This window comes from Sporosarcina sp. GW1-11, from assembly GCF_033088395.1.
GTDB lineage: Bacteria > Bacillota > Bacilli > Bacillales_A > Planococcaceae > Sporosarcina.
The window spans coordinates 29,711-144,289 of sequence record NZ_JAPMIW010000005.1 but is presented as its reverse complement, the minus strand read 5'-3'; the positions used below and the strand labels follow the sequence as shown (position 1 = coordinate 144,289).

The 114,579-nt window shown below is 40.9% G+C and carries 119 protein-coding genes and 2 riboswitches; of the genes, 19 read left to right on the top strand and 100 right to left on the bottom strand.

Features of this window, described 5'->3' with window-relative positions:
- Positions 1-334: 334 nt before the first annotated feature.
- Positions 335-1,081 (bottom strand): hypothetical protein, encoded by a 747-nt coding sequence (locus tag ORD22_RS05515; protein ID WP_317644924.1) that lies wholly within the window; start codon positions 1,079-1,081, stop codon positions 335-337.
- A gap of 694 nt (positions 1,082-1,775) precedes the next feature.
- Here ORD22_RS05515 and ORD22_RS05510 point away from each other — a divergent pair.
- A complete protein-coding gene (locus ORD22_RS05510; RefSeq protein WP_317644923.1) occupies positions 1,776-1,904 on the top strand; it encodes a hypothetical protein in 129 nt (42 codons plus the stop codon).
- A gap of 52 nt (positions 1,905-1,956) precedes the next feature.
- Entirely contained in the window at positions 1,957-2,100 is a 144-nt protein-coding gene (locus tag ORD22_RS05505) for a hypothetical protein (protein WP_317644922.1), read from the top strand.
- Between the two features lie 18 nt (positions 2,101-2,118).
- Here ORD22_RS05505 and ORD22_RS05500 read toward each other — a convergent pair whose 3' ends face one another.
- Positions 2,119-2,763, bottom strand: coding sequence for a hypothetical protein (locus ORD22_RS05500; RefSeq protein ID WP_317644921.1), 645 nt, complete (start codon positions 2,761-2,763; stop codon positions 2,119-2,121).
- Positions 2,764-2,821: 58 nt separating this feature from the next.
- Between ORD22_RS05500 and ORD22_RS05495 the strand changes: the two genes are divergently transcribed.
- From ORD22_RS05495 to ORD22_RS05470, 6 genes are all read left to right on the top strand, one after another.
- On the top strand, positions 2,822-3,292 hold the full coding sequence (locus ORD22_RS05495) for an ImmA/IrrE family metallo-endopeptidase (protein WP_317644920.1): 471 nt from the start codon (positions 2,822-2,824) through the stop codon (positions 3,290-3,292).
- 96 nt (positions 3,293-3,388) lie between these two features.
- The gene (locus tag ORD22_RS05490) at positions 3,389-4,165 is read left to right on the top strand and encodes a hypothetical protein (protein WP_317644919.1); all 777 of its coding nucleotides are present in this window, start codon (positions 3,389-3,391) and stop codon (positions 4,163-4,165) included.
- A 28-nt stretch (positions 4,166-4,193) separates the two neighbouring features.
- On the top strand, positions 4,194-4,808 hold the full coding sequence (locus tag ORD22_RS05485) for a hypothetical protein (protein ID WP_317644918.1): 615 nt from the start codon (positions 4,194-4,196) through the stop codon (positions 4,806-4,808).
- A complete protein-coding gene (locus ORD22_RS05480) occupies positions 4,795-5,397 on the top strand; it encodes a hypothetical protein (protein WP_317644917.1) in 603 nt (200 codons plus the stop codon). The genes ORD22_RS05485 and ORD22_RS05480 overlap by 14 nt, the downstream gene beginning before the upstream one ends.
- A 162-nt stretch (positions 5,398-5,559) precedes the next feature.
- Positions 5,560-6,612 carry a recombinase family protein gene (locus tag ORD22_RS05475; RefSeq protein WP_317644916.1) on the top strand — a complete coding sequence of 351 codons (1,053 nt, stop codon included), beginning with the start codon at positions 5,560-5,562 and terminating at the stop codon, positions 6,610-6,612.
- A 24-nt stretch (positions 6,613-6,636) separates the two neighbouring features.
- Positions 6,637-7,392, top strand: coding sequence for a hypothetical protein (locus ORD22_RS05470; RefSeq protein ID WP_317644914.1), 756 nt, complete (start codon positions 6,637-6,639; stop codon positions 7,390-7,392).
- 19 nt (positions 7,393-7,411) lie between these two features.
- On the opposite strand, the gene ORD22_RS05465 is transcribed toward ORD22_RS05470, so the two are convergent.
- Both ORD22_RS05465 and ORD22_RS05460 read right to left on the bottom strand, forming a co-directional pair.
- Complete coding sequence (locus tag ORD22_RS05465; RefSeq protein ID WP_317644913.1) at positions 7,412-9,679, bottom strand: DEAD/DEAH box helicase; 2,268 nt, start codon at positions 9,677-9,679, stop codon at positions 7,412-7,414.
- Positions 9,672-10,046 (bottom strand): YppE family protein, encoded by a 375-nt coding sequence (locus ORD22_RS05460; RefSeq protein ID WP_317644912.1) that lies wholly within the window; start codon positions 10,044-10,046, stop codon positions 9,672-9,674. The genes ORD22_RS05465 and ORD22_RS05460 overlap by 8 nt, the downstream gene beginning before the upstream one ends.
- Before the next feature lie 260 nt (positions 10,047-10,306).
- Here ORD22_RS05460 and recU point away from each other — a divergent pair, with 260 nt between their 5' ends.
- Together recU and ORD22_RS05450 are read left to right on the top strand one after the other, a co-directional pair.
- Positions 10,307-10,927 (top strand): Holliday junction resolvase RecU, encoded by a 621-nt coding sequence (gene recU / locus ORD22_RS05455; protein WP_317644911.1) that lies wholly within the window; start codon positions 10,307-10,309, stop codon positions 10,925-10,927.
- Positions 10,928-10,942: 15 nt separating this feature from the next.
- Positions 10,943-13,621 (top strand): transglycosylase domain-containing protein, encoded by a 2,679-nt coding sequence (locus ORD22_RS05450; RefSeq protein WP_317644910.1) that lies wholly within the window; start codon positions 10,943-10,945, stop codon positions 13,619-13,621.
- A 36-nt stretch (positions 13,622-13,657) separates the two neighbouring features.
- Here the strand turns inward: ORD22_RS05450 and ORD22_RS05445 are convergent, their stop codons facing one another.
- The 14 genes from ORD22_RS05445 to ORD22_RS05380 form a co-directional block, all read right to left on the bottom strand.
- A complete protein-coding gene (locus ORD22_RS05445; RefSeq protein ID WP_317644909.1) occupies positions 13,658-13,993 on the bottom strand; it encodes a YpoC family protein in 336 nt (111 codons plus the stop codon).
- Complete coding sequence (gene nth / locus ORD22_RS05440; protein WP_317644908.1) at positions 13,990-14,637, bottom strand: endonuclease III; 648 nt, start codon at positions 14,635-14,637, stop codon at positions 13,990-13,992. The genes ORD22_RS05445 and nth overlap by 4 nt, the downstream gene beginning before the upstream one ends.
- Positions 14,638-14,645: 8 nt before the next feature.
- Positions 14,646-15,356 carry a DnaD domain-containing protein gene (locus ORD22_RS05435; protein ID WP_317644907.1) on the bottom strand — a complete coding sequence of 237 codons (711 nt, stop codon included), beginning with the start codon at positions 15,354-15,356 and terminating at the stop codon, positions 14,646-14,648.
- A 45-nt stretch (positions 15,357-15,401) separates the two neighbouring features.
- On the bottom strand, positions 15,402-16,595 hold the full coding sequence (locus tag ORD22_RS05430; RefSeq protein ID WP_317644906.1) for a pyridoxal phosphate-dependent aminotransferase: 1,194 nt from the start codon (positions 16,593-16,595) through the stop codon (positions 15,402-15,404).
- Between the two features lie 37 nt (positions 16,596-16,632).
- Positions 16,633-17,112 (bottom strand): PepSY domain-containing protein, encoded by a 480-nt coding sequence (locus tag ORD22_RS05425; RefSeq protein ID WP_317644905.1) that lies wholly within the window; start codon positions 17,110-17,112, stop codon positions 16,633-16,635.
- 54 nt (positions 17,113-17,166) lie between these two features.
- Complete coding sequence (dinG, locus tag ORD22_RS05420) at positions 17,167-19,953, bottom strand: ATP-dependent DNA helicase DinG (protein ID WP_317644904.1); 2,787 nt, start codon at positions 19,951-19,953, stop codon at positions 17,167-17,169.
- A gap of 244 nt (positions 19,954-20,197) precedes the next feature.
- Positions 20,198-20,581 carry an aspartate 1-decarboxylase gene (panD, locus tag ORD22_RS05415; RefSeq protein WP_317644903.1) on the bottom strand — a complete coding sequence of 128 codons (384 nt, stop codon included), beginning with the start codon at positions 20,579-20,581 and terminating at the stop codon, positions 20,198-20,200.
- A complete protein-coding gene (gene panC / locus ORD22_RS05410) occupies positions 20,574-21,455 on the bottom strand; it encodes a pantoate--beta-alanine ligase (protein WP_317644902.1) in 882 nt (293 codons plus the stop codon). Before panC ends, panD begins: the two co-directional genes overlap by 8 nt.
- Positions 21,452-22,291 (bottom strand): 3-methyl-2-oxobutanoate hydroxymethyltransferase, encoded by an 840-nt coding sequence (gene panB, locus ORD22_RS05405; RefSeq protein ID WP_317644901.1) that lies wholly within the window; start codon positions 22,289-22,291, stop codon positions 21,452-21,454. The genes panC and panB overlap by 4 nt, the downstream gene beginning before the upstream one ends.
- A 237-nt stretch (positions 22,292-22,528) precedes the next feature.
- A complete protein-coding gene (locus tag ORD22_RS05400; RefSeq protein WP_317644900.1) occupies positions 22,529-23,512 on the bottom strand; it encodes a biotin--[acetyl-CoA-carboxylase] ligase in 984 nt (327 codons plus the stop codon).
- Positions 23,490-24,677, bottom strand: coding sequence for a CCA tRNA nucleotidyltransferase (locus ORD22_RS05395; protein WP_317644899.1), 1,188 nt, complete (start codon positions 24,675-24,677; stop codon positions 23,490-23,492). Before ORD22_RS05395 ends, ORD22_RS05400 begins: the two co-directional genes overlap by 23 nt.
- Positions 24,674-25,813 carry an N-acetyl-alpha-D-glucosaminyl L-malate synthase BshA gene (bshA, locus tag ORD22_RS05390; RefSeq protein WP_317644898.1) on the bottom strand — a complete coding sequence of 380 codons (1,140 nt, stop codon included), beginning with the start codon at positions 25,811-25,813 and terminating at the stop codon, positions 24,674-24,676. Before bshA ends, ORD22_RS05395 begins: the two co-directional genes overlap by 4 nt.
- A 26-nt stretch (positions 25,814-25,839) precedes the next feature.
- Positions 25,840-26,637, bottom strand: a complete 798-nt coding sequence (gene dapB / locus ORD22_RS05385; protein WP_317644897.1) for a 4-hydroxy-tetrahydrodipicolinate reductase — start codon at positions 26,635-26,637, stop codon at positions 25,840-25,842.
- Positions 26,634-26,972 carry a nucleotide pyrophosphohydrolase gene (locus ORD22_RS05380; protein WP_317644896.1) on the bottom strand — a complete coding sequence of 113 codons (339 nt, stop codon included), beginning with the start codon at positions 26,970-26,972 and terminating at the stop codon, positions 26,634-26,636. Before ORD22_RS05380 ends, dapB begins: the two co-directional genes overlap by 4 nt.
- 141 nt (positions 26,973-27,113) lie before the next feature.
- Here ORD22_RS05380 and ORD22_RS05375 point away from each other — a divergent pair, with 141 nt between their 5' ends.
- Positions 27,114-27,986, top strand: a complete 873-nt coding sequence (locus tag ORD22_RS05375; RefSeq protein WP_317644895.1) for a YitT family protein — start codon at positions 27,114-27,116, stop codon at positions 27,984-27,986.
- Between the two features lie 127 nt (positions 27,987-28,113).
- Here the strand turns inward: ORD22_RS05375 and ORD22_RS05370 are convergent, their stop codons facing one another.
- From ORD22_RS05370 to ORD22_RS05180, 39 genes are all read right to left on the bottom strand, one after another.
- Positions 28,114-28,782 (bottom strand): zinc metallopeptidase, encoded by a 669-nt coding sequence (locus ORD22_RS05370; RefSeq protein ID WP_317644894.1) that lies wholly within the window; start codon positions 28,780-28,782, stop codon positions 28,114-28,116.
- A gap of 65 nt (positions 28,783-28,847) precedes the next feature.
- On the bottom strand, positions 28,848-29,453 hold the full coding sequence (gene lhaT / locus ORD22_RS05365; RefSeq protein WP_317644893.1) for a lipoprotein heptaprenylglyceryl N-acetyltransferase LhaT: 606 nt from the start codon (positions 29,451-29,453) through the stop codon (positions 28,848-28,850).
- Between the two features lie 82 nt (positions 29,454-29,535).
- Positions 29,536-30,303 (bottom strand): menaquinol-cytochrome c reductase cytochrome b/c subunit, encoded by a 768-nt coding sequence (locus ORD22_RS05360; protein WP_317644892.1) that lies wholly within the window; start codon positions 30,301-30,303, stop codon positions 29,536-29,538.
- Positions 30,304-30,354: 51 nt separating this feature from the next.
- Positions 30,355-31,029 (bottom strand): menaquinol-cytochrome c reductase cytochrome b subunit, encoded by a 675-nt coding sequence (gene qcrB, locus ORD22_RS05355; RefSeq protein WP_317644891.1) that lies wholly within the window; start codon positions 31,027-31,029, stop codon positions 30,355-30,357.
- 22 nt (positions 31,030-31,051) lie between these two features.
- Entirely contained in the window at positions 31,052-31,555 is a 504-nt protein-coding gene (locus ORD22_RS05350) for a QcrA and Rieske domain-containing protein (protein WP_317644931.1), read from the bottom strand.
- Positions 31,556-31,776: 221 nt separating this feature from the next.
- Entirely contained in the window at positions 31,777-32,226 is a 450-nt protein-coding gene (locus ORD22_RS05345) for a DUF2487 family protein (RefSeq protein WP_317644890.1), read from the bottom strand.
- 86 nt (positions 32,227-32,312) lie between these two features.
- A complete protein-coding gene (locus tag ORD22_RS05340) occupies positions 32,313-32,861 on the bottom strand; it encodes a ReoY family proteolytic degradation factor (protein WP_317644889.1) in 549 nt (182 codons plus the stop codon).
- Between the two features lies 1 nt (position 32,862).
- Positions 32,863-34,128, bottom strand: a complete 1,266-nt coding sequence (locus ORD22_RS05335) for a tetratricopeptide repeat protein (RefSeq protein WP_317644888.1) — start codon at positions 34,126-34,128, stop codon at positions 32,863-32,865.
- 27 nt (positions 34,129-34,155) lie between these two features.
- The gene (gene aroA / locus ORD22_RS05330; RefSeq protein ID WP_317644887.1) at positions 34,156-35,451 is read right to left on the bottom strand and encodes a 3-phosphoshikimate 1-carboxyvinyltransferase; all 1,296 of its coding nucleotides are present in this window, start codon (positions 35,449-35,451) and stop codon (positions 34,156-34,158) included.
- A gap of 15 nt (positions 35,452-35,466) precedes the next feature.
- Positions 35,467-36,579: a prephenate dehydrogenase gene (locus ORD22_RS05325; protein WP_317644886.1), complete on the bottom strand. Its 1,113-nt coding sequence runs from the start codon at positions 36,577-36,579 to the stop codon at positions 35,467-35,469.
- Between the two features lie 12 nt (positions 36,580-36,591).
- Complete coding sequence (gene hisC, locus ORD22_RS05320; protein WP_317644885.1) at positions 36,592-37,683, bottom strand: histidinol-phosphate transaminase; 1,092 nt, start codon at positions 37,681-37,683, stop codon at positions 36,592-36,594.
- Positions 37,684-37,712: 29 nt separating this feature from the next.
- On the bottom strand, positions 37,713-38,078 hold the full coding sequence (aroH, locus tag ORD22_RS05315; RefSeq protein WP_317644884.1) for a chorismate mutase: 366 nt from the start codon (positions 38,076-38,078) through the stop codon (positions 37,713-37,715).
- Positions 38,075-39,181 carry a 3-dehydroquinate synthase gene (gene aroB / locus ORD22_RS05310; protein WP_317644883.1) on the bottom strand — a complete coding sequence of 369 codons (1,107 nt, stop codon included), beginning with the start codon at positions 39,179-39,181 and terminating at the stop codon, positions 38,075-38,077. The genes aroH and aroB overlap by 4 nt, the downstream gene beginning before the upstream one ends.
- Position 39,182: 1 nt before the next feature.
- The gene (gene aroC / locus ORD22_RS05305; protein ID WP_317644882.1) at positions 39,183-40,364 is read right to left on the bottom strand and encodes a chorismate synthase; all 1,182 of its coding nucleotides are present in this window, start codon (positions 40,362-40,364) and stop codon (positions 39,183-39,185) included.
- A 23-nt stretch (positions 40,365-40,387) separates the two neighbouring features.
- The gene (locus ORD22_RS05300; protein WP_317644881.1) at positions 40,388-41,161 is read right to left on the bottom strand and encodes a CheR family methyltransferase; all 774 of its coding nucleotides are present in this window, start codon (positions 41,159-41,161) and stop codon (positions 40,388-40,390) included.
- 114 nt (positions 41,162-41,275) lie between these two features.
- On the bottom strand, positions 41,276-41,722 hold the full coding sequence (gene ndk / locus ORD22_RS05295) for a nucleoside-diphosphate kinase (RefSeq protein WP_317644880.1): 447 nt from the start codon (positions 41,720-41,722) through the stop codon (positions 41,276-41,278).
- Positions 41,723-41,878: 156 nt separating this feature from the next.
- The gene (locus ORD22_RS05290; protein WP_317644879.1) at positions 41,879-42,853 is read right to left on the bottom strand and encodes a polyprenyl synthetase family protein; all 975 of its coding nucleotides are present in this window, start codon (positions 42,851-42,853) and stop codon (positions 41,879-41,881) included.
- Positions 42,854-42,879: 26 nt separating this feature from the next.
- Complete coding sequence (locus ORD22_RS05285; protein WP_317644878.1) at positions 42,880-43,575, bottom strand: demethylmenaquinone methyltransferase; 696 nt, start codon at positions 43,573-43,575, stop codon at positions 42,880-42,882.
- A gap of 16 nt (positions 43,576-43,591) precedes the next feature.
- On the bottom strand, positions 43,592-44,323 hold the full coding sequence (locus ORD22_RS05280) for a heptaprenyl diphosphate synthase component 1 (protein ID WP_317644877.1): 732 nt from the start codon (positions 44,321-44,323) through the stop codon (positions 43,592-43,594).
- A 32-nt stretch (positions 44,324-44,355) separates the two neighbouring features.
- Positions 44,356-44,577, bottom strand: a complete 222-nt coding sequence (gene mtrB / locus ORD22_RS05275; RefSeq protein WP_099689429.1) for a trp RNA-binding attenuation protein MtrB — start codon at positions 44,575-44,577, stop codon at positions 44,356-44,358.
- Positions 44,578-44,642: 65 nt separating this feature from the next.
- Positions 44,643-45,212 (bottom strand): GTP cyclohydrolase I FolE, encoded by a 570-nt coding sequence (gene folE, locus ORD22_RS05270; protein ID WP_317644876.1) that lies wholly within the window; start codon positions 45,210-45,212, stop codon positions 44,643-44,645.
- A gap of 176 nt (positions 45,213-45,388) precedes the next feature.
- Entirely contained in the window at positions 45,389-45,661 is a 273-nt protein-coding gene (locus ORD22_RS05265) for an HU family DNA-binding protein (RefSeq protein ID WP_317644875.1), read from the bottom strand.
- A 195-nt stretch (positions 45,662-45,856) separates the two neighbouring features.
- Positions 45,857-47,335 carry a stage IV sporulation protein A gene (spoIVA, locus tag ORD22_RS05260; RefSeq protein ID WP_317644873.1) on the bottom strand — a complete coding sequence of 493 codons (1,479 nt, stop codon included), beginning with the start codon at positions 47,333-47,335 and terminating at the stop codon, positions 45,857-45,859.
- Positions 47,336-47,443: 108 nt separating this feature from the next.
- Positions 47,444-48,154, bottom strand: coding sequence for an LptM family lipoprotein (locus ORD22_RS05255; protein WP_317644872.1), 711 nt, complete (start codon positions 48,152-48,154; stop codon positions 47,444-47,446).
- Between the two features lie 3 nt (positions 48,155-48,157).
- Positions 48,158-48,370: a DUF2768 domain-containing protein gene (locus tag ORD22_RS05250; protein WP_411567621.1), complete on the bottom strand. Its 213-nt coding sequence runs from the start codon at positions 48,368-48,370 to the stop codon at positions 48,158-48,160.
- Positions 48,371-48,382: 12 nt separating this feature from the next.
- Positions 48,383-49,405 carry an NAD(P)H-dependent glycerol-3-phosphate dehydrogenase gene (locus ORD22_RS05245; RefSeq protein ID WP_317644870.1) on the bottom strand — a complete coding sequence of 341 codons (1,023 nt, stop codon included), beginning with the start codon at positions 49,403-49,405 and terminating at the stop codon, positions 48,383-48,385.
- A gap of 26 nt (positions 49,406-49,431) precedes the next feature.
- A complete protein-coding gene (der, locus tag ORD22_RS05240) occupies positions 49,432-50,742 on the bottom strand; it encodes a ribosome biogenesis GTPase Der (protein ID WP_317644930.1) in 1,311 nt (436 codons plus the stop codon).
- A 129-nt stretch (positions 50,743-50,871) separates the two neighbouring features.
- Entirely contained in the window at positions 50,872-52,023 is a 1,152-nt protein-coding gene (rpsA, locus tag ORD22_RS05235; protein ID WP_317644869.1) for a 30S ribosomal protein S1, read from the bottom strand.
- A gap of 80 nt (positions 52,024-52,103) precedes the next feature.
- Complete coding sequence (locus ORD22_RS05230; protein WP_317644868.1) at positions 52,104-52,688, bottom strand: lysophospholipid acyltransferase family protein; 585 nt, start codon at positions 52,686-52,688, stop codon at positions 52,104-52,106.
- Entirely contained in the window at positions 52,685-53,362 is a 678-nt protein-coding gene (gene cmk / locus ORD22_RS05225) for a (d)CMP kinase (protein ID WP_317644866.1), read from the bottom strand. Before cmk ends, ORD22_RS05230 begins: the two co-directional genes overlap by 4 nt.
- A 74-nt stretch (positions 53,363-53,436) precedes the next feature.
- Positions 53,437-54,078, bottom strand: coding sequence for a flagellar brake protein (locus ORD22_RS05220; RefSeq protein WP_317644865.1), 642 nt, complete (start codon positions 54,076-54,078; stop codon positions 53,437-53,439).
- Between the two features lie 91 nt (positions 54,079-54,169).
- Positions 54,170-55,453, bottom strand: coding sequence for a PepSY1/2 domain-containing protein (locus tag ORD22_RS05215; protein ID WP_317644864.1), 1,284 nt, complete (start codon positions 55,451-55,453; stop codon positions 54,170-54,172).
- A gap of 20 nt (positions 55,454-55,473) precedes the next feature.
- A complete protein-coding gene (gene sleB, locus ORD22_RS05210) occupies positions 55,474-56,259 on the bottom strand; it encodes a spore cortex-lytic enzyme (RefSeq protein ID WP_317644863.1) in 786 nt (261 codons plus the stop codon).
- 205 nt (positions 56,260-56,464) lie between these two features.
- Entirely contained in the window at positions 56,465-57,157 is a 693-nt protein-coding gene (prsW, locus tag ORD22_RS05205; protein WP_317644862.1) for a glutamic-type intramembrane protease PrsW, read from the bottom strand.
- 83 nt (positions 57,158-57,240) lie between these two features.
- Entirely contained in the window at positions 57,241-58,203 is a 963-nt protein-coding gene (locus ORD22_RS05200) for a YpdA family putative bacillithiol disulfide reductase (RefSeq protein ID WP_317644861.1), read from the bottom strand.
- 27 nt (positions 58,204-58,230) lie between these two features.
- The gene (locus tag ORD22_RS05195) at positions 58,231-58,986 is read right to left on the bottom strand and encodes a metallophosphoesterase (RefSeq protein WP_317644860.1); all 756 of its coding nucleotides are present in this window, start codon (positions 58,984-58,986) and stop codon (positions 58,231-58,233) included.
- Positions 58,987-59,162: 176 nt separating this feature from the next.
- Positions 59,163-59,366, bottom strand: coding sequence for a hypothetical protein (locus ORD22_RS05190; RefSeq protein WP_317644858.1), 204 nt, complete (start codon positions 59,364-59,366; stop codon positions 59,163-59,165).
- Between the two features lie 149 nt (positions 59,367-59,515).
- Positions 59,516-60,952 (bottom strand): RecQ family ATP-dependent DNA helicase, encoded by a 1,437-nt coding sequence (locus tag ORD22_RS05185; protein ID WP_317644856.1) that lies wholly within the window; start codon positions 60,950-60,952, stop codon positions 59,516-59,518.
- Entirely contained in the window at positions 60,952-61,986 is a 1,035-nt protein-coding gene (locus ORD22_RS05180; protein WP_317644855.1) for a YpbB family protein, read from the bottom strand. The genes ORD22_RS05185 and ORD22_RS05180 overlap by 1 nt, the downstream gene beginning before the upstream one ends.
- Positions 61,987-62,103: 117 nt before the next feature.
- Here ORD22_RS05180 and ORD22_RS05175 point away from each other — a divergent pair, with 117 nt between their 5' ends.
- Together ORD22_RS05175 and ORD22_RS05170 are read left to right on the top strand one after the other, a co-directional pair.
- Positions 62,104-62,358: a ferredoxin gene (locus ORD22_RS05175; RefSeq protein WP_317644854.1), complete on the top strand. Its 255-nt coding sequence runs from the start codon at positions 62,104-62,106 to the stop codon at positions 62,356-62,358.
- 165 nt (positions 62,359-62,523) lie between these two features.
- Positions 62,524-64,524 (top strand): acyltransferase family protein, encoded by a 2,001-nt coding sequence (locus tag ORD22_RS05170; protein ID WP_317644853.1) that lies wholly within the window; start codon positions 62,524-62,526, stop codon positions 64,522-64,524.
- A 214-nt stretch (positions 64,525-64,738) separates the two neighbouring features.
- On the opposite strand, the gene ORD22_RS05165 is transcribed toward ORD22_RS05170, so the two are convergent.
- The 12 genes from ORD22_RS05165 to ORD22_RS05110 form a co-directional block, all read right to left on the bottom strand.
- The gene (locus ORD22_RS05165) at positions 64,739-65,320 is read right to left on the bottom strand and encodes an ECF transporter S component (protein ID WP_317644850.1); all 582 of its coding nucleotides are present in this window, start codon (positions 65,318-65,320) and stop codon (positions 64,739-64,741) included.
- A gap of 190 nt (positions 65,321-65,510) precedes the next feature.
- Positions 65,511-65,645: riboswitch (FMN riboswitch) on the bottom strand.
- A gap of 72 nt (positions 65,646-65,717) precedes the next feature.
- Positions 65,718-66,929, bottom strand: a complete 1,212-nt coding sequence (locus tag ORD22_RS05160; protein ID WP_317644849.1) for a GerMN domain-containing protein — start codon at positions 66,927-66,929, stop codon at positions 65,718-65,720.
- Complete coding sequence (locus ORD22_RS05155; RefSeq protein ID WP_317644848.1) at positions 66,926-67,444, bottom strand: sigma-70 family RNA polymerase sigma factor; 519 nt, start codon at positions 67,442-67,444, stop codon at positions 66,926-66,928. The genes ORD22_RS05160 and ORD22_RS05155 overlap by 4 nt, the downstream gene beginning before the upstream one ends.
- Positions 67,445-67,491: 47 nt before the next feature.
- Positions 67,492-69,282: an ATP-binding protein gene (locus tag ORD22_RS05150; RefSeq protein ID WP_317644846.1), complete on the bottom strand. Its 1,791-nt coding sequence runs from the start codon at positions 69,280-69,282 to the stop codon at positions 67,492-67,494.
- Positions 69,279-70,019 (bottom strand): response regulator transcription factor, encoded by a 741-nt coding sequence (locus ORD22_RS05145; protein ID WP_411567620.1) that lies wholly within the window; start codon positions 70,017-70,019, stop codon positions 69,279-69,281. Before ORD22_RS05145 ends, ORD22_RS05150 begins: the two co-directional genes overlap by 4 nt.
- Positions 70,020-70,101: 82 nt before the next feature.
- Positions 70,102-71,286, bottom strand: a complete 1,185-nt coding sequence (gene ccsB, locus ORD22_RS05140) for a c-type cytochrome biogenesis protein CcsB (RefSeq protein ID WP_317644845.1) — start codon at positions 71,284-71,286, stop codon at positions 70,102-70,104.
- Entirely contained in the window at positions 71,277-72,935 is a 1,659-nt protein-coding gene (gene resB / locus ORD22_RS05135; RefSeq protein ID WP_317644844.1) for a cytochrome c biogenesis protein ResB, read from the bottom strand. The genes ccsB and resB overlap by 10 nt, the downstream gene beginning before the upstream one ends.
- A 15-nt stretch (positions 72,936-72,950) precedes the next feature.
- Positions 72,951-73,487 carry a thiol-disulfide oxidoreductase ResA gene (gene resA, locus ORD22_RS05130; protein WP_317644842.1) on the bottom strand — a complete coding sequence of 179 codons (537 nt, stop codon included), beginning with the start codon at positions 73,485-73,487 and terminating at the stop codon, positions 72,951-72,953.
- Between the two features lie 116 nt (positions 73,488-73,603).
- Entirely contained in the window at positions 73,604-74,335 is a 732-nt protein-coding gene (locus tag ORD22_RS05125; protein WP_317644841.1) for a pseudouridine synthase, read from the bottom strand.
- Between the two features lie 107 nt (positions 74,336-74,442).
- Complete coding sequence (locus ORD22_RS05120; protein WP_317644840.1) at positions 74,443-75,450, bottom strand: D-alanyl-D-alanine carboxypeptidase family protein; 1,008 nt, start codon at positions 75,448-75,450, stop codon at positions 74,443-74,445.
- Positions 75,447-76,055 (bottom strand): SMC-Scp complex subunit ScpB, encoded by a 609-nt coding sequence (gene scpB / locus ORD22_RS05115; RefSeq protein ID WP_317644838.1) that lies wholly within the window; start codon positions 76,053-76,055, stop codon positions 75,447-75,449. The genes ORD22_RS05120 and scpB overlap by 4 nt, the downstream gene beginning before the upstream one ends.
- Before the next feature lie 13 nt (positions 76,056-76,068).
- Complete coding sequence (locus ORD22_RS05110; RefSeq protein ID WP_317644837.1) at positions 76,069-76,803, bottom strand: segregation/condensation protein A; 735 nt, start codon at positions 76,801-76,803, stop codon at positions 76,069-76,071.
- Positions 76,804-76,840: 37 nt separating this feature from the next.
- Here ORD22_RS05110 and ORD22_RS05105 point away from each other — a divergent pair, with 37 nt between their 5' ends.
- Positions 76,841-77,347 carry a DUF309 domain-containing protein gene (locus ORD22_RS05105; RefSeq protein ID WP_317644836.1) on the top strand — a complete coding sequence of 169 codons (507 nt, stop codon included), beginning with the start codon at positions 76,841-76,843 and terminating at the stop codon, positions 77,345-77,347.
- Here the strand turns inward: ORD22_RS05105 and ORD22_RS05100 are convergent.
- The 13 genes from ORD22_RS05100 to ORD22_RS05040 form a co-directional block, all read right to left on the bottom strand.
- The gene (locus ORD22_RS05100; protein ID WP_317644835.1) at positions 77,344-77,718 is read right to left on the bottom strand and encodes a GNAT family N-acetyltransferase; all 375 of its coding nucleotides are present in this window, start codon (positions 77,716-77,718) and stop codon (positions 77,344-77,346) included. The two genes, ORD22_RS05105 and ORD22_RS05100, sit on opposite strands and share 4 nt — an antisense overlap.
- A 178-nt stretch (positions 77,719-77,896) precedes the next feature.
- A complete protein-coding gene (gene lysA / locus ORD22_RS05095; protein ID WP_317644834.1) occupies positions 77,897-79,225 on the bottom strand; it encodes a diaminopimelate decarboxylase in 1,329 nt (442 codons plus the stop codon).
- Positions 79,226-79,312: 87 nt separating this feature from the next.
- Positions 79,313-80,770, bottom strand: coding sequence for a spore germination protein (locus tag ORD22_RS05090; protein WP_317644833.1), 1,458 nt, complete (start codon positions 80,768-80,770; stop codon positions 79,313-79,315).
- Between the two features lies 1 nt (position 80,771).
- Complete coding sequence (locus ORD22_RS05085) at positions 80,772-81,557, bottom strand: SigF/SigG family RNA polymerase sporulation sigma factor (protein ID WP_317644832.1); 786 nt, start codon at positions 81,555-81,557, stop codon at positions 80,772-80,774.
- A gap of 3 nt (positions 81,558-81,560) precedes the next feature.
- Positions 81,561-82,007 carry an anti-sigma F factor gene (gene spoIIAB / locus ORD22_RS05080; RefSeq protein ID WP_317644831.1) on the bottom strand — a complete coding sequence of 149 codons (447 nt, stop codon included), beginning with the start codon at positions 82,005-82,007 and terminating at the stop codon, positions 81,561-81,563.
- Entirely contained in the window at positions 81,997-82,350 is a 354-nt protein-coding gene (locus tag ORD22_RS05075) for an STAS domain-containing protein (protein WP_317644829.1), read from the bottom strand. Before ORD22_RS05075 ends, spoIIAB begins: the two co-directional genes overlap by 11 nt.
- Positions 82,351-82,445: 95 nt before the next feature.
- Positions 82,446-82,670 carry a hypothetical protein gene (locus ORD22_RS05070; RefSeq protein ID WP_317644828.1) on the bottom strand — a complete coding sequence of 75 codons (225 nt, stop codon included), beginning with the start codon at positions 82,668-82,670 and terminating at the stop codon, positions 82,446-82,448.
- Positions 82,671-82,958: 288 nt separating this feature from the next.
- Entirely contained in the window at positions 82,959-84,257 is a 1,299-nt protein-coding gene (locus ORD22_RS05065) for a pyrimidine-nucleoside phosphorylase (protein WP_317644827.1), read from the bottom strand.
- Positions 84,258-84,262: 5 nt separating this feature from the next.
- Positions 84,263-85,456 (bottom strand): phosphopentomutase, encoded by a 1,194-nt coding sequence (gene deoB, locus ORD22_RS05060; protein ID WP_317644826.1) that lies wholly within the window; start codon positions 85,454-85,456, stop codon positions 84,263-84,265.
- 22 nt (positions 85,457-85,478) lie between these two features.
- Entirely contained in the window at positions 85,479-86,378 is a 900-nt protein-coding gene (gene xerD / locus ORD22_RS05055) for a site-specific tyrosine recombinase XerD (protein ID WP_317644825.1), read from the bottom strand.
- A gap of 43 nt (positions 86,379-86,421) precedes the next feature.
- Positions 86,422-86,892 (bottom strand): ferric iron uptake transcriptional regulator, encoded by a 471-nt coding sequence (fur, locus tag ORD22_RS05050; protein ID WP_317644824.1) that lies wholly within the window; start codon positions 86,890-86,892, stop codon positions 86,422-86,424.
- 85 nt (positions 86,893-86,977) lie between these two features.
- Positions 86,978-87,490, bottom strand: a complete 513-nt coding sequence (locus tag ORD22_RS05045) for a hypothetical protein (protein WP_317644823.1) — start codon at positions 87,488-87,490, stop codon at positions 86,978-86,980.
- A gap of 70 nt (positions 87,491-87,560) precedes the next feature.
- Positions 87,561-88,094 (bottom strand): NUDIX hydrolase, encoded by a 534-nt coding sequence (locus ORD22_RS05040; RefSeq protein ID WP_317644822.1) that lies wholly within the window; start codon positions 88,092-88,094, stop codon positions 87,561-87,563.
- 73 nt (positions 88,095-88,167) lie between these two features.
- Here ORD22_RS05040 and ORD22_RS05035 point away from each other — a divergent pair, with 73 nt between their 5' ends.
- Positions 88,168-89,076, top strand: a complete 909-nt coding sequence (locus ORD22_RS05035) for an aldo/keto reductase (protein ID WP_317644821.1) — start codon at positions 88,168-88,170, stop codon at positions 89,074-89,076.
- Positions 89,077-89,279: 203 nt separating this feature from the next.
- Here the strand turns inward: ORD22_RS05035 and ORD22_RS05030 are convergent, their stop codons facing one another.
- The 3 genes from ORD22_RS05030 to ORD22_RS05020 all read right to left on the bottom strand — a co-directional run bounded on the left by ORD22_RS05030 (position 89,280) and on the right by ORD22_RS05020 (position 92,441).
- The gene (locus ORD22_RS05030) at positions 89,280-90,629 is read right to left on the bottom strand and encodes a nucleobase:cation symporter-2 family protein (RefSeq protein WP_317644820.1); all 1,350 of its coding nucleotides are present in this window, start codon (positions 90,627-90,629) and stop codon (positions 89,280-89,282) included.
- The gene (locus tag ORD22_RS05025) at positions 90,629-91,213 is read right to left on the bottom strand and encodes a xanthine phosphoribosyltransferase (protein WP_317644819.1); all 585 of its coding nucleotides are present in this window, start codon (positions 91,211-91,213) and stop codon (positions 90,629-90,631) included. The genes ORD22_RS05030 and ORD22_RS05025 overlap by 1 nt, the downstream gene beginning before the upstream one ends.
- 126 nt (positions 91,214-91,339) lie before the next feature.
- Positions 91,340-91,441, bottom strand: a riboswitch (purine riboswitch).
- A gap of 70 nt (positions 91,442-91,511) precedes the next feature.
- The gene (locus tag ORD22_RS05020) at positions 91,512-92,441 is read right to left on the bottom strand and encodes an AEC family transporter (RefSeq protein ID WP_317644818.1); all 930 of its coding nucleotides are present in this window, start codon (positions 92,439-92,441) and stop codon (positions 91,512-91,514) included.
- Between the two features lie 83 nt (positions 92,442-92,524).
- On the opposite strand from ORD22_RS05020, the gene ORD22_RS05015 reads away from it, so the two are divergent.
- The gene (locus ORD22_RS05015; protein WP_317644928.1) at positions 92,525-93,751 is read left to right on the top strand and encodes a CynX/NimT family MFS transporter; all 1,227 of its coding nucleotides are present in this window, start codon (positions 92,525-92,527) and stop codon (positions 93,749-93,751) included.
- A gap of 218 nt (positions 93,752-93,969) precedes the next feature.
- Here ORD22_RS05015 and ORD22_RS05010 read toward each other — a convergent pair whose 3' ends face one another.
- From ORD22_RS05010 to ORD22_RS05000, 3 genes are all read right to left on the bottom strand, one after another.
- Complete coding sequence (locus ORD22_RS05010; RefSeq protein ID WP_317644817.1) at positions 93,970-94,725, bottom strand: exodeoxyribonuclease III; 756 nt, start codon at positions 94,723-94,725, stop codon at positions 93,970-93,972.
- A gap of 24 nt (positions 94,726-94,749) precedes the next feature.
- A complete protein-coding gene (locus tag ORD22_RS05005) occupies positions 94,750-95,661 on the bottom strand; it encodes a pseudouridine-5'-phosphate glycosidase (RefSeq protein ID WP_317644816.1) in 912 nt (303 codons plus the stop codon).
- A 62-nt stretch (positions 95,662-95,723) separates the two neighbouring features.
- On the bottom strand, positions 95,724-96,848 hold the full coding sequence (locus tag ORD22_RS05000) for an NAD(P)/FAD-dependent oxidoreductase (RefSeq protein WP_317644815.1): 1,125 nt from the start codon (positions 96,846-96,848) through the stop codon (positions 95,724-95,726).
- A 133-nt stretch (positions 96,849-96,981) separates the two neighbouring features.
- Here ORD22_RS05000 and ORD22_RS04995 point away from each other — a divergent pair, with 133 nt between their 5' ends.
- On the top strand, positions 96,982-98,076 hold the full coding sequence (locus ORD22_RS04995) for a branched-chain amino acid aminotransferase (RefSeq protein ID WP_317644814.1): 1,095 nt from the start codon (positions 96,982-96,984) through the stop codon (positions 98,074-98,076).
- A 91-nt stretch (positions 98,077-98,167) separates the two neighbouring features.
- Here ORD22_RS04995 and ORD22_RS04990 read toward each other — a convergent pair whose 3' ends face one another.
- The 9 genes from ORD22_RS04990 to ORD22_RS04950 form a co-directional block, all read right to left on the bottom strand.
- Positions 98,168-98,965 (bottom strand): ABC transporter ATP-binding protein, encoded by a 798-nt coding sequence (locus tag ORD22_RS04990; protein ID WP_317644813.1) that lies wholly within the window; start codon positions 98,963-98,965, stop codon positions 98,168-98,170.
- The gene (locus tag ORD22_RS04985; RefSeq protein WP_317644812.1) at positions 98,940-99,983 is read right to left on the bottom strand and encodes an ABC transporter permease; all 1,044 of its coding nucleotides are present in this window, start codon (positions 99,981-99,983) and stop codon (positions 98,940-98,942) included. The genes ORD22_RS04990 and ORD22_RS04985 overlap by 26 nt, the downstream gene beginning before the upstream one ends.
- Before the next feature lie 18 nt (positions 99,984-100,001).
- Positions 100,002-101,012, bottom strand: a complete 1,011-nt coding sequence (locus tag ORD22_RS04980) for an ABC transporter substrate-binding protein (protein WP_317644811.1) — start codon at positions 101,010-101,012, stop codon at positions 100,002-100,004.
- Between the two features lie 181 nt (positions 101,013-101,193).
- Positions 101,194-101,943, bottom strand: coding sequence for an amino acid ABC transporter ATP-binding protein (locus ORD22_RS04975; protein ID WP_317644809.1), 750 nt, complete (start codon positions 101,941-101,943; stop codon positions 101,194-101,196).
- 12 nt (positions 101,944-101,955) lie between these two features.
- Entirely contained in the window at positions 101,956-102,615 is a 660-nt protein-coding gene (locus ORD22_RS04970; protein ID WP_317644808.1) for an amino acid ABC transporter permease, read from the bottom strand.
- A 108-nt stretch (positions 102,616-102,723) separates the two neighbouring features.
- On the bottom strand, positions 102,724-103,518 hold the full coding sequence (locus ORD22_RS04965) for an amino acid ABC transporter substrate-binding protein (protein ID WP_317644806.1): 795 nt from the start codon (positions 103,516-103,518) through the stop codon (positions 102,724-102,726).
- A 158-nt stretch (positions 103,519-103,676) separates the two neighbouring features.
- Positions 103,677-105,074 carry a SpoVR family protein gene (locus ORD22_RS04960; RefSeq protein WP_411567622.1) on the bottom strand — a complete coding sequence of 466 codons (1,398 nt, stop codon included), beginning with the start codon at positions 105,072-105,074 and terminating at the stop codon, positions 103,677-103,679.
- On the bottom strand, positions 105,071-106,231 hold the full coding sequence (gene yhbH / locus ORD22_RS04955; RefSeq protein ID WP_317644805.1) for a sporulation protein YhbH: 1,161 nt from the start codon (positions 106,229-106,231) through the stop codon (positions 105,071-105,073). The genes ORD22_RS04960 and yhbH overlap by 4 nt, the downstream gene beginning before the upstream one ends.
- Before the next feature lie 289 nt (positions 106,232-106,520).
- Positions 106,521-108,449, bottom strand: a complete 1,929-nt coding sequence (locus ORD22_RS04950; protein WP_411567619.1) for a PrkA family serine protein kinase — start codon at positions 108,447-108,449, stop codon at positions 106,521-106,523.
- Positions 108,450-108,579: 130 nt separating this feature from the next.
- Between ORD22_RS04950 and ORD22_RS04945 the strand changes: the two genes are divergently transcribed.
- Positions 108,580-109,443 (top strand): YitT family protein, encoded by an 864-nt coding sequence (locus ORD22_RS04945; RefSeq protein WP_317644803.1) that lies wholly within the window; start codon positions 108,580-108,582, stop codon positions 109,441-109,443.
- A gap of 41 nt (positions 109,444-109,484) precedes the next feature.
- Here ORD22_RS04945 and purU read toward each other — a convergent pair whose 3' ends face one another.
- The 3 genes from purU to fdhF form a co-directional block, all read right to left on the bottom strand.
- Positions 109,485-110,393, bottom strand: coding sequence for a formyltetrahydrofolate deformylase (gene purU / locus ORD22_RS04940; protein WP_317644802.1), 909 nt, complete (start codon positions 110,391-110,393; stop codon positions 109,485-109,487).
- Positions 110,394-110,545: 152 nt separating this feature from the next.
- Positions 110,546-111,034, bottom strand: coding sequence for a helical membrane plugin domain-containing protein (locus ORD22_RS04935; RefSeq protein ID WP_317644801.1), 489 nt, complete (start codon positions 111,032-111,034; stop codon positions 110,546-110,548).
- 17 nt (positions 111,035-111,051) lie between these two features.
- The gene (fdhF, locus tag ORD22_RS04930; protein WP_317644800.1) at positions 111,052-113,976 is read right to left on the bottom strand and encodes a formate dehydrogenase subunit alpha; all 2,925 of its coding nucleotides are present in this window, start codon (positions 113,974-113,976) and stop codon (positions 111,052-111,054) included.
- A 263-nt stretch (positions 113,977-114,239) separates the two neighbouring features.
- Between fdhF and ORD22_RS04925 the strand changes: the two genes are divergently transcribed.
- A partial coding sequence (locus ORD22_RS04925) for a Na-translocating system protein MpsC family protein (protein WP_317644799.1) occupies positions 114,240-114,579 on the top strand: 340 nt, incomplete at its 3' end.

Below are 114,579 nucleotides of genomic sequence, written 5' to 3'. Positions count from 1 at the left end.
CCAACATTGCTTTCACCTCATTTCATATGGGAATGTATGTTCCTATTCTATCATTACAGAAACTGCTTTGTCTACAGACAACCGACATTCATCTCCCTCTTATCATTGGGCTCTGCCCTTCACATGATTGAAGAGGGAGTCTTCTGTCAGAAACGGATAAACTCCCTCCTTCATCGGCAGATTCTCATGCCCCCACATTCACAACTCACTAAAACATTTCTGCAACTTACGACATTCGGATATATTATTATCACCTATATTTTAGTCTTAGATTGATTGTGAAATCTTCTTTGCATTAATCGCAAGTTATTCTGTCTTGCATCCAATTAATCTCTTACCATAATTCCATTAGCCTTCCAAACTCTTCAACCTCTGAATTTACCATTTCCACTTCCGAGGCAACTAATACTACATCGGCCATCGGTTCATTGTCATTAGGTTGAAATCTTTCTGGATAGACAGTAAACATCCCTACTTTATTACCCTTCACACAAACATTAATCCCTATTGTCTTTGCGTCTTTAATATCAGTTTGTTGTAAAAAGTCATAGGTTTGGTTAAGGACATGCTGGAATGCTAGTCCTTGGTTTTCAGTTTTCATATCAATCATTAATGTGATGTGATTATTTATGTCGCGTGCGTCTGTTACATCAATATTTGACACATATTCATAAACAGACGTATCAATTTCTTTTTTCACATCTACTTCCTTAGGTTTTTGCGCTTCTGCTTTTTTGACTTCAACTGGTTCCTTAACCACATTAGGTTCTTTTTTTATTACTTCTTCTATGATTGGTTCTTCTTTTGAAACTGGCACTGCTTCACTAACAAGTTCCTCTTTTACAGCAGACTTCTCTATTGTCGCTTCCACAACTTTTTGTATCCCTACTTTATCACCCTTATCTACTGCAACGTCTTTTTCTGGTTCAGATGTTATAGTGAAAACTATCAACGAGAAAACCACTACTATTAATGACAATCTGGTAAATTTGAAATGTTTAGAACGTAGCGCCTTGTCTTTTTTAATAGTAGCGATTAACACACGAATGATGAAATATAAAATCGCTGGTATAGATAACAAAAAATAATAAACAATAAGTTATTCACGGAAATCTTCCCTTATGGATAGTGTAACCAATTCAATAATAAAAGAATACTCTTTTAAAATTTCGCACAGACTTTTTAAACATATAGAGCAACGTTTATTAACTCATAGTGTACATTCTGTTTTGAAAAACTTTACAAGGTATTTTTCCAAACGCTTAAGCAAGTTTTATAGCAGTTTCGTAGTGAAGACTACGCTTGCCATATCTAAGATTCGTCACGATCGACTTTTTCACCATATCGTTATACATATAATAGTTGAACAAAATGGTAAATAAAGTGGTATAATTGAATATATTTGGTATTTAGTTAGATGTATGAAAAACCAACAATAAGTTTTTGATTTAACATTACGTTAAACTATAATTTGTTTTAAGGAAGGTAGGCGTTAGCTGCACGATTAAGAAACTTGGACTTTCAAAAAAGTTAACAAAAAAACGACTTGCCGCAAACATTAACGTTGCTATCTCAAGATATGAAAGCGGTAACCCTTTTCCGGACACTGATACATAAAAAAAAGATGACTACTTTGAGGTTTCAACTGATTACCTATTAGGTAGATCAGACACTCCGCAAGTAAGCGCTGTATTACCTGAACTATCATCTAAGGACGAACAGGATATCACTAGAAAGTTTGAATCTATTTTAGGGGGTCTAACAGTGAGAGTAGTTTGGCTTTTGATGGGGAACCGCTGGATGATGTGACGCGTGAGTTGGTGCGGGAACAGATTGAAAGTAATTTGCGTTTGGCTAAGCAGTTGGCGAAGAAGAAGTTTACACCGAATAAGTATAAAAAATAAAACGAAAATAAAAAAGCAGCCCACAGGACAGCTTTTCTAGGAGGTAACATATATGAGTAAACAACAACCTGGTGGATACGAGGAAAGAAATAGTGGTCGTGTAAATCCACCACCTTTTCCGAGGCGGCCTATGCCAGACGCTAATGAGGGGCGAAGTAAACCACCAACATTCACCCGACCTGAACCTAAAAAATAAAATTAGAATTCATTTCACTTAATCAACTTTATTCGGGTCATAAATCAAGAAATATTTTTGTTGCCTGTCACTATCTATCACTATTTTATGCCTATTAAGATCCGTATTGTCATTATGAAACCTCTTGATGACTTCTTCATATGTGTATTCTAGGTGATAAGGAGCCGCGTATAAAGAAAAGTAGAGCTTTCCTTCTTTATACTCCATACGTTCCAAGTGACCGGCATGGATGAATTTATTAGAATAGTCGAAGATAATTATTTCAGTATCTTCATATTGTTCCGGAAGAAAAAGGTCATTGAATAAAGGCTTGTATTTATTTGTAATTAGGTTGTTCTTCTGTTGGATCTTTTGGAATGCTATTTGTGCGAGCTTTATAAAAACAGCATAGATAAATGGCATGATGAATGATGCCAGCAAAGACAGACCTATGACTTTAGCAAATATTACTATAGTCAATTGGGTTTGTAATAGGTCTTCTTTGAATAACACCCAATATAAGAAATACACAGCGATTGCGTTAAAGATAGAAAAATGAATCAAGGTGATTTTTTCTATTTCCTTTTCTCGTAAAGGAAAATTAAGAATGCCTAACTCGCGTAAAATTAAATAAGAAATGAAACCTAACGAACCACTTGAAAGTAATATCAATACGATTTGCATATAATCACCGCCTTTATATTATTTTATCATAGTAGGGGCAACTAAGGGGTGCTGTGATGTGCCATATATTAAGAAGAAGATTGAAGCGCTGACAAAGAAATATAAAACGAATTGCCCGTTTCAGCTAGCGCAAAGTAAAGGGATACTTGTACAGTATGCTGATCTAGGCGAAACGCTAGGATTTTACTTTCAAAGCAACCGAATTCAAATCATCAACATCAACTACAATCTCCAGCAACATGAACAGAGATTTGTATGTGCTCATGAACTAGGTCATGCCGTGCTGCACTCAAAGGCAAATGCTCCCTTCATGAAAAAGAATACGTTTCTTTCTGTTGATCGGCTGGAAGTAGAAGCGAATCGTTTTGCAGTGGAGTTGCTGTTGCCGGATGAAGTATTTTACGAACATAAGGACAGCAGCATGACGGTGCAGGAGATAGCTGCTATGTATTGCGTTCCCGGGGAAATTGCACATTTAAAGAAGATGGATCCGCACGGTTTAGATGACCGTGTTTGTTTTTATAGGTGATGTAGTTATATATCACTAGGTTATGTTTCTGAGACGAATTGATTATCCAGCTTTTTTTAACATGAATGTATGTAAAATTGAGGAGGTTGATCTAGATTGGCTAGCTATTTATATATTTATAAACTAAACACAGAAGAGCATCCAGACTTATTTTTTTCAGATGAGGGTAGTTTAAACGTTGATTACTTAATAGAAACTATGGATCAAAATAAAGCACCTATAAACGAAGAGGGATATCCACAGGGTGAAGGTTTTGGAATTGTTGAAAAAATCATGATAGGAAACGTAAAGTCCGTTCAGTGTTTTTGTATCACTAGATCCAGTTTAGGTAATTTTAATGAAGCTAAATTTTCTACAGATACTTTTACAACTGAAAGAAAACAACATACTTATTTTACAAAGTCAAAAATCTATTTGACTGAAAATAATGAGTTTATCATTATGTTTGATAACTCAATTGAAGAAAGAGCAAAAGCCAAGGTAAAAGCACAAATTGAACAATTAGGATTTGAAATGAGTATTTTAAGGATAACTGACCTTCTAATTAGGCATATTCAAAACAACTATAGTTGGAGCGCAGCTACTTTTAATAAAATTGTAAAGCATGGAGATAGTACAAGGCGTGTATCATTTGTTATCGATCCGGCCAACGACACCGATGTCTCAGTTGTTCAACAAGAATACAGCGACCATGGAGAAATGTCTCATATAAAATTCGATCTACCATATACCGATAATGGGAATCCTAAACAAATTACGGTTACTTTATACTCTGACAAACATAGAGTAATAATTAACGAAAATGAGTTTTCTGATAACGATTCATTTAATGAGTTTATGCTACACTTATTGGGTATACTTAATGAAAGTTGATTTTTTTAAATAGTGAGGAGGGATTTACGTGAATTTTAATTTATTTAAATCCGAAGAGTGTTCATATTACGAAAGGATTGTTAAAAGAAAGTCGAGATTTTTGTCTCAAAAAAACAATGACGTTGACCTATTTCATGTTAATAAGTTATCACCTAATCAGCTCCATGCGGTATTTCATATTTCTGATGAATATAAGTTTGGGACGAAAAATTCAGGTGATGTTTTAAGTGTTCCTTTCAATCAATATATTAATACTTTTTTCTTTTCGGATTCTTCCATGTTTTTAGTCGAAGCTATAAACGATAATTATTCTAATATGGTGATAGATAATCTTGTGGCTAAAACTAAAAACAATCAAATTAGAAAAATGTCTTTAACAAACAGACAAATGCTGGATATAGTAATTTCTCTAGATGCACGAATAAAATTAATCGAATATGAAAGAGATGACGAATCTTTCGAATTAGAAAACGTCGACTCTTATTCTGAGGCTTTTGAGGACACTAATAATATCCATTACTTATTGCTGAATGTAAAAGATAAACTTATGTCTATCAAAATGGGGAATACTATTTCGGTTAATAATAGCGAGGAAGATTACTTAATTAGATTCACTGGAGAGTTAATAAATGCGCTCAAGTAATATCATAGTATTAACAGTTCTTTTAAATATTACCGTTAATCTGATTGGATACTTTATTAGCGTTGATGATTTTTCTAAAACAACAATCTATTGGTCTATAGTGATTTTAATTTTATCAATAACAGCGAGTATAATATTAGATAATCTAAGTAAAATACAAGAAGAACGAGACGAACTTAAAGACAATCTAACCAAGATACTTATTACCAAGGATAATAACTCAAACGCTTTAAGTCTAACGATAATTCCGAAATTATTTAATGATAAACTATCGATAAACAGACGTTCTTCTATTACTTTGGTTGCTAATTCGATATTTAATTTAGACGATAAACCTTCGCTAATAATTGAATCTAACCAAGTTCTGAATTTCGATATGCCGAACAATTCTATAACAACTGTTGAACATCTTGATAAGTTTATCTATTATTTAAAAGAAACAAACGTTAGAAATACTTACTCGTCAAAACGGTACTTCACATACGACATAACTATTACTCCCCTACAACCAGGAATTTATGAGTTGCGATTCATAGTGGAATATTCAAATATTAAAAACGAAGAATCCTTCTCTATTTTATGCGAATGACTAGGGCAGGATTCTTCAAGCACTATAAATTTATTCAGTTGTTTAAAACTTGTGATTAAAAATACTTTATCTATGAATCAATGCCCACACCAATAGAAATGGTGTGTTTTATTTTAAACAAAAAAAAGAACATACATTCTAACTAGTGAGGAGTGAAATCACATGAGAGTAGCCATCTACATCCGCGTATCCACCAAACTCCAAGAAGATCGATACAGCCTAAAAGCCCAAACAGTCGAACTAACCAGATACGCTCAATCGCAAAACTGGACGATAGTTGATACTTTCAGAGATGTGGACAGCGGCACTAAACTCAACAAAGACGGACTAGAATCTATGCTAGACCACGTAGAAGACGGAAAGATAGACGTAGTACTATGCATCGAGCAGGATCGTCTTTCACGACTGGATACAATCAAATGGGAATATCTAAAAGGCGTGCTACGTGATAATCATGTCAAGATTGCAGAGCCTGGCAACATCGTGGATTTAACCAATGAAGATGATGAATTCATTTCAGACTTGAAGAACCTTCTTGCCCAACGTTCCAGGCGGGATCTGCTGCGTAAAATGATGCGTGGGAAACGTCAGAAGACACGTGAAGGTAAAGTTTGGGGTAAGCAGCCGGAAGAATATCATTACAACAAGGATACCGAAGAAATTACAGTGAACGAAGAACGTTCCTGGCTGATTCCCTTCATTGATGATCTATACATTGAGAAACGGCTTGGTGTTACAGCTATTGCGAAAGAGCTGAATAAAATCTGTAAGACGGCTGAAGGCAAACAATGGACAAGCCAGCAAGTGCTAGGTAAATTGAAGAACCCTGCTTATCATGGTGTGTTGCAAAAAACTTTCAGTAATGGTGAAACGATCACAGTTCCTAACGTCTATCCCCCGCTGCGTACAGAACTTATGCATGCTCGTATACGGAACGAACTGACGAAAAGGTATCGACGTCAACCAGCGGAACCTCACTTCTTGAGGGATGTAAAAATCATTTGTTCTTCTTGTCAAAAAGAGATCAGTGTCAAAAAGCATTGTGTCTATAACCAGGATAAGTCGCAGAGATATGGATTATTCCTGCTGACTCACACGAATGCTATCACACACAATAAATGTGAAGCGAAGCCTAGTATCAACGATAAACGTATCAAGCACCGAATTACACAAGCAGTTAAGGATATTTTGACTGATACTAACAAAATTTCCTAGTACATCGATTCAGACTTTGACGAAGTGGAATTGGAGCGGCTTGACGCAGATGTGAAGCGTTTGGAAAAGATGAAATTAGATGTACATTCAAAAATTGATAAGCTGCTGGATCTCTACTTGGATGATAAGTGCCCAAAAGAAAAGTTGGATCAACACCATAAGCTGTTAGAAGAACAATCGAAGCAAATTGAAGTGGATTTAAGGGAGCGTAAAAGAAAGCGTGGACTTATTCAGAAAGATATGTTGAATTTTGATACAGTTGCAGAGTTCTTTGGTGTGGCTAGTCGTTTCGAAGAATTACTAGAACCCGTGGATCAACAGAAATTAATTGGCAGCCTATTCCCTTCCGCTACGCTTGATACTGAAAATAATACGTTAATCCTGCATGCTTTATTGCCCCAAGAAGTGAATGTCGATGTGAATATCAGAATTGAATCAATGGAAGAAACAACCGAACGTGAGGTATTAGAGAAAGCTAGTGAACGATACGTCAAAGCACAGAAAATATTAAATGAAAATAAAGGCTCAACACTTGAAGCGCTGGGGAAAATGATTGGTAGCCAGCCGTCTACTTTGAAATTGGATCAAGAGCGGTTCGGACCCTTCCGACATCTAAAGCCAAACAAACAATGCCCTACCCTGAAAAAACAGCGGGTTCTTATCCTGAAAGAAGAATTGCGAAAGAATCCAAAAATCAGCGGTAGGCAATTGGAAGAACGTACGGGGATTAATCGGAAAATGATTTATAAACTAATCGAAGAAGAGGAGCTGAAGCGTTAATTGCTCCGGCTCCTCACTTTTATTTAACCAGGTCTCTTAATAACATTTCTGCATTTCTTTTGTTTTGTGTCTGCCCTGCTTCTTGCGCACCAATACATATTGGACAACCATGTTCACATCGGCATTCGTTAATATGTTCTGCTGACATCCTTAGCAATTCATTCCAGCGATTATAAATATTCTCGCTTAGTCCGATTCCGCCTGGATAGCTATCGTAAATAAAGATTGTCGGCTTTTTTGTATGAGTCGCCTTCACTTGTGGTACGACATGAATATCACTTCGATCACATTTAACAAACAAAGGGATTAATGACTGGATCGCGTAAGCTGCTGCGCTCATAGCATCGGTCAGATCGGACTTCTCCCATCCATCTGGTAAGTCGAATGCAAGCCAAGTGCCATTCGTATGCATTTCTTCAGCAGGTAAAGAGATTGTACCCGAACCTATATTGTCATGTTTATTACCGAACTTAATCTTCTTGAAGATTGTTGGAATCGCTAGCACTGCCAAATCTCCGTAAGCTAATGACCGCTCCCCTTCATCCTGCCGTTTGTCTTCGCTAATGACTTTCAATTCCACCGCTAAATTCGCATCCGTGAAATAATCGACATCGACGACCGTGACGTATGCTTTTTTCTCTTCCCAATCCAATGTTTCCACTTGATATTGCGTCCCTTGATGTAAATAAATAGCTTCTTCATGCAATAAAGTCATTGCGCTGAAACGATCCATTTCTCCAATGACTCGGGTTTCTTTTGGAAATGTTTGATCGATGATAACGACATTTTCTTGTGAAGCCGAGCGCAAACTAATTTCGCCCGCTGGAAAACGATCCGTCATCCAGTGCCATTTATCCGAAGTTTGCAGCAACACACCTTCACTCTGCAAAAATGCTAGCAACTCTTGCACTTCAAACTCGCCATAGTTTTCTGTGGAACTAAATGGTAATTCAAATGAAGCACATTTTAAATGATCCATTAAAATCAGCATATTATCCGGATGAATATGAATTTCTTCTGGCTGTTGTCCAAGTAAATACGCTGGATGTTTAATAATATATTGATCAAGCGGCATCGACTGCGCAACGTAGATAATTAGTGCATCTTCCTGTCTTCTACCTGCTCGGCCTGCTTGCTGCAACGCACTCGCAATATTTCCCGGGTAACCTGTCATAATACATGCTTGTAATTGCCCGATATCAATGCCGAGCTCAAGGGCGTTCGTGCTAACAACCGTGCGGATCTCACCATTCTTCAATCCACTTTCAATCTTCCTACGCTCCGACGGTAAATAGCCGCCACGATAGCCCATCACCGTCTCATCGAACAGTTTCTTCTTCGTCAATTCCTTCATATATGTCACAAGCATTTCCACACGCACTCGACTGCGAGCAAAAATAATCGTCTGAATATGTTGCTGATAAAGGAAAGCACCTAAATCCCGTACTTCAAGGACGGCACTTCTACGAATTCCAAAAACCTCATGAACAATCGGTGGATTATAAAACACAAAATGCTTTTTCCCTCGTGGTGCACCATTTTTATCGATAAGCACCATATCTTTATTCGTTAAATTATCCGCCAGTTCTTTAGCGTTTGAAATCGTTGCTGATGTGCAAATAAAAATCGGATCACTCCCATAAAAACGACAAATCCGTTGCAAACGTCGTAACACATGCGCCACATGACTACCGAACACACCTTTATACGTATGTAATTCATCAACAACGATATACTTTAAATTCTCGAACAATGAAATCCATTTCGTATGATGCGGCAAAATCGCCGAGTGCAGCATGTCCGGGTTCGTCAAAATAATATGTCCCGACTTTCGCACCTTCGTCCGTAATCCTGGCGCGGTGTCTCCATCATACGTATGACTTAAAATTGTCTCGCCACTCGCTTCGATCAATTCATGTAGATCTGCTAATTGGTCCTGCGCTAAAGCTTTCGTCGGGAATAAATACAATGCCCGTGACGAAGGATTGTCTAAAATGGACTGCAACACCGGCAAATGATAACATAGCGATTTACCCGATGCTGTTGGAGTAATCGCCGTAATCGAATGCCCTTCACTCACCGCATCAAACGCCTCGCGCTGATGACTATATAGTTGCGTAATGCCTTTCGCCGCCAGCGCTTTTTTTATCGAAGGATGCAAACTAGGTGGAAATTCCGCAATAATTGCTTCTTGCTCCTTCAATGTTTCGATATAAGAAATATTCGGACCAAACCGCGGATCTGCAAATAATTGCTGGATAATGTCCGGTATATTTTGCTTAGTCATCGCTCCGCTCTCCTTCTTCATTCGCCATCGCATTCAACACTGTTTGCAATGTATAACGCGCTGCATTAATAGACAAAATGAAGCGTTTCTTACCCGTCTCTTTATAAAACGACTGTACGACGAATTGAGTCATTGAGTCTTTTAACGAATCAATTTGTACAGCATGAACATAGCGCGGCTTCTCTTTCGCAATCCACACCTTCATCTGATCAGACCAATCCGTAATTGCTTTGTGACTCACATCTGCATACGGCTTCACCTCACCAAAAAAATCCGGCACATGCTCCGTCTCCCTCATTTTATAAAAACGTTCCTCACACTCATCACAAATAGAAAGTAACACGCGCGTATCATTTATTCGACTCATCTATAAAACCCCTTCAACAAATTACTTTCTGGCTCACCGCGGTCTCCTCTGAAGCGAATATCCCAGACCAGTCATAGAATAGTCTTTGAACTTCATCACTTAACTTTAAGTTTATCAGAAATCCTTCCCCCACTCCACTAACTACGAACAAACATTCCAAATCACTACAAAATCGCCAACATTCATACTTAGTGAAACTTTCTTTTCGGTAACTCGTCTAGTAGTGGGTATGGTATGATGTAGAGTACGAGGTGGTCACATTGGCGATTCGTTATCCTAACGGAAAAAAGTACAACCCGTCAGTACCAGCAACAAAAAAGAAAACCAATGATTTCTCCTTCAGTAATCGGGGAAAATTATTAGAAGACGAACTCAACGACTCAAACGAATACTACCTAGCCCACGGACTAGCCGTTATCCATAAGAAACCAGTACCCGTCCAAATCGTCAACGTCCGGTACCCGGCACGAAGCGCAGCGGTTATTACAGAAGCCTACTTCCGCACTCCTTCCACGACCGATTACAACGGTGTCTGGAAAGGTCATTATGTAGACTTTGAAGCGAAAGAGACGAAAAATAAAACTTCATTGCCTTTGCAAAATATTCATTTGCATCAAGTGCAACATATGAAGCAAGTGCATGACCAATCAGGACTTGCTTTTTTTATCGTCAACTTCAGCTTACTTGACCGCTACTTTTTATTGCCATTTGATGCATTCTTCCCACTTTGGCAACGCATGGAGAGTGGCGGGAGAAAGTCTATCACATTGACAGAAATCGAAGAACGATCAATTGAAATCAGTACAGGCTATCAACCACGGCTAGATTATTTACAAGCGGTTGAGCAATGGATTCAAAAACATAATAGATTTAACCACTGAAAGGCAGGAACGTACATGAGTGATAATATAAACTCAAGAACAACGAGAAGACAACAAAAAGATACGATGCAGAAAAAGCCCGGAAGAAAAATGCCTCAAGGATTATTTAAGAAAATCCTCATGGCTATCGTTATTTTCGGTTTGGTCGTTCTAGTAGGTGGTGCTTCTTTATTCGCCTACTACGCAAGTACAGCACCAGATTTAGATGAAGAATTATTGAAAGATCCGCTGACCTCCAACTTCCTAACTAAAGATGGAGATATATTTTTGAAGTTCGGAACCGAAAAACGTGACTTTGTTCCCTACGATGAAATTCCACAGCAAATGAAAGATGCAATTTTAGCAACAGAAGATGTGCGATTCTTTCAGCACGGTGGTGTTGATTTCTATCGTTTAGGTGGTGCTGTACTAGCCAACTTCCGTAGCGGATTCGGTTCACAAGGTGCATCCACTTTGACACAGCAAGTGATCAAGAACTCTTTCCTGAAAGACGAAAAAACGTTGAAGCGGAAAGCACAAGAGGCTTGGCTTGCATATAAATTGGAAAAAGAATACACAAAAGAAGAGATTTTCGAAATGTATTTTAATAAAGTATTAATGTCTGGAAATCGTTATGGCTTCGGTACAGGTGCTAGCTATTTCTTCGGCAAGAAACTAAATGAACTTGAGTTATCCGAGATGGCGATGCTAGCAGGTATGCCACAGTATCCGAATGGCTATAATCCGTTTAAATATCCTGAGCGTGCCGAAAAGCGACGAAATATCGTCCTTACACTGATGAATCGTCACGGCAAGATCTCTACTGAAGAAATGGAAGCTGCGAAAAAAGTGCCTGTCACATCTACTTTATTATCAGAAGACGAGCGTGAAACTTTTAGTAAATATCCTGCCTACGTGGACGCTGTACTAGATGAGCTTGAAGCAGAAGGCTACGCTGATTTATTAGCGGAAGGTGTCACAGTTCAGACAGCACTCGATCCAAAAGCACAGGAAGCAGTAGAAGCTGCAATTAATGATCCAAGCTATTATGAATCAGAAGATATGCAAGCAGGTATGACTGTTTTGGATACGAAAAAAGGAACGATTGTCGCGCTTGGTGGTGGACGTAATTATTCGGGACGTAATTTGAACTTCGCTGAACAAAACCGTCAACCTGGATCCGTGATCAAACCTATTCTGGCTTACGGGCCAGCTATTGAAGAGTTAAACTGGTCAACAGGTCAAAAAGTAGTTGATGAACCGTATAAATATAAAGGAATGGACAAATCGATTAATAACGCTGACGGACGTTTCTTAGGTACGTTGACGATGCGCGAAGCTTTGTATTATTCACGAAATGTCCCAGCAGTTAAAACATTTGAAAAAGTAGGAGGAAAGAAAGCTGAAGCCTTCGCTGCAAAACTCGGTTTAGCCTATGATGATATAAGTTCTGGCCATGCGTTAGGTGGCGGTACAGCTCAATTCTCTACTGTCCAAATGGCAGGTGCATATGCAGCATTCGGTAACGGGGGAATTTATACTAAGCCTCATACTGTGACGAAAATCACGTTGCGTGACGGTAAAACAGTGAAAAATCTTCGTCCCGATCCTGTCACAGCAATGAAAGACTCAACAGCATATATGATTACAGATGTATTACGTGATGTATTGACGTCTTACGGGACAGCTGAAAAAGCAGCGATTAGTGGTATGGATATCGCCGGTAAAACAGGTACAACCAACTATCCTGCTGATATAATGCGTAAAGAAAATATGAAGAGTCACTATGTTCCGGATACTTGGTTCACTGGCTATACGACAGAGTATACAATCTCTACTTGGGGCGGTTATGCTGACTATAAAACGCCAATCACAACTTACGATTATGGCCGTTATGTTCCGCAAAAGCTATTTAAAGCAGTGATGACCAAGATTGCCAGTAATCCAGGTGAATTCATTCAACCAGATTCAGTGGAAGAGGCAGCAATCGTGAAAGGTAGCGATCCAATTGTCTTAGCCAGTTCATTCACATACAGCAACTTAGTACGTAATGAATTATTCGTCAGAGGTACACTGCCAGCTAAACAAGCAATTCCGAAAAAGGTTTCTATTCCAAGCCCAAGTAATATGACAGCACAATTCGATGCGAATTCTAATTCCATCGCATTGAACTGGAATTACGATGCATCGAAAAAATATGATAGTTTAGGTAGTCCATCATTCAATGTCAGTGTCTCCATCGACGGCGGTGCCTATCAAAGCATCACGAAGACAAATGCTCAATCAGCGGTCTTCTCAGGAGCTGAATTCGGTAGAAGCTACACGTTCTCCGTAACTGCTACTATGGGTGGCTATACGAGTGGATCGGCTACAGCTACTTTATCGTTAGCAGGATCCAGTTCTCCAGTAACCAAAGAACCGATTATTAAAGAACCAGATGGAGATACCGAGGAGCCGATTGAAGTACCAGGCGATCCAAATGATGAAGATAATGACTCCGAACAAAATGATCAAAACAACCAGGGGCAAGATAACTCCAACGGGCAAGAACAAGAGGGTCAAAACAACAATCAAGGGCAAGATAGTGCAGGTAACCAAGAACAAAGTAACCAAGGAAATGCAGAACAGGAAGGCCAAGGAAATCAAGGGCAGGGAAATCAAGATCAAAGCCCGATCAGTCCAACACCTGAAGCTCCACCCGCAGAAAACAATTAAAAAATCGGCAAGAGGTATTTTCCTCTTGCCGATTTTTTATTGTTGAACGCGCAAACGAGCAGCTTTTTTCTTCACTTCATCATACAACATCGTCAACTGAATCAGCGCATAGTGGCTCGTATGTTGCATCCTAATAAAATCTATTCGTTCTTGATAATTATTCGGCGCTAACATAAAATGCGTCTTACCTGTAAACGTATTCTCTTCTGTTCCACTATTCTCGACTAACGCTGTCAGTTGATCAATCGCTAACTGTAATAAACCTATCCGTCGCTCGTCACGTATTGCATACATCTTCTCAAGTTCCGGCTTTTGCTGTTCCCAGTGTACAAGAATTTGTTTAACGGATTCTTTTAGTTGCTCTGAACTCATTTCGCTTTCATCCTTTTCTTACCTTCACGGCACAAATGCAAGAGCGGACATTCTGGACAATTCGGATTTTGTGCTTTGCAGTGATAGCGTCCGAAGAAAATGACTTGATGATGAGTTTGTGTCCATTTTTCCATCGGTGTCCAGCGCATGATTTTCTCTTCCACATCAATTGGACGGTCTTTCCAACGATTCATACCTAAGCGTTTCGCTACGCGTTCGACATGTGTATCAACGGCTAGGGCGGGTACTCCGAATGCATTAGAGACGACAACATTCGCTGTTTTTCTACCCACACCAGGTAGTGTCATCATCGCATCCCGATCAGCAGGCACTTCCCCACCATAGTCTTCGATTAGTTGTCCACTCAACGCTTGAATGTTTTTGGACTTATTGCGGTAAAGACCAATGGAACGAATATCTTGTTGCAATTCTTCGTTCGGTACACGTAAATAATCTTCCGGCGTCGTATACTTTTGGAATAAATCAGCAGTCACACGATTAACCAAAACATCCGTACATTGAGCAGATAACAGTGTCGCGATGAGTAATTCAAATGGGTTTTTATGCACAAGTTCACAATGAGCATCGGGGAACATCTCTTCAAATGTTTGCAGGCAAAATTGCCATTGCGTTTTTGTTAACATCGTCTATCCTACTCCCGTTCTTCCAACCAATTATAAAAGGGAACTTGCTTGATTGCTGGATTTCGCGGTTGCTCGGCAGTCGCTGCAACAACCGGACGGAAAGCGCGAGTCTGTTTTTCCACGTCACGCATCGATTTGACATTTTTCTTTTTCCATTCGAATAAAATGCGATCAATATAGCGCAAACTCATCTTCTGCGCTAGTACGGCTTCTTTCAACGCAGCGCGGATAATTTCCGGTGTATGGCCGTCTTTATCAATCCACATTCCAATCGTTTCACATTCCATCGGTGATAGAAAACGTCCGAATTCCTGCTCAAATAGCGAGTATACTTCCCCTTCTGCCAGTTTTGTTTGCTGTTCCGTTGTTTGTACTTTGCGCTTTTCGACTATTTCCAATAAACGATCCCATAAAGGGAATAATGAAAACTTTTCGTGCAACACATTGTTTTCATCGGTACTTTGTTCAATCGTAAATAACCCTTTGCGCATCAGGCGCTGCAAGCAATCTGTTACATCTTTTTCTGTTTGTTGCATACGATTTGCAATATCTGTCGGTGTCGGAAAATAATCTCCGTTTCCTTGAAATGCAATAATGTGCAAAATCACCATGGCGTCGGTATCAGAAATTAATAATTGTTTATACTCTTGAAAAAAGAGCTGGGAAATAGATACATTTCCCTGCTCAATCCAAATTTTCAGCCGTTCATCTTGCTGCATAATCGAAACTTCCTCTCATCAGCAAACGATTCCTTGCTGTTGTGTTTAGGCTTTCCAATGTTCTTTGACAAATTTTTCAATACGGTCGATTCCTTTTTCCAACTGCTCGATGGACGTTGCATATGATAAGCGAATCGTCGTAGCCGAACCAAAACCGGATCCAGGAATGACAGCTACGTTTGCCTCCATAAGTAAAGCTTGTGCAAAATCATCCACAGTATCGTATCCTGTTTTTTCCAATGCCTCTGTTACATCTGGTAAGAAGTAGAACGCACCTTGAGGCTTCAATACATGGAAGCCTGGGATAGCTGCTAACTTTGGATACGCTTGATTTAAGCGAGATTCAAAATCTTTACGCATCATTTCCACCGTGTCTTGCGGACCGTTATATGCTTCAATTGCCGCGAACTGTGACGTCGTGACGGGATTAGATGTTGAGTGGCTTGCCAAGTTCGTCATCGCGCTGACTACTTCTGCGTCTCCCGCAATATAACCAATTCTCCAGCCAGTCATAGAATGTGATTTCGATACGCCATTAATGATCAAAGTACGCTCTTTCGCATCATCTGAGAGTTGAGCGATTGATACGTGCTTCCGACCTTCATAGACCAATTTTTCATAGATTTCATCGGAAATAATCCAAATATCTTTTTCGCGACAGACGTCAGCAATTTCTTGTAATTCTTCTTTTGTATAGATCATACCCGTCGGATTTCCTGGAGAATTAATGATAACTGCTTTTGTTTTCTCCGTTACAGCGTCGCCAATTTGCTTAGCCGTTACTTTGAATTGCTCGGCAGCCGTCCCTTCAATGTACACAGGTACACCTTCTGCTAATTTCACTTGCTCCGGGTAACTAACCCAGTATGGAGAAGGGATGATAACTTCATCGCCTTTATCGAGTAGAACTTGGAACAATGTAAAGAGCACATGTTTTGCTCCTACGCCGACCATAATTTCATTGCGTGCATAAGTTAACTCTTGATCTCTTTTCAATTTGGCAATTATCGCATCTTTTAATTCAGGAAGACCACCCGATGGAGTATACTTTGTCTTGCCATCTTTCATCGATTGGTACGCAGCCTGTAAAATATTCTCAGGGGTATTAAAGTCTGGTTCCCCTGCTCCGAGCCCGACGATATCGATGCCGGCTGTCTTCATTTCTTTCGCTTTCGCTGTAATCGCTAATGTTGTAGATGGTGATAATGTATTGACTCTAGATGCTAATTGTTTTCTCAAATTGACCGCTCCCCTTTAATTCTAATCCCACATTAATTTATAAATTCAAAATTTGCTTCTGCCACTTACCATCTGTAAAGTCTAGATACACATAATTCAAGCGATCATCTTCTCCTATGAAGCTTACTTCCCAGAGCAGTCTCTCTTTTTCTATTCCGAGTGAAGTATGAAGAATTTTTTTGACGGGCTTTTCTTTCTTTACGATAGCTGTAGCTTGTTGCTTTGTAATCCCTTTTGAGGGAGTAACTGTGCGAACGATTTCACCAGACTTTTCGTTCACTAAAAGGGCTTTATACTTCCCTTTTCTGTCTGTGCCATACACAGCAATCAATGAAGCATTCCCACGGTAACTCGTTGTTTCGTCGACTTCGACAAGTTCCCCTGCGTTCAGCACGACTTCGATTGCTGCTTCTTGTGAAGAGGCAAATGGTTTGTTTGATTGATACAAAACAAAGATTGCTATTGCTGCAAAAAGGGTGAGTAAAAAGACGGATAAAAATTTAATCCAATTAAGCATAAGCAACCCTTCCTGTCGAATGAACCGTCTATTTGTTTCGATTCATTTTCTAATCTACTTTCCATCAGTACAACCTTCATTATAGCAATTTTCGATCTCGTTCACCAGCGCTTGAACTGATACTTTTTTAATAAATGATTGCGGTAAAGCTTGCAGAAATGATTGGCCATAAGATTTCGTGTCAATGCGACGATCCAGTATTATAAAGAACCCTTTTTCATCTGATGAACGGATTAAACGGCCGAATCCTTGGCGAAATCGAAGTATTGCCTCAGGTAATGCGAGATGCTTAAACGAATTTTTCTGTTGCTCTTGTAAGGCCGTAGAACGCGCTTTGAACATTGGCTCTTCAGGTGAAGTAAATGGCAATCGCACGATAACGACAGCGGATAATTGTTCACTTGGCACATCGACACCTTCCCAAAAACTTGTCGTCCCAAATAAAATCGCTTTTTCCTGCTTTTTAAATGTTTTCAACAATTTATGACGGCTACCCGAACTGACACCTTGCGCGATGAGCATGAAGTCATCCTCTAATGAACCGCTATCTTGTATAGCTTCGTGCGTTTTCTTCAACATATCATGTGATAGGAATAAGGCAAACACGCGCCCATCAATCGCAACCGCTGTTTGAATCAACGCATCCGCCACCGCATCAATATATTCTTCATTCGACACTTGCTGAATGTCCGGCATATCTTCGACGATAAACGTATGTGCCCCAGCATAAAAGTTATCTGGTGCATTAAATGTAAAGAGTGGTACGTCAGCAGGCACGCCTAATTGATCGAGTACGAAGCGCTTGTCTTGCCCGGCAGTCAACGTACCGGATGTCCAAACAACCCCTGTTTCGCCTTCTAACGGCTCGATGAACGACTGAACAACGGACGCACCATTGATTGGGCTTTTCTTAATACGTAAACTACCTGGTAAGCTTCGGCTATCTTTCTCCATCCAAATCGTCGTACCTGGCTGACGCTCTTCTAGAAATAGTTCAATCCACTCGCCCGCTTTAATTTTCATCTCATGGAGCCAATATTGCCATTCATTACTTGCTGCTTGCTCATGTATAGTTAATTCATTCATTAGCCCTTTAAGTGGTGCACTATAATTTTCTGCAATCCGAATATAGTCATTCATTTTCCGTAAGACTTTCTGGAAGCTATCATGTGTGCGTAATTGATCGCTTAGGAACTCTACCGAACGGGTTGTTTGGCGGTTCCCTTTCGTTCTACTATTCGCAAGAACTAACATACATTCGTCAAATGCTACCATGAATGCTTCATATGATTCGAATAGACGTTCCGTAGAAAATTTAGAATTGAAATGAAAGCGCGTCAAAATTTCTTGTACATCAAATAATAACTGGCCATTGCTAAATGCATTTAACTGTCCCATGACGTATTTCCAGTGGGTATAGGAAAATACTTGTTCATGCGTTTGAATCGCTGCTTGGTTCAATTGATGTGCTTCATCCACAACAAGCCCACCGATCGAATGAAATAATGGTTCATGACGATCTTTATCATTCATCAGCATCGCATGGTTCGTCAGTAAAATCATCGAATGTTTGCAGCGTGTTAAATTACGTGAATAGAAATCCGCTGTTCTCTCATCTTCTTTTACTTTCATCGAACGCTTACGAATGCGATCGATAAATAATTGTCCGCCACCTGATACATTCACTTCATCCAAATCACCTGTTGTCGTCTCCGTCAGCCATACGAGCACTTGCATAATCGTCATAGAATCATCATAGACCTCATCATTGAAGTGTAATAGCTCTTCAAATTTTCCAAGAGAAATATAATTCGCCATACCTTTGATCACCGTCGTCGGTATATGAATCTTCAGCGCACTTTCTAATTTCTCGACTTCTTCGGCCAACGTGTCTACTAAATGATTTGTATACGTGCTAATGACTACTGGTTTCGACGTTTCATAAGAACGTATAATAGCAGGGATCAAATAGCCAATCGTCTTTCCAACACCCGTTGGTAATTCAATCGCCACTTGGTTCTTTTCTGTGAATGCTTTCCACGCTAAATCCATCAATTCTGCTTGCCCCGTTCGCACTTGATAGACAGGATTGATTTGACCCAGTAGCTTTTGCTTCGCTTCAACAGTTGTTGGAAAATTAAAAGGTAACTCTCCCGTCTTGCTCATTAGCTGTTCCGTACGATAGGGAATCCCACGGAATAACGTATAGCTAGCATCTGTTTCTTTGCGGCGGGCTCGTTTTAGCGCTTCATAAAACAAGGACGATACATCTGATTTCAACGCAAAAGAACGTTCATGTAAACGACTCAGTGTCTCTTTCGGTAATCCTTCAATTTTCTCAATGGTTTTTAATAAAAACTGAGCTGTCGCTTCCGCATCATCATCCGCTCGATGCGCTTGGTGCAAAGCAATATCCAGCGATTCTGCAATATCTTGTAAGCGATAACTAGGCAATGAAGGATAGACGATTTTCGCCAGCTCCACTGTATCGACTTTTTTTCCACGCCAAGGAGACACGCCACAACGTGCGAGTTCTTTTTGTAAAAACGACACATCAAAGTCGGTATTATGCGCAACAAATATGCAGCCTGCAAGCAAATCTGCCACTTCCTCAGCGATAGCTTCAAAAGGCGGAGCATCCGCAACATCTTCATCACCAATCGATGTCAATTGGTGGATGAATGAAGGGATGGGGCGCTCAGGATGAACGTAGCTCATATATGTATCGATTATTTGATTATTTTCAATAAAGACAATTGCGATTTGGATGATCCGATCTCCTTTTGAAGGCGAGTGACCAGTCGTTTCCAGATCAACAACTGCATATTTGCTTGTGGACATACCATCATCAACTTCCTATTAAGTTTCTAAAGCAAATTGTATCATACTTACTACAGCTACTCACGTCTTGCCTCGTGTTAATTGAACGACGAATAGGTAATTGGAAGTTAGTTACATCAAGGGATTTCCGCTACAGAAGGGAACGCAATGAAACAGTAGCAACCCACTCTTCACTTCTAAAGCGAAAATCCAAACAGTTCCCCTAACTAAAACCCCATCTGAACAAGTCAGATGGGGTTTGCGATTAAAATATAGCGACGCCTGGTTTTTCGGTGATGACTTCTTTGACTCGGTTGTTCTCATCCATAATCAAAACGTTTGGTGTATGTGTGCGGGCTTCTTCATCCGTCATGTATACATAAGATAGAATGATAACGATGTCGCCTGGTTGCACGAGACGAGCTGCTGCACCATTGACACAGATCACACCACTGCCACGTTCACCTTCGATAATATAAGTTTCGAAACGTGCACCGTTATTATTATTAACGATTTGTACCTTTTCGTTTGGCAACATGCCTGCAGCGTCTAGTAACGCCGCGTCAATTGTTATACTGCCGACATAGTTTAAGTTGGCTTCAGTGACCGTTGCGCGGTGTAGTTTTCCATTCATCATCGTTCTAAACATTTTTCTCATCCTTTATACTTGACATAATAATATTATCTATCAATCGAGTCGATGTAAATTTCACGGCAGTTGCGATAATAATTTCTTCTGCTTCCCCGAAACTTTCATCTAGCGAAGGGTATGCTAATGCTTTGACGTAGTCGATTGTGCCAGATGTTTCATTTTCAATAACATTTGAGACGATTTTTTCGACTTCTTTTAACGACACGCCTTCATAATAGCTTCTTTTACCCATACATAACGCCCGATAGATGGCAGGTGCTTGATCACGTTCTTGTGGTTCCAAACGAACATTACGAGAACTCTTTGCTAGTCCATCTTCTTCACGCACAGTAGGTACACGACATATAGATGTACGTAAATTAAAGTCTCGGACAAATGTTTCGATAATCGCCAATTGCTGTGCGTCTTTCATACCAAAATAAGATTCATCTGGATCGACGATGTTGAATAGTTTCAACAGGACCTTTAACACCCCGTCAAAATGTCCTGGTCTGGATGCACCACAAAGACGTGCTGCTTGTTCTCCAGGTAGAATACGGATCGAGCTTGTCCGTGGATACATTTCATTGACTGCAGGGACAAATAAATAATCGACACCGGCAGCCGAAGCTAGTTCAGCATCACGCTGTTCGTCACGAGGGTATGCTTCATAATCTTCGCCTGGACCGAATTGTGCAGGATTGACGAAAATACTCATAACGACAAGATCATGGTCTCTTCGTGCTTGTTTCACTAGTTCTAGATGACCTTCGTGAAGGAAACCCATTGTCGGCACAAATCCGATGGTACGACCTCCGCGCTTTCTAGGATTCAAGATATTTTGTAGCTCCGCTATTGAACGTACTATTTGCATCGTCGCACTCGCATTCATTGCGTGTCCCCCCCATATAAAGCATCTAATTCTTCTTCTTTCATCGTAAATCGATGGCTCTCGGCAGGAAATGAACCGTTTTTGACCGCTAGATTATAAAGTCTCATAGCGCCTTCGATATCTTTTCCAACGTCTGCATAACTTTCGACGAATTTCGGTAAACTATGATTGCCGTAACGCACCATATCGTGGAATACAAGCACTTGACCATCTGTATCTGCACCCGCTCCGATGCCAATGAGTGGAATCGATACAGCTTGCGCCACTTCCTTCGCCAATTGGAATGGAATACATTCTACAACGATCATGAATGCGCCAGCTGCTTCACATGCTTTTGCGTCTTCGATCAATTGTTTTGCTGCTGTTGCTGTTTTGCCTTGTACTTTATATCCGCCCGTTACTCCAGCTGATTGAGGAAGTAATCCTAAGTGCGCACAAACTGGCATCCCAGCTGTCGTCAACAACTTGATTTTATCAATGACTTCACCGCCGCCTTCAACTTTCAATGCATTCGCTGATGTTTCCTGAAATAAACGAAGCGCATTTTGTAAAGTTGAATCCACAGATCCGTGGTATGTCCCAAAAGGCATATCGACAATAACAAACGTATTCTTTGCGCCTCTTCTTACGGCTTTCCCATGATGGACCATCTCGTCTAATGTCACACTAGCTGTCGATTCATAGCCTAAAACGACCATTCCTAACGAATCACCTACTAAGAGTACATCGACAGCTGCTGTTTCTGCGATTTGCGCTGTTGGAAAGTCATAAGCCGTCAGCATACTAATTTTCTCACCGGCTACTTTCATTTTCGAAAAATCTGTTGTTGATTTCACTTTATATCTTCTCCTTTTCGACTCTTTTCAGCGCGGGCTATTAGAACAAAAATAAAACCCTACTGATCCAAAATTGGACAGAAGGGTTGCGTAAGCGTTACATCATGCTTCCTCCGTCCCTGTCTCTACAGATCAAGGCAGAACTACTTCCTATTTCATTTGCCATTCAGGTGCAGCTCCACGTACGATACCGCCCTACGATGTATACTATATCAAAACCGTTAGATTCTGTATAGTTTAATTTCTTAATTCAATGTCTGCAGAATAAATTCCCCGAATCGAGCCGTCTTCTAATTGTAGCTCCAGCATACCATCTTGAGAAATGCCAAGCGCAATTCCTTCGACAGTTTCATTGACCATAGTCGCTCGGATTTTTCTGCCTGTAATCGTTGCATAGCTTTCCCATAACAACTTAATCGGTGCAAAACCTTTTTCTACATAAAGCGCTGTGTATTGCTCTAAGTAATGCATAATCTTTGCGACCAATTTTGCCCGGTCTACTTTTTCACCTTTTTCAATCCGCAATGAAGTAGCAATCGTTTGAAGTTCTTCTGGAAAATCCGCAAGCTCTTGATTCGCATTGACACCCATGCCTAGAATAATCGCTTTAACCCGGTCTGGATCCGCTTGTAGCTCAGTCAATATACCAGTCACTTTTTTCCCATTGATTAAAATATCATTTGGCCATTTAATAACCGGTTGAATATTCGTCACATCCTCAATGGCTCGCACGATCGCAACAGCCGCTACTAACGTCAATTGTGGTGCTTGCTGAGGTGCGAGCTTCGGTCGAATGATCAAACTCATCCAAATTCCACGTCCTGCATTTGATACCCATGGTCTCGCCAGACGCCCTTTGCCTGCCGTTTGTTCTTCGGAAATGATTAACGTCCCATCAGATGCTCCGTTTTGCGCTTCTTCATGAGCAATTGTTTGCGTCGTCGGGCATGTTTTAAAGTATCTTATATTACGACCATAAGCAGTCGTATCTAACTGTTCGCTAATATTCGCTGCATTGACTAAGTCAGGTGCATCAATTAAGAAATACCCTTTTTTACGTTGCGAACCGATTTCATATCCTTCTTCTTCGAGCTCTTTAATATATTTCCAAATAGCCGTTCGGGATAGACCGAATTCATCAGCAATATCTTGTCCCGACACAGGCTCACCTTGCGCCGCAAATAACCTTTTCAATAATTCATTCTTTACGGGAGATTTCATATACAAACCATTCCTTTATCGCCTGTGCGTCATTTTCAATACATCCGCTAACTACTGCTCGTTCAATCTTTTCAATCCATTCACTCGTCCACTTGCCCCCGCGTAGTCCAGACCATTGCAATAAATCAGTACCTGTAAAAGCGAGTTCGTCTCGTTTTTGGATAGGCAATTGTTTTTTTCGTTCCACTAATTGTTCATATGTTTCCGTCGTTTCATCCGGATACTTCGCATGGCGAATTCTTTCAACTACATTCAGCACATCTAATGGGAAGTAATACATATCCAGCACATCGAATGAACGACTAGCTCGCAAATTTAATGCATCTTCACATTGCTTTAAGAAACGTTTTTCTTCGTTGGATAATTTAAAATGATGGGCAAGCTCTGTTGCAGACACCTCACTCATCGACAGCATGGCCGCCCACCCATGACGTGCATGGGTGAAGGGTACGAAACTATCAAGCTGTTCAAATGAAGAAAATAGTTCTGGAAACAGTGTAGGCAAGCCTATTTCTCGACTATACTGAAATGCTTTTGATGGGTTAACCCCTTGAAACAACTTATCTATTTCCACTTTAATACGTTCAATCGCGATATGCTGTAATTCATGCGCCAATTGTTTCATCGCTTCCAATGTTTCTGATTCAATGTGGAAATTCAAAACAGCAGAAAAGCGCAAGGCACGTAAAACCCGCAACGGATCTTCACCAAATCGTTCCCGGGGTTTCCCTACTGAACGAATGACGCGGGCTTCTAAATCCGCCCGCCCACCAAACCAATCCACTAGTTCATCCTCAAGCGTCATCGCAAGCGCATTAATCGTAAAATCTCGACGCTGTAAATCTTCCTTTAATGATGTACCGTGGACAACTTCATCTGTTGCACGATGGTCGCTATATATCTCTTCTGTACGAAAAGTCGTCACTTCAATCGGTTCAGGCGCAAGAACTAGAATCGTGCCATGCTCAATACCAATATCAATCGTATGGCGAAACACTTTCTTCACTTGTTCAGGTGTCGCTGACGTTGCGATATCAATATCAGTAGGTTCTTTACCGAGCAAAAAGTCCCGCACAGCACCACCGACGAATACCGTTTCAAAACCCGCCGACTGTAATTCTGAAATTACGCGACGGCTTGCTTCCGTCCCAAATGGAGTTGTCATTTCATCGCCGCCACTTCATAATATAGTGCTTCGTATTGTGAAACGATTTTGTCCGAACGAAACTCTTCACGTACCGTATCGAGTGCCTGTTTTTTCATCTCTTGATGGAGCGCATGATCCGTCAGCAGTCGCGTCACGCAGTTGGCGACTGCTTGTACATCTCCTAACTCTACAAGATAGCCGTTGCGACCATCATCTACCACTTCCGGTATGCCACCGATAGCTGTTGCGACAGCAGGAACACCGCAAGCAAACGCCTCCAACAAGACGAGACCGAATGCCTCCTTTTCAGATAGCAATAACATTACATCGCTAATCGATAAGAGATCCGGTAAATCATCACGTTTACCGACAAATAAAATATCTTCCTGCAGTCCCTCAGATTCAACATACTCTTCCAAATCAAACTTTTCAGGCCCTTCTCCAACCAGGAGTAGTTTCGCTTTATGCTTTTTATCGATCAATCGGAAACTTTCAATAATATCGGGAATTCGTTTCACTTTACGGAAATTCGAAATATGGATCAAGACACGTTCGTTCGACGCAATACCAAGTTCTTTACGTATATTTGTAGCTTCGCGCGGATAATACTTTTCTTCATCAATGAAATTATAAATCGTGGTAATTGTAGTCGTCGGTTGTAGCAATTCAATCGTTTCATTTTTTAACGAACGAGAAACTGCAGTCACACGATTTGACTTATTAATACCATAAGATAACGTGTTTTTCAAAGCAGGATCATGTCCTAAAATTGTCACGTCAGTACCGTGCAATGTCGTAATGATACCAATTTTCGAGTTTGCCATATCTTTCGCTAATATGGCAGAAATCGCATGTGGGACCGCATAGTGAACATGAAGCACATCAAGAGATTCGGACTCGATGACTTGTGCAATTCGATTAGCGAGCGCAATATCATACGGTGGATATTTAAACACTGCGTACCCTTCAATGGTCACTTCATGAAATTGAATATTCGGATGAGCATCTAAGAAACGAAACGGCTTACTTGATGTAATATAATGCATTTCATGACCTTTATCCGCCATTTTCAAGCCGAGTTCCGTCGCAACAACACCTGAACCGCCTAATGATGGATAACAAATCACACCTACTTTTAATTTTCTTTGTTGCATACGTTCAACCGCCTCACTGATGGTCTTTAATCGATAATTTTTTCTAATCCATAAACGAACTGTTGTGACGAGACCGCCTCACGAATTGCTAATAAAATTCCTTGCATAAATGATTTACGATCGAATGAATCATGGCGAAGCGTCAATAATTCACCTTCACCGCCAAGTAATACCTCTTGGTGCGCGAGTAATCCAGGTAATCGGATACTATGAATTTTCATACCCTCAACGTCTGCGCCTCTAGCTCCTTTAAGTTTTTCTTGCTCTTCCGGGTGACCTTGGATATGTGCAGCACGTACTTCGCGAATCATTTCAGCTGTTTTCACTGCAGTACCCGACGGCGCATCAAGTTTACGGTCATGGTGCATTTCCAAAATTTCTATATCCCCTAAATAACGTGCAGCTTGCTGAGCAAATTTCATCATCAATACCGCGCCAATGGAGAAATTCGGTGCGATAATGCAGCTTTTCTGTTGTTCATTAGCTAAATTTTCAAGGTCTGTTAGCATCTCCATTGTTAGTCCAGAGGTTCCGATCACTACGTGCATACCAAGGCTTAATGCTTCACTTGCATTCGTGAAGACCGCATCTGGATCCGTAACATCCAATAAGATGTCTGCCTGATGTGCGGCTTGTAATGCAGTGAGAGAAGTATAAATGGGAATACCTTCTGTGTCGTTTACTGTTTCATTATGTAAAAATTGTCCCCCATGTTTATAATCTAGTGCAGCGACTACTTCCATATCGGCTGCTTCGTATGCTGCGAGTACAGCTGTACCACCCATTCTTCCACGTGCACCTGCGATTGCTACTTTAATCGTCATTTTGTTTCCTCCTTTTTAGTCCAGCGATCTTTGTCTCGCGTGTTGAATTTTTTCATGACTGTATCTAATGCTTCCGCTAAGTCAATGTTTTGTGAGTTAGCAAAGCAAATGAGTACGAATAATAAGTCACCTGTTTCTTCTTCGAGTGATCGCACAGCTTCTGTTGATTTTTTCTTTTTCATACCATAGCGGTCTTGAACTTCACGTGAAAGTTCGCCAAGTTCTTCCGTCAGTCTAGCAAGTAGCTCCATTGGAGGGAAATATCCTTCTTTAAAGCTTGTTATGTATGTGTCGACTTGTTGTTGTAATTGTTCCATTGTTTTAGGTGTTTCCATTATGCAATCAACTCCCCTTCCTATCGTATGCATTCTACTGGCTATTGTCAAAATATAATATTTAGCACATACTGATTATATTGTTGTATTTGCAATAGCGTTCTAAACATCAAGAGATTATATACATGAGGAGTGGTGTGTTTGTTTACTGGGATTCGGGTTCGAAATATTTTATTGATTATTCTAGGAGCGGCGATTTTTAGTTTTGGTTTAGTAAACTTTACAATCCAACATGAGTTAGCAGAAGGTGGATTTACAGGAATTACGCTAATTTTACTATTTGCGTTTAATTGGGACCCTGCGTTAATGAACTTAGTGTTGAATATCCCGATGTTCGTTCTAGGTTGGAAAATGCTCGGAAGACGGTCGTTTATTTATACAGTAATTGGTACAATAGCCGTATCGGTGTTTATCAAGATTTTCATGAAATATCAAGCGCAGATACATATGGAAGGCGATTTATTTTTAGTCGCGTTATTTGCCGGTGTCTTCATCGGTATTGGTCTTGGTATTATTTTCAGAAGTGGTGGCACAACAGGTGGCTCAGATATTATTGCGAGACTTGCGCATAAAAAATACGGCATTACAATGGGCAAGACGATGTTCGCATTCGATGCAGTCATCATTCTGCTATCGTGGGCAGTGTACTTAGACTACCGTTCGATGATGTACACGTTAGTCGCGTTATTCGTAGGTGCGCGTGTCATTGACTTCGTTCAAGAAGGTGCGTATTCTGCAAGGGGCGCATTTATCGTTACAAGCTCCCCAGACGAACTGGCAGAGAATATTAGTGAGAAGATGGGTCGAGGCGTAACTGTATTCAAAGGGTACGGCCACTTCTCAAAAGAAAATCGTGAAATTCTTTACTGTGTCGTGGGCAAGAATGAGATGATCCGCTTAAAAAACCTAATCACCTCAGTAGATCCAGAAGCTTTCGTTTCGTTGATGGAAGTACACGACGTCATGGGTGAAGGCTTTACACTGGATGAACAAAAACGACCATTGGCTGATTAAATGAATACACAGCGGCTGATCCTGACGCATTAGAAGGGGATGCAGGGAAACGGTATACTTCCTCCATACTCTCTCTTACAAAGCAAAAATCCGTCTGCATTTGCCGCAGACGGATTTTTCTTATGAATTAATCACGATTTGTAAAGATCAATACTAAACGCACCAATTCAAGCACGGCAACAGCTGTAGCTGCAACGTATGTCATGGCAGCTGCGCTTAATACTTTCTTCGCTTGTGGCTCCTCATCGTTTCGGATAATACCGAGTTCAACGATTTGATCCATCGCGCGAGAAGAAGCATTAAACTCTACCGGTAACGTAACGACTTGGAACAACACCCCAACAGCCATCAGTAAAATACCGATTCCAAGCAACGAATTCATACTTGAAAAGATTAAACCGATCATGATGAATACCCAAGAAGCATTGGAAGTCAAACTAGCAACTGGTGCCAATCTGTGGCGGAAACGAAGAAATGCATACGCTTCTTTATCTTGAATCGCGTGCCCTACTTCGTGCGCAGCAACTGCTGTTCCTGCTACCGAGGCTTCGTGATAGTTACTTGTGGACAAAGCTACAACTTTCGTCATTGGATTGTAGTGGTCTGATAAAAAACCTTGCTGCTCTACTACCTTTACATCATGCAACCCATTTTGGTCTAACATAAGGCGAGCTACTTGAGCACCTGTCATTCCAGAAGTTGAACGTATTTTTGAATATTTCTTATATGTGCTTTTCACCTTAAATTGCGCATAGATAGGAAGCAATATAATGAAACCAAAGTAAATCCAGAACACGACTATCTCTCCCCTTTCTCTCTTTACCAATTTTATAATGTTTAATTGCTAACTGCAACTTTTAACTACAGCTTTAACTGTCTCTCTTGTTGTCTTAATCTTAAACTCCAAACTGCGATTCCGATACACACAATGGATAGCCAAAATGTGAAATAACCGATTTGCGGGCTATACTTTGTTAAGTCATGATAGATTGGCATTTGACCAAAAACATAGTCAATTACATCATTATGCATTGTCCAAGTCGCTGCAATTGCGATGTGCCAACCGTTGAATCGATAGTTTTTCAAATAAAGAACTCCTTGTAATCCCATCGCAAAGTGAGAGCCGATAAGCATCCATCCTACAGGACCAATGTAACCTGTTTCTACAAGCGTCAATAAATTCATCACAACTGCCCATAAACCATACTTCACCAATGTAATGAGTGCGAGCGCTTCCATCAATTTGAAATTCCGTTTAAGCAACCAGCCGATAATAGCAATTGAGAAAAACAATGTGGCCGTTGGACTGTCCGGCACAAATATCCAAAACTTCGGCTCTGTAATTTCAAGTTGCCACATATACCAATCATAACCGTAGACCGAACCGAGTATGTTGATAAAGAGCAGAAGCCATAAGAAGGATTTATGTGATAGAAGAACCCATAACTGTGTCCATAATAAACGCAAAAGCAATACCCTCCCTTTATCGGTTGCACTATATAGGACGTATATAAAGAAAAAAAGAGTCAGTTTCCTGACTCTTTTTTTCTTACTTCGTATTTAAGCCTTCAATGAATTCAGCAAGTACTTGAAGATCCTCATCTGAACCATCCCATGTGCCAGCTGGCATACCACCTTGACCATCATGAGCAATTGTAATGATCTCATCTGCAGTCAATCCAGTATTCGTTAAAGGTAATCCAAGTCCACCTTGGAATGAATCACCGTGACAGCCGATACAAGAAGAACCTTGATAGATTTCATATCCTTCAGCTGTTTCATCAAACTCTACTTCTTCAACGATCGCACCTTGAACTTTTGCTGCTTCCCAATCGTGGTTTACAACAGATTCCCAAGTTAAGTAGAAAATCGCTAAGAATGAAAGAATCATAAAGCCAGTTGGCAATGGACGCTTAAGTGGGCGTCTCTCTTTCGTTGTATCCATGAAAGGAACTAGCATTAATGCCATAACTGCCAATCCTGGAATGATAATCGCGCCGATCACGTTATATGGTCCGGAAGCGAATTCATATTTCAATAACTGGTACATGAATAGGAAATACCAGTCTGGAATCGGTATATACATTGTATCCGTCGGATCCGCTTGACGCTCAAGTGGAGACGGATGTGCAAGTGTAAGGATTAGATAGCCGATTAAGAAAATCGATCCAATCATCCACTCTTTCAATAGAAAGTTTGGCCAGAATGCTTCGGTTTTACCCGGATATTCTGAGTAATCTTTAGGTACGTTCGGCATTTTGCCTGAAGCTTTTATGCGCGAATCCCCAACAAATTTCATCCCTTTACCGCGGTGCATGTTATTCCCTCCTTCTTAAATTTCAGATGACCCTAACCAAAAAATCGGTTCTTATAGTGGTCCGGAAATACCTTGTCTTCTGATCATGATAAAGTGTGCCGCAAGCAACCCAAGCAAAGCAGCTGGTAGGAAAAATACATGAATCGCGAAGAATCTTGTTAACGTCTGTGCACCTAAAATCGTGGAATCACCCGCGAGAAGAATTTTAATCTGTTCTCCGATGAAAGGCACTGACGCGGCAATCTCAATCCCAACTTTTGTAGCAAATAAAGCTTTCATATCCCAAGGCAATAGATAACCTGTGAATCCTAGACCAAGCATAACGACGAAAATCAATACGCCGACAACCCAGTTAAGCTCACGCGGCTTCTTATAAGACCCTGTAAAGAATACACGCAAAGTATGTAGGAACATCATGACAATAACTAACGAAGCTCCCCAGTGGTGCATCCCTCGCACAAGTTCACCGAATGCAACATCATTTTGAAGGTAGAAAACTGATTTCCATGCGTTTTCGATATCCGGTGTGTAATACATTGTCAGGAACATACCAGACAATATTTGGATCACCGTTACGAAGAACGTCAAACCTCCGAAACAATAGATGAATGCAGAAAAATGATGTGCAGGGTTTACGTGCTCAGGTACTTCATGGTCAGCGATATCTCGCCAAATTGGAGTGATATCTAACCGTTCATCCACCCAATCATAAATTTTATTTAACACTGTGGTCGTACCCCCTTACCCTTTAGACTAATGTGTTCGGTATTGTTCCACCAAGATAGACAAATCCGTCGATGACTTCCACTTCATATTCATCAAGTGGTCCAAGCGGCGGTGATCCTGGTATGTTATCACCATTTTTTTTGTAACGTCCTGCGTGACACGGGCAGAAAAATTCGTTTTTATGCACGTCTCCTTCCCAGTTAACTGTACACCCTAAGTGTTTACAAACTGGAGAAAGTGCTATGACCTTGTCGCCTTCTTTGTAGACCCAAGCTGTGTTAGATTCATCAGAAGTGTACCACGCGTCTTGTCGATCTTTGATTGTATAGTCTACGCGAACAGGAATCTCTGTTAAATCAGCAGCTTTTTGTGGAGTTGGAATCATATCCGAACCACCAGTACTAGCTAATACAGGATCAATCGCGAAACGAATCATTGGCATCAGCATAGCAGAGGCCATGAATCCACCAGTTCCCATTAGTGTATAGCTCAGGAACGTGCGTCTAGACACTTTATTGCTCATCAGTTATTTCCCTCCTCTTACTCCAAAGTCAGTCCCACGGACATTCTTTTGCTAATTGTAATACTAGGACATATCTATGATATATCAATATGAAACTAAATTCAATAATGCTTTTAGTAGGCCTTTAAGTTTGTGAACAAATATTAAGATTATGTGACAAACGACAAATGGGCTTTCATGTTGTGCAAATACGTGCTTAAGCCACTTTTGATCGCTGTATTAATTTACTGCACGTTCCACTTCTCCATAAAATGTGTCAGTACTTGTCGCAGTTGATCTTCCATAATCGTTTGGCGTAAGCGATCGTCCATCGTTTCAAGCGGAATAGACGGCAACCAAACCACTTTACCTTCTACCGTTACAGAAGTCCATTTGGCATCTGTTGTCAGATAGAATATATGTGCAAACGAAGATTTTTTCAAGTCCTCAGAAAGCGTGTCTGCGAGTTGCTGCAGGTCCGTAGACTGTGTATAGGAAACCGGCGGTAGGAACATCATTCTCCCTTTGAATTGTTTCTCAATAAACATCGATAGATTCATAAGAAACTCAGAAGAAGACGCACTGTTTTTCATCGTTTCCGGTCTTGTATCAATTGAGATCAGCGGCACAATGATGGTGTCAATATATTCTTTCTGATTGATATATGTATCCACATCTTTTGGTATCCAATTCATTTTTCATTCCTCCAATGCGTGTTCCATAAAGTGTAGCCTAAACGTTATTCCAACGCAAACCAATGACTTCACCAAAATTGGTGAAGTCATTGGTCTTTTTTCATTTCATTCAACAGAGCGGTTAAGCTGATAAATAGTTCGCGATCCCCTTTGTCAAGCGCTTCGTCAATCCGTTTGTTCAACATCTCTTTCGTCGTAAGAGTAAAGCTTTCCTCCAGCAACCGTTCTGCGATTTCCTGGTCTTTTCTTTTCGTTAAAAGATCTTCAGGTACATATGGATTTTCCTCGGCCACACTCGCATATTCAGGACATTTATTACTGTTTTTGAAATTAAGCTGGATGAACATATCCTCATTAGGGTGTAGGCGCAAGTCATGAAATGATTTCTCCGCATCCGCGGTCATGAGATTCCCTTTGTAAAAACGGAATGGGATACTGTCTACTTCTGTAGTAGAAATAATCATGGCCCGCGGACAGTGATGAGCTTCATCTGTAAAGTGAACATTGGTCAATAAATGTTCATTGCTGAGTAGATAATTTAAAATCCATACACATTCCCGACGCTTTAATCTATAGCGTTTCAAAAACCACCGCAAAAAATCCTTCTTGGCAGTTACAGGAACCATGGCCTCCATTTCATACCCCCTCTTCAGATTGCGCGTCTACATATGCCATCCATTCTTCGGCTTGAGGGTCGACTACTACTAGTTGCTGAATGACTGGCAATGCTTCGGATGGTTTGCCTTCTTCTAGCAAGAATCGGGCATATTGATCCAAAAAGTCCGCATCTTCTTTCATCCCATCATATGCTTTCAAATAAAATTCATACGCTTTTTTATAATCTTCTGTACGTTCGTAAGCGTAGGCAGAAAACGCATGCAATAACGGGATTTCCAGTTGATCAGCTTCCGCATAACTCAATAGATCAAGCAATGACTCATCTTCTTCTTGTTGATTGTATAATGAAGCAAGGGTTACAAGTGCATCAATATATTCTGGATCCAACACAAGTGCTTCTCTCAAATGACTTTCAGCTTGCTCCGGTAATTGCAATTTCAGGGCTGATTTACCTGCCGCCAGCTGTAATTCCTTATCAAAAGCATCCCGTTCGATTCCTTTTTTGAATAATTTCAACGCTTGCTCATCTTCGTTCTGTTGCGCATAACTCTGCCCCGCCAACATATAAGCAGAGAAATAATCTGGATCCATCTCAAGTAATTGCTCAAGACGACTAATTGCATCGGTATAACGCTCTGTTTGATAATAAGCGAGCCCTAAGCCAAATAACTCTTCCGGATTCTCTTCCTGCTTTAGTAGCTCTTCATAGAACGGTATCGCTTCTTCGTACGCGGCTCCCGCACTATATGCTTCTGCCAAACGCGAAGTTATGCTAACGCCTGCTAGTTCATCATTCGTCTCGTGCAATTTATTATAGATTCTTACCGCTTCACTGTAGCGGCCAGAGTCTAACAATAGTTCCGCTTGCGCCAATTGAATGACCGGTTCATGGGGAGCAAGTGCAGCAGCTTCACGCACTTTAGCTATTGCCGTTTCGGCGAAGCCAAGCATTTGATAATAGTCCGCTTGCGCAAGTAACGCCTGCACAAACTCTTCTTCATCTTCTTTAATATCAGTCAATAAAAGCAACGCATCATCTTCTTCACCGAGCTCAACCAACGCAGCAGCACGATCTATTTTCAACTGTGCTTCATCAGGGAAAACAAGTAATAATTGAGCAAAAATATCGTCTGCTTGTCCGATAAATCCATAGTCGATCAGAAGGTTAGCTACGTCATATAATGCATCATATTCATGGTCAGCTTGAAGTTTTTGGACTTTATGTTGTAGGGCATCTGCATCCCCATCTAATAAGAGTTGCTCCATTTCCTGCAATAAATTCATTTTTTCACCTGAACTTTCTGTTGGACTTTAATGTTTCACTAGACTCGAAAGATCTTCGAAAAAATGTGGATAAGAGATAGCGATACACGAAGGATTGTCAATATGAACAGGATCAGACGTGATCAAGCCCGCTATCGCCGCCATCATTCCAATACGATGATCACCATACGATTGTAGAGTCCCACCAGTTAAAGGTATAGGCCCAGTGATGATCATACCGTCTTCCGTTGTCTCGATAATTGCTCCTAATTTTCGTAATTCAGTAGCTACCGCCTCAATACGATCCGTTTCTTTGACACGCAATTCTTCTGCGTCCTTAATAACTGTTTGACCTTCTGCTTGTGTAGCTAGTAAAGCCAAGACAGGTAGTTCGTCGATTAATCTAGGTATCAAATCGCCACCGATTTCAGTCGCTCGTAACTCGGAATGCTTGATTTGCACGCTACCATAACGCTCTCCTGAGAGGCCTTGCTCATCCAAAATATTTATGTGGACACCCATCGATTCTAGTACATCTAGTATACCTGTACGGGTCTGATTCAATCCAACTTTTTCAAACGTCACATTACTACCTTCCACCATCGCCGCAGCAACCATGAAAAATGCAGCAGATGAAATATCACCAGGCACAACAACGTCAGTACCTGTCAATTGTTGTCCGCCTTGTAAGTAAATCGTTTTACCCGATTGCTTTACATTCGCACCAAACTGCATAAGCATGCGTTCAGTGTGGTCTCTTGAAACAACTTGTTCCGTTACGGACGTTACCCCTTGTGCTTGAAGACCAGCAAGTAGGACAGCAGACTTCACTTGCGCACTCGCTACGGGCATATCATAGTCGATCGCCTGTAACGTCGCGCCCTTAATAGTAAGCGGTAAATAGTCCGCTTGCCCTTCGCTCGTGATGTTCGCACCCATTAAGCCTAGTGGATCCGTCACTCGCTTCATCGGACGCTTAGATAAGTATTGATCGCCACACATTTCAGAAGTGACCGATGAACCTGATAAAATACCGAGCATCAAACGTGCCGTCGTACCGGAATTTCCTGCGTCCAGCGCTTCAGTCGGTGTCTGCCAATTGGCGATTCCGGGACTTTCCACTACGACATCTGTTCCTTCGCGTGTAATCTTTACACCTAGTTTGCGGAACATTTCAATCGTACTTAAACAGTCTTCTCCGTCTAGGAACCCTGCAATAGTCGTTTTCCCTTTAGCGATAGATCCAAGCATAACCGCACGGTGCGAAATAGATTTATCCCCCGGCACTTGTAGCGTTCCGCGGAGGACAGGTCGTTCAAATGAAACAGTCTTTTGTTGCGACATCTTGCTCTCCTCCTTTTAAAGTACGTGCATCGAATAATCTGTTTTTCGGGTCAATACTTGTCGCGCGCGTTTACGCTCAGCTGCTGATTGAAAACTGATTACTAGAATACCGTAGACATCCGTACGAGTTTCTACGATGCGGATATTCGTTAAACTGATATTTGCGTCGGCGAGGATTTTCGTAATTTCAGAAATGATCCCTGGATGGTCAGGGACATCAATATGCAAGTCAAATGTCATGTAAAGTGCACCTTGAACTGCCCCTTCACTCGTAGAAGGCAATTGATCACGGTATATTTTTGCCTGCGCAAAGAAATCAAAGATGCGATCCGGATTATTATCAACAAGCATTTCTCGTATATTCGTCATTTCATTGAGCCAACCGTCCACTTGGGAAAGTAGCTCTTCTCTATTTTGAATCGTAATATCACGCCACATGACCGGATCAGCTGAAGCGATACGTGTTAAGTCACGGAATCCACCAGCTGCTAATTTTTTAACGAATGGTTGACCTTCTTCTTGTGCCGCTAAACGGCCGACTAGAGAAGAAGCGATTATATGCGGAAAGTGACTGATAATCGCGGTCATACGATCATGTTCTTCCGCCTGTAAAACAATAAGTTTCGCTTTCGTCGTTTCAAACAACGTCTTAAGAAGCGAAATTTGTTCTTCTGTTGTGTTCGCTGAAGGCGTCAAAATATAATAGGCATTTTCAAAAAGGTGTTCCATAGCTGCCGATACTCCACTTTTATGAGAACCAGCCATTGGGTGACCGCCTATAAATGTAATACCTTTTTCTTGTAGTTTTATCGCTGCATCCATGATCGGTTTTTTCGTGCTTCCCGTATCTGTGACAATTGCATGTTCTTTAAAGTCCCAATCAATAGCCTCTTCAAATAACATAACTGTCGTATTGACAGGTGTCGCAAAAACAACAAAGTCAGCCTGCTCACAGGCTGATTTTGCGGAAGGTGCGACTGTATCAATGATGCCTCTGCGGAATGCCTCATCAGCAGTTGCATACGAACGGTCAAAACCGATGATGTGAACATTGGGATTTCGTTTCAAAGCTAGACCAAGTGATCCTCCGATCAACCCAAGCCCGATTATGCTTACAGTCGTTTTCATTATCATCTATCCTTATTTGTTAGTTAATAATTGATCAAAGGCTTTAAATAAGCCCGTATTTTGTTGTTCCGTTCCAATTGTTATACGTACATACCCTGGTGTGCCTAGTAAATTGCCACTGCGAACGATATAACCATGTTGCAGTAAAATTTCGCATGCTTCATCTGCATCAATTGGCACTTCTATTAGCACGAAATTTGTTTCAGAAGGATAGATTGCTAGTTGATTCTCTCTAGCATACGCAACGAAGCGATTACGCTCGGCCTCATTTTTCGTTACACAGTCGTTTAGGAACTGCTGATCAGCAAGGGCAACTTCAGCCGCTCCAAGCGCTAGCGTATTTGTATTAAACGGATTTCGTACCTTATTCAACTCTTGAATGATACCTTCATTCGCAACGGCATAACCAATACGGAAACTTGCTAAACCGTACGCTTTTGAGAATGTACGAGAGATGAGTAGGTTGTCATAATCGTGGATCCATCGGATGGCATTTTCTTGCTCAGATGACGTGACGTATTCGAAATACGCTTCATCTAGCACAATTAGTGCCGTTTTAGGTGCTCGATCTAGGAAGTCTTTTATCGTTTGACTAGAAAGGAAATTCCCTGTTGGATTATTCGGATTACATACCCAAATGATTGCAGTCTGTTCATCAGCAGCTTCCAGGAAGCCTTCTAGGTCATGGTCACCATTTTCAAGCATCGCTACCTGACGGATTTCTGCACCTTCAATTTTCGCATTATGTACGTATTGCGGGAATGTCACGGAAGCCATAACCGTGTTCACTCCTGGTTGCAACAATGCTCTTGAGATGATTGTAACCATTTCATCTGACCCATTACTGATTAATAATTCACTCGGCTCTACTTGATGATGTTTCGCGAGGGTTGTACGTAGACCTGAAGTGTAGACGTCTGGATACATTTCAAACTGATCTGCGCAAGCACTTAAATATTCTGCAACCGCAGGCGATGTACCATAAGGATTTTCATTTGATGCTAATTTGTGTACTTCTTGAAGGCCGTATATACGTTTCACCTCGGCAATAGAACGCCCTGGTGCATATGGTTTCATAGTTGATAAGATTGACTTCCAATTCATTCGGATAGTTCCTCCTTAGAACGAGCTTATTATTTTTGAAGATCTGGTCGTAATTGTACTGCATTGTTACGATAAATATGCTGTATTTCGTTTTGTGGTGTAGTGGTATTGACATTCATCAACACGCGGATACATTTACGCATCGAGCCAGGTACGTCGATTTCATGCGTACACATAACCGGTACATACGTCCAACCTTCAATAGAGCGAATCGCTTTCGCCGGGAATGCCGCTTTGACGTCCACTGTTGTAGAGACAATAACAGAAGCAATGTCTTCGGGAGTGAATTGATTGGCCTCAGCCATCTCTAAAACGAGTTCTTCTGTCGCTTGTAAGATTTCCTGACCATCATCCAGCTCTACAGTCGTTGCTCCTCTAATCCCTCTAACGCTCATACGATCTCCTCCCTTTCTAACTTTTCCTTAAACTCTTCAAATGCTTGTTGACATTCACCTGTGCTAATTTCCTTTACAAATGGTTGACCTAATTGTTTCAATAAGACAAAGTTCATTTTTCCAAATGAGGCTTTCTTGTCTTTTTGCATATAGGATAATAACTCTTCGAAACTATAGTTAAACACTGGTTTGAAAGTATAGCCATTACGCTTTGCAAATCGCAGGTAGCGGCCAGTAAAATCAGCTGGTAAATGACCATGCTTTTCACTTAGCAAGAATGCATACCCCATTCCAATCATGACACATTCGCCATGACTCAAGCTACCGAAGCCGGATGCCGCTTCCACCGCATGGCCAAATGTGTGACCAAAGTTTAAGTATTTACGTGTAGAATGTTCGAATTCATCTTCTCCAACAATTTGCGCTTTGACACCGATTCCACGTAGCAATTGCGGTTCCAGCCATTTAATGGAAGGTGCGGAAAATTGTTTTTCTTCCAGCAACTCTTCTGTCCAAGTTGCATCCGAAATGAATGCATGTTTGACCAATTCTGCCATCCCTGAACGCATTTCTGAAGCCGGTAACGTCTTGAAGACATCCGTATCAAATAACACGGCAGTCGGCTGATGAAACGAGCCGACCATGTTTTTTCCTTCTGGCATATTGATCGCCGTTTTGCCTCCGACTGCACTATCATGCGCAAGCACCGTTGTAGGGCATTGAATGAAGCGAATACCCCTCATGAATGTTGCAGCTACGAAGCCGGTCAAATCGCCACAAGCGCCACCACCGAAGGCGATCAGAAGCGAGTTACGTGTAAAGCCTTCTTGTAGTAAGAACGATTGACACGCAACATACACTTCTGGCATTTTACAACTTTCACCGCCTGGCACAATGTGCACGGATACTTCACGCCCAGTACTAGCAAGCGCATCTTGTAGTAATGGTAAATGGACTTCTGCCACATGCGCATCTGCAATAATACCAATTTTATCAGTGCTCTTAAGTAACTCCGCGTATTCTGTCGCAAATAGCTCATAGGTTTTAGAACCTACATAGACATCGTACCGGTGATCGCGGACGGAAACCGTTAACTTTTCCATCTTAAAACTCCTTTACATATTGTCTATATTGTTCGATATCTCTCTGTAAACCGTCCATTGTATCCGAACGGAATTCTTCCATAATCGCTTTTGCCATTTCCGTTGCGATCACATGCTCTGCAACGACTGATGCTGCAGGAACCGCACAAGGATCCGAACGCTCGATTGTCGCTACAAACGACTCCTTCGTATCAATATCCACACTTTCAAGTGGCTTGTACAATGTAGGGATTGGCTTCATTACACCACGTACAATTATCGGCATACCTGTCGTCATACCACCTTCTAGTCCACCTAAGCGATTGGATTTGCGGTAATAACCCAGTTCTTCATTCCAGCTGATTTCGTCATGCACTTCACTTCCTGGCATTTTAGCCATATCAAAGCCTAGACCGATTTCTACTCCTTTGAATGCATTTATGCTCATCATCGCACCAGCTAATTTGCCATCCATTTTGCGATCGAATTGCACGTAACTTCCGATTCCAGGAGGGCAACCTTCAATTATGACTTCCACTACACCGCCAAGCGTGTCGCCACGTTTTTTAATATCGTCAATGGCTTCTGTCATTTTAACGGACGCTTCTTTATCCGCGCAGTACACTGCATCTTCTTCTATAATTGCACGCAATTCTTCCATTGATAACTCTGCATATGTCGAAGGATCTGTTTCAATTCCACCGATTTCTGTGACGTGCGCAACTGTTTCGATACCTAATTGGCGTAAAAACTGTTTTGCAACCGCTCCGATTGCTACGCGCATTGTTGTTTCACGTGCTGATGAACGCTCGAGTACATTACGCAAGTCGCGATGACCATATTTCATGCCACCGACTAAATCCGCATGTCCAGGACGTGGTCTTGTGATTTGGCGCTTCACATCTTCAGGATTCATATCTTCAGGAAGTGGTTCAACACCCATAATGCCCGTCCAGTGCTTCCAATCATCATTGACGACCGTCAACGTAACAGGTGACCCTATTGTTTTACCGTGACGTACACCAGATGTGATTTCCACGCGGTCCTTCTCAATTTGCATTCGGCGACCTCTACCATGTCCACCTTGTCTTCTCTTTAATTCTTTGTTAATCATTTCTGCTGTCAGTTCCATCTGAGCGGGTAATCCCTCGATGATTGCTGTCAGTTGCGGACCATGTGATTCTCCAGCTGTAAAATACCGCATGTCTAATTCACTCCTTGAATAATCTATTGTTTTTTTCGATAAAAGAATGTATCTACTGATTCAAAATTATATTTTTCAGGGTTGAATATTTGTTCTGTACTGCCGACAAATAAAATACCACCTGGTTTTAATGCTTTAGAAAAGTTCGTATAAATGAGATCTTTCGCTTCTTCTGTAAAATAAATCATGACGTTACGACAAACAATCAAATCATAATTCGTATCATAGCGGTCTTCTAATAAATTATGTTGTTTGAACGTAACAGTCTTTTTAATGTCTTCTACCACTTGATAAGATTGTCCTTCTTTTATAAAGTATTTAGCAACAATCGGCTTAGGCACTTCTTTTAGAGAGCGTTCGCCATAGAGTCCTACTTTCGCGCGATCTAGTACACCTACATCCAAGTCAGTCGCTGTTATAGAAATATCACGCAATGGTACATGTGATGACAACACCATCGCTAATGAATAAGGTTCTTCACCAGTCGAACAAGCCGCACTCCATATTTTCAAACGTTTATTTTTCTCGAGTAATTGCGGGAAAATTTTCTTTTCCAAGACGTTCCAACGAACCGCATTGCGGTAAAATTCTGATACATTAATCGTCATGCGGTCCAAGAATTCATCCAACAAGCCCTTATCCTCTTGAATCGCTTGGAAATATTCTTTGAAATCACGAAACCCCTTCTTCTCATACAAAGAGGTGAGTCTACGTTTCATCTGCGCTTCTTTATATAACGATAAGTCTATGCCAGTCTTCCGCTTAATCCCTTGAATCAATATCGAATAATCAGACATATATTGCCCCTCCATTACCCTAGCTTTCTATGTACGTTCTTATTATAGCGGAAAACACTTCCTGTATGTATAAGAAAAACAGCCACGCGAAATTCGCTCGGCTGTTTTTGGCGATTAGTTAATCCAGTTGTTCACTGTTTTGTCATAAGTCACAAGCTCTTCTTCTTTGAAGAACAAGTTAATCTCGCGGCTTGCTGACTCAGATGAATCTGAACCGTGAATAATGTTCTTGCCTACCGTTACAGCGAAATCTCCACGTATTGTGCCAGGAGCAGATTCTGTTGGATTAGTAGCACCCATCATTAGGCGTGCAGTAGAGATTACGTTTTCGCCTTCCCAAACCATAGCAAACACTGGTCCAGAAGTAATGAAATCTACAAGTTCTCCGAAGAATGGACGTTCACTATGCTCTCCGTAATGCTGTTCAGCAAGTTCTTGAGAAATGTTCATTAATTTCCCACCAACTAATTGATAACCTTTGCTTTCGAAACGACCTACGATTTCACCAATTAGGTTACGTTGTACGCCGTCAGGCTTTACCATAATAAATGTTCTTTCCATCTGTCAAACACTCCTTCATCTATCTATAGGGAAATTACCCTTTTAAATCGTAACATTGACACCTTTTTCTTTCAACTATTATTGAGTTTGAAGAGCAAAAGATGCGCAAAAAACCTTACGAGTACTACGTATAGCTCAAAAACCCAACAAAGCGAGTCAATATTTTCGTTGTCCGATGAAGTCAGCTATTTGGATTAACGCTTTTTTCGACTTTCCATTCGGTAAGCTATCTAGTTCTTTTAATGCTTTCGCTAAATAGAGATTACTGACATGTTGGGCTTTTTCTAAAGCACCACTTTGTCGAATATAACGCAACATATTTTGGCGATCCGTTTCTGCCATCTGCCCCGTAAACGCACGTTCCATAAACGGTTTAAAGTCCGCATCATCTTTTATGTATAGAATTGGCAAGGTAATATGGCCGTTCAACAAATCGCTACCCGCCGGTTTGCCAAGCTCTGAATCTGTAGATGTTATGTCCAAGATGTCGTCGATGATTTGAAATGCCATACCTGTAAAATAGCCATATCTTCTAAGCTTCAGAACTGTCGCTGCGTCCGCATCGGCGCTTAAGGCACCCAGTTCACAACTAGATTCTAATAATAAAGCGGTTTTACGTTTGATCCGTTTCAAATAATCTCGCAAATTTTGATTGGTTTGTTGTTGGAAATCAATTTGAATGATTTCCCCTTTGCATATTTCAAGCATGGTTTCTGCGAGGATTCTATGTACTGATTCTTTCTCAATGCCGCCAATAGACGTCAGCGCGCGAGAAAAGATGAAGTCACCGGTATACATTGCGACTCGGTTATTCCATTTCGCTTTGACTGTCTCTAATCCACGTCGCATGTCTGAATCATCAATGACATCATCATGGACGAGTGAAGCCATATGGATTAATTCAAGCGACACCGCAACTTTTGCTACATTTTCAAGAGAGTAACGCCCGAATTGCGCTGCCAAAATAACAAAAATCGGTCGAATTCTTTTCCCTCCTGCTTTCAATAAATGCAAAGACGCTTGACGGACAATGGGAGAAGAAGATTGCACGGAACGCTCAAGCTCTTTTTCAATATAAGCTACATCTTTGCGGAAATCCGTGTATAGTGACATCAACTTAATTTTTTCCAAACCCATTACCTTCTCCCGTGTACTCATTATTTGTATGCGATATGGCCCGCCGCCGCACCGCCACTGTAAGACTTGTACGATACTTCCTGATATCCAGCATCGACGAATAGCTGTGCAAGCTCTTTCATGCCTGGAAAATCATTAGCAGATTCTTGAAGCCATGAATATTCTTTATAACTTTTTGCAAATAGTTTACCGAATAACGGCATCACATATTTGAAGTAAAAGCGAAATGCTTGACGATACACTGGAATTTTAGACTGTGATGTCTCTAGACAAACGGCCATGCCACCCGGCTTTAACACACGTCGCATCTCTTTCAAAACGGTTAAGTAATCCGGTACATTACGCAAACCAAAACCAATGGTCACATAATCGAACGTGTTATCTGGAAACGGAAGAGCCATCGCATTCCCTTGTAGCAATGTAAGATTTGGGTAAGGCTCCACTTTTGGTCTAGCGGAATCCAGCATATTGGCACTGAAATCCAAACCTATTACTTCACCAGTTGGACCCGCCTCTTTAGCAAGTGCTATTGTCCAATCTCCCGTTCCACAGCAGACGTCAAGCGCCTTCGCGCCTGGTTGCACATTCATGCGAACCATAATATCATTACGCCATTTAATATGCTGATTAAAACTAATGACGGAATTCATTTTATCATAGTCTGTTGAAATCTTTTCAAAGACGTTATGAACTTTTTCTTCTTTTGAGATCGCCACGTTTTGCCCCTTCTTTCTAGATCAGTTTGCTCTCCCCTAGCTCAAACATCGCTTCTAATTGGTTTAACACAGGTTTATGTAAGAAAAAGCTATTTTGTAATCTGTCATCCAGATTTCTCTGGCACCATTCAATCCACTGTTCCGTATCTGCAGTTGTTGGTGCTAGATGCGGAAACTTCATGTTACTTAGATCCTCTCGCTTACTTTCGATCAACCAAAGTAAAGGGAACAGCGCCTCTATAATGGCAACATAGCGGGTAAAGCCAAATGTATGATAGAACTCCACAATGCATGCACTTTCCACTTCGCTAATTAATCGCAGTCTATCCTCTAGTGAGTTAGGCGGTGACTGTAACAATGTTGTTTTACATTCATTGATTCTAGCAATAGCGGCGGATAACGAACGGATCAGATGGAAGTTAGGGATTGACGCCAATAACTTATAGTGAATGCCACTAAAGTGATCACCAGCGAGAACCATCAATTGCTGTTCTTTCGATGAAGCGTCCTCTATATCAATTTGATCATGAATATCAAACGCCGTATGGATGGCGCCAATAGCTAATGCTGTTGTATGCATTTCATCGGTCCATTGTTCTCCGTTCAATAACGGCAACAACAGTAATGTTGCTTTTCGTCTATCAATCGCTGCATGACCTGCATCGCGCTCGATAATCGGCTGATAAATAGCGCGTCGCAAGTTTTGTATATAATTGTCGACTTCGTCAGTGAATCCTTGTGTCTCCATCAGTACGCTCCATTCCCGTCAATCTTCGCCGGTCATTCTTTTTCTTCACTCGAAATTACTCCATGAGCTGTATGAATTTCAGCTTCACCCCGAATTTTGATGGCGGACGTATGCTCGGTGAACTGAGCGATCATGACTTCTCCTCGATCTAGCTTCTCGGTATGGTGAAACTTTGTGTCATTACCTCGTGTTAGCCCAATGACATTCACTCCATCTTTTTTCGCTTTGATAATTAGATAATCAGGTTGTGTCATCTACACATCTCCAGTCTCTATATGGTCTTAATGATAGCATATAAATCAAGCAATCGGCAAAGACCTCAATTCGTTCTGATTAGAGAAAGAATTTCAGCCCGTTTCACATCATCATGTTCATAGATTCCTCTAGCCACTGTTGTGATTGTCTTAGCGCCTGGCTTTTTAATCCCTCTCATCGTCATGCACATATGCTCTGCTTCAATAATGATATAGACACCAATTGGATTAAGCATTTCCATCATAGCGTCAGCAACTGTCGATGTGATGCGTTCTTGTAGCTGTGGACGGCGAGCTGTCGTTTCAACGGCTCTTGCTAACTTACTCAATCCAGCGACTACTCCATCACGCGGAATATACGCTACATGCGCCACACCATAAAATGGAACTAAATGATGTTCACACATCGAATAAAACGGGATGTCTTTCACTAAGACAACTTCATCATGATTTTCATGGAAAACGACTTCAAAATATTCTTTTGGGTCTTTATTTAATCCCTCAAATACCTCTTGGTACATTTTAGCTACACGCTTAGGTGTATCTAGTAAGCCTTCACGTGTTGGATCTTCTCCAATTGCTTCCAAAATCATCGTGACTGCTTGTTCTAATTTATTCATATCTTGCTCATTCATCTCAGTATGTCCTCCTTATAGGAACAAAACCTATTTCACCAAAATAGTAGCACATTCCCTTCATTCCGTACAGTTAGGGTTCTCATTATGTATTCTTTTGACAAAACGTAAAGGAGTCCATCCACGGTCATCTGATAGTCAGATTCGCTGGACAGACTCCTATGTAAAATCTCAAATTATTTTACTGCGTCTTTAAGTGCTTTACCTGCTTTAAAAGCTGGAACTTTACTTGCAGCGATTTCGATTTCTTCACCTGTTTGTGGGTTGCGTCCTTTACGTGCAGCACGTTCACGCACTTCAAAGTTTCCGAAACCAATCAATTGAACTTTATCACCGTTAGCAAGAGTTGATTGAATTGTATCGAATACAGCTTCAACAGCTTTAGTTGCGTCTTTTTTTGTTAGACCTGCCGCTTCTGCTACAGAGTTAATTAATTCTGTTTTATTCACACCTTTCACCTCCTCTCAAAGGGGATGCTACTGCTTGTTAACACTGTAAAAAGAGTAACATAAGAAAAACGACGGCGCAACAATATTATCGTGCTTTTCCTTTATTCACGGCATTTCTAAAGTTTTCTAATGAAATCATAGAAAAAAGACCCGTTTTCCGGATCTTTCTCTGTGTCAAGTTAGACTATGAATATGTCAAACAATAAATGTAATCATGCCTTTATTCCCGTCATTTACCATCTGTTCGATTGTTTCACGCAGTCTTTTTCTCGCTCGATCAGGAACTGCTGCCGTTTTATAGCGGATACTTTCCTTCATCACTTCATGCAGCGGCGTGCCAAATAATTGCGTTTCCCATAATGCATCCCGATCATGTAAATATGCATTTTTCAATTCCTTAAGTAAATGATGGCTGTGGAATTCAGAACCGATTAACGGCGCAAACTCTGCTTCCATATCAATTCGAATAATATGCAATGACGGCGCTTTAGCTTTCATTTTGACACCGTAGAACGTGTCTTGTTTAATAAGTTCGGGTGCAGTCGGTTGGAAGTCTTCAATCGACGGTAACGCTACGCCATAACCCGATTTTTTCGCCGTCTCAATCGCTTCCGCATACATATCATACGAGTTCTTCGCCTTCACCGCTTCTTTAATGAATACTAGCCAATCTTTTTTCGACCGCATTTCAGTGCCCATAAACTCTTCACAGACCGCAACATACGCTCGTTCATCCATATCGATATTGACAATTGCTTTGCCTTTGCCTGCATCGACTTCTACGACTTCAGCTTGTCGCACAAACTCCTCTTCTTGTAATAACTCAGCAATTTCCTGTACTTTACGAATTTTCGAGACGCCTAGAAAACCGTCATTAATAATATGGTCAATACGCGCATTCAGCTTGTGATCATTGCCCAGTTCCTCCATCCAATCCGGACGCTGCAGTTCGATATCTGTAATCGGAAACTCATACAACGCCTCTTTTAAGATCAGTTGGATTTCTGCCGCATTCAGCTGATCCGCACTAATTGCGATTACCGGAACACTATACTTTTCATGTAATTGACGCTTCAACTCTACTGTGCGCTCATGAGCTGGCATTTTAGAATTCAGTACTATAACGAATGGCTTACCAATTTCTTTTAACTTTGAAACAATTTCAATTTCTGCCACTTCAGCAGCAACTCGTGGAATATTGTTCACCGTACCGTCTGTCGTTAGCAAAATGCCTATTGTGGAATGATCTCGAATGACTTTGTCCGTACCGATACGTGCCGCTTCTTCAAATGGAATCGGTTCATTATGCCAAGGGGTATGAACATATTTTGGGCCGTTTTCATCTTCATAGCCTTTGACGCCATCGATGACATAGCCTACACAGTCCGCTAAACGAATTTGAAACGCCAGTTCACCATCGCCAATTGATACGCTCGTACCTTGTGCTGGTACAAATTTTGGTTCTGCTGTCATGATCACAGACCCTGGGGAACTTTGTGGCAGTTCATCTTGTGCTCGTATTCGATCGTTAGCGTCTGTCATATTCGGTATGACGACTTCCTCCATGACTCGTTTGACAAAAGTGGATTTTCCTACACGAACAGGGCCAACCACACCTATATAAATGTCGCCGTCTGTTCTTCTAGCTAAGTTTTCGTATAATTCTTCTTTCATCTTTAGCCCTCCTTTTTCTCCGCATAGTAGCTTATGAAACTAAAAAACGTTTCATGCATGAATGCACGAAACGTTTTTTACTACTGATGAAGTTTTAAGGTCGTACACTTATTTCTTCATGAAGACCGGTTCGTTATCTTCATTGATAGTGTATGGCAAAGAGTACGCTGGGAGAACTGCAGAGTCTTCGGACAACAAGTAACGAATATCTGTGCCTGGTTCAACTTCTGTTTTATTTTCCAACAGGATTTTGTTAAGGTCGATTGAATAGTCTACGTAGAAATTACCATCTCCTGCCACAACGATTGGTAGATGTGTATCAGAGTATGGACTAGCTACTGTCAATGGCTCTTTAAATCCCATTTTCTTAAAGTCTACTTCATAAACATTTTCTCCAACTGCATCAAGAAACGGCAAATTGCCGTTGATGAATTTTCGTAGATTAATATCGCGCAATTTTTCAGCAATCCGTAAATCAACGAGTTTCACTGTAGGATTTTCCTCTACATCTGTTAATACGTATTGGAAGATTCCACCATTTTCAAATGCATTACCTGGAATTTTTTCTGTAAAGTCAGGTACGATCTTAGAAAACTCTATTGGATACTTTATATATGGATCCGTTTCCATATCACGCGTTTTGATCGGTAATAGACCACCTGTTTGCTCCTGATAACGCTCGACAGCTTTCTGAACTGTTTCAAGTTGGTCAGGATATGGTGTTTCACTTGCCTGTTTCTCGTCAGGCGAGCGAGATAGGCAACCTGACAGCAATGCTGCACAGATCATGATTGCTAGTAAGACTAATTGTTTTTTCATTGGTTATGCTCCTCCCGTCGGTCCGTTGAATACTAAATAGACCATCGCAAAGAACGAAGTAATTAATAACGTATAGGCTACGATTGCAAATAGGATTTGAACTACACGGTTTTTTATTTTATATCGGCTCGCGTAAATCAAGCCCATTGAAATTAACATGAAACCCATTGCATAAAAAGATAGCCACATTTTATCTAACGAGGACAAAATTGTCACCTTCCTAATAAATTAAATACCATCAAAGAACATATCTATTTCTTGCCTTTTTCCACGATTCATCAGTTGGTCGACGGCTTCCTTCGCCGGTACTTCTCCAAACAATATGGAATATAACGCTTCTGTTAGCGGCATATTAACCTCAAAATGTTTTGCGAGTTGATAGGCGGCCTTCGTCGTGCGAACACCTTCTATGACCATACCCATCTCTTCTGTGACCTGTTCTAATGATTGACCTTTACCTAGACGATTTCCCGCTTTCCAATTCCGCGAATGCACGCTTGTACAAGTAACGACTAAATCACCAAGACCCGCCAAACCAGAAAATGTCTGCTGTTTTGCACCCATCCGAACACCAAGTCTAGTAATTTCAGCAAGACCACGTGTGATGAGCGCTGCCTTAGCATTATCACCATAACCCAGTCCATCAGAAAGACCTGCAGCTAAAGCAATAACATTTTTCAATGCACCGCCAAGCTCCACACCCATGACATCTGAATTCGTATAGACACGGAAATAATTATTCATGAATAAATCCTGTACTCGTTCCGCCGCTTCTATATCATAAGATGCAGCAGCGACAGTCGTCGGATGACGAAGAACTACTTCCTCTGCGTGACTCGGGCCCGATAATACGACCACTGCATCACGAAGGGAGTCTTCGATTTCTTCTTCAATGATTTCAGAGATCCGCTTCAAGGAATCAGGCTCAATCCCTTTTGACACGTGAACGAAAACTTTCGGTTCAGTAATTAACGCTTGTATGTTTTGGCACGTTTCACGCATCGCAATGGTAGGAACTGCTAATATAATGACGTTCGCATGCTGTATAGCTCTTGCCAAATCACTAGTTGAAGTAAGGTTTTCAGGCAGTAAAACGTCGGGTAAATAGTGGTTGTTCCTATGCTGATCATTGATTTCACACGCTTGTTCCGAACGTCTTGTCCAGATCAAGCTATCGTGTCCATTTTCAGCCAGTACAAATCCAAGCGCCGTTCCCCAACTACCTGCGCCTATTACAGAGACTTTTTCCATTACCTCCACCCTTTCTAATCGATTAGTTAGCTTCTTGCCCTAGTGATCAAGCGGATTGGTGTTCCTTCGAATCCAAATGCTTCACGTAATCTATTTTGTAAAAATCGCTCATATGAGAAGTGCATAAGCGTTGGCTCATTGACGAATACAACGAATGTAGGCGGCTGGATTGCCACTTGCGTTGCATAATAAATACGTAAACGGCGACCTTTATCGGAAGGTGCAGGGTTTCTAGCGACTGCATCCTCGATTACTTCATTCAAGACGCTTGATTGAATACGCAACGCATGATTTTCACTGATCATTTGAATATTTGGGATGAGTGTATGCACTCGTTGCTTCGTTTCAGCAGATACAAAGTGAATCGGCGCGTAGTCTAAGAAACGGAACTGGTCTCTAATATCGTCGATAAAGTTATTCATCGTTTTATCATCTTTTTCTAGCGTGTCCCACTTATTGACAACGAACATAACCCCTTTTCCAGCTTCTTCTGCATATCCTGCTACGCGCTTATCTTGCTCACGAATACCTTCCTCTGCATTTAGAACGATCAATACAACGTCTGAGCGATCAATCGCTTTTAACGCACGCAACACACTATATTTCTCTGTATTCTCATACACTTTACCTTTTTTACGCATACCCGCTGTATCAATGATCTTATATTCTTGACCATCTACGACTTTCACAGAGTCAATCGCGTCTGTTGTAGTTCCTGCGATATCACTTACGATCACGCGATCCTCGCCTAGCAACGCATTAACTAGTGACGATTTTCCAACATTCGGACGTCCAATCAAACAGAATTTAATGGAATCATCATCTTCTTCCTCTAAATCCATTTGTTTAAAGCTTTCAGCGACAGCGTCCAATAAATCACCAAGGCCTAATCCATGTGATCCTGAAATTGGATAAGGATCACCAAAGCCGAGTGAATAGAAATCATAAATCATTTCTCTCATCTCTGGATTATCTACTTTATTGACTGCCAAAACGATCGGCTTCTTTGTTTTATAAAGCATTCTCGCTACTTGTTCATCCGCATCTGTTACACCATCTCTACCATTCGTCAAAAAGATGATAACATCCGCTTCGTCAATGGCGATTTCAGCTTGCGCACGAATCTGTTCGAGTAGTGGTTCATCTCTAAGATCGATTCCGCCTGTATCAATCAAGTTGAATTCATAGTTCAACCAGTCTGCAGCGCTATAAATACGATCACGTGTAACACCCGAGACGTCTTCCACGATAGAAATACGTTCCCCAACGATTCGATTAAATATTGTTGATTTCCCTACGTTTGGTCTTCCTACGATTGCTACTGTTGGTTTTTTCATTTCTTTCATTACACCCTTCCGACCTATCTTTGAATATTATACACAAAAAGAATGATGATGCATATGAAAGCATCATCATTCCGTGGGTAGTTCTTCTATAAGTTGTTGTTAGTTGATCACAATCAAGGATTATTCTTTGAATTTCTTCAGCTGATCACCGATTACATCGCCAAATGAGAAGCCCGTTGTTTCTTCAGGCAGCTCATAGCTGAAGTTCTCTTCACCGCGTGCATCTGCTGGTTTTTCAAGAAGATCTTTGATACTAAGTGAAATACGTTTCTCTTGCGGATTAACGTCTAACACCTTTACTTGCACAGTCTGACCTTCTGATAATACTTCTTGTGGTGTACCGATATGCTCGTGAGCAATACGAGAAATGTGTACTAGTCCTTCCACGCCTGGGAATATTTCAACGAATGCACCGTAAGCGACTAAACGCTTCACTGTTCCGTCTAAAACAGAACCAACTGGCGCATTAGCTTCGATGTTCTCCCATGGTCCAGGCAAAGTATCTTTGATCGATAACGATACGCGCTCTGCATCACGGTCAACCGACAATACTTTTACTTGAATTTCATCGCCTTCTTTTAAGACATCAGAAACGTTTTCGATATGTTCATGAGCGATTTGTGAAATGTGAACTAATCCATCTACGCCACCGATATCTACGAATGCACCGAACGAAGCGATACGTTGTACAGTACCCTTAAGGATATCGCCTTCTTGAATCGTAGAAAGTGCTTGCTCTTTTTTCTTTTCATTTTGTGCTTGAACAACTGCACGGTGTGATAAAATTAAACGATTCTTTTCTTGATCCATTTCTACAATCTTGAATGTCATCGTACGGCCTTTGTAATCATCAAAAGACTCCACAAAGTGGTCTTCAACTAGAGAAGCCGGGATAAATCCACGAACGCCTAAGTCAACAACCAATCCGCCTTTCACTACGTCTTTCACTTCTGTTTCAATAATTTCACCGTTTTCGAATTGCTCTTTTAATGAATCCCATGCATTTTCTGCATCTACTTGGCGTTTTGATAAAACATATGCATCGTCTTCTACTTTTGTAATCGCTAACTGTAATTCGTCACCGACTGAGACTGCATCGGCTGCTTTTTCAATATGCAAGCTTGAAAGTTCACTGATTGGAATCACGCCGTCAAAAGGAGCGCCTGCTATTTCAACAGTCACCGATTTCTCTTCAACCTTCGTCACTACACCTGTTACATGATCACCTTCACCATACGCTTTTACTTCTTCCATATTCATCTCTTCAGTCATATGTAGTCCTCCTCCATAATGAATCTTATCTCTATAGTATTCGAATCTACACACAAAAACAAAAAATTACTCTTATTCTTTTATTTATACTGCTCAATCAACTTGGATATCTCTGCCATAATTGCTTCTGTTACTTCTTCAGCAGAGGCTTTTCTTTCCCGGTAAGGCGCCATATCAATCGCCTCACCATAAACCACTTTTAACTGCGAAAATGCTTTGTACGGTCCAATGATTGCACATGGCACAACTTTCGCTTCGCCACCTTTTAAAGCAAAGAAACCGGCACCTGCCAATCCTTTCCCAAGTTCACCCGTTTTGCTTCTGGTACCTTCCGGGAATAAACCGACAACTTTACCGTCACGCAATAATTTAATCGTCGTGCGGAATGCTTCGCGATCACTCATCCCTCGTTTGACAGGATAGGCTTGCACTTGTGGTAAAACGGTCTTTAGAATAGGTTTCGTGAACAATTCCTCTTTCGCCATGAAATGTACCGTTCTCGGGCACGTAATGCCTACTACTGGTGGATCTAGATTATCGATATGGTTAGTGCATAACAGTACACCGCCCTCTCTCGGAAAGTTTTCCTTGCCAATTACTTTGATCCGGTAAAGCGGGTAACAAATCGTACTGATCAAAAATTTGCCTAACGGATATAAATTCATCGCGGGTACCTCTCTTCAGCATACTTTACAATACTACTAGTCACTTCTTCGATTGTTTTCCCTGTTGTATCAAGGATAATCGCATCTTCTGCTTTTTTCAGCGGAGAAATTTCGCGTTCACTATCTGCTAAATCACGTTCAGATATTTCTCTTTTCAATGTTTCATAATCTGTTGTTATGCCACGTGACTGCTCTTCAAGGAAACGTCTTTGTGCACGCTCTTCTACAGATGCAGTCATGAAAACCTTTAATTCCGCATCGGGCAAAACAGCCGTACCGATATCCCTACCATCCATAACGACAGAAGAGTGAGCTGCCAAGCCTTGCTGTTTAGCAACCAATAACTTGCGCACGGATGTAAGTGCAGCGATTGCTGAGACAGTTGACGTCACTTCGTGTGAACGGATCACATCAGTAACTTCGACTCCATCTAAAATCACTTGCTGCGCATGCTCGCTTGGATGCAATTCGATATCTGTCTTTTCTATTAGTTTTGCGATTGCTTCTTCGTCATGAAGATCCACAGCATGTTGAAGCACTTTATAAGTGATCGCTCGATACATCGCGCCTGTATCAATATACGTAAATCCTAGTTTTTTAGCTACTAATTTAGCAATCGTACTTTTACCCGCTGCCGCCGGTCCATCGATTGCGATTCTCATTCTACCAGTCATGCTAGAAACCCCTCCATTTAGCTTATATTGTACCATAAGAAAAAAAGAAAAGTCTGTTGTAGATAGACTTTTCCTTAGGAATTTCGTAACGCTAATTGTCGTTCAAAGCAATACCGAATGATGTGCTGACGATCCTTTTCATCAATCTCATCGAACTTGAATGAGCTTAACCGGCGTTTAGCTTCTTCCCAGTTTCTTACGACTGATGCTTTACAAGAAATATATTTGATTTCTTGCTTTGAGAAATGAAGAACTATCAGCAAATCCACAGATTCCTTTAACGGGAAAAATTCATGACTTTTCATGTTGACTGCTAATCCACCTGCGCTTATGTCTAGCGAAACGAGTTGGAGTGAATCGTCTTCTGATTGGACCGCCACATCAAGTGACGTATCGACGCGCACAAATTCTCTTCTTTGAATTTTGATCAATTCTTTATCGCCCGGGTATTTCAACTTTAACATAGGTATGGTTCGATTCATCCGGCTAAACACTTCTGTTCGAAATGCAAATGACATTTTATAATCGTCTACAAATGTTACAAGTAGTTGTGTGCCGTCAATAAAGAATGCTGTTTTTCCAGTTGTGATATTGATTGGATAATCTATCATGAAATGATTCTCGTCCTCTATATCCACTACTCTGGATTTGAACTTTTCAGATTCCTCTGTATAGTCCTTTTCGATCGTTAACACCGTTCCAATGGTTAGCCTCATATTTCCACCTGCCATAGTTTCTAGTATATCTATTATGTCATGTAGTGGAAACTTTTCCAATCTATTTTCGTTCGCTATCAATCCATAAGCATCATTGTTTTTCTGTTGTGATCACTTCTAGTGTATCCGTGTCAATAATAATTTTATAAGTTTCAGATCTTTCAGCATCTGAAACAACCGTTAGATAGTGCGCTAAACGTTGTTGCATTTGACGATCTTCCACATACGCGAGTTGCTCATCCATCACTTCGACATCAGGTCTGAAGAATTGTTGCCAGTCTACTTTCCTTATCGGTTGCGACGCTAATTTCTCCTTGCGAATGTATTCGGATGCATCAAGCCCAAGTACTTCACCATTATCTTTAGCCATTTTCATGTGAATAGGGTCGGAAAATACCTTTGCTCCATTTTCAGGATGCACACGAACGAAAACGTAATGCCAGGCTATATCGTTTTCTCTCGCTTCTTCCAGTACCAAATCCGTGTAATCTGCTTGTTTTAGAAATTGTTCTGCGAATTGTTCTAGTTCTTCATAACTTTTAGTAGGTTTCCCCATTCGCCGTTCGACTAAATAGGATAAAACATGCCCACCTCTTTGAGTAATATCGATATAGCCTATCGCTGAGTTTTCCGCAAAACGAAGATGATAGAACGGATAAGGTGAACCTTTCCTACTCTTATCCACAACAATCAAGTCATTCGACACATTGGGAAATAGCTGCTTAAACTTTTCTATAGCCTCTTCTTCGGCTATTTTATCTTCTTTAATACCACTTAAATTCTTCTTCTTCTGGGCATCTGATTCACTAGCCGTTAAAGGGAAGACCGTTTCTGTATATTCCATGACCGATTGACCCATCTTACTCCAATTCTCTTTTCCTTCCGGTGAATCGCGTAACTTTTTCTCCCAATGATTAATCGACAGATTACCGGTTAACATACCTTTCGTCGCCACTTTCCATTCACTTGACAGTTCAGTCAAATTATCTGCTGCTCGCTGCATTACTTCATAGTATTCATTAGGGTTTCCTTGTTCTGTAGACTCTTTGGCGTAATTCCCCAATCTGCCCAAGTAGTTCATCCAAGAGGTCGAGAAGCTTTCATCTACCGGCAACATCGCTATAGATGATTTAATGTCAGACGATAAGCGCCAAATATCTTCCCGCTCTTTGGATGAGCTCTTATTGTTTTCAAATAACAATGATTTTTTCACCGCATCTTCTAGCTCTCCTAACTTCTGTGAAGCATCTGAAATGCTATTAGCATACTGAGTATTGAGTGCTATAGACAACTGTTCATTCTCACGAGTTGTTCCCAACGTATAGATGCTCAATACGATAAATGAATACATTAGAAAAAAGACTATCTTTTTCACGTTTTGCGACCTCCTTTCAGTTAATTACAGAAAATGTGTAAACCAATCTTCTTAATTTGTGGTCTAGACCAGATCCATTTACTTGTCGCTGTGATCGGGTTGAAATAATAAATGGCGTTTTCGGAAGGGTCCCATCCGTTGATCGCATCAATAACCGCTTCTTTCGCTCGTTCATTCGGCGTTAGCCAAATCTGTCCATCTGCAACTGCTGTAAATGCACCCGGTTGGAACACGACACCGCCAATCGTGTCTGGAAAATCAGGATGCTCGACTCGGTTTAAAATTACCGCCGCAACTGCCACTTGTCCTTCATACGGTTCACCACGAGATTCTCCGTAAACGGCATTGGCGAGTAATTTAATATCTTGGTCTGTATATTTAGGTGGTGCCTGCATTTGTTTCTGCGGCTGACTGCCTTTTTTCACTTGCTCCTCTAATGGCTGTCCTCCGTAATACGTAAATTTATTCCCTTTGGCAAGTTGTCCTTGGACAAACTTTTCATCATAATCCGAAATACCTTGTAGCTTCTTTTTCGTTCTTTTACCGGCAATGCCATCTATCGGCAGGCCGTATTGCTCCTGAAATTTTCGCAACGCCCAGTACGTACCGTAGCCAAAATTCCCGTCAATCGTTCCGTTATAGAATCCGATATATTGAAGTCTTGCTTGCAATTCAATGACATCGTCTCCCTTTGCGCCTTTAGCCAAATCTCGTCCACTAAACGCTTCACTCTGACTGACAAAGAATAATCCGATTAGTACGCTTGCTACTACAATAAATAGCAAGCGCGGTATCACTCGCTTCATCAAATTCCACCTCCAAATTTCTCCGCTTTTTTCTAGTTTGTCCAACCTTCTGAAATTTATAAGAAAAAAACAAAAAAACCCGTTTAATAAAAAACGAGTTTGGTCTATATTCGTTAGAGTGGAGTGATGCGAAGGGTACCGTTTCGTTCTATGCGAACCAACTAGACTCAAGCACATTTTATTGCCCGCCTTGCACTCCGCTTCACTAGTGCGTTTTTCTGAGGTTAGTATGTGCCTTTTTCCTGAATTGTTGCACGGCAAAGGTGTGGGCGTATTTGACGCGCGTGAGGCCAAACCACCAGAGGAACAGCATGAAAGGGATCATTAAATACAACCAGTAATCGTATAAAAACAAGATTGCATTATACAGCGCATGGAGTAAAAATGGAGCTAAAAAGGCAACCCAGATCCATCTGCCTTGCTCACCAACTGGGGAAAACTTCGCCTTACCGAAATAATAACCCATAACTACACCAAATAACGCATGACTCGATACAGGCAATAGTGCACGGATAAATGCAGTATCAAGACCAAAGGATAATAAATATAAAATATTTTCGACCGTGGCGAAACCGAGCGACACACTTGCACCATATAAAATTCCGTCATAGGCATCTTCAAACTCCACTGTTTTATAAACAAGTATGAAAATGATAATCCATTTAAAGAATTCCTCTAAACTGCTTGTAAATAAAGTATTACGTAAAAACTCATTATTAAATACATGCTCTTCTTCGAAAACATGTTGGATAAACATAATCGGAAATGTCATAATCGCACCGTAAATAAATGCGTGGAACAAAGTGCGCGATGGCTCTTTTGCCATTTGCTTCCTGAGATACAAATAACTAAAAAGTGCTAAGCTCGGTGCAATCGCTACAGTTAACAATATGAACATACGCGAGCCTCCTTATTTTGTTAGTATACCATTCTCATCAGGATACGACAAAAACCGCTTGCACAGAGCAAACGGTTTTCGTTTTAGAGCGTATTCTTAATCGATTCAGCTATCATTCCACCGTGGAATCTGCCATTTTCGATAAATATTTCATTGGCGTTATTTCCGGCTGCAATAACACCTGCGATAAATAGATTTTCGACATTCGTTTCCATCGTATCTTCATTAAAGATCGGCCGACCTGATTGTTCGTCTACGTGGATACCTATCTTGCGTAAAAACGCATGATCGGGATGATAGCCAATCATCGCGAATACATAGTCGCTTGGTAGATCGAACACATGACCTTGTTGATCAACAGTTACAGCCGTTTCAGTAATTTTCGTAACATCCGCATTGAAATACATGTTGATCTCTTTGTTACGAACTAAACTATCAAAGCCTGGTAAAATCCACGGCTTGATACTTTTTGAATACGTGTCGTTACGATAGACGACTGAAACATGCGCGCCTGCACGTTGTAATTCTAACGCAGCGTCGATAGCAGAGTTTTTTCCCCCGATGACTATAATGTTTTTATTGAAATACGGATGCGCTTCTTTAAAGTAGTGATAGACATTCGGCAATTCTTCACCAACCACGTCCAAACGATTGGGTTGGTCATAATAACCAGTGGCCACAACGACGTACGTTGCTTTATATGTAGTTTTATCGGTCTGGATTACAAAATGGCCTTGCTCCTTTATCACATCTTCCACTCTCTCATGGCTATGGATGCGCAATTTCTCTAGTTGGGCTACCGTTCGATAATAGACTAAGGCATCATTGCGTTTCGGTTTATCAAGCGCTGTGATGAAAGGTGTATTACCGATCGATAATTTAATACTAGAGCTAAAAAACGTTTGATGGGTGGGGTAATTATAAATAGAATGAACAATATTGCCTTTTTCAATGACAATTACCGATAAACCAATATTTTGCAATTCAATTGCCGCTGACAAACCACATGGACCGCCACCGACAATTATTGCATCAACAGAATTCATGAAATCTACTCTCCTAACTTCTCCACTTTAGTAGTGGATTTCCACTATATGACACTCGGATTTAGCACCGAGACGCAAAGGCACCATCGTCGTACCATAGCCATTGCTAATTAACTGTGCGCCCGTTTCCGTAGTTTGAAACTTCCCTTTATCTTGCAGTCCCCATGTCCCTAAACGGATTTGTCCGCCATGTGTATGACCTGCTAGCATAAGTTTAGGCTGCAGGCGACTTGCTATTTTTCGGAATTGTGACGGGTTGTGCACAGCTAAGATGGTATGCTCACACCTCTCCGCCGAGGTAACCGCCTGATCAATATCGACTGGCCCATTTGTAGGGTCCTGTAGCCCGCATAATCCCCAAGTAGGGTGCTGGGGAATAGTAACTGTTTGATCTATCAATGTTACTCCGCCTACTTCTTCAACAATCTTCATTAATAGTTCCGTGCCTACTTCCTGATCATTATTGCCGAAAATATAATATAACGGTCCAACAGAAGCGAGCATTTGCATATTTCTTTTTACACGCTCTAACGGAACTCCTTGTTCCGCCACGTCTCCTCCAACAATGACTGCATGAATGGCAGAGTGACGTAGCTGATTAATCAATTGCTTCGGCAGCCGACGTCTATGAATATCAGATATGAAGAATACGTTTAACGTTTTAGAAGAACAATCTTTTATCGACACAGTATGCGTCATCAGTCGATTTTGATGGGCTAAAGCAAACATATACATAAGCAAGCTACAAGCCGATAGTACTACCGTTAGAAACACTCTTTTCATTAGACAACTCCCATAGAAAAAAGCAAAGTATCCACTTTGCTTTCTTAGTAGTATAAATACTTACTCATTATATCAATAGTCATGATAAATCTAAAAATTGATGCTCACTTTGTATAGACCTTTCATTCATAGGAACCACTGTCATTTCTACTTATACTTGGTCTGAAAGAAGGTAATTATAAACCCACTAATACGTAAAGTAAAAAGAGTATCGGGATTGATGTGAAAATCGCAAGAAAGATTGTAATAAGTTTCAATGGATTTGGCTGCCCATCTTTTTTCTTGCTATGGATTTCTGTCCTTGAAGGCATGTATCCTCCATTTATAGGAATCTCTCTACGATGGTTTTCAAAGTCCAATTCATACTGATTTTTACTCAATTTCAACTACTCCTTCACACCTCATAATGTTAACTACCAGTATATGAAGTTTCCTATTTCTTATTCACTCAAGTAATAGAAAGTATTCTATTCTATTTACAGTCTTATTATGCCGAATATTATCGAAAAAGTAAATATGTGCGCTGTGCTTATCCAAGCAATTGATAGAGTCTTTCTCTCCAATGCAAGACTTTTGTCGTTTTCTCTTCATTTTTATTTCTCCCCAGCCAATCTTCTTGTAGATTTCCACAGTGCGAACAGCAATCCGTACTAGCGATAGCAGGCCTTTCATCAAAATACTGTAAGAGCTGTTGACGTAAACAGCCGTCACTTTTCACATAGGATTCCATCTCTGCGATTTGCTTTTCTTTCACTTCATAAATCCGCCTGATTTGTCGAATTACTTGATGTTCATTGAATTGTTCAAAGTAGTAATCTAACAACCTCGAAGCGACTTCCGATAGTCCAGATTGTTGCGCAGCAAGATCTGCTGCAACACCTGTTTGTACGAATGAATGGTAGTGGCGAATTTGCTGCTCATCCGGAAGGTCTTCATAGACAATGAACTTTACTTTCTGAATATCTCGTTCACAATAAAGTAACGAAGCTGTCGCCTTCCTACCATCCCGCCCAGCACGTCCCACTTCTTGAATATAAGCTGAGGGGGTTGCCGGAAGATGTTCATGAATAATCTGACGGATATCGTCTTTATGGATGCCCATACCGAACGCATTCGTTGCACAAATCCACTCCAACTCGCCTTGAACGAATTGTTCCTGGATAATCGAACGTTCATCTTGCTCTTTACCTCCATGGTAGCTCGCTACACGAATACGATGCTCCCGTATGATTGCCGCTAGTTCATCCGCACGTTTTCTAGAAGCAACATAAATAATACCAGGACCGATCGTTGTAGAAAGTCGTCCAATGATCCATTCTGTCTTCTCACGCTCATTGTCTAAATGCAAGACGCGATAGGAAATCGCCGGACGATCGATTGGTTGCTGTTCGATATGCGGATTATTCAAATGTAAGTAAGAAGTGATGTCCGATATGACTTTTTCATCGGCAGTGGCTGTTAGCGCTAAAATCGGTGCTCGGTTTCCCCCTTGAAAGAGTTCTTTCAAGCGCAAATAATCCGGCCTAAAATCAAATCCCCATTCCGAAATGCAATGCGCTTCATCTACAACGAAAAAGGCGATATGTAATTGACGGATGAGTTGCTGCACATTCGGCTGCATCAACATTTCAGGAGAAAGGAAAATGAATTTATAACGATTCAATGTGCTTAACGCCAAGTCTTTCTCTTGCTTTGATAAAAAAGAATTAATCGCTACAACACGCTTTTCTTTATGTTTACGCAAATTTGCGACTTGGTCTTCCATCAAGGCGACCAATGGTGAAATTACAATGACAGCTCCTTCTATTATATAAGCAGGTAATTGATAGCATAAGGACTTCCCCATACCCGTTGGAAAAATCGCAAGGGCGTCTCTTCCGGCTACTATTTGCTCGATCACTTCCTGTTGCCCTGGTCGAAAAGATTCATAGCCGAACCGCTGCCGCAATATGTCCTGAAGTTCCATTAGCTACTCACCTGCTTTCCATGGATGACGATTAAACGCAATTGAAAATACGTTAGCTCGTCACATTGTTCTTTTAATACGCGCAAGCGTTTAGTCTGCAATCGATCTATGTGACGCCATACATCGTCCATTTGTTTCTGCGACACAAATTCTTCAAAAGGAAAGTGTTTCAAATTCGCCGCCATTTCTACAAAATGATCTTCTATCGTACTTATTTTCAAGTTGCGTAACGAAGCAATTTGCTCGATGGAGTATCCATGTTCAAATAATTTCCTAGTCCGTTCTGCAGAATGTGTCAAGTATGTGTCCACTCGACAACCGACGGCTAAGTTGTTCAATAATGGGAATTCTTCTTGTTCATGAATGAAATCCAATATAATATGTAGACTTTCTAAAAAGGTCAATTGGATGGATACGCTAGATACCTTCAATTCGTCTGCTAGTTGTTCCCACGTCAAAGCTGTTAATCCATGACCTGTTAATCTATAGGAAAAGATTGTACATTGCAGTTCGGTCAGTTGAGTTTCGAGCATCGTCCGTTCTAACTCCACACGCAGTTTTCTAGACAACTCACTAATTGGAACAGATTGATTGCGTAGGAACTCTTTGATAAATTGTTGGATTGGCAATTCTCTTTGTATCGGCATGAACATATTCGCACCCATCCTAACATTCGACAACGTTTGTACAACGAGCGCCAGTCGTTTGCTAAATTCCCGTTCTTTTCCACGGTAATCCCAGCCGTTAAAGCGCCAGCCATAATCGACGTGATTACGCTCACCATTCTCGGTTAAAAATACCAGTTGTTCTTTGATTCGTATCAAGCCATCTGATACCATACGATCGATTGCATGTTGGAATTCTACTGCAGGCAAATTCGGTAATAATGAATAAAACGATTTTAACTGATAATATTCTACATCTTGCAACGTTTGTCCTGAACGTTTCCCACGTAAAATATGATATACAGCTTGCGCTGAACGTTCACCGTGTAGGCGTTGAAACATCGTTAATAAGACAGATTCTAACGTCAATTGCACTCCCTCCTAAAGAAATAAAGTTTTATTGTTGAAATGTGATGAAAACAGCTTTAGAATAGAGTAGATACAAACGAGTTGTGTGAATAGTGAAAGGAAGAAGGGAGAAAGACAATGTCTAAAAAGTTTACGATTGTCGATCAAGATACATGCATCGCATGTGGAGCATGTGGCGCAGCTGCACCAGATATCTATGATTATGACGATGAAGGAATTGCGTTTGTTATTTTAGATGATAACATGGGAAACACTGAAGTTCCAGAAGAACTGATGGAGGACCTTGAAGACGCATTTGATGGTTGCCCTACTGATTCAATTAAAATTGCGGATGCGGCCTTCGAAGGCGATCCATTAAAATATGAAGATTGATTCATACTTAACAACACTTCCGCACGTAGGATGTGTTGTTTTTTGGTTGTCCACCGTTCATTACTAGCAAATATAGGATTTGAAACTCCCACTGCATTCTATTAGTATAGTGACAGTCTGTATTTATTTATGAGCTATATAAAATTTATGGGGTGAAGAACACGTATGACTGATTTACGCTCATCCGAAAAGAGATTTCGTCCTGAAATCGAAGGTGTACGAACCATCGCAACCCTACTCATCGCGATTTACCATATATGGTTGGGCAGAGTATCCGGAGGAATCGATGTATTATTCATCATTTCTGGTTACTTAATAACCTTATCTCTTCTTTCAAGAATTGAGAAAACAGGGTCTGTAAACTTCCCTAACTTCATCTTAGGGCTAGCTAGAAGACTATTCCCGCAAGCACTGCTTGTCATAATTGTTACTGGTGTATTGTCTTTAGTTTTTTTACCGAAGATTGAGTGGGGAGAAATCGTTGCACATATTGCAGCTTCTACATTTTATTATGAAAACTGGCGATTGGCTTTTGACTCCGTAGATTACTTGGCACTGGACAACGCAGCCAGCCCATTCCAACATTACTGGTCTCTCAGCGTACAAGGTCAGTTTTATATACTTTGGCTGCTTTTAATTACTAGTGTTTATTTTATAGCAAAAAAAGTGTTAGAGACACCGGTACGGAAAACATTACTAGTCTCACTACTTATAGTGTGCTTATCTTCATTGTCATATTCAATCTATCAAACACATGTCAATCAACCGTGGGCGTACTTTGACACATTCACTCGTATGTGGGAATTCAGTATCGGTGGTATATTCGCTTTACTTTCTCCTTATTTGCGATTCAATAAAGGCGTCAGTACCGCTATTGGCTGGATAGGACTATTGATTATTTGCCTAACAGGTGTCATATTGCCCGTATCTACTGGCTTTCCTGGCTACTTGGCTTTAGTGCCTATTAGTGGCGTGCTATTGATCTTAATTTCAGCAGAAGTTGTTACCAAATTCGGTGTCAATCGATTGTTAAGCATCAAACCCTTTACATATTTAGGTGGTCTGACGTATGGAATTTATTTATGGCATTGGCCGCTTTTAATTTTTTATCAAAGATATTTTAAAACAACAACAGTGCCTATACTAGATGGCATCATACTTTTACTTATCACATTCATATTGTCGTTTTTCTCGACTAAGCTACTCGAAAAGCCAGTCCTTAAGATAGGTAGAGGGCCTGAGAAACGCCTACTCATTGCTGTGTTAAGTTGTATGCTTTTACTAACATGCACATCGATAGTGACGATTTCAGTCTATATACAAAAGACATCAGCGAGTATGATCAATTGGAAGCAGAATGAAATAGACTATCCAGGTGCTAAAAGTATTTTTTATGACTTGGATCCACCTAAAGGTTTGGAACCTGTCCCTTCGGCATTGGCTATCAAAAACGATTTACCTAGATTTTATGAAGATACCCATTGTTTAGCGCGCGATCTTACCGAAGTAAAAATGTGTTCGTATGGCGTATTGAACAATCCAGAGTACGTCCTCGCTTTAGTCGGTGGTTCCCATTCCGGACACTGGTTCCCTGCACTTGAAATACTAGCAGAAAAACTAAATTTCCGAATCGACTTGTATAATCACGATGGTTGTCGATTCACGGATGAAGACCCCGACGGATATTTAACAAAAGCTTGTGTTGAGTGGAACGCTAATTTAATAGAAGACTTAAAAGTAAATCCACCCGATTTAGTATTTACGACAGCCACTCTGAACAAGCATGATAAAGTCCCACCCGGCTATATTAATCAGTGGAAGTATCTTGAAGGAGTCACGACGATTTTTGCCATTCGGGATAACCCGCGGATGAAAGAGAAAATTCCTCTTTGTTTAGAAAACGCCAAAGAGCCGTTAGATTGCGCAATCAATCGTTCAGAAGGCGTTTCAGATATACTTCCTTGGAAAAACACCGAAGGCATACCATCCAACGTCATCTTCGAAGACCTAACCGATTACTTCTGTGACGAAACCACTTGTTATCCCGTAATCGGCAACATTATTGTCTATCGCGATAATAACCACCTAACCGCAGAATATGCAAAAACATTAGCTACTCCTTTAAAAGAGCCGTTAGAACAGGCATTTAGTAGCTTGGATAAATAGAATGGGATAGTGGATAGTGTACCATTTCGCTACATTTCAGAAGAACTGGAACAGGGAGACCCCCGATAAGTCTTGAGACTCTAGACTTTGCATTAGCGTAGCGTTAGTGGCATATCTATGCTGTAAATCCCAGACTACTTGTCAAGTCTACTTTCTCCACCTTATATAACCACAAAAAGCAGTCCCCTCGCTACGAGGGGACTGCTTTTTACTGTTAGAACAACAACTTCTTCTGTTGCTGGAAAATCCACTTTTCCATACTCTTATATAACATTAACGAAATAGCCAACAACATGACACCTTTGATCAAGTTAAATGGCAAGATTCCTAATATAATCATTTGATACAATGCATTACCTGTTACAGGAGGCATACCTAGGAAATACGTGTACATCGGCAAAAACACTAGGTAATTCAACAAACTCATACCAACTGCCATGGCTGTTGTACCCGCGATCAAGCCTGCTACTAAACCTTTTGCTGAACGATATTTCATGTAAATCCAGTAGATTGGCATAATGAATAATATGCCTGTCACAAAGTTCGCAATCTCGCCCACTGGAACACCTGTAGGACTTCCTGATAAAAACCAGTGAATGACGTTTTTTAATAACTCTACACCAATTCCTGCAACTGGACCCATCGTCATAATTGCCATGACTGCCGGAATTTCACTAAAGTCAATTTTCAAGAATCCAGGCATAGCTGGAATTGGAAAATTGAACTGCATTAAAACTGTCGAGATACTTCCTAATATAGCTACCAAAATCAATTTGCGTAACCTTTTTCTATTCAATTGTTCCTCTCTCCTTTTGCGATTCACTTCAAAAGAGGAAAGGCTCACTCATCTAGTGCTTCGCTAAAAAATCCCTAAAGCAGCTATGCTTTAGGGAGAGTTAAATGCAATGTTAAGTACAGATAAACAAACTACATTTATCCGACCGAAAACAAGCACCATTTTTGCGTACACAAAAAGATGGCTGCACCTTCACCTTCTCCCATCCAGACTATACTGTCGGCTCTGGAATCTCACCAGAATCTGCTGTTACGCTCGCGGGCTAAAAATAGAAAACTATTTTATTTCCGCCGGTCGGGAATTACACCCTGCCCCGAAGATGAATCAATATTTAATTATATTCATATTGTAGCGCAAAAAAACTGTTTTGTAAACTACATGAGTTTACAAAACAGTTTCATTCGATAATCAAATACTTTGGATTGGCACCAATTGGCTTTTTCACAGGCTGTGTAAAATCAAAGTTCATCCAGTTCTCTTGTACTATATGACTAAACTGAACTTGTTTATCAAAACTTGCCACTGTCAATAAGATGCCTTCAATCAACTGCATTGCATCTTCTAGTTGCAACCTGTCTAAATCTAATTGTTGTGTGAATTTCACATGTACAATTCCTTGCTCTTCCGTCACGGTAAAATCAATATTTGAAGGCACAACGCTAGAATAAATATCATTCGGAGTTTCTTTCATTGCCTCAAGGGCCTCTTCTACCGTCTCATAGGACTGTCCAAAATTCGAAGAAAGAAGCTGCTCTGCGTTACTTTGTGTAAATCGATAATACGCTTGATGTTTTGCAGCTCCAGTCAGTGTAATTGGTTCGGCTACTTCACCTACTTGATCAAACTCGATAGGTGATCCATCTTCTTGAAGAAATTCAACCTCATCCATGCCGTAAAACGTCGCTTGAATAGAAAGATTCAACATTTCTAGTGTAGCACTTGCTAGATCGTACGAATGATTAGCGGGAAACTTCATGACTACTCGTTTGTTTTCGGATGAAACTTCCGCATTATATGGGTGATACGCTGTGAAGCCTAGTGTTTCCTCATCTATCTTCTTTGCATATGCGTTATATAAAGCCACAGTATCAGGTTCACTTGTCTGAAGATCACGTACTACTTGTTCTTGTGGCAATAAGAATGTAACCGGAATAATCGTCGCCTGATCAGTTGCCAGACCTATACGAAAAGGTATCTGTGTACTGTCAGCATATGCTGCGTAATGCACGTCTGTAACTCTTGAAAACATAATCTCATCGGCGCTTTCGGCACTTTCTTCATTTGCTGCATTCTCATTACCTATAGTGGAGTGGTCTTCCATCTTCACTGACTCTGTTGCTTCTTGTGAAGTCGTTTTATCCATTGCCGTTTGTTCGGTATGATTGAGGAATGTAGGCACTAAGATTGTGAGTAAAAGAACCGCCGCAACCGCTACAATAGTCGGCTTCCACTTTCCTTTGGATACTCTTTTCTTCGGTTGCCCTGCAGTTAATCTTGAATCATTTTTTAGTCTTTGAAACACTTCTTCTTTTGAGCGTCGATCCTCAATCGTAGGCATTTCACGTAACGTTTTGTCAATTTTTTCTTCATCCCACTTCTCTTTGCTCATGCCCTATCCTCCTCTCTTACCTTTTCTTGTAGTGCTTTGATTGCACGATGCTGCGTCGTTTTCACTTTGCTTTCTGTCCATTCTAATGCGTCCGCCGTTTCAGCAATCGTTAGGTCTTGGAAAAATCGCAGTAGAATGACCATTTTCTGATCACCAGTACAACTATGCAACGCTTCTAACACGACCTTTTTTTCATCATCCAACTCAATTAGCTGTTCCGGTAGACGATCTACTGCAACTAATTCTGTCGTTTCCCAATCAAAGTGAAGGTTGGTATGTTTTTTAATTGTTGCTTGTTTACGGAAGTAATCAATGGAAACATTTTTAGCAATAGCGAATAACCATGTTTTTTCCGAGCTTTTACCTTCAAAATTCCCATACGATTTAAGCACTCGAATGTATACTTCATGCATTAAATCTTCTGCAATATCTCGGTTGCGAGTGAGATAGATCAAAAAGTTAAATACATCTCGGTTATAGTCTTCATATAAACGCAGAAATACGGAATCATCCATTCAATCCCTTCTCTCTATAGAGTAGTCGATTTATATCCGAAAAAGTTTCAGTCTATTGACTGATCAAATGGAAGTGAGCAAATAAAGATTGTACCTGTAACCTCTCCACGTGTTGCGAGGATCGATCCGTGATGTGCTTCCATAATATTTTTTGCAATCGCTAAGCCAAGCCCAGTACCGCCTTTTCCTCTCGTTCGTGCTTTATCCGCCTTATAAAAACGCTCAAAGACAAATGGTAAATCTTTTTCAGGTATTCCGACACCTGTATCTGCAACGGTAATATCTAATGTGTCCTTTGATCGGTAAATACCTAATGTCACCGCTCCACCGTTAGGAGTATGGCGAATAGCGTTATCTATTAGATTCGTAAATACTTGTTCCAAGCGGTCTTCATCGGCTGTTACAAAAAGACTCGTTGATTCATCCGTCTTCAACGATAAATCTACTTCCGCATCCTTTGCGACTTGTGAAAATTTAGTGACTAGACGATTAAGGAAGTCTACTACTGGCAATGGTTCTTGGTTTAATTGAATATGACCAGATTCCATTCGTGCTAAGTTCAGCAAATCCGTCACTAGACGGCTCATTCGCTTTGATTCATCATGAATGATTTGTACCATTTCCATACGTTCTTCTTCACTGCTCACGACATCGTCAATAATCGCTTCACTATAGCCCTGTAGCATCGAAATCGGCGTCCTAAGCTCATGAGAGACGTTAGCGATGAAGTCTGATCGCAATTTATCGAGCTTATGCTGTTCGGTCATATCGCGGAATACAGCGACTGCTCCACGAATGCTGTTTTCACTATACAAAGGACTTATAGAAATAACATAAAACTGTCCACCAAGCTCTAATTCATCTTCTACTTGTTCAGAAAATGAAATCGCATGCTCGAGCATATGAAATACTTCTTTTGGCAACGGATGATCCTTTTTCTCATTATAGCCATACCATTGCTTCAGCAATAGTTCAGCTTGCGGATTTTTCAATAAAATCGAGTAATCTTGATTAAATGTAATAACCGCATCGGTCATTGATGTTAGAATACTTGATAATTGTTCTTTTTCTTGTTTAATCAATTCAATATTATACTTCAACTGGCGCCCCATCTGATTGAAAGCAGTTGCTAACTGTCCGATTTCATCTTTTTGCGCAACGGGTAAATGCGTATCAAAATTTCCTTTAGATAACTCAAACGCTGCCTGCTTCATCTTACGTAGTGGTAATGTTATACGTGTCGATAAGAAAAAGGCGAAAAATGTAGTCAATATAAAAGCGATAAATGCTGATAAGAACACGATATTCGTCGTACTTTTCGTCGTTCGATGGACAGCTTCCAAACTCTGATACATCAACACACTGGCGATTTTACCAGGTGCTGACTCAAAAGGATACGATAAAATTAAATATTGCTCCATGACTTCATTTTCAGTCAATGAAGGCAAGATCATTTCTTTTACTATCTGCTTTCCAACTTCCGGTGATTCGAATAAACTATTCTCAGTTAATAACTTTTTCTCGATTTCCTCTTTGCTATTGGCCGTATGGAACGAATATAGTACAGTCCCTTGTTGATCAATGACTACAGCATTTGTTTCCTTATCCAAAATGTCATCTATAATTACATGCATGGAATTCATACTTTGTTTATCGCGATCATTTACAATTTTGCTGATGGTGGCAGCTTCCCTCTGCAATGATTCTTCCGCTTGTTTCGTATGGAAATTATCTAGGAACTCTAGTAGAAGCAATGTCACGATAAATAGTACAAATGAAACGAGAAGCAATATGGTGGCCCATAGCTTCCCGACAATTGAATTCCATATTCTAATCATTCGTTCGGAACCTCAAACTTGTAGCCGACACCCCATACCGTAACGATCATTTTCGCTGCCCGCTCTGAAACGCGACTTAACTTCTCACGAAGCCGTTTGACGTGCGTATCAACTGTACGTAAGTCTCCGAAAAATTCATAATGCCATACTTCTTTCAATAATTGCTCACGATCGAATACTTTATCTGGTGACTTTGCTAAGAAATATAGTAGTTCGTATTCCTTCGGTGTTAGGTTGACTTCTTTACCTTCTGCTGTCACACGATGTGCATCGTGATCAATCGTCAGTTGAGGAAACACAACCAAATCTTTTGATGATGTATTTGATGAAACATTCGGGAATGACACAGATCTTCTTAGCATCGCCTTGACTCGCAACACGACTTCCCTCGGACTAAACGGTTTAACGATATAATCATCTGCACCACTTTCAAAGCCGCCTACACGATCCGCTTCTTCACCTTTAGCTGTCAATAAAATAACAGGTGTCATTTGCTTATTCTCACGTAGTTCCGCAAGTACTTCTAATCCATCTTTTTCAGGCATCATGACATCGAGTAGGATACAATCGTACTGCTCAGCGAATGCTTTCTCTAGCGCCTCCGCCCCATCGACAGCCTCATCGATTTCATAACCTTCACGTGATAAATACATATTTAGCAATCGGCGAATCCGATCCTCGTCATCCACTACTAATAGCTTCACAGTCTCTTCCACAAATAATTCCCCTTTCGACATACTTCTATCTCTATTGTACCTATTATACAGTATAAAAAGAAATAAAAAGACTGCATGACAATAGTTGCCATGCAGCCAAAATTTACGCGTAGGAGTGTAAGCCCGCAATAATCAAGTTAACTGCGATTAAGTTGAACATAATAATAACAAAACCTATCACAGCGAGCCAAGCAGATTTCTGACCTTCCCATCCTCTAGAAAGACGAAGGTGAAGGAAAGCAGCGTAGAATAACCATGTGATGAGAGCCCATACTTCTTTAGGATCCCAACCCCAGAACCGCGACCACGCTTCATGCGCCCAGATCATAGCGAATATCAACGCACCGAGCGTAAACACCGGAAATCCGATTAACACGGAACGATAACCGATTTCATCCATCAACTGAGAATTCGCTTTTTTCGCTAGCGGCTGGAACACAGCAGCGAGTGGCTTGCGCGCAATGAGGCGCAATAGCAAGTAAAGCACAGCCCCTGCTGCAACTGACCATGTTAGAGATGTTAATCTTTGAGCGTTAATAATTGGCGGCAATTCTACCCACGGTGTCATCGCACCTGGTGTCATCGCTTCGTATTCGTTCATTCCGAATAGTGGCGGAACATGATAGGTGATTTCTGCAGGTGCTTCATTTTTATCGATATATGTGAATTCCGCTTCATAGCCCAATACCTTGAAAGTTGTAGACGTTACGACAAAACCTAAAACGAGGACGAGCGTAAACATGACTGCTTCAATCCAAAAACGTTGTTTAGATTTTTTCGTCATATCAATGTTTTTCACTAGAAATACTAATCCAGCTACCGCACTAATCGCAAGAATGGATTCACCAATTACCGTTGTAATTACGTGGATGAACAACCATTTACTTTGCAATGCAGGGATTAACGGAGTAACTTCCCGTGGGAACATCGTTGCATAGGAAATGATAATAATCGCAATCGGTAAAGCAAACAACCCAAGAGAAGGCGTTCGGTACATAATATACAGCAGAATGAATGCACCGACGAGCATCATACCGAATGCAGTTGTAAATTCAAACATATTACTAAGCGGTGCGTGACCCGATGCAATCCATCGTGTAGCAAAATAACCTACATGTGTAAGGAATCCGATGATCGTAATGACAAGACCAATCGTTCCCCATTTACTATTGTGATAGGCTTTTTCTGATTTCGACTTTTTAATGGCTCCACCAAAAAATAGAGTCGCTACTAAGTACGCAACAAATGATACTAATAATAAGTTACTACTGATCGTAACTAAGTCCATATTTCTTCGTCCCCTTCCTGTTCTGGCTTGTCCAACTCAGGATCCTGACGATCTATATAAGCAGGCAAAGCAGTCGATTGTCGTAGTTTATCTAGTTCTTTACGTAAAGAGAACCAGTTTTTATTCGTGTGGGCAGCTATTAATACATGACCATCCGCATCTTCTTGAATCCAAATTCGGCGATGTTGCCAATACATTCCTTGAATGACACCAATCATAAAGACTAGACCACCAAGCAATAAAATATACAATGTTTTATCTTTACGGATCGTTAAACCCGAAATATTCCGTGTTTCTGCAGCAGCAAATTTGATCGCATAATCATTTTGCTCCACCTCAAGCGTTTGGCGAATCGCAACAAAGCTTTTTTCGCCTGTTGGCTTTTCAGGCGTATTCATTTGGAAGATGAATGCTGGGTTGTTTGGAACCGGTGACTTCGAATACGGTTCACCATCTTTTATACCGTCATAGTCCGGATAAAATCCAAGCATATTTACAGACGCACCATTACCTAAATCATACTCTTTTTCCGGATTACTTAAATCGACCGTAAATTCACCTAATGAAGCCTCAGACGATTTTTCCACTAAATGGAACGTCATTGTTTTCAATTCATCTAGTTTGTAGTCCATTTGGAAGACGTTGTAACCATTGAATTTTAATGGTTTATTCACAACGATTGCGTAATCTTCAACTTTTTCAAGATTATCACTACCAGGTAATGAACCTTCTTTTTCTTTATACAGTGTAACGTCGGTCTTATACGTTTTCACAATTGAGCCCACTTTATCTAATGCAGCACCAAAAACTTCTTCTGCTTCTTCTTTAGTGTAGTTCTCTAATGTGAAGCCTTTGTTTTCAAGTACATATCCTGGCGCACCGACGATATTACGTGTTTCACCTTCGCGTATCCACATCGCTTCATCCACATAGAAGCCTGGAATACCGCGTAGTAATACGCCGACGAAAAAGATAATGAGTCCTGTATGGTTAACATACGGACCCCAACGAGAGAAACGATGCTTTTCAGCTAAAATTGCACCGTTTTCTGTTTTTACGTTGTAACGCATTTTTTTCAGTTCTTCTTCTGCTTTCGCAAAAGATTCCGCTGTATTCTCAATTGCGCCTTCCCCATAAATCCGCTGACGCTTCATAAAGGATGGATGGCGGCGTGTCCGTTGCTTTTTAAGTGATTTATAAAGTGGTACGACTCGGTCAATACTTGCGATAATAATAGAAGTCGCGAGCATTCCGATCAAAACTTTAAACCACCAACTATTGTACATATCATAAAAACCTAATTCGAAATAAAATTTCCCTACGACACCATAAAGACGCTCATAGTATTCCGCATACTCCGCATCTGTTGTTGCAGGTACATAGAATTTCTGCGGAAAAATAGTCCCAATTGCAGAAGCGAGTAACACAGCCACAATAATGCCGACACCGATTTTGACACTGGAGAAAAAGTTCCATATTTTATCGATTATTGAACTTTTATACGTTTGGGATCTTCTAGAAGCCCCCTCGTATCGCATATCAACAATGTCACTTTCCTTTGCTTTTTTTGATAATGGACGTCCACACTGCTCGCAAAGCTCCGTGCCGTAAGGATTTTCATGACCACATTGGCATGATATTTTGCTCATTGAGTATCAAACTCCTTACTTTGGTTGAATGCTTTCTAAATATTCTACAATCTGTTGTTCTGTCATTCCTTGTTTAATAACTTTCGTGATCTTACCTTCTGGATTGATCAAAAAAGTCGTAGGTAATGGCTTAATATTGTATAAGTCCATCACTGTTTTATTCTTATCCCACAACATAGGAAACGTTAGATTCATATCATCACGGAAGAGTTCCACTTTCACTTTCGGTTCTCCAACGTTAACTGTTAGAATATGTACACCCTTCGCTTCGAAGTCTTTGTACACGTCTTCCATATACGGCATTTCCTTTTTACACGGCGGACACCAAGTCCCCCAAAAGTTCAAGAACACACCTTGCCCTTTGTAGTCAGACAGTCGATGTGCATTTCCTTCTAAATCCACAAGCTCAAAGTCAGGAGCTTTATCTCCTTCAGCTAATACTTTTACTTTATCTTTTGAAGTAATCGCGTAAACAATGATGGCTGCCAAAATTAATAGAAGGGCTGTCCTGCTAATTAGCCGGATAGTCTTTTTATTTTTCTTTCTGACCAATCATGTAACCTCCTGTCAAATTTACGTACCTACCTTACGTACCTATCTCATTATAACAAAAGGGAAAATCAGTGGATGCTACAGTAGTGATAGGTTTGTGAACTTTAAAGGCTTTTTTAGCCGATCTTACCCGTTTCTGCAAGCACACGTAATTGCTTTATTTCATGTGTCGTCAATTGTCGTGCTTCCCCCGCATTGAGACCACGTGTCGTTAAATTAGCAAATTGTTCACGCTTTAGCTTCGTTACTGGACAACCGATCGCATCGAACATTCTACGCACTTGACGATTACGTCCTTCATGAATCGTAATTTCAACAAGAGCGGTGTTGGTCTTTTTGTCGACTGTTGTCATTTTGACATGAGCAGGTGCTGTACTTCCATCGTCTAACTCAATGCCTGTTTCTAACTTTTTCAAGTTCTCCCGTGTCGGGATTCCTTTAACTTTTGCGACGTATCTTTTTTGAATTTCAAATTTCGGATGCGTCATTAAGTAAGAGAAGTCCCCGTCATTCGTCAAAAGTAAAACACCTGACGTGTCATAGTCTAGTCTACCAACCGGGAAAATCCGTTCCTCAATTTCAGGCACTAAATCGATGACCGTTTTGCGACCTTTATCATCAGACACCGTCGAGATGTAACCTCTAGGTTTATAGAGTAAATAATAGACTGGCTTTTCTTTCGTCAATTGAACGCCTTCTACAGCAATTGTGTCCATTCTGCTAACTTTTGTACCTAGTTCTGTTACTACTTCGCCATTTACTTTAACTAAGCCGTCTAGGATGAGCTTCTCTGCTTTTCTTCTTGAAGCCACGCCAGCCTGCGCTAATACCTTTTGTAATCTTTCCATAATTTCCTCCTTGGTGTTACATACTGAAAAAATTATGTCACACTTTGAGTCAAATGAAAAGAAGACTGACCTAGAGAGGACAATCTTCGAAATAGTGAGTCATCTATTTACTTTTTCGTGTCTATATCTACAGCTACAGTCTTAATCGGATCTGTTTCTAAGTAAATAGTCCAATAGCCTTTTTTCTGCGGTTGTTCTGTTTGAGGTATTTGCAATACATTAGATAGTGACTTTCTTTCATTTTTATTAACGAGCAATGTAATAGAGTCGTCTAGTGTAGCGGTCATATGTGGAAAGATTTGATATCGTCCTTTTTTCGCGACAGTATAGCGTTGGTAATGAGAAAATACTTGCTGTGATAGATACTTGTGCACTTTCCAGTCATCCCCATTATTCAACGTCACAACAATGACCGATTTTCCGTCTTTTTCAAAGTATGTTGCGAGTGTGCGGCCCGCGGCTTTTGTGAAACCGGTCTTGCCTGCAATTGCAGAAGGCTCAGACAGTAGCAAGCGGTGCTTATTCTGCCAGCTGTTCTTTCCTGCATCTATTTCAAACGAATGATTTTTTGTTGTAGCAATTTTTCGAAACTCCGGATTTTTCATAGCAAAATATAACATTTTCGCAGTATCATATGCTGAAGACACATGACGTTCATGATGCAGCCCCGATGGATTCGTAAAATACGTTTGCTCCAATCCGTGGCGCTCTGCTGTTTCATTCATCAGATAAACAAATCCTTCAACTGAGCCGCCAGCATGTTCTGCTAGTGCTTGCGCAGCATCATTTCCAGAACGCAGCATCAATCCATATAGCAAATCATCAGTCTGCATCACTTGACCAGGCTGCAAATAAATAGACGAACCTTCAGCAGTTGCCGCTTCTGCTGAAATCACCGTTTCTTCACTTTCTGACTGTAACTCCAAAAATGTATAGGCCGTCCACATTTTCGTCAAACTTGCGATTGGTAATGGGTAGTGTTCATTTTCACCCTTTAATAATCTACCCGTTTCTGCATCTATCACCGCCCACGAAGAGCCGGAAGCATAGATGTTAGTAGGTGCTACTAACGTTAACACTAGCAACAACGAAGCTATGACCGAAGTCTTTCTCAATCATCTTGTCCTCCTTCGTCTTGGATTGAAAAGGCTTCCTGAAATTTCGTCATAAATAAATCTGTATCCTCTGGTTCTGACTCTTCCTCAAGTGAAAGTGGGGGTAAATCTGAAACAGATGCTAAACCAAAGCGATCCAAGAAGAAATCTGTCGTCCCATATAAAATAGGTCGTCCAGGTCCATCCATTCGTCCGACTTCCTCAACGAATCCTTTGCCGGTTAAAGAAGACAGCGCACGTTCAGACTTTACGCCACGCAAATCATCCACTTCCACTCGCGTCACCGGTTGTTTGTACGCAATGATTGCAAGCACCTCTAAAGCGGCTTGTGTAAAAGTCGAAGGTTTCGGATTCTCAAGCATTCTTTTAATATCATCTACCCATTCGCTTTTCGTCACTAAACGATAGCTACCACCATAGCTTCTCAATGTGATTCCACGCTTTGCATCTTGCTCATACTGTTCGTGCAAAGCGTTCACTATTTCGGTTGCCTGTTCTTCGTTGCATTCTAGCAATACAGCTAACTCGGCGAGTGTCAATCCTTCTTCACCCGCTACGAATAAAAAACTTTCCGTCATTCCTATGAGTCTGGTCTCCATTTTCATGACACGCACCCCTTCAAATCAATGAGATTAGTAACTCTTCAAAATTATGTTGTTGGCGAACCTTCACTTCTTGCAATTTCATCAGCTCAAGCAATGATAAGAATGTTAGCACGAGCTCGGGCGTAGACACCGTCTCAAACAGCTCGTGGAATTCACATTCACCTCCACACGTCTCAAGCCTACTCATGATATTTGACATCTTATCACCGACAGACTGCTCTCTTTTTGTTATACTCGCTGTTAGAGGTAATCGTAACTTCTTTCGATGTAGCATCTTTTGGAACGCACCGATTAAGTCAAAGACGTTTAACGGCTCTGTCGTCTCCTGAACAAGCGGCTCCCCATAGTCAGATAAATCTTCAGGTTTCTTAGTGAAGTGTTCATCACGCTCTGCAGCAGACTCACGTAACGTGTTGGCCGCTTCTTTGTACTTCCGATATTCGATTAAACGAGCAATGAGTTCTTCACGCGGATCTTCTTCTTCGTAGTCAAATTCATCATCAAATGTTTCCTCTTCATTGACAGGCAGCAACATCTTACTTTTTATTTCTAAAAGAGTGGCCGCAAGCACAAGATACTCACTCAACTCATCCAACTTCAGCACGCGCATAGCATGCAGATGCTCTATGTATTGTTGAGTCAATTCCGCCATGGGGATATCGTAAATATCAATTTCTAGTCGATTAATCAAGTGTAATAATAAATCAAGCGGTCCTTCAAATACTTCTAATTTCACACTATAACTCATTTTCACTACCTACCTAACCTGAAAGGAATGATGTAGAATGCATCCGTACTACCATCCTCATTTTCTACATTTTATTGTGTACTTCAATGACAATCAAGATTATTTCGAATGTCATGAAGTGCTAGAAGAATATTGGAAGGAACAACAGAATTTCTCGAAAGAACATCCATTGACTGGTTATATTCTCATGGCAACCGGATTATATCACTGGCGACGCGGCAATATCAAAGGTGCAACACGAACTTTGAGAAATGCGCTTCGTAGATTCCAACAAATGCCTGATCGCTATAGCGACTACAAAAAAGAGGTTGCGGTTGATCAAGTGATACAACAGCTAGAAAACGCGCTCGATCGTATTGATTCCGGCAAGTGCTTCACTGCTTTCTCTCTACCAATCTCCCCTGCCTTGCAACACGCTGCTGAACATGAACAACCTATGCGATTACTTCCGAAAAACAGTGCAGCCGTCATTCATAAACATATGCAAAGAGACCGGTCAGATATTCTCTTACAACGCGAAGAAAAGAAGAAGGGCAGTCATTAACAATCTGCGCCTTCTTCTTTTCGTAGACAACTAGCTATAAACGGCTCTGTAAAGTCCGTACTTTGACAACGATAGCCTGGATAAATGTTTTGCAATTCCATCAGCATCTTATAGCCAATACCTTCCCCACGAAATGATGGGTTCAGTGATACATGTTGTACACTGTACGTACGTGCTTCGTCATTTACTTCTACTCCGATCAATCCGATGTAATCTTCAAGTTCTTTGTAGAGAAATAGTTGCCAGTGTTCATCACATATATATTGTTGAACGGTTTCTTGCAGTTTTCGTAACATTTTCTCACTAGGGATATAAGATAAAAAGCCCATAGCAATTTTTTCTTGTGCTTTCTTAAAACGAACAAGCTTCAATAGTAACCCCTTCTTTTCGGAAATCCTTTGTACAGTTTACACGAACATTCCATTTTTTTCAACTCATCACATCATCGTTAACGAGGGTCGATTATAGGTACGACAAAATACCAGTAGACAACTCCCCAAATTAATGCCATCACAACTATAGATAAAAAGAGGATGAGATTTTTCTTTTTCATCGGGAAATCTCCTTCTCCTCTGAATATAACGGGAGATCCAATTTAATGATATCTTCATATGTTTCTCTTCTCACCACAAGTTGATGTTGGCCGTTTTCCGCAAATACAACAGCCGGCCGTGGCAAACGATTGTAGTTGCTGGCCATGGAATACGTATACGCACCTGTACAAAAAACTGCCAGTAAGTCCCCTGTTTCTACTTTTGGTAAGGAGGCATTTTCAATCAGCTTATCACCTGATTCACAGCACTTCCCTGCAACAGTCCACTGTTGGTCATGAGGCTCGTTCATGCGATTGGCAATAGCACTTGAATAGTGCGCATCATATAAAGCAGGACGAATATTATCCGACATTCCACCGTCGACCGCCACATACGTGCGAACACCCGGTACTTCTTTCGTACTGCCCGATGAATAAATTGTCGTTCCTGCATCTCCAACGAGTGAGCGACCAGGCTCAATCCAAATTTCTGGAATAGGATATTCACATTCCTCTGCTATCGATTTCACGACATCCGCCATTTCTTCGACATACGCAGCCGGCTCAAGTGGCTGATCCTCTTCTGTATAGCGAATACCAAAGCCGCCACCTAAATTCAATACAGGACAGATAAACTGATGTGTCGTGCGCCAAGCTACCATTTTCTCCATCAATACTTCCGCTGCAAAGCGAAAAGCATCCGTTTCGAATATTTGCGAACCAATATGGCAATGCATACCGAGGAAATTGATAAATTCATGCGTATGCAACTCTTCAAACGCTTTGTCGGTTTGTCCATTTTTTAAATCAAAACCAAATTTAGAATCTTCCTGCCCTGTCGTTATATAATCATGGGTATGCGCTTCAATACCTGGTGTTACACGGATTAAGACATTCATTTTCTGCTTTCTTTCGGTCGCAATAGCCTTGATAAGTTCAATTTCTAAAAAGTTATCTACGACGATACAGCCAATTTGTTCTTCAAACGCATACAAAATTTCTTCTCTGCTTTTATTATTGCCATGGAAATGAATGCGTTCACGAGGGAAACCTGCTACTACCGCCGTATACAATTCTCCACCAGACACGACATCCAGTGACAGCCCTTGTTGCTCTGCCAACTGATAGATTGCGATGGAAGAAAAAGCCTTACTTGCATAAGCTACTTGTGCTTGCATTCCCTTCTTCTCAAACGTTTCTTTGAACCCTTGTGCACGCTGTTTGAACAATTCTGTATCATAAACCATGACAGGTGTTCCATACTGCGAAGCTAGCTCAGAAACGTCAACTCCCCCGATTGTTAAGTGACCGTTTTCATTCACTGACTGCGTTCCATAAAGATGCATCTTATATACCCCTCCCGAATTCTCTTTGATAACTTTATCATAAGAATATAGAGAGAGGCAATGTTAGAATGAAATGAAAACAACAGCTTACGACATTCTGTCACGATTTGGTGATTTCGTTATAAATGGACGGGGATCGTCTACAGTCATAGGGAAGCGTATTAACACACGTAGCATTGCTTTAGGGAAAAACGGAGTGAATGGCCACAAATAAGGGACATTCATCGGTTTTAAAGAGGCTAAGTAATAAAACGTGATCGCAAGCCCGATGAAAAATCCAGGTGCGCCAAATAAAGCCGTCAATACTAATAAGAAAACCCGAAAAACTTTTGTTGTAATACTCAGCTCGAATGATGGGATCGCAAACGTCAATATCGCACTGACTGCTACATAAAGTACAACTTCCGACGAGAACAATCCTACGTCAATAGCCACTTGTCCAATTACAATAGCAGCGACAAGTCCCATGGCGGTCGATAACGGAGTCGGTGTATGAATGGCCGCCATTCGCAATATTTCAATCCCAACATCAGCCAATAGGAGTTGTACAAAGAGCGGCACATCTCCCCACTCATTCGGGCCAATATATTTAATGGCGCTAGGCACAAATTGCTTTTCTGTTGATAATAAATACCAAAATGGCAACATGACCAAACTAAAAGATGTCCCTATAAATCGTACAGCGCGTATAAATGTGCCAATTAACGGTGCTTGTCTATACTCTTCCGCGTGCTGTAAGTGATGAAAGAGCGTGACGGGCACCAAAATAACAGAAGGTGACGTATCAACGATAATCGCAATATGTCCTTCTAATAAATGCGCCGCACAAATATCGGCTCGTTCGGTATAGCGAACAAACGGCATCGGATGAAATCCTTGTTTGAACAAAAACTCTTCCAATGATTTATCCGTCATTGTCAGGCCGTCTGTCTTTAGTTGATCAAGGCGTTCTCGAACAAAGTGCAAATGTTCTTCATTTACTGCACCTTTCAAAAATGCAACGACAATATCTGTTTTTCCTTTCACAGACGTCTCATGCATTTCAAATCGCAAGTCAGTCGTGCGCAATCTTCTACGAATCAGCGTCGTATTCGTTAAAATATTTTCCGTGAACCCGTCTCTCGACCCGCGAATAACTTTTTCCGTATCCGGTTCTTCCGGTTGCCTTCCTGGATATGAGCGAACGTCTAACGAAAACGTAAAGCCGTCTCTCATGATGAAAACCGCTAATCCACTTAAAATGAACTTCGCTAATTGATCTTCGTTTTCAACAATTTCCAGTGCATGATACGGAAAATATTCCATCATCGCATGATCTGTATCTTCTGACGTTCCACGTTTAAATAATTCATTACGATACTGCATTTCAGTTAGTAAGGTTGTTAAGACATCCCCATCTACTAGTCCATTCATATAGAGAAGAAGTACTTCTTTATCCCACAGGTGGATCAACCGGCTCGTCGCATCAAATGTTTCACCTTTGCCGAACTGGTGGATGAACCACCTTTCCCCTTCTCTTATAGACGTAAATAGAGCATCTGCCACATTAAGTCCTCCTACTATCCAAAACTTCTTCTGGATTAACTCCCATCCAGGTTTTCATCTGCGCTAGAATTTTCTTTTCTAAGCGCGAGACTTGTACTTGAGAGATACCAATTCGTTTGGCAATATCACTTTGTGTGTAATCCAAATAATAACGCATATAGATAATCGTTTGATCGCGTTTATTCAGGCGCGAAATGATATCACGCAATGGAATATGATCAAACACCCGCTCCGAACGGTCATCGCGAAGCTGATCCATGAGTGTCAGGCTATCCCCTTCACTTTCATATAACTGTTCATTCAATGAAGCAGGATCACGTAATGCATCGGTAGCTAAAATGATATCCTCCACGGTCACTTCTAAGACTTCTGCTACTTCTGAAATTGAAGGTGAGCGACCATTATTCTTAATAAAATCATCTGTCGCATGACGGATTTTATAACTTAACTCACGAATTGTTCGTCCTACTTTCACCATGCCGTCATCACGTAAATATCGCTGAATTTCTCCAACAATCATCGGCACGGCATACGTTGAAAACTTCACTTCATATGATAGATCGAACTTATCTATTGATTTCATCAAGCCGATACAGCCTATTTGAAATAAATCTTCTAAATCCGCACCACGCGAAGCGAAACGCTGAACAATGGACCATACGAGTCTCGTATTGCCTTCTACCATCATTCGTCTAGCTTCTTTGTCACCCGCTTGTGATTCTTTGATGAGTACCCTCATTTTTTCTTGTGACAGTAGAGCGTGTTGCTTCTCAACAGATGCTTCCATACGTCACCTCATTCTACTTACTTCTGTGACAGGTGAAAATCGCTTTTCAAATGTCACGATAGTCCCGTTTCCAAGGGTAGAATCTACACGGATACAATCAGAGAAACTTTCCATAATGGTGAAACCCATACCAGATCGCTCCATTTGCGGCTTGGTTGTAAACATCGGCTCCATTGCTTGCTCTACGTCGAAAATCCCCATTCCTTCATCGGTGACAGTCATTTTCACCGAGCGATCGTCTATCGTCGCATGGATCGTAACGAAGCTTTTGCCGTCACATTCATAGCCGTGAATAATCGCGTTTGTGACAGCTTCAGAGACAATCGTTTTAAATTCCGATATTTCTTCAAGTGTTGGATCTAGCGGTGTGATGAAACATGTCAATGCCATTCTTGCGAGTGCTTCATTTTGTTCTATCGCTAGAAAGGATAGTGTCAGTTCATTTTTCATGTACAACCCCTCCGATTTCGTCGATTGCATCTTCGACTGTACATTGTCTTATGGCATCCCCGAGGCCTGAAAATTGAAATATCTTCTCCATCGTAGGGGAAGGATTCAGTATCAACGTTGTCCCATTAACGGGTGCCAGATCACGCATTCTTCCTAAGATGAGTCCGATGCCTGCGCTGTCCATGAATCCTAGTTGATAGAGGTCCCAAATAATTGCACGTGCTTGTCCTGTGAAGATTGCTGTGGATACTTCTGCTCTAATTTGGTTGGCTTCATGGTTGTCCAGTTCACCTGCTAAAGTGATTAAGACGATGCCGTTATCCAATTGGTTAATAGTTGCCATATGCTAAAAACGCCTCCTTCATGAAGGCATTGTCGCACATTTAGAACTAGAATCCTTTACGTTTGACAAAACTAGTCACCTATCCACAAAGCTTCTTAGTTTGTGACAATGAATTCCAATCCGTTTTCGTCGTCGCATAGCTTGGCGTACGTTCCTGAATTTAGAATACGTTTGGTTCCTACCATCGCTACGGCGCGTGGGGGATTGCCTCCCGCCATGAGCCAACTAGCAAAAAACGCTAGCTGTCTCATGGCTTTTGCCGACCCCGCAGTTGCGCCTTCGCTAACGGGTACAATTAAAATTAGTATGCTCTTTGGCAAAATCTGAAGCCGTTTATTAACTTCAAAGAGCTAAGATAGTTAGCTTCCCACTAAAAGCACAGGTGCTTATTTAGCTCATCACGGGAGCTATCCGCAAGCGCCGATGTGCTTTCAATGATTGGATACGTAATTAAGTACAGCAGAGTGATGACGTTTACCTTGCAGCACTGGAGCTATCCAAGAGTATGGACATGGAATGTAGGATTTACACATGGAGGACAAAAAAGCCATGTTTCTGGAAGCTTCCAATTATTGCTTGGAGTGCTTCAGAAACATGGCTTGTAATGATTATATGATGTGGATTAATGGGGGTGCTTGTGTTTTTTCTGATGAGATGTGGATATGGTCTTGTAGTAGCTTGATGGAGTCATCTGCTCGTTCTTTGCTTGAGTGAAGAACAGCCACAGCTTCTCCTGCCTCTACATAATCACCGATCTTTTTCGTTAGCACGATGCCGACTGCTAGATCGATGATGTCTTCTTTTGTTGCGCGACCCGCTCCTAAGAGCATAGCCACGACTCCCACTTCGTCTGCATCAATAGCACGGATGTAACCGCTTTGTTTGGCGGGTACTTCGATTTGGAATGGTGCTTCTGGTAGAAGATTTGGATTGGAAATGACTTCTGCATTACCGCCTTGCGCACGAATTAATTCACCGAATAAGCGAAGTGCGTCCCCGTTTTCCATGACCTGTTGTAACTGAGCGCGCGCGTTTTGATCATCAGTAGCTTTATTGGCAGCGAGTAGCATCTTGCTCCCAAGCACTAGGCATAGTTCAGTCAAGTCTGCGGGGCCTTTTCCTTGCAGTGTGTCGATAGCTTCTTTAACTTCTAATGCATTGCCGATTGCTAGTCCTAGCGGCTGGCTCATGTCCGAAATGACTGCTCTCGTGTTGCGTCCGACTTCATTACCTATTGCAACCATTGCATCAGCTAGTTGTTTCGAGTCTTCCAAAGTTTTCATGAATGCACCAGCACCTGTTTTAACGTCTAGAACAATCGCATCTGCACCTGCAGCGAGCTTCTTGCTCATGATAGAACTTGCGATAAGCGGAATGCTATCTACAGTCGCTGTGACATCACGTAAGGCATACAATTTTTTATCAGCAGGTGTCAGATTCCCACTTTGACCAATAACAGCAATCTTTAAATCATTGACTTGCTGAATGAATTGCTCAGTGGAGATTTCCACGTGAAAGCCTGCAATCGCTTCCAGCTTATCAAGTGTACCTCCCGTGTGCCCCAGTCCGCGCCCACTCATTTTGGCAACCGGCACACCGCAAGCCGCGACGAGCGGAGCTAAAATCAACGTCGTCGTATCGCCTACGCCACCTGTGGAGTGCTTGTCTACTTTAATACCGTCAATAGCAGACAAATCAATTTGATCACCTGATTCAGCCATTGCCATCGTCAAATATCCTTGTTCTTCAGTCGTCATCTTTTGAAAGAAAATCGCCATTAGAAATGCACTCGCCTGGTAATCAGGAATTGAACCTTCTGTATAGCCAGTAACAAAAAACTCAATTTCTTCTTTTGACAGCAAGCCTCCGTCACGTTTCTTCTCGATAATATCTACCATTCGTAGCATACTTCTTAATCCTCCTCAGTCAATAAAGATAAAAAACTCTCGCCATGTTCTGGAGGATCCACTTGAAAATTCTCCGCAATTGTTGCGCCAATGTCAGCGAACGTCTTACGAATTGGAAGTGCGCCAGAATTTTTATTGGAAGGAGAATAGACTAATAGCGGAACATACTCTCTCGTATGATCTGTACCTTCGTGAACCGGGTCGTTCCCGTGGTCCGCTGTAATGATTAATAAATCATCCGGCTGAAGAGCTGCCATAATTTCTGGCATACGCGCGTCAAATTCCTCTAACGCTTTACCATAGCCAATCGGATCACGACGGTGACCATACAATGCATCAAAATCAACTAAATTCACGAAGCTAAGTCCTTCAAATTCTTTTTCCATAACAGCAACTAGTTTGTCGACACCGTCCATATTCCCGCTTGTACGAACAGCTTCCGTTACGCCTTCCCCATTATAAATATCAGAAATTTTCCCAATCGCGATGACGTCATAGTCTTTATCTTTTAGTTCATTCATCACTGTTTTACCGAAAGGCTTCAATGCGTAGTCATGGCGATTCGTTGTACGTTTGAACGATCCAGGCTCACCAACGAACGGTCTAGCAATGACACGACCTACTAGGTATTCGGGGCGCAATGTCAGTTCTCTCGCAATTTCACAAATACGGTATTGCTCTTCAATTGGAATAATATCTTCATGCGCTGCAATTTGTAATACAGGATCCGCAGACGTATAGACGATAAGCGCCCCCGTTTTCATATGCTCTTCGCCTAACTCTTCAATAATTTCCGTTCCGCTTGCCGGCTTGTTAGCAATCACTTTGCGACCTGTCTTCTCTTCTAGCTCATCGATTAATTCTTTTGGAAAACCGTTTGGATATACTTTAAACGGTTGATCCACTAATAGCCCCATAATCTCCCAATGCCCCGTCATCGTATCCTTACCGACAGATGCTTCTTCCATTTTCGTATAGAAACCTTGTGTTTTCTCTTGTGCGACTAATCCTTTAATCGGACCAATATTCGCTAGTCCTAAGCGTTCAAGATTCGGAAGTTTAAGTCCATTCATCTCTTCACCGATATGACCAAGTGTATTTGATCCAACATCACCGAAAGCCGCTGCATCGGGTGCTTCACCGATTCCTACAGAGTCTAACACGATTAAATGAATACGATTATAACGCAATTTTTTCATAGTAAAACCTCCAAATAATAATTTACGCTCGCGGATGATACTTGCTGTACACATCTTTCAAGCGTTTCTTACTAACATGCGTATATAGCTGTGTAGTGGAAATATCGGCATGACCGAGCATTTCCTGCACAGCCCGTAGATCAGCCCCATTTTCGATCAAATGCGTAGCAAATGAATGCCGAAGTAAGTGGGGAGAAATCACTTTTTGGATATCCGCTTCCTGTCCGGCATCCTTAAGAATCTTCCAACAGCCTTGGCGAGTTAATCGCCTTCCATGCATATTTAAAAATAATGCATCTGTATCCTGTCCAGAACCGATACAAACCGCACGTGATTCATTCAAATAGCGGGTGCATGCATCTATGGCCGAACGACCTAAAGGCACAATGCGCTCTTTGCCACCTTTTCCGAACACACGGACAAATCCCATCGTCAAATGAAGATCAGCTAAATCAATCGCTATCAATTCACTTACCCTCATACCGGTGCCATATAACAATTCTAACAAGGCGACGTCACGAATTCCTCTTGCGTTTGTGCAATCAATCGAATTCAGCAACTGTTCAATTTCAGGAATCGACAACACATCCGGTAACTTCTGTTCGATTTTCGGTAGCTCGATGTGAATCGTACAATCATGTGTCGTCACTTGTTCCCGCACTAAAAACTGATGAAATGAGCGGATTGAGGAAATATGCCTTGAAAGTGTTCTGCTAGATTTTCCGCTATCTTTTAGCATCTGCAAATATTGTAGAACTGTAGGACGTTCAATCGAATTTAGCATTTTCAATGGCTGGCTATCTAAGAAACGAATATAGGCTGTAAGATCTCGCTTATATGATTTGACTGTATTTTGTGCCAGTTGCCTCTCTACTGTTAGAAAGTGCAAATAATCTTCCAAAGCAAAATGTGCTTCCTTCATCTCACCGTGCTCCTTTCTTTTGGAAAGTAAAAAAGGATAGCACTTATGCCATCCCCTTGTCCTCTTTCTTTTTCTCTGCGTCTTTACAACGACTACAAATCCCGTGAAAAGTTAGCCAGTGGTCTTTTACTGTAAATCCATAACGACCTTCCACGACTTTCTCCACTTCTCCAAGTAAGTCTTCTTGTATTTCGTCAACAATACCACATTCAAGACAGATTAGGTGATGGTGGAAACGTGCCGCACCTTCTTCGCGAAGGTCATAGCGTGCTACGCCATCGCCGAAGTTAATTTTATCTACTACTTTTAATTCTGTAAGTAATTCCAATGTACGGTAGACAGTAGCGAGCCCGATATCCGGTGCTTTTTCCTTTACGAGAAGGAATACATCTTCCGCACTTAAGTGATCTTCTTCATTTTCCAGAAGAACCGCCACAGTCGCTTCACGCTGAGGCGTCAACTTGTAGCTGGCCCCGTGCAATTGCTTCTTTATGCGTTCAATTCGGCTTTCCATACGACGCCCCCCTCAATTGTCTCTAGTATACCAAACTGACTTTCCAGATGACAATAGAAAGGAAACGTTCAGCTTGTTATAGAGATTAAGTAATAAAATGATAGATTGTTAATTCGAGCAGCTGAATGATCAAAAGTAGCCCGATCAACAGTGGAACAGTAGATAGTGGACGTTCTTTCTTATGTGCCGGTGCAGTGAAGAACGGCGGATTCAAGACGGTGCATAAAATTAAGAACAACAAGCACCCCATGAATTGGAATGGAAACCACCAAACCGTATACATCACTAATTTCATGCCAGTCGACAAAAAGTACGTGGAGGACAGACCGAATAATACGCATTTCGCTGCACCGATAAACATAAGGATAAAGCGGACTCTTTTATATTTTGAAAGAATCATGGCCAGCGTGATGAAACTGAACGTCACAAGTATCGGTGACCAAATAGACGCGTCTGCTCCCTTCACTACACGTTGATCATATAAACCAACGATTTGTTCAAGTGAAGTAATTGGCCATTCCCTGAATAATAAAGCGCCTCCGATATAACTGATTGCGAGTATAACGAATAAATAGATAAAAGACAATGATCGAGCCATAAATAGGACACCTCCGCATCGTTTTTACAACATATGCTTGTCCAATAGGAAATAGCTCAATTTTTTTAGATTATAGACTTTTTGCGTACCATACCGCTACAACCGTTTTGGCATCATAAATTCGTTCATTTGCAATTAATTCGTCAGCTTCTTGTACAGAAACTTCTAGTACCTCTATAAATTCATCTTCATCGCCTATTGCGGGCTGATCCACTTTGACTAAATCTTTCGCTACATACAAGTGAATAATTTCATCTGCGAAGCCTGGCGAGGTCGAGAAGGTCTGCAAGTATGTAAATGAATTGGCACGGTAGCCTGTTTCTTCTTCCAATTCACGAATGGCTGTTAGTTCAGGCTCTTCCCCAGGCTCAATTTTGCCAGCAGGGATTTCAAGCATCGTGCGTTCCAGCGGTTTTCTAAACTGCTCAACTAAAACCAGTTTTCCTTCTTTTGTAAGCGCGATAATTGCAACGGCACCAGGATGTTTTACTAATTCTCTTTGAGCCATTTTTCCATTAGGTAATTCTACGTCATCCACTTGCACGGAAATGACTTTACCTGAAAATATTTGTTCTGTCGAGAGGGTCCGCTCTTCAAATTTCATACAGTTTTCAACCCTTTCCATTGGTTTTCTACTTAGTATTCATTGTACCATGAAAGGTAAAGGAGTGATGCAAATGAAGTTGCGAAAACTTGGGGCTAGTGAATTGTATGTTTCTGAACTAGGTCTAGGCTGTATGTCATTGCCAACCGAACTAGAAGCAGCCCGCTCTGTACTCGCTGTTGCGGTCGAAGGTGGAATTAACTATTTTGACACAGCAGATTTATACGATAAAGGCATAAATGAGGAACTTGTCGGTAAGGTGTTAAAAGAAAAACGACAAGATTTAGTTATTGCGACGAAAGCGGGCAATAAATGGACAGCTGGACAAGATGGCTGGACATGGGATCCTTCAAAAGAGCATATTATGCATGCAGTGAAAGAAAGTGTACGTAGATTACAACTCGACTATATCGACCTGTATCAGCTTCACGGTGGCACGATGGAAGACTCGGTAGATGAAACGATTGAGGCATTTGAACTATTGAAAAAAGAAGGAGTCATACGCGAGTACGGTATTTCGTCTATACGACCGACAGTCATCGAACGCTTTTTAAAAAACAGCAATGCGGTTTCTGTAATGATGCAATATAGTATACTCGATCGCCGTCCGGAAGAGTATTTTTCAATGATTGAACAACTGGGCGCATCTGTCGTAACACGAGGCACTCTAGCAAAAGGATTGTTGACTAATGAAGGAAATAAACGCGCAACCAAAGTAGATGCTTTTGCTTCCTATACACAAGATGAACTACAGCAAACTGTACAAGCCCTGTTGAAACAAACGGACAATTTACACGCATATGCTTTAGCGTTTGCACTCAAACAACCTATCGTAGCCTCTGCACTCATTGGCTCACGCACAGCTGAACAACTACAACAATCACTCGACGCGTATCACACGGCAACCGATCCACAACTAGTTAAACAACTGATGCAAGCAACAACTCAACATCGCTATGAACAGCATCGACTGGATAACTAAAAAGAATTGGATGAAGTAAATATTGAGAATTGTCATGAGGCAATGGTTCCGGATTAGATTATAACTTTCAAGTAACTCAGTATCTGTTTACTACTTTTTTAGTTTACAAGAAGGTCCAAAATCAAACGCGGACCTTTCTACTCTCTGTACACTTACACCTACAATAAAAAAGAGCAACTGCGCAAATACAGTTGCTCTTTTTATTATTTACTTTCTGCAGAAGCACGTACCAAAACCGGGTCATTCTGAGACTTACCTACTGTAGTAGTTGCTTCGACCGTAACGATTGCTGTCTGTTTCTTTTTCGAAGGAATCATATTGAAGATAATATTTAAGAAAATCGCTGTAATACTTCCTAGCACAATACCATTACTCGTTAAAATTTGAACCGTTTCCGGTAAACTTGAGAATAAGTTTGGTACGACAGATACACCTAGGCCGATACCGATTGAACATGCCACAATCATTGCGTTATCTTCAGATTTTGAAATAACTGGGCTAAGCATCTTAATTCCTTGAGATACAACCATACCGAACATGGCAACCATTGCTCCACCAAGAACTGCATTTGGGATGATCGTAGCTAGCGCGGCAACTTTAGGTAAGAAACCTAATGAAATCAACATAATTGCTGTTACAAAAATAACTTTACGTGACTTTACGCCTGACAACTGCATCAAGCCGACATTTTGAGAAAATGTTGTATAAGGGAATGCGTTAAAAATCCCACCGATTACAGAAGCCAAGCCTTCCGCACGATAGCCTTTTTCCAATTTACTTTGATCGATATTTTCATCACAAATATCACCTAGCGCAAAATACACACCCGTCGATTCAACTAATGAAACCATCGCAACAAGCGTCATAATCGCAATCGGTAAGAAATGAAAAGTTGGTGTCGCTAAATAAAACGGTGCAACCATATGGACATACGAAGCATCCTGGACATTGGAAAAATCAACAATTCCAAGAAATACTGCAACTACCGTCCCTACAACTAACCCAAGTAAAATCGCAATAGACTGCAAAAAGCCGGTAGAGAAACGATAAAGTAGTACGATAAACAACAACGTTCCGAAAGATAGTGCAACATTCGTAATCGAACCGAAATCTTCCGCGCCTTGTCCACCACCCATATTATTAATCGCGACAGGTATCAAAGTAATCCCAATAATTGTTACGACTGAACCGGTAACAATTGGTGGAAAGAACCTTACGAGACTTCCAAAAAATTTACTGATGAAGAATATAATTGCTCCAGAAGCAATTACCGCACCATAAATAGCTGAAATTCCGTATTCATTCCCGATTAAGATCATCGGACCTACAGCAGTAAACGTACAACCAAGTACGACCGGCAAACCGATACCAAAGTATTTATTACGAGTAATTTGTAAAATCGTCGCAACACCACACATCAAAATATCAATAGACACTAGATAGGTCAGTTGTGTGGGGGATAAACCGATAGCATTTCCGACAATCAACGGGACTAATACTGCTCCTGCATACATCGCGAGCAAATGCTGAAAACCAAGTACCGTCGTTTTCATTAGAGTGCTTCCTCCCCAACAAATTGGACTTGTCCATTAGATAATGACCGAACTTCAGCTAAAGATTCCACGCGAATACCTGATTTACGCATCATTTCTCCGCCTGGTTGGAAACATTTTTCGATGACAATGCCCACACCTGCCAACTTTGCGCCCGCTTGTTCCACAATGTCGATTAAACCAAGTGCCGCTTGACCATTCGCTAAGAAGTCATCAATGACTAGCACTGTATCTTCATTTGAAACAAAATCTTTAGAAACAGATATGTCATTTGTTTCACTTTTTGTGAATGAATGAACTTTTGCAGAGTAAAGGTGTTCCGTTAGAGTTAGAGATTTGCGTTTTCTAGCAAAGACGACAGGTACACCTAAAATTAATCCCGCCATTGTTGCAGGTGCAATTCCCGAAGATTCGATTGTGACGATTTTCGTAATTTGCTCATCACTGAACCGCGCCACGAACTCTTTTCCAATTTCTCGCATCAAAGCCGGATCGATTTGGTGATTTAAAAACGAATCGACTTTTAATACCTCTTCCGATAATACTTTTCCTTCTTGTCGAATCTTTTCTTTTAGCAACTCCACGCTGTTATTCTCCCTTCGATTTTACGAATAAAAAGCATAGATGTCGTTTCCCCATATAAACTATGAGAGAGCGACATCTACGCTTGGAAAGATGAAAAAGCATTTTCCTGTCGAATGACTAGGGAAGCTGCTTTTCATTCTCCTCATAGGCGATCCATTTACGGTAGATCGGTAGAAACTTACGAGCCATATTCTCGCGATTATATGAGACCTATTTAACTGAGTGCTAACAGTATAGCATGATTCGACAATTTATCAATACTTAAATCTTCCAATTAAAAAAGCAGTAATTCCCTGTTCACACAAATATAATAGAAGAAAGATAGATGATGAAGCCGACTGTGAAACTACTAGCTACCGTATTAAAAAGTACAATTTGAGCCGCTAATTCCGATTCCACATTATACTCTAATGCTAATGTAGAACTATTTCTTGATGTCGGGAACGAACTGCCGATCCATAATGACTGTGCCGTGACGCCATCTATTTTCAACAGTAAAATCAACACAAGTGCAATCGCTGGGGATAGAAAAAGTCTTCCGAAAGCACTTAAAAATATTAATCGGTTCCAAAGCGTCTTCACTCGAATTTGTGCTAATTGTGCACCTAGCGTAATTAATGCAATCGCGATAAAAGCTTCTGATAAATGCCCAATCGGCAACTCAATAAAGTTTGGCAGTCGAATATCTGACAAATTTAATAGCGCACCTAGCCATAATGCATGAATAATTGGCATTTTGATGAATTCTTTCAATACGTCTACTCCAGATCGTGTAGAAGAAACTAAATTATATAAGCCATAAGAATACGTCAGCAGATTTTGATAAACGATCAAGACTATTTGAATCGACACACCCAGTGGATTCGCATGGAACACTAGCTGACTAACTGGTAATCCATAGTTTCCTGAATTGATGAGCACGATACTATTCTTCATCACGGCTGTTTGTTGACGGTTGAGCCGCAACATTTTACTAAACAAATGACCGATAATCATCAGTGATGTCGAAAATAATACGACAAACATCAACACTTCTAGTAAAACTTCGACATTGATTACGGTATAGTATAAATTCATAAATACCGCCGCCGGAATGAGGCAATAAGTTAATATATTTCCTAACGCTTTAACGTTAAACGTAAATTTCATTTGCAAAACCACGCCAATTGCTAATAAGATTAACATCGGTGTGATAACATTTACAAAGACTATGAGTAAGTACCCCACAAAGGACACTCCTTTCTGCTATTGTAACTATATACTTCTCAGAATACTTTTCATAGAATTTAGGAGGCTTCAACTTGGTAAATATAGAAAAAGATAAACCAACGAAACATCTGCATTTCCCAAAGAGTCAGTGGATCTTATTGGCAGGCATCTTATTCATCGCTGCTACCATTCGTTCTCCACTCACTTCGGTCGGACCTATTATCGGATCCATACGCGATCAATTGCACATATCCAATTCACTCGCGGGTTTTTTGACGACGATACCGTTACTTGCATTTGCGATCGTCTCACCGTTTGCACCGCGACTATCCAAACGTTTCGGACTAGCACCTACGCTCTTTTATTCCCTTTTAATTTTAATGGCGGGTACTTTACTACGCTCTGAGGGGTCGAGCAATTTACTGCTACTCGGCACGTTTTTAATCGGTGTCGGCATCGCTTTTGCCAACGTTTTATTGCCAAGCTTATTAAAATTAAGTTTCCCACTACATATCGGCTTGATGACCGGTCTATATTCTGTATCCATGAATATATCCGCAACACTTGCTTCAGGTATTGCGGTGCCAATCGCCAATGAAACATCTTACGGTTGGCAAGGTGCACTTGGTATTTGGGGTATCATTACTTTGATCGCAATCATCGTATGGATTCCACAAATCCGAATGAAGCGAGAAAAAGAACAAGAGATTAACGAAACGATGAAAGTACAAGTATCCACTTCACTTTGGAAGTCACCTGTCGCTTGGTTCGTTACATTTTTTATGGGTTTACAATCATTTCTATTTTATACGACGTCTTCTTGGATGCCCGTCGTGTTGCAAGATAGCGGAATGTCCGATGAAGCTGCCGGCTGGATGTTGTCGCTCGTCCAGTTCTCACAACTGCCTATGGTTTTTATCATACCAGTAATCGCGGATAAAGTACGCAACCAAAGAGGGCTCGTCGTGACAATCTTCTCTTGTTATGTACTTGGTTATGGAGGAGTTTTATTTGGCAGCGAGAGCTTGACTGCTTTATGGATGATTTTTATCGGCTTAGCGGGCGGAGCAGCGTTCGGTCTATCAATGATGTTCTTCACATTGCGTTCAAGAACACCAGAAGAAGCCGCTTCGTTATCCGGCATGGCACAATCGGTTGGTTATTTACTTGCTGCAGTCGGCCCCGTTCTGTTCGGTTACTTACATGACTGGACAGGCTCATGGACCGTTCCACTTTATGGATTCTTGTTCATCGCGTTACTGCTGTTCATCAGTGGTATGGGAGCAGGAAAAGACCGACTTCTATTTCCAAATAAAAAAACTTCATAACAAAAAGAGCAAATGCTTTGGCACTTGCTCTTTTTGTTATGATATGAAACATGTAAAGTGTGGAGGATTTGATCATAATCACTTTGTTAACACATCATAGTTTTCAAGTAACTTATTGACTTTATTTAAGTCCAAGTTCAAAAGTTAAGTTAATTCCTGAACATTTCATTCCCTATATTTAGGGAAAAATACTAGTTAAACGAAGCGAAACACTTTACTTAAAAATCTAACTCCGCAGAAATCGGGCAATGATCACTGCCAAATACTTCTGCATGGATTGAACCCTTTTTTAGTAAAGACTGCAATCGATTAGAAACGACTATATAGTCAATGCGCCAGCCGATATTTCGGGCCCGAACATCTCGCATATAGGACCACCACGTATAGGCTCCTTCGGTCATAGGATTCAAATAACGGAATGTATCGACAAATCCACTTTCAAGCAACCGCGTCATCTTCCCGCGTTCTTCTTTAGTAAAGCCTGAATTTCCAATATTTGATTTTACATTGCAAATATCAATCTCCTCGTGCGCAACGTTAAAATCACCACAGTAGATTACAGGCTTTTTTGCATCTAACGCAGTTAAATGAGCAAGCATGTCGTCTTCCCACTGCAATCTATACGGTAACCGTGCTAAATCTCTTTGAGCGTTCGGTGTATAGCTATTCACTAGAAAGAACTGTTCGAATTCTAATGTGAGCACACGGCCTTCCGCTTCATAATCCAAATCATTTAACCCATATTGCACAGAAAGAGCCTGTTGCTTCGTAAAAACCGCTGTACCTGAATAGCCTTTTTTCTCTGCGTAATTCCAATATTGAAAATAACCGTTAAAAGACAGTTCGATTTGACCTTCTTGACATTTGATCTCCTGTACACAGAATATATCCGCATCGATTTCATCAAAAAACTCCGTAAATCCCTTTTTCACACACGCTCGAATACCATTGACATTCCAAGAAACTACTTTCAACACTACACGACCTATCTATATCTATTAATTGCCGTTAAAACTAACCGCAAGTTTCGCTGCAAGTTCAGCATTAGATTTTACTAATGCAATATTCGCTTCTAAACTCTTTCCATCGGTAAGTTCTTGTACTTCTTTGAGCATATGCGGCGTTAACTCTTTACCACAGATTCCTAGTTGACTTGCTTCTTCTAATGCATCAGATACGAGTTTTTCCATGTATTGTTCATCCATCGCGTATTGTTCTGGAATTGGATTGGCAATGATTGCACTGCCTTCAAGTCCTAAATTCCATTTCACACGCAACATCTCCGCTATCATATCCACATCGTCCACTTGATAATCTACATGATGCGCACTGCTTCTCGTATAAAAAGCAGGGAATATATCCGTCTGATACCCCATCACCGGTACACCTTTTGTTTCTAAATATTCCAGTGTCTTACCTATATCTAGAATGGATTTTGCACCTGAACAGACGACCGCTACACTCGTGCGTGCGAACTCATCCAAGTCTGCAGAAATATCCATTGTCTCTTCCACACCTCGATGCACACCACCAATTGCACCAGTCGTGAATACGCGAATTTTTGCCAAGTCTGCAAAGAACATCGATGCAGCTACTGTCGTCGCACCCGGCTGTTTCGTTGCGATTAAATAACTAATATCTCGTCTTGATGCCTTTATGACGCCTTTGCTATCGCCAAAGCGTTCTAATTCTTCATCTGATAAGCCAATTTTAATTTTACCATCCATAATAGCAATTGTTGCAGGTACCGCCCCATTATCTCGCACGATTTGTTGCACTTCACGCGCTGCTCTAACATTTTCCGGATACGGCATACCATACGTAATAATTGTGGATTCCAACGCGACTAATGGTTTATCATATTTCATCGCTTCTATCACTTCTTCTGAATACGAAACATATCTTCTCATCTAAAATTTCCCCCTGACCGTTCAATAGCTATATATTCATAATAATCATTCTACAGATGTAGTCAATGGTACGCTTTAATTATCTGCGAAATCTGATAGCTTTCTAAATCCCATCCTGTGGGCTTATCAAGTACTAACTGAGATAAAAGTTTACCGAGTAATGGTCCAACGGTTAACCCGGATGAACTTAATCCGTTCGCTATCCAAATATTTGAATGACCAGGTAGCGTACCAATTACCGGCATAAAATTTGGTGTATACGGGCGAATCCCTACGCGCACTTCTGCAACTTCTGCATCACGTAAAGCAGGCGCTAGTGGTAAAGCATTCGTCAATACTTCTAGTATACCACCTGCAGTTGGCTGAATATCAAAATCATCTGTCTCTTCATGTGTAGCCCCTGCTACAAAGCGGCCTTGTTGAAACGGTACGAGATATTGTGTGCTTGGTGGCATAATGACTGGCCACTCTCCTGAAGATGCGTGCTTCGTCTGCAAATGAAGGATTTGAGCCTTCTGTCCAGCTACTTGCAATTTTATTTCTAGCGGCGCAATAAATTCAGGAGCCCACGCACCAGCTGCCACGATTAATTCATCTGCCCGTATGATTTCGTCTGCAACGATGACTCCACAAACGATTCCTTCTTTTATGAAAGGCTTAGCAGAGCCTATTATAATTTTAACACCACGCTGAATTGCCACGCGTTCCAATGCATCACGTAATTTATTACCTTCTACTTTCGCTCCACCGGAAATCCAAAGCGCATGATATTCATCAGAAAGTATTGGCATATGTTCTCTTGTCTGCTCGGCATTTAGTAAGCGGACTTCCCCTATTTCGGGAGATGAGATTCTTCGTTCTTCGAGTAATGCCATTTTTTTACGTAGGCGTTCCACATCAGTGTGGATTGCCAACGCACCTACTTTTTTATAACCCGTCTGCGTTTCACCTTCTTCTTCTAATGAACGGATCAGCTCAGGATAATATGCGGCTCCAGCTGAAGCCAATGTGTACCAGGCTTTATTGCGTCTTTGTGAAGCCCAAGGACAAATGATACCAGCCGCGGCTTTCGTTGCTTGACCAGGTTCGTTTCTATCGATCACAATCACTTCTGTATCGGTTGCGGATAAATGATAGGCGGCAGATATTCCGACAATTCCCGCTCCAATGATAATGATTTTTTTCAAAAAATCACTCCTAACTGTATTCGTTTCAAAATCCACAAACTTTTCACTTTATTTTTGTTAAAAAAGCTGTATAATTATTTTATTCGGAATTAAAGTTTCGGAATATTCTACATTTTGAGGAGATCTGATGATCATGACAAGATTACCTATGCAAATTCAACTTACACAAAGCAAAAAGGAAAAGCCGGACCCTTCCACCCTTGTTTTTGGAAAGACATTCACGGACCATATGCTTACCATAGATTATGAAGAAGGGAAAGGTTGGCACAACCACCGTATCGTTCCATATGCTCCTCTAACTTTAGATCCTGCAGCCATCGTCTTGCACTACGGACAAACCGTATTTGAAGGTATGAAGGCTTATCGCTCGGAAGAAGGAACAATTCGATTGTTCCGTCCAGAAGAAAATATGAAACGTCTTAACTATTCACTCGATCGTCTATGTATGCCAAGAATCGATGAAGAAAACGCACTCTACGCACTTAATCAATTGCTTCAAATCGAGCAAGATTGGATTCCTACCTTAGATGGGACTTCATTATATATACGCCCATTTGTAATTGCAACGGAAGCTTTCCTAGGTGTTGCCCCAGCTAAGAAGTATCAATTCTTTATGATTCTATCACCTGTTGGATCTTACTATAAAGAAGGTATTCATCCCGTAAAAATCCTTGTAGAAAATGAGTTCGTCCGTGCGACAAAAGGTGGTACAGGTAGCGCAAAAACTGCAGGAAACTATGCTTCTGCATTAAAAGCACAACAAGCGGCCGATCAGGCAGGCTATTCACAAGTACTTTGGCTTGACGGTGTAGAACGAAAATACGTCGAAGAAGTCGGCAGCATGAATATTTTCTTCAAAATCAATGGTGAGGTTGTTACCCCCGCTATCAACGGTAGTATTTTAGAAGGTATCACGCGAAAATCCATCCTACAGTTATTACGTCACTGGGATGTACCAGTAGCCGAACGAAAGATTTCGATGGAAGAAATTAAAAATGCTTATGAAAATGGTGAACTTGAAGAAATTTTCGGTACTGGCACAGCTGCTGTTATTTCTCCAGTTGGCGAATTGAACTGGGACGGCTATAAGATGGTCATCAGCAATGGCGAGACCGGCAAACTTTCTCAACAGCTCTACGCTACACTGACAAATATCCAAACCGGCACTGAAGAAGATCCATTTGGCTGGGTACACGAAATCAAAAAGCAAGTAGCAAAACTTGCATAAATAGAATGGAATAAAAAAACTAGGCCACTGCTCCATTTTTAGAGCAGCGGCTTAGTTTCGTGTGTAAAAGAAAGAACAGTGGGCTTGCTCGTTATACCGACAATAGCGCAGCGTCGCTTGTTAATTGTTCACCGCGTATACGCTGGAATTCGGCCATTAACTTCGCAATGGTTAAATCTTTCTTTTGCTCTTCTTCGACTTCCAAAATGATCTGTCCCTTATCCATCATGATCAAGCGATTTCCAAGATCGAGCGCCTGTTGCATATTATGCGTCACCATTAATGTCGTGAGCTTATCCTGCTCAACTAGACGCTTAGTCAAATCTGTGATCAATTCCGCACGCGAAGGATCAAGTGCAGCCGTGTGCTCATCTAGCAAGAGAATAGACGGCTGAGTGAAAGTCGCCATCAACAGAGAAAGCGCTTGACGTTCTCCGCCTGACAGTAAGCCAACTTTTGCCGTCATCCGATTCTCTAAGTTCAAGTGCAAAGTTTCAAGCGATGTTCGGAATAAATCTTTGCGCTTCTTATCTACTCCACGACGGAGTGAACGTAGTCTATTGCGGGAATAGGCCATCGCCAAATTCTCTTCAATCGTCATCGTTGGTGCCGTTCCCGCCATTGGATCTTGGAACACACGTCCGATCATCTTCGACCGTTTAAACTCTGCTAAACGAGTAACGTCCTTATTATCAATATAGATAGACCCGAAATCTGGAGTCAATGCACCCGAAATCATATTCATCATCGTTGACTTTCCTGCGCCATTACTCCCAATAACCGTTACGAAGTCACCTGGTCGCAAATGAAGATTGATCTGATCTAGCGCAACTTTTTCATCTGGGGTCGCCTCGTTGAAAATCTTATTGATGTTGTCCAGTTTCAGCAACTTCATTCCCCCTAGCATAAACTTGCATACGTAATCGTTCAGCTTGTCTACGTGCTTTTCGTTTTTTCTCACGTCTTTTATCCAAAATCTGAGGAATGATCAAAGCTGCGATTACAATTACTGCAGTAATCAATTTCATGTCCCCTGAATCAAGAATCTTCACACGTAGGGATAACCCTAATACGATTCGATAAATAACAGCCCCTATGATAACCGCTAGCGTCGTACGGAAAATTGTCTTCGTTCCAAAGATTGCTTCCCCGATAATAACAGAAGCCAAACCGATGATAATCATACCGATTCCCATACCGTTATCTGCAAACTTTCCATACTGTGCGATTAACGAACCTGAAAACGCAACGAGTGCATTGGAAATCCCTAGCCCCAGAATGACTAGCGTATCTGTATTCGCAGAAAAACTACGAATCATCTTTTTATTATCGCCTGTCGCACGAATCGCTAGACCTAACTCTGTCTGTAAGAACCAATCCGCGATGACTTTAATAATAATCGTCACAATAATCATTAAAAATAAAGTACCCCATGTTGAAGGCAAATGTTCGATGCCGAACCCAGCCAAGAAGCCATTAATCGCTTCGTCTACTCCGAGGTTGCTCCAAAATCCTTGAAACTTACTAAAAATTGTTTCTGCGTTTAAAAGTGGAATATTCGGGCGGCCTACTGAACTTTCAGTAGTTAGACCCATTATCCGAAGGTTTATCGAGTAAAGAGCTATCATCATGAGTATTCCGGATAAAAGTGGATTGATCTTTCCTTTGGTATGTAATAATCCAGTTATACACCCCGCAAAAAAACCGACTACAATAGCGGTAAGTGTTGCGATAAGCGGATGATAATCAAAAACGATCATCGTAGCCGCTACAGCTGCGCCTGTTACAAAACTTCCGTCCACTGTTAAATCTGGAAAATCAAGCACTCGGAATGTAAGATACACTCCGAGTGCCATAATCGCATAGATGATGCCCTGCTCAACTGAGCCAAATACAGCTGAAAACATGCAAGATCATCTCCTTGGTTATTCTACAATTTCTGCATTCCAATCATCTTGAATTTCAAGACCTATTGCTTCTGCAGTTTTTTTGTTCAACAGTAACTTCAAGTTTTGAGGTACTTGCACAGGTAATGTCTCTGTTTTCGCTTCTCCTGTAAGAACCTTCACTGCCATCTGTCCTGCTTCATAACCGATGTCATAGTACTCGAAACCGTACGCACCAAGTCCGCCACGTTTAACTGAATCGAACTCACCGACCATCATCGGAATTTTATTGTCATTCGCAACTGAAATTACTGATTCCAAAGCAGAAACGACTGTGTTGTCTGTGATAATATAAAATGAATCTACTGATCCAATCAAGGATTCAGCTGCTTGTTTTACATCAGCTGATGTTGCAACAGATGCTTCAACTACTTCCATATCCATATCTTTCAAGATTCCTTTTACTGAATCTACTTGCAGACGTGAATTTTGCTCTCCAGAGTTGAAGATCATACCTACTTTTTTTGCACCTAAGCTATCTTTCAAAAACTTCATTGTGCTAGAAATTGCATCCGGATGGTTATCAATTGTTCCTGTGACATTGCCCCCGGGCTCTTCGTTAGAAGCAACCAATTCCGCTGCAACTGCATCTGTTACTGATGTGAAGATAATCGGAATATCTTGTGTTGCACTAGCCGCTGCTTGTGCACTAGGTGTAGAGTTCGCGAAAATCAAATCGACTCCTGCACCTGCTAAGTTGTTCGCAATTGTTGAGTTTGAACTATTATCATTTTGTGCATTTTGCTTGTCATATTCAACATCCAAACCAGCATCTTCTATCGCTTTCTGAAAACCTTCTAACGCAGCATCTAAAGATGGGTGTTCAACGATTTGCGTGACACCAATCGTGTATTTTTCTTTACCGCTCTCTTTTTCATCATTTTTGTCATCTGTTGCTGAATCTGATGACTTCTTTTCCCCACCACACGCAGCTAGAATGAGCACAATACTTAAAAGTGCTGTTGCATAAGTCATCCAACGTTTCACCATTCAAAATCCCCCTAACATAATATCTATTGCCTGTCGGTATATTCAGAAAAGGCAATAATTATACGTAATCGTACACTTTACTTCGCTATCCGTCAATGGAATATTCCATATTGTAAGTAAACTCTCACAAAAAAACAGCCTATCGTAGGAACTTCTATGCGATAGGCTATTTTTTATGTTTTTACTCATTCATTTCATAGTTTAAAAACTCTTTCGTACGTAGTTGTTTTGGTGTGTTGAATACTTCATCTGGACTACCTGATTCGACGATCATACCGTCGGCCATGAAAATCACACGATTCGCGACATTGCTTGCGAATTCCATTTCATGTGTAACGACTATCATCGTCATATGTTCTTCTGCTAGATTTTTCATAACGTGTAGCACTTCTTTCGTCAATTGTGGATCGAGTGCGGAAGTGGGTTCATCAAATAATAATATTTCAGGATTCATCATTAACGCCCGTGCAATTGCCACACGTTGTTTTTGACCTCCAGACAATCTAGATGGCAATTCATCTTGTTTTGCAGCAAGTCCTACTTTCTCTAGCAGTTCAACTGCTCGCTCACTGTATTCTTTAGCTTTTTCCTTTTTCACTAATTTAGGTGCTAACTCTAAGTTTTGTTTGACAGTCAAGTGCGGAAATAGATTGAATTGTTGGAAAACCATCCCCATTTTACCATTAATTCTTTTACTATCTGCTGGATTTGCGTAGACCCCATTGTTCACCAAATAATCGCCATCAACTAAAATACTGCCGCCTCCGACTTGCTCCAATTGGATCAAACTACGGAGCATCGTACTTTTCCCTGATCCCGAAGGTCCAATAATTGCTAAAACATCATTTTTTTCTACATCAAATGAAATATCTTTTAACACTTCTAAAGGTCCGAATGATTTCTGTAAATTACGCACTTCAATGAAAGACATAGTTTTCTCTCCTTAATCGTATTGCAGCTTTCTCTCCAAATATTTGAACACAATCGTCAACCCAAAAGCTATTAGCAAGTAAATCCCCGCCGCAATAAAAAAGGGAATAATCGTGAAATCCCGATTGACCACTGTCTGAGCATAGTGGAGCAATTCAGGAACCGCCACCGCATATAAAAGTGCTGTGTCTTTAACTAATGAAACCGATTCATTGGCAATTGGGGGCAAAGTCACGCGGAACATTTGCGGTAAAATGACACGAACAGTCGTCTGCCATTTAGATAATCCAAGAACTTGCGAAGCTTCGTATTGTCCTTTATCTATAGACAACAATCCTCCACGAAAGATTTCAGCAAAGTATGCTGCGTAGTTCAAAATAAACGCGAGCGTCGCAGCTACAAAACGATCTAACACTAAATATTCTCCAATTACCGGAAGAAGTGGTAAACCAAACACAAAGAACAATAGCTGCAATAACAAAGGAGTCCCACGCATCACATAAATATACGTCTGCGCCAAAAAAGAAATTGGTTTAATACTACTTCTTACGGCAAGCGTTAGCAAAAAACCGAGCGGAATCGAAAGTACAATAGCGAGCACAAACAATAGAACAGTCGCTTTGGCTCCTTCGAGCATCGGGATCAGCATAGACATAAAATATTCATAAGTCATTTTAAATTCCTCCAAAAAACCTTCTGCGGTTCATGATATTTCTTCATTATAATGCCACAGAAAGTTAACTATTATTAGCCTTCTGTGGCATACAATATTTTTTTTAGATTAACGAAGGACTTTGTCTTCACCGAACCACTTTGTGGAGATTTCCGCTGCTGTTCCATCTTCATTCATTGTATCCAATGCTTTTTGAAGATCTTCAAGCAATTTTTCGTTACCTTTTTTAACGCCGATTCCGTATTCTTCAACAGCCAATGAACCGTCTAATTTCTTAAATACGCCTTCTTCTGATGTAATGTAGTAATCGATAACTACTTCATCGATAACGACTGCATCCAAACGACCTGTTTTCAAATCTGTCAATGCGAGTACGTTATCCGCAAACTCCGTGACTTTTTTCACTTTTTCATGAATTGGGTGGCTCTCTAGTGCAGGACCTGCAGAAGAAAGTGCTTGTACGCCGACTTCTTTACCCTCTAAATCTTCAATCGCGTTAATAGCTGAGTCAGCTAACGTAACAACCACTTGATTATTATCTAAATAAGGTTTTGTGAATAATACTTTTTCTTTACGCTCATCTGTAATCGTGTAGCCATTCCAAATTAAATCAATACGACCACTGCTTAGTTCTGTTTCTTTCGTCTTCCAGTCGATTGGCTGGAATTTTGCCGTAGCACCCATATGCTCAGCGGCTGCTGTTGCCATTTCGATATCGAATCCGACTAGTTCATTCTTGTCGTCACGGAAGCCCATAGGTGCAAACTTGTCGTCTACACCGACGATGATTTCTTTGTCATTTCCAGCATCCGTTGACTTTTCTACGTCTGTCGACTTGTCCGAACAGCCTGCCATTACTAAAAGCATTGCAGCTACCAATAACGCAAATGAAATTTTCTTCACTTTGTTTCCCCCTTTTTCTAACTCTTTATCACGTTAACGAGTTAATATACTTTAAAAATACCATTAGACGGATGAAATGAAAAGCCTTTCCTTCGTTAATGAATGCTTCTTTTCCATAGAAAAAGAATAGACGGGTGTCTATTCTTAAGTCGAACATTTTATTTAGAGCGTCTAAACACTTTATGCCCATCATATGAGAATACGAGCGACTTATTTTCTAACACAGTTTCTAAATGGACGATGCGCCCCCATAGATGGTGTATATGAGGTAATACATGTTCCAAGTAAGGAAGGTCTAGTTCGGTGTCTTCGTATCGATGAACGAGGTAAAGTTCTCCGTTTCGCATGTAATCACCGTCTTCTACGACAATATAAGGAAAGCCTCCATTCACTCGCATACCGATTAACTGGTTGCGGACGTTATCAGTTTGCTTGTCGGATATTTTATATAGATTTTCCTGCTTTTGAAAGACGTACATATCTTCTTGCTTAATCAAGTCATCGGTTAAATAGTTGCGGATGAACGATGTGTCATTTTCAATTTCACGTGCTTCGAAAATTTTCTCACGTCCTGTAGTTGTCTGTTCTCCACGAAATTCTGCTTCTTTAGCTAACGCATCATAGCGCTTCTCGATATCTTCAAACATTTTTACACCGAGATAATACGGATTAATCGTAGTCTTTGAAGGCTGTAGAACGCTGGCATTGAGTTTCGCAAATTCAATCGTCTCTGCTGGCGTTAAGTCCATTTGCCGTAAGATTTGCTGATGCCAGTAGGATGCCCAGCCTTCGTTCATAATTTTCGTTTCTAACTGCGGCCAAAAGTAGAGCATTTCCTCACGTAGCATCGTCAATATATCGCCTTGCCAGCTAGTTAAGTTTCGGCTGTTCTCTAAAATAAATAGCAATACATCTTTCTCTTGCTGCGGTGGATTTTTCTTATTCATTTCAATTGCCTGCTGTCCAACCATTGGCCGATGATCCAAGTCCCATAAATCATCGTAGGCTGCGCGTTTAGGCTTCGGTTTATCAAATATAGAAGAGGCTGGTTTAGCGTCTCTTGACATACTTGGATCCACATGCTCTTGAATCGCTAGCACGGCATCTAAAAATGTTTCCACACGCTGCTTGCCATAGAGAATTTCATAGTCTGCTATGCGTTCTGCTGTCGCCGCCATACTTTCCACCATATCTTTACGTGTTTTGGAGAAGTAAATATTATTTTTAAAGAAATCGCAATGCGCCAGTACATGCGCAATGATTAATTTATTTTGAATCAAGCTATTCGTATTCAATAAAAATGCGTAGCAAGGATTTGAATTAATGACTAACTCATAAATTTTACTTAATCCAACGTCATATTGGAGTTTCATTTTATGGAACTGTTTACCGAAGCTCCAATGTGTAAATCGTGTCGGCATACCGTATGCACCGAATGTATAGAGGATATCTGCCGGACAAATTTCATAGCGCATCGGATAAAAGTCTAATCCAAATCCACTGGCAATTTCCGTAATCTCAGCAATCGCACGTTCTAATGCTAGTTGTTCAGTCAGCGGAATCCCTCCTTTCGCTTTTCGAAAAACTTCTTCAGCGCAAAGTAGACATCGCGATTCTTTTGCAAAATATAGTAATTAAATTTAGGATGCTCGATTGATTTATAAACTGACATAAGCGTTGACATTCTGCGATGCTCATTCACTTCTGCGTAGCCAAACATATTGGAAATGGATAATAATTCATCTACATAATCCAAGCATTTACGATTATCACTCGTCATATTCTCACCATCTGAAAAGTGTACAGGATAAATATTATAACTAGCTGGTGGATACGATTCCTTAATAACTTGCAATGCTTTTTCGTAAGCAGAAGAGCACCTCGTTCCACCGCTCTCTCCTTTATTGAAAAAGTTTTCCTCCGTCACGACTTTGGCTTCTGTATGGTGTGCGATAAATTCGATATCTACCGTTTCATACTTTGTACGTAAGAATTTCGTCATCCAGAAGAAAAAGCTTCTCGCCATATACTTCTCAAATTTCCCCATTGAGCCACTCGTATCCATCATTGCGAGTACGACTGCTTTGGACTGTGGCTTTTCTATAGGGTTCCATGTTTTAAATCGCAGATCGTCTTCCATAATTGGGGCAATTTCAGCTTTACCTTTCATCGCATTTCTCTTAATAGCTGAAAGTAATGTACGTTTTTTATCTATATTACCAATCAATCCTTTTTTGCGTATATCCGTAAAGTCAATATCTTCAATCGTCGTAACTGATTGTTCTTTTTGTTCCAAGTCTGGTAGTTCCAATTCCTTGAAGAACATTTCTTCCAACTCTTCCATAGACACTTCCGTTTCATAGATGTCTTGACCTGGTTGATCTCCAGCTTCTTTACCTTCCCCTGGTTGTGCCTGTTGCTCTCCTTGCGCTACTACATCGCCGACTGCACTATCTCCTTGCCCTTGGCCAACGTGCTTGGACTTATCGTGGTTGTAACGAATTTTAAATTCATCCAATGAACGAATCGGGATTTTCACTACATCTTTTCCATTTGAAAGAATAATACTCTCTTCACTGATCAAGTCTGGTAAGTTACTTTGTAATACTTCTTTAATTTTATCTAGATGGCGTTGCTGATCCTGGTGGCCTTTGCGATGGAGTGTCCAATTTTCCTCAGTAACAACGAATCGACTGTTCTCTTGTTCTTCCATTCGAATCCCCGCCTATCTCTCGAACAATTTGTTTCCTTATCCTATGCATCAGCTGTTTGAATATTGACAAAATGGTGAGGAAACAAAAAAACAAGATCCGGTGAAGGACCTTGTTTTCTTGTTTTTTGCATAGTAAATACGCCTATTCAAAATGGGTACTCTGTGAGTGGTCCAGGATTTATAGCAAATGCCGTTCTACGTTACAGCTCTCGCTACATTCACTTGACGGGCGTGGCTTGTGCCATCATTGTAGTCATCGTGTGACATAGTGTCTGTTCCTAACTTTTAATTATCGATTCAATAAACTACCAACATACCGCAAAAGTTCATTAGCCGAGACAGAGTTATAGCCATGCTCATCTACGAGACGTGCGACGACCTCGTTCATCTTTTTAAGCTGTGTCTCATCTGGTGTAGCTGAGGTCGTCGTGATCTTCACTACATCCTTCAAATCAGCGAATAACTTCTTTTGAATCGCTTCACGCAGTCGATCATGCGACCGGTAGTCAAAGCGCTGGCTTTTCCGTGCATAGGCAGAAATACGGATCAAGATCTCTTCACGGAATGCTTTCTTCGCATTCTCTGAAATACCAATTTGCTCTTCTAAAGAGCGCATTAACTTTTCATCAGGACTCACTTCTTCACCTGTTAACGGATCACGTAATTTATTTTTATTACAGAACGCTTCTACATTATCCAAATAATTATCCATTAATGTTTTGGCAGATTCTTCATATGAATAAACAAACGCTTTTTGGACTTCCTTTTTCGCTATTTCATCATATTCCTTACGTGCCATGGAAATATAATTCATATACGTATCGCGATCTTCAGCAGAAATTGACGCATGTTGATCAAAGCCGTCCTTCAATGAACGCAATACATCGAGCGCATTGATACTCGGCACTTCTTTACGAATGATTGCAGATGAAATTCTGTTGATGACGTAACGTGGATCGACGCCATCCATTCCTTCATCCATAAATTCATTCTTCAACTCTTCCGTATCCGCATCATTAAAGCCTTCCACACTTTGGCCATCATATAGACGCAGTTTTTTCAATCGGTCAACGCCTTGTTTCTTGGAAGCTTTTAAACGGGACAAAACCGAGAATATCGCAGCCACCCGTAACGCATGTGGCGCAATGTGAACATGAGCCATATCACTTTCCTGAATCATCTTTTGATAGATTTTTTCCTCTGCGCTCACTTTAAGATTATAAGGAATAGGAATAACAATTAATCGAGAGTGTAACGCTTCATTCTTTTTATTGCTGATGAATGAGCGGTACTCGGTTTCGTTCGTATGCGCGACAATTAATTCGTCGGCACTGATAAGCGCAAATCTTCCCGCCTTGAAATTTCCTTCTTGCGTCAACGACAATAAATGCCACAGGAACTTTTCATCTAGCTTAAGCATTTCCTGGAACTCCATCAAGCCCCGATTCGCTTTATTTAACTCTCCATCAAATCGATACGCACGTGGATCTGATTCAGAGCCATATTCGGCAATTGTGGAAAAGTCGATACTTCCAGTTAAATCTGCAATATCTTGAGATTTCGGATCAGACGGTGTGAATGTACCAATTCCCACTCTACGATCCTCAGAAAATAAAATTCTTTCCACCACTACATCTTCTATCCTACCTTCATACTCTTCTTCAAGACGCAAGCTATTTAATGGAGATAGACTGCCTTCAATACGAATCCCATATTCTTTATAAAAAGATTCTCGCAACGGAGTCGGAATCAGATGTAAAGGATCCTCATGCATCGGACAACCTTTTATCGCGTAAACCGCCCCTTCATCGGTACGAGAATACTGCTCTAAACCTCTTTTTAACATTGTCACAATAGTAGATTTCCCACCACTAACCGGCCCCATCAACAGTAATACACGTTTTTTAACATCTAAACGCTTCGCTGCAGGATGAAAATATTCTTCTACTAAGCGTTCAATGGACTCTTCTAGACCAAACATTTCTTCATTAAAGAATTTATACACATTGCGTCCATTTTGCTTTTCTACACCTGCACTCGCAATCATTTCATAGATTCGTGAATGAGCCGTTTGTGCGACTTCTTTACGTTCTTTCAGTAATTCCAAATACTCTTTAAATGTTCCTTCCCACTTCAATTCATTTTCTTCTTTACGATAGTTATGCAGCTGATTTATAATATCCAACGTATCTCCTCCAAGTAGGCTGTGATATGTCATCTTATGCCCATAAAAGAAAAATGATTCGTAATGAATTTTAGAAGAAAATGAATTACTTTTAATTCTTACTAGGTTCTTGCTTTACAATCCGTTAAAATAAAACGTATGGGGTGTAGAAAAGGGGAGTTTTATGAGTAAACAGCATAAAAAGGAAACGATAGGACATTTGCTTAGACGCTATTTATTTATTTCTATCGGGGTAGTCGTCACAGCTATTGCATTGGATTTATTTCTAATACCGAATTCGGTCATTGATGGCGGGATTATTGGGATAGCACTAATACTAAATTTCATAACAGGTATACCTTTTGGGATCCTGATCTTACTATGTAATCTTCCATTCCTATTTTTCGGCTATAAACATATCGGGAAGAACTTCTTTATCTCTTCTTCATATGCGATTGCTTTACTTGCGATTGTTGAATTTCCACTTAAAAAATTGGGTCCTTTCGTGACGGATCCATTACTTGCGACGGTATTCGGTGGTTTATTACTTGGAGCAGGTGTTGGAACGATCATTCGTAACGGAGGGGCATTAGACGGAACAGAAATTCTCGGAATTTTGTTGACGCGTAAAATACCATATAGTGTCGGAGAGTTTGTCATGTTCTTCAACCTTTTCATCTTCGGTTGGGCAGGTTTTGTACTCGGTCCGGAGAAAGCAATGTATTCCATCATAACTTATTACATCGCATCCAAAGCAATCGATATCGTCATTCAAGGTTTAGACGAGACAAAAGCCGTCATTATCATTTCGGATGAATACGAGGAGATGGGTGAAGCCATTCGTTTACGACTCGGCCGAAGCATTACAAAATTACATGGTCGTGGTGGCTATACCGATAATGAAAAAGATGTAATCTACGTTGTGGTCACACGACTAGAAATCTCTAAGCTTAAGCAAATCGCCACCGACATCGATCCATCGGCTTTTTTAACGATTATGAACACACAAGAAACACATGGAGCTACATTTAAGTCTCCTATACATTAAAAAGATCCCGCCACTAACTAGAGGCGGGATCTTTCCTATTATTAATGGAAGACGATTGTTTTATTGTTTTCTACGATAATACGGTCTTCGATATGCCATTTCACTGCACGCGCAAGCACGCGACGCTCAATCGTACGGCCTATTTTCTTTAACTGAACGACATCGTCACGGTGATCGACTCGCTCGATGTCTTGTTCGATGATTGGGCCTTCGTCTAAATCATTCGTAACATAATGCGAAGTTGCTCCGATCAGTTTTACACCACGACCGAATGCTCTCTCGTAAGGCTTTGCTCCGATGAAAGCAGGCAGGAACGAGTGGTGGATGTTGATGATTTGATTCGGGAAATGACTAACGAAATCTGGAGTTAGAATTTGCATATAACGCGCCAGTACGAGTACATCGACATCATACTCTTCCATTAACTTGATTTGCTGCTTTTCCACGTCTTGACGGATGTCTTTATTGGCAGGTATATAATGGAACGGAATGCCGAGTGCTTCGACCATACCACGTGCATCTTCGTGGTTACTGATGACTACGACGATATCGGTATTTAAATCGCCGTTTTGCCATTCCCATAGAAGTTCCATTAAACAGTAAGGCTCTTTAGAAACAAAAATAGCTGTACGCTTTAACTCTACAGCGTAAGAGAAACGATATTCCAAGTCATGCTCATCTGCTACTTTTTGAAAATCTAGTTCAAGTTGCTCTTTCTTTTGCAACAAATGTTCCGCATGGAATTCGATACGAAGATAAAACATGCCGCCTTCAGGATCCGTAGAGTATTGGCTGGATTCCACGATATTCGCTTGGTGATTCAGCAAAAACGTAGAAACAGCTGCAACGATACCGGGTTTATCTGAACATTTGACGAGTAGTCTTCCGATATTTTTAAGTGTTGCAGATTGTTCTTGTAATTGTGTTGCTACTTGACTTTTGATTGACATATTTTTTCCATCTCCTACTAATTAAGTTGAATCTTTCGTTTACTTCTAATCAGATAAATTTCTCCAGTTTCCTTACAGAAAGGACACTGGAGAAATTCTTTTTATACTTATACCCTAGTATGAAGCATCTGCTATCTTTTCGCAAAGGTTTGTTATTCCATTGGATCATTTAGACCTTTACCCATCCCTTTAAGAAAGTTCATCCCAAAAGTTAAGGCGCGATTAACGTCCGGATCATTTATAGACTTCATCAATTGAAGGACACCTGTTTTTTGTCCTTCCTCCACACCTTTCTCCGCTTCGTTCAATCCTTGCTGGACGCTATGAGATAGTTGCTGGACTGTCGCTGGACTAATCGCAGTTAATGTACCTGCAGCCGCCAACAAGTTATTCAGCATATTCGTGACCGGTTCTCTAGAAACTTGATCCACTGCGATACTAGCAATTTTTTCTTTTGCTTGAAGCATTGCCTGTAGTGCATCCAAAGCTCCAATACTATGCAACTCACCAGTGATTTCCATAATTTTCCGCAAAGATTCTTCTTGCTCTGCTATCAACTTCTGTAGATCAGCCAATTTCTCTTGCTGTAGTTCTATTTCTGTACGTTCTGTTCTCTTAATAGAAGTTATCGGTGCCGCCATACTTATTCACCTCACATTTATTGATCCGTTAATTGAACATAGCCAGGTCTGTTCCACTTGCGATTTACTTCTACGCCATTTTGAGGATGACGTTTCTTATCTCGATGATTGGTCTTCGGTAGTGGATTCTCACCTATTTGTTGTAGCACTTCCATACGAACCATCGTCTGCTTGTAAGCCGGTGTATTCGTACGTTGATCCGTTGCAGGGCCTGTCAAAAAGTTAATTGCTGATTTTTTGTCTACAGAGTTCATCGGTAAAAACAACTCATTCTTCTGAACACGCGCCGTCACAAGTGCTGGTAGTTTCAATGCACCGTACGGAGATACTAGACGGACATACGTGCCAGTCACTACTCCGCGCTCTTGTGCTAACTCCGGTGAAATTTCCACATAAATATTCGGAACTTTCTCTTGAATTCCTTCAGATTTATTCGTCATATTTCCTTCATGGAAATGTTCGAGCATCCGGCCATTATTAATATGGAGATCAAACTCATCTGGGAATTTCACTGGTTCCACCCAATCAGATAATGCAAAACGTGCTTTTTTATCCGGGAAATTAAATCCTTCTGTATATAATAGCGGAGTACTCTTTCCTTCTAAACTACCCCAAAGGAAACTACCCCAACCTTCAAGTACATCATAATCAGCTTCAGCAAATATCGGACTTAAGCTCGCCATTTCCTCAAAAATATCACGTGGGTGTGTATAGTTCCAATTTTGCCCTAAACGGTTTGCAACTTCTTGAATAATCCACCAATCTTGGCGTGAGTTTCCTTTATTCGGCAAGGCTTTATACAATCGCTGAACACGTCGTTCTGTATTCGTGAAAGTACCATCCTTTTCAAGCGAAGGTACAGCAGGTAAAATGACATCTGCATACTGTGCTGTACGTGAGAAGAAAATATCTTGCACTACTAAGAAGTCCAGTTTCGATAGAACGTCATGTACATAGTTAGCGTTTGAGTCAACTAACGCCATATCTTCCCCTACGATATACATGCCTTTCATTACACCTTCGTCAATGGAATGAAGCATCTGGATATTATCTAGTCCTGGCTTCCCTTCTATTTCTACACCGTAAGCACGTTCGAATTTTTCTCTCGCAGCATCATCAGTAATATGTTGATAGCCTGGCAACCATCCAGGTAAGCTCCCCATATCACATGCGCCTTGTACGTTATTATGACCGCGTAAAGGATAAGCCCCTGCACCTGGACGACGATAATTTCCTGTTGCCAGCAATAAGTTTGAAATCGCTGCCGACGTATCAGATCCACCGGTATTTTGCGTTACGCCCATTCCCCATAGAATACACGTTCCATCTGCATCGCGAATTAATTGTGCTGTATGGATTAAGACTTCTTTTGAAATCCCTGTCACTTCTTCGGCATACTCAAGCGTATAACGTTCGAGTACCGTTTTGAAATCTTCAAAATGTAAAACGTTCTCTTCGATAAACTGTTGATCATGCCACCCTTGATCAATTAGATATTTTGTCACTGCCATTAGCCAGACTTGATCGGTACCTTGCTGAGGTGTCATAAAGATATCTGCACGTTCTGCCATTTCATGCTTTCGAAGATCCGCTACAATTAGTTTTTGATCATATAATTTATGTGCACGTTTTACACGAGTCGCAAGTACTGGATGACCTTCCGCAGGGTTTGCCCCTATGATAATGACGAGCCCCGCTTGTGCTATATCTTTTATCGTTCCTGCATCGCCACCCATTCCTACTGTTCGGAATAATCCATCCGTTGCGGGGGACTGGCAGTAACGTGAGCAGTTGTCTACGTTGTTCGTCTTGAATACTTGACGGGCAAATTTCTGAATGACGTAGTTTTCTTCATTAGTAATTTTGGAGGAAGAAATGACACCAATTCCATCTCTACCATGTTCATCACGAATTTTTCCAAGATTTTCCGCAACTAGATCCAGTGCTTCTTCCCATGAGGCTTCGACAAACTCATCACCTTTACGGATTAATGGCGTAGTGATTCTTTCTTCGCTATTCACAAAATCCCAACCAAACTTACCTTTAACACATGTAGATATCTGATTCACTGGCGCTTCAGAAACGGGCTGTATTTTCAAGATTTTACGGTCTTTTGTCCATACTTCATATGAACAACCTACCCCGCAAAATGTGCAAACTGTTTTTGTTTTGTTGATTTTTGATTCTCGCATAGCAGACTCTATATTAGAGACAGCCAGGATGCTGCTGTAACCCGGCTCGACTTTTTTGATCAAATCAACCATTGGCTCCATCAGTTCGTCGCTCATCTTCGTCATGAACCCTGCTTCACCGAGCATCGTTTTTTCCATTAAAGCATTACATGGACAGACCGTAATACAATGGCCACAGCCAACACAAGAAGAGTCATTAATCTTCGCGCCGCCATCCCACAATACAATTGGACGATCGCGCTCCCAATCAATCGATAGCGTTTCGTTCACTTGAAGGTTCTGACACACTTCTACACATTGACCACAAGCGATACACTGATTCGGGTCGTAACGATAAAATGGGTGTGTAAAATCCACGGCATCTTTTGAACATTTCGGTTCATATGGATATTTTTGATGTTCCACTTCCATCAACGCCACAGTATTATGAACTTTACAGTTGCCATTATTGTTATCGCATACGGTACAATACAATAAATGATTTTCTAATATTCTATCCATCGCTTCCGTTTGTGCTGCTTTTGCACGTGGAGAAGCCAATTGGACATCCATGCCATCTACGGCTTTCGTGGAACAAGCACGTGTTAATTTTCCGTTCACTTCCACGATACATGTGTCACATGTTTGAATCGGATCGACTTCAGGCAAATGACAGATTTGAGGATGCTCTATATTATTCTCATTCATTATTTGTATTAATGTTGATCCCGCTTTGAAGTCAAAACATTTGTCGTTTATTGAAATAGCCATCTTGGTATCCTCCTTTTTAAATAAAAATCCACCATGAAAAAACCGGTTTAAACGGAATTTTTTTCATGGTGGAATAGTCTCTTAACAGGACTTGCTAAAGAACCAATCCGTATTTACTATTACAAGTAGACAGATGAAAGCCTAGCATTCACGTACTAGTGTTTCAACAGCTCTTTGTTTAGTATAAAGTAATAGAGCATTTAATACAATGCCCACACTGTGAATTTCCGATTATTCAGTAAATATAGAATAGGAGATATAAAATGAAAAAAGTTCACGAGTTCAATGATATTATTCGCAAGCTAAGAAAAGACTTATTCGGTAAAGGTCCCGAACGAATTCATACAATTTTTATCGGCAATATGGCGGTATCTACTCTTTACGGCAATCTAACTCCGACAGAAAAATTTATTGCAAGAACGCCAGAAGGGAAAAAAATTGTTCATGGAGCACGTACATCAATGATACAGGCGGTCTATGATGAACAACCTCCAGAAGGCTTAGAAGAACTAGTGGGTGCAAAATTTCTACACTTATTCAGTGATTTTAAAATTGATGATGATATTGCGGTTTCAGTATTTCTATTTGATCGAGCAATTGAAT

Bases quoted from the DNA above. Each gene is read 5' to 3' on its own strand.
- ORD22_RS05505 (WP_317644922.1), top strand. From the start codon at position 1,957: ATGAGTAAACAACAACCTGGTGGATACGAGGAAAGAAATAGTGGTCGT.
- ORD22_RS05500 (WP_317644921.1), bottom strand. From the start codon at position 2,763: ATGCAAATCGTATTGATATTACTTTCAAGTGGTTCGTTAGGTTTCATT.
- ORD22_RS05480 (WP_317644917.1), top strand. From the start codon at position 4,795: ATGCGCTCAAGTAATATCATAGTATTAACAGTTCTTTTAAATATTACC.
- ORD22_RS05475 (WP_317644916.1), top strand. From the start codon at position 5,560: ATGAGAGTAGCCATCTACATCCGCGTATCCACCAAACTCCAAGAAGAT.
- ORD22_RS05465 (WP_317644913.1), bottom strand. From the start codon at position 9,679: ATGACTAAGCAAAATATACCGGACATTATCCAGCAATTATTTGCAGAT.
- ORD22_RS05460 (WP_317644912.1), bottom strand. From the start codon at position 10,046: ATGAGTCGAATAAATGATACGCGCGTGTTACTTTCTATTTGTGATGAG.
- ORD22_RS05450 (WP_317644910.1), top strand. From the start codon at position 10,943: ATGAGTGATAATATAAACTCAAGAACAACGAGAAGACAACAAAAAGAT.
- ORD22_RS05445 (WP_317644909.1), bottom strand. From the start codon at position 13,993: ATGAGTTCAGAGCAACTAAAAGAATCCGTTAAACAAATTCTTGTACAC.
- nth (WP_317644908.1), bottom strand. From the start codon at position 14,637: ATGTTAACAAAAACGCAATGGCAATTTTGCCTGCAAACATTTGAAGAG.
- ORD22_RS05435 (WP_317644907.1), bottom strand. From the start codon at position 15,356: ATGCAGCAAGATGAACGGCTGAAAATTTGGATTGAGCAGGGAAATGTA.
- ORD22_RS05425 (WP_317644905.1), bottom strand. From the start codon at position 17,112: ATGCTTAATTGGATTAAATTTTTATCCGTCTTTTTACTCACCCTTTTT.
- dinG (WP_317644904.1), bottom strand. From the start codon at position 19,953: ATGTCCACAAGCAAATATGCAGTTGTTGATCTGGAAACGACTGGTCAC.
- panD (WP_317644903.1), bottom strand. From the start codon at position 20,581: ATGTTTAGAACGATGATGAATGGAAAACTACACCGCGCAACGGTCACT.
- panC (WP_317644902.1), bottom strand. From the start codon at position 21,455: ATGAATGCGAGTGCGACGATGCAAATAGTACGTTCAATAGCGGAGCTA.
- ORD22_RS05400 (WP_317644900.1), bottom strand. From the start codon at position 23,512: ATGAAATCTCCCGTAAAGAATGAATTATTGAAAAGGTTATTTGCGGCG.
- ORD22_RS05395 (WP_317644899.1), bottom strand. From the start codon at position 24,677: ATGACAACTCCATTTGGGACGGAAGCAAGCCGTCGCGTAATTTCAGAA.
- bshA (WP_317644898.1), bottom strand. From the start codon at position 25,813: ATGCAACAAAGAAAATTAAAAGTAGGTGTGATTTGTTATCCATCATTA.
- dapB (WP_317644897.1), bottom strand. From the start codon at position 26,637: ATGACGATTAAAGTAGCAATCGCAGGTGCACGTGGAAGAATGGGTGGT.
- ORD22_RS05380 (WP_317644896.1), bottom strand. From the start codon at position 26,972: ATGGAAACACCTAAAACAATGGAACAATTACAACAACAAGTCGACACA.
- ORD22_RS05360 (WP_317644892.1), bottom strand. From the start codon at position 30,303: ATGCACCGCGGTAAAGGGATGAAATTTGTTGGGGATTCGCGCATAAAA.
- ORD22_RS05345 (WP_317644890.1), bottom strand. From the start codon at position 32,226: ATGAATTGGATACCAAAAGATGTGGATACATATATCAATCAGAAAGAA.
- ORD22_RS05340 (WP_317644889.1), bottom strand. From the start codon at position 32,861: ATGGAGGCCATGGTTCCTGTAACTGCCAAGAAGGATTTTTTGCGGTGG.
- ORD22_RS05335 (WP_317644888.1), bottom strand. From the start codon at position 34,128: ATGAATTTATTGCAGGAAATGGAGCAACTCTTATTAGATGGGGATGCA.
- aroA (WP_317644887.1), bottom strand. From the start codon at position 35,451: ATGTCGCAACAAAAGACTGTTTCATTTGAACGACCTGTCCTCCGCGGA.
- ORD22_RS05325 (WP_317644886.1), bottom strand. From the start codon at position 36,579: ATGAAAACGACTGTAAGCATAATCGGGCTTGGGTTGATCGGAGGATCA.
- hisC (WP_317644885.1), bottom strand. From the start codon at position 37,683: ATGAATTGGAAGTCAATCTTATCAACTATGAAACCATATGCACCAGGG.
- aroH (WP_317644884.1), bottom strand. From the start codon at position 38,078: ATGAGCGTTAGAGGGATTAGAGGAGCAACGACTGTAGAGCTGGATGAT.
- aroB (WP_317644883.1), bottom strand. From the start codon at position 39,181: ATGGAAAAGTTAACGGTTTCCGTCCGCGATCACCGGTACGATGTCTAT.
- aroC (WP_317644882.1), bottom strand. From the start codon at position 40,364: ATGCGGTATTTTACAGCTGGAGAATCACATGGTCCGCAACTGACAGCA.
- ORD22_RS05300 (WP_317644881.1), bottom strand. From the start codon at position 41,161: ATGTCTGATTATTCGATATTGATTCAAGGGATTAAGCGGAAGACTGGC.
- ndk (WP_317644880.1), bottom strand. From the start codon at position 41,722: ATGGAAAGAACATTTATTATGGTAAAGCCTGACGGCGTACAACGTAAC.
- ORD22_RS05280 (WP_317644877.1), bottom strand. From the start codon at position 44,323: ATGGAGACACAAGGATTCACTGACGAAGTCGACAATTATATACAAAAC.
- mtrB (WP_099689429.1), bottom strand. From the start codon at position 44,577: ATGACACAACCTGATTATCTAATTATCAAAGCGAAAAAAGATGGAGTG.
- folE (WP_317644876.1), bottom strand. From the start codon at position 45,212: ATGAATGAGCAAGATATGAATAAATTAGAACAAGCAGTCACGATGATT.
- spoIVA (WP_317644873.1), bottom strand. From the start codon at position 47,335: ATGAAAGAAGAATTATACGAAAACTTAGCTAGAAGAACAGACGGCGAC.
- ORD22_RS05255 (WP_317644872.1), bottom strand. From the start codon at position 48,154: ATGAAAAAACAATTAGTCTTACTAGCAATCATGATCTGTGCAGCATTG.
- ORD22_RS05245 (WP_317644870.1), bottom strand. From the start codon at position 49,405: ATGGAAAAAGTCTCTGTAATAGGCGCAGGTAGTTGGGGAACGGCGCTT.
- der (WP_317644930.1), bottom strand. From the start codon at position 50,742: ATGAAAAAACCAACAGTAGCAATCGTAGGAAGACCAAACGTAGGGAAA.
- rpsA (WP_317644869.1), bottom strand. From the start codon at position 52,023: ATGACTGAAGAGATGAATATGGAAGAAGTAAAAGCGTATGGTGAAGGT.
- ORD22_RS05230 (WP_317644868.1), bottom strand. From the start codon at position 52,688: ATGAATTTATATCCGTTAGGCAAATTTTTGATCAGTACGATTTGTTAC.
- cmk (WP_317644866.1), bottom strand. From the start codon at position 53,362: ATGACTGGTAGAATGAGAATCGCAATCGATGGACCGGCGGCAGCGGGT.
- ORD22_RS05220 (WP_317644865.1), bottom strand. From the start codon at position 54,078: ATGAGGCTAACCATTGGAACGGTGTTAACGATCGAAAAGGACTATACA.
- sleB (WP_317644863.1), bottom strand. From the start codon at position 56,259: ATGAAGCGAGTGATACCGCGCTTGCTATTTATTGTAGTAGCAAGCGTA.
- prsW (WP_317644862.1), bottom strand. From the start codon at position 57,157: ATGTTCATATTGTTAACTGTAGCGATTGCACCGAGCTTAGCACTTTTT.
- ORD22_RS05200 (WP_317644861.1), bottom strand. From the start codon at position 58,203: ATGAATTCTGTTGATGCAATAATTGTCGGTGGCGGTCCATGTGGTTTG.
- ORD22_RS05195 (WP_317644860.1), bottom strand. From the start codon at position 58,986: ATGAAAAGAGTGTTTCTAACGGTAGTACTATCGGCTTGTAGCTTGCTT.
- ORD22_RS05185 (WP_317644856.1), bottom strand. From the start codon at position 60,952: ATGGAACTTCAGGACATATTGCGGCAGCGGTTCGGCTATGAATCTTTT.
- ORD22_RS05175 (WP_317644854.1), top strand. From the start codon at position 62,104: ATGTCTAAAAAGTTTACGATTGTCGATCAAGATACATGCATCGCATGT.
- ORD22_RS05170 (WP_317644853.1), top strand. From the start codon at position 62,524: ATGACTGATTTACGCTCATCCGAAAAGAGATTTCGTCCTGAAATCGAA.
- ORD22_RS05160 (WP_317644849.1), bottom strand. From the start codon at position 66,929: ATGAGCAAAGAGAAGTGGGATGAAGAAAAAATTGACAAAACGTTACGT.
- ORD22_RS05155 (WP_317644848.1), bottom strand. From the start codon at position 67,444: ATGGATGATTCCGTATTTCTGCGTTTATATGAAGACTATAACCGAGAT.
- ORD22_RS05150 (WP_317644846.1), bottom strand. From the start codon at position 69,282: ATGATTAGAATATGGAATTCAATTGTCGGGAAGCTATGGGCCACCATA.
- ORD22_RS05145 (WP_411567620.1), bottom strand. From the start codon at position 70,019: ATGTCGAAAGGGGAATTATTTGTGGAAGAGACTGTGAAGCTATTAGTA.
- ccsB (WP_317644845.1), bottom strand. From the start codon at position 71,286: ATGGACTTAGTTACGATCAGTAGTAACTTATTATTAGTATCATTTGTT.
- resB (WP_317644844.1), bottom strand. From the start codon at position 72,935: ATGAGCAAAATATCATGCCAATGTGGTCATGAAAATCCTTACGGCACG.
- ORD22_RS05125 (WP_317644841.1), bottom strand. From the start codon at position 74,335: ATGGAAAGATTACAAAAGGTATTAGCGCAGGCTGGCGTGGCTTCAAGA.
- scpB (WP_317644838.1), bottom strand. From the start codon at position 76,055: ATGAAAATGGAGACCAGACTCATAGGAATGACGGAAAGTTTTTTATTC.
- ORD22_RS05110 (WP_317644837.1), bottom strand. From the start codon at position 76,803: ATGAGTTATAGTGTGAAATTAGAAGTATTTGAAGGACCGCTTGATTTA.
- ORD22_RS05105 (WP_317644836.1), top strand. From the start codon at position 76,841: ATGCATCCGTACTACCATCCTCATTTTCTACATTTTATTGTGTACTTC.
- lysA (WP_317644834.1), bottom strand. From the start codon at position 79,225: ATGCATCTTTATGGAACGCAGTCAGTGAATGAAAACGGTCACTTAACA.
- ORD22_RS05085 (WP_317644832.1), bottom strand. From the start codon at position 81,557: ATGGAAGCATCTGTTGAGAAGCAACACGCTCTACTGTCACAAGAAAAA.
- spoIIAB (WP_317644831.1), bottom strand. From the start codon at position 82,007: ATGAAAAATGAACTGACACTATCCTTTCTAGCGATAGAACAAAATGAA.
- ORD22_RS05075 (WP_317644829.1), bottom strand. From the start codon at position 82,350: ATGGCAACTATTAACCAATTGGATAACGGCATCGTCTTAATCACTTTA.
- ORD22_RS05065 (WP_317644827.1), bottom strand. From the start codon at position 84,257: ATGCTACGAATGGTAGATATTATCGAGAAGAAACGTGACGGAGGCTTG.
- deoB (WP_317644826.1), bottom strand. From the start codon at position 85,456: ATGAAAAAATTGCGTTATAATCGTATTCATTTAATCGTGTTAGACTCT.
- xerD (WP_317644825.1), bottom strand. From the start codon at position 86,378: ATGAAGGAAGCACATTTTGCTTTGGAAGATTATTTGCACTTTCTAACA.
- fur (WP_317644824.1), bottom strand. From the start codon at position 86,892: ATGGAAAGCCGAATTGAACGCATAAAGAAGCAATTGCACGGGGCCAGC.
- ORD22_RS05045 (WP_317644823.1), bottom strand. From the start codon at position 87,490: ATGGCTCGATCATTGTCTTTTATCTATTTATTCGTTATACTCGCAATC.
- ORD22_RS05040 (WP_317644822.1), bottom strand. From the start codon at position 88,094: ATGAAATTTGAAGAGCGGACCCTCTCGACAGAACAAATATTTTCAGGT.
- ORD22_RS05035 (WP_317644821.1), top strand. From the start codon at position 88,168: ATGAAGTTGCGAAAACTTGGGGCTAGTGAATTGTATGTTTCTGAACTA.
- ORD22_RS05030 (WP_317644820.1), bottom strand. From the start codon at position 90,629: ATGAAAACGACGGTACTTGGTTTTCAGCATTTGCTCGCGATGTATGCA.
- ORD22_RS05005 (WP_317644816.1), bottom strand. From the start codon at position 95,661: ATGAGAAGATATGTTTCGTATTCAGAAGAAGTGATAGAAGCGATGAAA.
- ORD22_RS04995 (WP_317644814.1), top strand. From the start codon at position 96,982: ATGACAAGATTACCTATGCAAATTCAACTTACACAAAGCAAAAAGGAA.
- ORD22_RS04985 (WP_317644812.1), bottom strand. From the start codon at position 99,983: ATGTTTTCAGCTGTATTTGGCTCAGTTGAGCAGGGCATCATCTATGCG.
- ORD22_RS04980 (WP_317644811.1), bottom strand. From the start codon at position 101,012: ATGGTGAAACGTTGGATGACTTATGCAACAGCACTTTTAAGTATTGTG.
- ORD22_RS04975 (WP_317644809.1), bottom strand. From the start codon at position 101,943: ATGTCTTTCATTGAAGTGCGTAATTTACAGAAATCATTCGGACCTTTA.
- ORD22_RS04970 (WP_317644808.1), bottom strand. From the start codon at position 102,615: ATGACTTATGAATATTTTATGTCTATGCTGATCCCGATGCTCGAAGGA.
- yhbH (WP_317644805.1), bottom strand. From the start codon at position 106,231: ATGGAAGAACAAGAGAACAGTCGATTCGTTGTTACTGAGGAAAATTGG.
- ORD22_RS04950 (WP_411567619.1), bottom strand. From the start codon at position 108,449: ATGACATATCACAGCCTACTTGGAGGAGATACGTTGGATATTATAAAT.
- ORD22_RS04945 (WP_317644803.1), top strand. From the start codon at position 108,580: ATGAGTAAACAGCATAAAAAGGAAACGATAGGACATTTGCTTAGACGC.
- purU (WP_317644802.1), bottom strand. From the start codon at position 110,393: ATGTCAATCAAAAGTCAAGTAGCAACACAATTACAAGAACAATCTGCA.
- ORD22_RS04935 (WP_317644801.1), bottom strand. From the start codon at position 111,034: ATGGCGGCACCGATAACTTCTATTAAGAGAACAGAACGTACAGAAATA.
- fdhF (WP_317644800.1), bottom strand. From the start codon at position 113,976: ATGGCTATTTCAATAAACGACAAATGTTTTGACTTCAAAGCGGGATCA.